Source organism: Paenibacillus sp. FSL R5-0378 (assembly GCF_038009285.1).
Taxonomy (GTDB): Bacteria; Bacillota; Bacilli; order Paenibacillales; family Paenibacillaceae; genus Paenibacillus_AQ; species Paenibacillus_AQ favisporus.
The window spans coordinates 3817037-3932379 of record NZ_JBBPAY010000001.1 but is presented as its reverse complement, the minus strand read 5'-3'; the positions used below and the strand labels follow the sequence as shown (position 1 = coordinate 3932379).

Below are 115343 nucleotides of genomic sequence, written 5' to 3'. Positions count from 1 at the left end.
CGCATAAAAACGGTAGTTATTCACGATCTTCTCCCCCGTCAGCCCGATGATGAGGGTCTGTTCTTCGGTCCATTGAATGTGGTCGGTCTGGATCAGGTAGCTGAGAAACACTTTGAACTCATCAGGTGTCACATGTTTAAACGAAGGAAGCGTAAGGACCGCACGCGCCAATTCGGCGGGTTCACATTCCCCTATGCTCTTCAGCATGCTCATTGTCTGGTGGTACAGCGTCCCGACAGGCATCCGGCGGATATCATGAGGCTCCACCCATTTATAGTGCACATAGAGTTCAATGACCGCGATGGCTCGAAGCAGGGTCCAGGGCATTCTGGCCGGAAGCGGTGCTTCTTCATCTACTTCCTCCTGTACGACAAACAGCATTTCCGAAGCGGAGTCGCCCCTGCGTCCGGACCGGCCAAGCCGCTGGACGAAGCTGGAGGCGCTGTACGGCGCGCCGAGCTGTACCACCCGCTCCAGCTCTCCCAGGTCAATGCCCAGCTCCAGCGTCAGCGTTGCCGCCGCCACGGCCGGACCCGGCCCGATCTTCAGCGCGCTCTCGGCTTCCTCCCGCAGCATGGCTGAAATGCTGCCGTGATGCACATAAAAGACGTCCGGCTGGCTGCGTCTGGCCGCGACTCTGCGCATTTCCAGCGTCGTCAGCTCGGCATCGGACCGGCTGTTCGTGAAAATCAGCGCTTTCTTCAGGTGCGTCGTCTCGTAAATATACTCGTAGTACGCTTTGCGTGCATTTTGCAGCTGCTCCGCCTGCTCCTCGTCCCTCGCATCGGGAAACGAAAAATGGTCGACCCGAAGCCGCAGCTTGCGGCCGCCCGGCGATGTGACCACGGATACTTGCTCGGGACTACCCGCACCGAGCCAGGCGGTCGCCGAATCGTAGTCGCTCAAAGTGGCGGACAAGCCCACTCGTCTAGGACGGCAGCCCGCCATCCGCTCTAACCTGGTGATCTGGCTCAGCACTTGAATCCCCCGGTCTGCACCCATAAACGCATGGACCTCATCAATAATGATGTACCTGAGGTCCTGAAATAGCGCCGGGATCGCATTCGGACGGTTCATCAGCAGCCCTTCCAGCGACTCGGGGGTAATTTGCAGAATGCCCGAAGGATTTCGCATCAGCTTCGTTTTCTCCGCCTGAGATACGTCGCCGTGCCAGTGCCATACCGGGATCCGCGATTCGATCAGCAGGTCCTTCATCCGCTCAAACTGGTCGTTAATGAGCGCCTTGAGTGGTCCAATGTACAAAATCCCCACAGATTTCGCCGGCCGCTCGTGCAACTCGGACATGGCCGGAAAGAAGGCGGCCTCCGTCTTGCCGGAAGCCGTACCGGCCGCGATCAGCAGATGATTGCGCGTATCGAAGCAGATGTTGAGCGCTTCGACCTGTGCCGGACGAAGCGTCTCCCACCTTTTTTTGTAAATATACTCCTGAATGAAAGGGGCCAGCTTGTAAAACGGATTACCGCTCATAGCTCGAACTCCGCCAAAAAGTCGCTGACTTCGTCCGGATCGGCATCCGCCGGCTTCACGCTGCGCTCCCCGACCAGCTGTTCAAAGGTAATTCCCGGATTCTGATGCAGGGTATGAAGCAGATCCATATAATCGCGGATCACTTCGCGCGGGGTCAGCAGCTGATCCGCTCCGAGCCGGTCGGTCGCATTTTCCATAAACGTAATAATTTCTCCGCTGCCTACACCAGGCTCATATCCATAATGCATGGCATGAATCCGCGTCAGCTTTTCCAGCAGGATGAAAATTTCTTCACTCGACAGCATCTCCAGCTTAATGATCGGTCCGGAGTAATTGGCAAAGCCGCTTCCCGCATACCGGCCTTCGATCAGACGGGAGCGCAGCGCTTCGTAGCTGAAGAGTCCCCTGCGCTCATCTTCCACAAACTGGGGCGTTCCCCCGATAAAGATGCCGAGATGCTCGGCTTTCCCCTGCATCGTATCATTGAACATCGTCAGAAGCTTCTCATAGTTGCTCTGCCGGGAAACGCTGTTTGTAATTTTGTACAAATTGACCGCTTCGTCGATGAAGAGCAGCAGTCCTTTATATCCGATTTTTGCCGTAAACTCCGCCCACAGCTTCATGTAATCGTACCAGTTGTCGTCATCGATGATCACGCCCACCTCAAGCTCGCGCCTCGCTTCCGTCTTCGTCGGAATTTCACCCCGAAGCCAGCGCAGTGCTGCCTGCTTACGGTCGTCGTCTCCCAGCTTATATCCGTTCCAGTAGACGGACAGTACCTTGGCGAAATCAAATCCGTGCACCAGGCTCTGCATCTGCGAAGTCACCGTGAAAATCCGCTGCTCCACCTCTTCATGGAGTCCAGCGTCATTCGGACGGAGTCCCTTCTCCTGCATCGCGGACTGCTGCAGGCCGGCGATCCATTTCTGGAGGATAGCCTCCAAAGCTCCCCCGTCCGGCCGCGTGCGGGTAGATAAATGGGACATCAGCTCTCGGTACGTGGCCAATCCCTGGCCTTTCGTTCCCACCAGCCGCCGTTCTGGAGACAAATCGGCATCCGCCACGACAAAGTCACGGTCCATGGCATAATTGCGGAAGGTCTGGAGCAGAAAGCTTTTTCCGCTGCCGTAACGGCCGGTAATAAATTTGAAGCCCGTTCCTCCTTCGGCGATGTTGTCCATATCCCTTAGAATGGCGTCCACTTCGGCCCGGCGTCCCACGGCGACATGCTCCAGCCCTACGCGGGGCACGACGCCCGCCGTCAATGAATTCACGAGCGCAGTGGTCAGCCTTTTGGGTATCTTCTCTTCATTCATTCGTTTCATCCTTTCAAGTTCTCAAAGCAATCCATATATTCCTGGGCGATTCGGTCCCCGTCAATGACCAGGTCGCCGATCGTCTCCATGGCCAAGTCATTAATCTCATCGATGATCAAACCGGGCATCGTCCCGTGACGGTCAGCCACTTGGTTTAAGTCCGCATTCGGAGTCGATCCTGTCAAAACACGCAGCGCCTCCAGCTGGTATGGTGCCAGCATCTCCGCAAAGCGGACCCATTCCTCATCCAGCCCGGAGGTGTCCCAAGCTGCCGAGTCGGCATTCGTCGCTTCGACGGATTCTGAGGGCCCCGAATCAGTACTTGCTGCATGATTATCGTCTGCCAGAAGTTCCGGACTGTGATCCGTTTCCGTTATGGGGGCAGGTTCCTGATCGGAGCTTACATCTGTAACCAATACTTGGCCAGACCCCAACTCCAACCGGGGATCCGTCTCCGGAACGCTTGCAGGTTCCCTAGACTCTTCAGAATGAAGAGCAACGACAGGATGGATGGTCAATCCTTCACCAGACGGATCCGAATAGACGGCGCTCGACTTATTTGCAGGGGCAACCGTTTCCTCGTCTTTCTCCTCTGTCGTGCCCGGTTCTTCAACGGTGAGCATGCTACGGACATATTCGGTGTCCTTCTGCAGTGAAGCGAGCTTGTCCGAATCGATCACAATCGCCGGTCTGTCCTCCTGGCGGCCGGTCAGCTCACGCTTCAGATAAAGCTCCACTAGACGCTCGACCGATGGTGCGATTTCTACACCTCTTAGACGTCCCTTAAATCCGCGGTGTTCCCGCAGCTTGTTTTCCGTGTACCGGATAATTTGCGTCACCCAGCTCCGCAGTGGAGCATGGTTGCGGATCGGAATGGTGGTCACCGGAAGTAGACGTCCATACAAACGGGCATCGTACACCGCTCTGTGGAACAAATACCTTTCAGTCGTTTTTGGCGGAATATCCGGTGCAAACAATTCCTTCCATTGATCGTTTTCCTTTTCGCGCAAATAACCGGCAGCCAGCGATACGATCCGCGGAATATGATAATCTAAATCCTCTTGGCCCGCTTCCACATAAAACCTGCTGTCCTGAACATCATAATCGCTTAAAATAAGCAGCAATTCCATCGGAATCTGCAGCGGTTTGTCTTGGAACAAACGAACGAGCTCCAAATCCATCAGCTCATGGGACAGCAAGCTTCCCGCCTTTTGCGTAATATGAACCAACGGAATATCAAGCTTGTGAATAAGCACAAAGTCGGCGGTCCATTCCTTTAAATAATGATCCAGCCTGGGAAACTTGTCCCGGTAAGCCGTCCAAATCTCATCCAGCAGCCTGTATCCTTCCCTGGGATCGGTCCAGCCGACTTGATGAATCAGCTCATAAACGTATATGAAGACATAGGACAGATCCGTCTGATGATAACGACCCTGCCGCACTTCGCTCCTCCAGTAAAAATACCATTTCCGCTGAGCCTCGGTCATCTGCTGATAAGTCGCCCAATAGCTCATAAATGGAACAAATGGGGCCGGATCGCCAGCTTCATCCGCTCTTCCAAGCGCTTCCTCAGCAAAGGCCTGCTCCCGGCTCTCCATACTAAACGTTATGGATTTCGACGGAGTGATGGCCGCTGGATCCCGGACGGGAATGCGCATGCCTTCACCGGCATCTCCGCCCAGGTCGATTTCCGTAAATTTAATGGGTCCTCTATCGTTATTGTTCAAGTATATCCATCCCTAACCGGTGATTTCCAAACTAAATCCGAACCAGTCTATCTAGATTTGCAAGACTAACATCATGAATTAAAAATATTATATCATGGCAGCCCCGAAACTTTATGGAATTTCAATTTCATTGTATGTGTTGATTATAGAACGCACGTTCGCCGGTTTCAAGGCCGGAATCGAAACGCACGCAAGCCGGCGCCAAAATTTCTGGCGCCGGCTTGCGGCAGGCAGGAAGGCTTAACCGCCGCTTTCCCCCTCTTTTTAGACATGCTATTTTTGCGCGATGAGCGTGTACATCATTTTCGCTGTTTCTGCGCGGGTGACTTGACCCTGCGGATCGAACTTGCCGCCGCCTTTACCGTTCATCAGACCGAATTGACCGGCTTCTGTAACAGCCTGCTTCGCCCATCCGGATACGTTTTGCATATCGGCAAAGCTGCTGGATGCAGCCGATTCGCCGTTCCAGTTCACCGCTTTGGCCAGCTTCACCACGATGGACGCAGCTTCCTCGCGGCTGATCGGATCCTGAGGTCTGAATTTGCCGCCGCTTCCTTGGATGAGTCCGAGTTTTGCTGCCTCAGCCACCGCGCCGGCGTAATAGCTGTCCGCCGGGACATCCGTAAAGGCCGAACTTCCCGAAGCTTGCGAAGTGGTGCCCATCATTCGCATCGCCAGTGTGAGGAAATCCGCACGGCTGACGTTCAGCTTAGGCCCGAATCGGCCCTCGTCGATTCCGTTAACCAGATATTTGGCCGCCAGCTTGCCGATGTATTCGTCCGCCCAGGAGCCATTCACATCCGCAAATTGTTTATGATACTCAAGCACAGCGAACGGAGCAAGGTGATCTGCCGTAAAGCTGACCGTTCCACCGCTGAAATGCCCGCCAAGATATTTAGGCTGGCCGCTGCCCAGCTCATAAACCCCAGCGTAATCGGTATCCAGGTTTTGCAGCTGCTCAGGGGTTAGCTTACCCTCAACCGTCACGGGGCCGCTCAGATTCTGGATCTCGGATTCCGCCTGACCATTGACCTTGACCAGCTTAACTGTGTATACCGGTCCGGCAAGACTATAGTCGGATCGGGATCCCATGGCATCTCGTACAGCTTGGCTGGCTGTACTGTTCATCGTCGCATCCATACGCAGTACCAGCTGCTGTGCATCGGTCAGCGAGCCCGGCCAAGATGCCGCAGGCACCGTAACCGTCATGTCAGGTCCGGAAACGATCAGCGACAAACCGTTTTGTTTGGCTTTGGCCACGCTGGCTGCAGGCAGGGACAAGGAAGCCGCCTGTTGTCCTTGGCCGTTCGCTCCGTCAAGCGTGATGACGATTTTGCCATTCGTACTTTCGGTCATTGCTTGGTCCAATGCCTTCACATCGGCTTGATAGCTTCCGTTCGTGCCCGGCTTCAGCACCACGGTTCCCTTATTGCCGCCTGTTCCCGGATTAGAAGGTGTTTCAGGGGAAGTGGCGTTTCCGTTGCCCGGTTGTGACGGCGTTGTTCCGCCGCCATTTCCGCCACCGTTGCCTCCACTGCCGCCCCCGTTGTTTCCACCGTTGTTTCCTCCGTTACCCCCGCCAGGGTTGCCGGAATTGTTTTTCCCGGTATAGAAGCCCCAAATATCGGAGAGCGTGCTGCCGCTGTGCGCGTCTTCCGCTTTTACATACCACTGCTTGTAGCTGTCCGCAGGCAGCCCGTTCCATAACGCAGATGCCTGGGACCCGCTGGCCACTTCACGGCTGCTTCCGATTTCGCTATCGGTGTACACTTTAACGCTGATGTAATCCGTCGCAACCTGCTTGGTTTTCGGCTGGAGATCCAGGTCCAGGTCAAACTCGTCTTTGCCCGGATTTTCCTGCGGATCATAGTAGTTATAATCGTTCAAATATGGCGAATACGTTTTGATGTGAAGCTTGTTGTTCTTCATATCGAACTGCATGAGACGGATGTAACCCAGCCCGCCCTCAGGCGCTCCCTGGTAATCGGCGAGCATCTGATAGACGTTGCGGTCTGGCACGCCGTCGCCGTTGTCATCAAGCTCATCCACTTTCAGCTCCGCGTCGTGATAATGCCCGGACAGCGCAGCGATGACATTCTTGTTCGGCTTCACGACTTTTTCGAAAATTTGGTCCGCAATCGGTGCGCGGTTATTCGATACGAGCATGTACTCATGCAGGCACAGGATCGCTTTGCGTTCCGGATACTTGGACACCACTTCTTTCATCCATTCGATTTCGTCGTCCCCGAGACCCCAACCCATGTAGACGATGATAAAGTCGTTTCCGTTCGAAGATACCAGGTCGTAATGACCGCGGTTGTTGTCATAGGAGCCGGCAAACGTCGAGTTGTTCTTGAACCGGTCTTCCCCAAAATACTCTTTGAACTTCGTATAATCGTTGTCCTGATGGCCCACGTCGTGGTTACCGGCCAGTACGCCGTAAGGAATGCCGGCATTCTCCAGCACCTTCATGTCCTTGTCGGCTTCGACCCACTGATACTCCTCATAGGACTTGTCGACGACGTCGCCCGTGTGAATGACGTATTGAATATTCATTTTTTCCTTCTGGGCAGCGATCCAGTTGACGATATCCTGATAAATTTTTGGATAGCTCTGCGAATAGTACTGGGTGTCGGACATCCAGACGAACGAGAAGTCGTAAGGATCTTCCTGCTCCGGCGAAGGCTTGGTGCCTGCGGCCGCACCCTCCGCCGCCGCGATTTCGTCCTGTACCATGACGTCGATCGCTCGGCCGGACGCATAATCTCCCGCCTTCACGGTTGCGTTCAGCTCAAAGTCTTCGGTTCCGGCGATCACATGATCAAGCTGGATCCATTTGCTCTGCGAAGGACTCCAGGCATACAGGCTGACCTTGCGGCCTTCGAGCGACTTTCCTTTCCAGTGGATATCCACGCGGTCCGTCGCTTTCACGGATGGGTCAAGCTTCACTTCGAATCGCTGGTAAGGGAACTTGTCTACCGACTCGTTCACCAAATATTTGCCGTCTTCCGCATTGATTTTGGCGTAATCTCCCGGATTCATTTGCGTTTCGCCTGTAGGAGCCATTTCCTTCGGAGGCTCGGTCACCGAAGCGTTCAAGTACCCTGTAAAGTCCTCCGTCCGGCTGCCGTCGTATTTATACCCCTTGTAAAAGAGCACATTCATCGGGTCCTGGCTCGGGTCCTGCACCATGACGGTCAGATTGGCGCTGCTTCCCACGTTCGTCTGCCCTTGCTGCGGGCTGACCAATTCCGGAGCCAGCGGATTCTCGTCCGGCACTATGAATTTTACGGTCCGTGTGGTTTCATTGCCCGCTTTGTCCACCGCATGTATGGTCAGCGAATGTTCTCCGCCTTTCAGCGATCCGGACGAAGTTTGATACGGAAGCTTGATGCTCTGATCGTCCAGCTTCACGTCAACCTTGTCCACACCCGCATAAGCGTCCTCGATTTCGGCATCCAGCGTAAACTCGCCGCGGTATTCCTTGCCGTTTTCGATCGATGGCTTGACCTCTGGAGGCGTATTATCCACGATGACGGCAGCCTTATATTCATCCGTTCCGTCCGACACTTTGATTTCGTGCGGGCCGTCTGCCGCTTCGAGCGTGTTCCAGGCGTAAGCCTTGGACTTTAGCTGGTCGGCAGTCAGGTTAAACTTGAACCCAACAGACTCGTTTTTCCCGGCGGAATCCCCCATTTTGATCACTTGATCCTTAACGCCATAGGCCGGATCCCAGATTTCGGTTCCGTCCGCCAGCACGAGCCTTACGTTCTTGATCTCAAAATCGTCCTTGTTCTCTTCCGGACGGTCGTCAAACGGGCCCGTTTTGGAACCGGCGCGAACATAAATGATATTGTCCTCGTCCGCCTTGAGGCGATCGGCGCTGATCGGGAACGAAAGCGTCGTATACGTAGTGATCGGGTCCAGGAACGTATACAGGATCGATTTGTCTCCGAGCTCTGCCGGTCCCATCGTCACTGCATTTTTGAAGTAGTAGTCGACATTGACCGCATCGAAAACAAAGTAAGCGTCATGCTCAAGCTGGGTGAACGTGTTTCCAACCGCAACCGGTTTGCCGTCAATGCTCAGCTGCAGTCTGTCCGATCCTAGGGATTCGGCCGTGCCTTTAATGGTGCTTGTCCCCTTAATGATCTGTTGGTCCTTCACGTTCAGCCGCAGTGGAGAAGAATCCGGTCCACCCGTAACGTCTACTTTGACCGGATCGGTTTTCGTTTCGTTTACGCCGTCCGACGCAGCAAAATAATATTCGATGTATTTTCGGCCGATCAATTCGGCAGAGGACAGCTTGTAGTGGTACATCGTATCGTTGAAGTCCTCGGACAGATTATGCAATGTATAATCGCTCTGCTTGTCGGAGCGCACGTACACCTGAACGGACCGGACTTCCTTGTCGTCCTGCGCATCGGCGATCAGCTCGAGGCTATTCGACTGTTCGATTTCCTTAACCTTCGTTACATCTTCGATCGTCGGAGGATTGTTGTCCTCTTCCTGATGGACCGGCTCGCTTGGAACTTGAGAGGCCGCTACCGATCCTGGCGATGCCGCTTGTGTCCCGGTGCTTGCCTTGATCATCGTCGTGCTGCCGTTCTGTGGGTAAGCATAATGCAGCCCCATATTTTCCTTGGTTTCGTCGCCTTTGGTGCCGTTCTCGTACAAGGTATCCGCGTCATAATAAGCCGCCGAAATTTCCTTGCCGGTATTCGTTTTAATGACAATCGCGCGGCGCCCGGAATTGGACATCCCGTCGCTCTGAATCATAAACAGGTTTTGGTTCTCTACCAGATTCGTTTTGTAGAAATCGTTGAATTGTTCCGCCGTGTATGACTGGTTGGCGCTGTTTTTGATCCAGAAAACGACCGTTCCCTTGGCAGGGATGAAAAAGTCCTCCTTCGTCGACGGCCATACGACATCACCGGCCGCCCCTTTATCCGGGTAGCGGTAATACAGCTTATAGTTTTTAAAAGATACCGGCTGGTCCGTATTGTTGTACACTTCAATCGTTTCATATGCGTCTGTCGACGTCCCTGACACGTTCGTAGTATTCGGGACAAGCTCCGTGACCAGCAGCGGAGGTGCCTTAGCCGGGTCAAATTCGGGCAGGTTCACCTTGGCGGAGTATGCTTTCTCCGTCTGGTTGGCTGCGATGCGGTAATCGATTTGGGACTCAACCAGCGCCGCGGCTGGAATGGTCGCCTTATAATCGCCCGTACCTTGAGCGTCCGCCATCGGGATCACCGTGTATCTCGCTTGGCCAGGCGTTTTGTAAAAGAGTTGAACAGGCGCCGGAGTGCCGTCACTGTTCTTGCCCGGATTCTCGACATGCGCCTGAACCTCGAGATCCTTCACTTCGACGGACGTTGGCGGCGTATGGGTGATGACCGTCTCGCTTCCTTCCGGCACCTCGACCGGAACGAGCTGTGCGGAGCCCACCGTTCCCGGTGTCGCCGGGACTTGTCCGGAAGCAGGCATCACCGCCATTTGCACGCTGCCTTCCGCCGGGTGCTGAAACAGGATTCCCTGATTCATCTTGACGTGCTGGGCCTCATAAGATGCCGTCACAATGATGCTGCCTGTGCTATCCTTAATAGACAGTGTTCTGGCACTGCCATTGGCCATGCCACCGCCGCCGTTGATCCGGAACAGGTTCTGTCCTTCCACCAGTCTCGTTCCGTAATTTTCGTTAAACGCTTCCTCGGTCTCGGCTTTGTTGCTGTCGTTCATAATCCAGAATACTGCCGGGCTGTGCGCAGGAATGATCATATCCTCGCCGCTGACCGGCGTCCAGTTGTCTTTATTATTGTAAAAGAAAGAATAGTCCTTGAAATTGATGTTCTGGTCCGTGTTGTTATAAACTTCGACATATTCGTAAGCATCTGCTGAAACACCAGCCACGTTGGCTGTATCCGGAACCATCTCGGTAATCAGCAGCGGAAGCCCGGCCGCGGAAACATTCGCTACCGTATCCTGCCCGGTGCCTGATTCTGTTTCACTGCCCTTAATAGGCGCGCTATAAGCGATTGTCTGCAGCACCTTGGACTGCTCGTCCAGCAGTGTTATCGAATAATTCAGAATCGTGCCCTTTAGCGCTTCTGCTGGAATGATTGCGTTGTATGTATCCTGCTTGCCCTCGACCTGTACCAACGGTACCGATGCTTCGGCGTTCCCGTCCACCGCATAATTCACGACACCTGACCAACCAGCCGCGGCTGTTCCTGTGATGACTGAGCTCACCGTCAAATCCTGATCGGCCGAAACTTCAGCAGGTGCCTGATGAGCGATCTGCAGCGTATTTTGCGTTTCCTGACCCTCCTGCGGAGTCTCCGTGTTTGTACTGTTGTCTGCTGCGGGGGCGGTGGGATCGTTCACCGGCTCCGCCGTAACGACAGGTGCCGTTTGACCGTTCAGGCCGTCTGCATAGCTGACGGGTGCTGCTGCGCTGATCAGCATACTGCCAAGCATCACGGCGGACACGCTGCGCTGCAGCTTACTAGTCCTCTTCAATGGGTAAGTCTCTCCTTCACTCATGAAATGTTGTCTGCATCCTGATGTATGCATACTTCAGTGTAGTGAGTTTTTATTTACGCCATGTCATTGGAATGTAAAGGGATCATTAATCTCATTAAATTTGCAGTCGGGTAAAGCGATGAAGGCATATTTTTTACACTTGAGCAGCAAAAAAAGGACTACAGCAAAAGCCTGCAGTCCTTGTCATGTCATGCAACAGCAAACGAAATGAATGATAAACATTCATCCGCCTTGATAAGTTGGATTCAACGGGTTATGCCTGCACCGCAGGGCCCGCCTCCATCACTTCCCGGATCAGCACCTTGCTGCCCTTCTTGGCGCTTTCCAGCGCAGCCAGCACCATGGCCATGCTGTAGATGTTGTCGCTGCAGTCCGTTTCCGGCTTGCGCCCCGCTTCAAGCGCCGCGAACATTTCGTCCAGGCAGCCGTGATGAAACGTGTTGCGCATGGAATCAAGCACGCCGGGCACGCGCGTATATTCGCGGATAAACTTGCCGTCCTGATCCCCTTCGGCTACGACTTCAGCAAAAAGTTCGCCGTGCCCGTCCCAAACAGCCGTCCCCTTTTCTCCGGTGACACGCCAGGATGCTTCCCAGGATGTCGGCATCCCCTCGGCGCACCAGGAGCCGCGGTAGTTGAACACCGTGCCGTCGGACATCTCAAAGATACAGATCGCCATGGCATTCCCCTCATACCAGGATCCCGGAGGATTAAACTCGTGACAGTATACCGAGACCGGGTTCGCTCCCGTAATGAGGCGGGCCTGATCAAACGTATGGATTGCCATGTCCAGGAGCAGCGGGCTGGCCATCGCTTCCCGGAAGCCGCCGAAATGGGCGCCGATAAAGAAGTCTGCCCCGATAAATCCCGTCCGTCCGATCGTTCCCTCGGCAATCAGCTTGCGGAAGGCCCGGATGCGCGGGTCGTAACGACGATTCTGCATCACGGCATGCGTGCGCCCGGTCCGCGCCGATCTCCTGACAATGTCGAGACAGTCCCCCATCGTTTCAGCCAGCGGCTTCTCTGCAAATACGTCGCAGCCCAGCTCCAGGGCCGTCGCGCTCACACCATGATGGCTTGAAGGTATGGTCACGTCAAAAACGAGATTGGCTCCCGTTGCCTGAATCGCTTCCTTGACATCTGTAAATACCGGGCAGTTCAGCGACTTGCGCTCAGCCATCGCCAGCGCCGCTTCCTTTTTAATATCCACCAATCCGACGATCTCGGTATCTTCCCGCCCGGCCGCGTAATCGACCCAGGTATTCGCCATGCCGCCGCAGCCTGCGACGACGACTTTGTACTTCGCAGTCATCCGCTTGTCCTCCTACACCGGATTCGGGATGAAATCCCCGCCCCGGCACCGTTTTAAATAATTCAATGCGTGAACCTGGCCTGTCATCTCCAGTTCGCCCCTGTAAACCGGGTCATGCCAGCCTTCGATGTCGATCGTTCCCTGATATCCGTTCTGCCGCAAAATGGTGATGATGTCCGCCCAGTTGCTGTCGCCGAATCCCGGCGTCCGGTGCCAGACGAACGGCTGATTGCCGTGAACGCCGTGCTCTCTGACGACATCCCATGCGATCGTGGCGTCTTTTCCATGCACATGGAACACTTTCGGGGCCCATTTGCGAAGCTGCGGGATCGGATCGATCAGGCTGACCATTTGATGGCACGGCTCCCATTCCAGTCCGAGATTGTCCGCCGGCACAGCATTGAACATCATTTCCCACGCAGCCGGACCATGGGCGATATTCCAGTCCCCGGTTTTCCAGGTGCCGTCCATGTCGCAGTTCTCAAACGCCAGTTTGACGCCTTGGCCTGCCGCCCGCCGCGCCAGCTCTCCAAATACCTCTGCAAATTTCGGGATGGATTCGTCAATGGGACGTCCCGTCAAACGGCCCGTGAAACCGGATACAATTTCAGTGCCGAACAAATGGGCATGATCGATCAGCCGCTCCCATGTCGCCAGCGTATCTTCATTGTTGCCTTCTCCAGTTAAAGGATTGCCGAACACACTGATGGCCGAAATGACAAAATCATGTTCATCCGCCAGCTCTCTCACTCGTGCAGCAAGCTCCTTCAGATCGGTGCCCCCCGAGGTTTGCCAAAAAGTCAGATTAAACGATTCAAAGCCGTGCTTGACGATCTGCGGGATCACCCGGACTGCGTCAGAGCCGCCGACCAGCGTTCCGATACGCATGATATTGGTATCCAATATTGTGATCACTCCTATATTGACATATAGTATTCGTAACATCACCATTATAGCGGGGAGAACCGCCGTTTTCTCTAACCGATCTTGTGGAATACTAGTCTGATTTTGAGGGGGTGTGGAAATGACCTATCCCAGGGACCTATGGGAGGATACCGCGCTGGAAAATACCGCTTATCCGTTTCAGCTTTTTCAAAACCGCTGCCTTGCCGCTCGCGCCGGCCACTGTATACTGTACCTGCACTGGCACGAGCATTTTGAGCTGCTTGTCATGAAGCGCGGCAGCGCCGTGTTCCATATCGACAGCCGCCCGTATGCTGCAGCTGAAGGGGATGTCCTCATCATTCCCGGCGGGAGCCTTCACGTAGGCTACTCCCTCGCCGAAGGCGACGTCCATTATGACTGCATTGTCGTCAATGCTTCCCTGTTTAATGACTGGCTGCATGATCCTATACATATTCAATACGTCGCCCCCTATCTGGAAGGCAGGCTTCGGTTCCCGGTAAAAATAAGCTGTTATGAAGAAGGGCATCCCGGTCATTTGGCCCACTTGGAGGAGATCATCCGGGAACTAAGCTCCAAGCCTCCGGCTTACCAGCTGACCGTGAAATCCAGACTGCATCTCTTCTTGACGCTGTTGGCCAGGGAGAATAATCCGAGCATGCTCGAAGCAGAGGCACATAACGCTTATTTTCCCAACCGGGAGAGGTTTAAACAGCTGATCCGGCATATCGAATCGAACTTTTCGGATAAAATGACCATTGAGCAGGCGGCCAGGCAGGTCAGCCTGAATCCGTACTATTTCTGCAAGCTGTTCAAGCGGCTGACGGGCCGCACTTTTGTTGAATACGTTAACATTTGCAGAGTTAAGGAAGCCCGGCGGCTCCTGACCGAAACCAACGAATCCGTGACGGAAATCGCTTCGCGTGTAGGGCTTGACAATCCGAATTATTTTACGAAGCTCTATAAAAAGTACATGGGGACGACACCAACCAGGGAAAGAAAAAGCTGAATAGGATTGGCCCCGGTGCCAAAACTTCACTTGGTCCAAAGAAAACAGGTGCGATCTGTTTGCAGATTTACGTAATGAAGATTATGTAAACATCAGGGCAATAACACAGGGTTGTTCGCACAGACTCCCTTGTTATACGTAGCCAACTTTTCTTCGGACTTCCATTTTCAGCTGCCGTACAAATGCAAAGGGCCTAGCTGATAGCTAAGCCCTTTGAGAGATTAATAGATAAATGCCTTGGTGATAATGACCAGGAGAATAAACAGAACGAGAATGGCAGCTACGCTGTTCCCCCACATTCCGCCGCCGTATCCAGCACCAGCTACTTCACTCATGTGCGAGTCCCTCCTTCGTATCGGAATACATCACATTCTATGATTTGATCCTGGGAGAGGAGCGGGCTAAGAGGAAGGTTCCCGCCAATATGTGCGGTTGTAATGCAGGGCAATTTATCCCTTAACCTGGATAGGCTCCAGCGGCGCCCTGTTGCCGTAGACCGGGGCCGCCGCCCCGCTGGGGACAGCCCACTGCACGGCGTTTGTGATGACCCGCTGAATTTCCTCGTTATGATAAGTCGGATAGGTTTCATGACCCGGACGGAAGTAGAAAATTTTGCCCCGGCCACGATAGAATACAGCTCCGCTGCGGAATACTTCCCCGCCCTCAAACCAGGACACGAACACCAGCTCATCGGGCGCCGGGATGTTAAAGTGCTCCCCATACATCTCCTCTTTCGGCAGCTCGATATACTCGCCGAGCCCGGCGGCAATGGGATGAGCCGGGTTAATGACCCAGATCCGTTCCTTGTCGTCCGCTTCGCGCCATTTCAGCTGCCCGGTCGGCGTTCCGAGCAGCCGCCCGAATATTTTGGAGGCATGGCCGGAGTGAAGCACGATGAGACCCATCCCGTCCATGACCCGGCGGTACACATTGTCCACGACCGAATCCTGGACTTCATGGTGGGCAAGGTGACCCCACCAGACAAGCACATCCGTCTCCGCTAGTACCTCATCGGTCAATCCGTGCTCCGGTTCATCCAGCGTCGCCGTTGCAACGGTCAATCCGGCCTTCTCCAGAAATCCGGCGATCGTGCCATGGATGCCATCCGGATAAATCTCGCGGACGGCGGCATGCCGCTGCTCATGACGAAACTCATTCCAGACCGTAACTTTCATAATGTTCAGCACTCCTTCGAAAAGCCGATACCGACGGTCTGGATGCGTCCGGCGCGCTATTTTACGCTGTTATAACGCTCATAGGCATCCGTACGGATCGTCACCAGCCGTTCCAGACCCATCTCATTCAGCTTTTTAATGTAAGCGTCCCACTGCTCGTCGATACCGCCCTTTGTAATCCACTGTGCGCGGGTCGTCCGCACATACGTATCGATATCGGTCGTGAGCGTTGGCAGCTCCTGAAATTCCTCAGCGGTATACATGACATTCGGGAACGGGGTCGTAACGTAATCCTTGCCCAGCTTGTCGATGGTCAGCTTGAGGCCGTCCCCGTTGCTCGGGTCGAGGATAATATTTTTCTCAAAGCTCGGGCTCACGTATTTCGGGCCAAAATCACGAACGGAGGACTCCCAATACCACGCATCCGCACTGGTCCCTGCCGGCGGATTCATCAGGGCATAGGTGCCGTCGTCGTTCTTCTTAATGACGGTGTCGATGGCGCCCCAGAAGTTTTGGATGCTGGCTTCGTTCGTATAGAACTGGTCTGCCCAGCGCGCTGCCGCTTCCGGATATTTGCAAGTCGTGGTGATCAGCAGCTCGTTACGCCGGTAGCTGAGCCCGTTTGGATCGCCGACTTGATAACGCTTACCGTCCGGTCCGGATATCGTCGGAATGGTGACATATTCGTCCTTCCATTTGCCGAACACCGCATCCGGCGTCCATTGATGGGTGAAGCCGACCAGCGAAACGTCCGGATTTTGCTGCTTGGCTGTCAGCATAGTGTTGTCCTGGGTAAACAGCTCCTGGTCGATCAGTCCTTCCGAGAACAGCTGATGCGCCCACTTGATCGCTTCCTTGTATTCTTCGGACGTCGGATAATACACCGGTTTGCCGTCTTTGATCATCATGCCGGTACCGTTCAGGTCCGTAATGCCGAATGGATTGAGCAGGTCCATGCTGATGTCGCCGGATCCGCTGTACGGAATTTCGTCCTTTTTACCGTTTCCGTTCGGATCGTTTTCTTTAAAAGCCTTCAGCACTTGATGCAGCTCATCAATCGTCCCGGGAACCTGAAGCCCAAGGCGGTCCAGCCAGGCTTTGTTGATGACCGGCTGATTCTGCGTCACCGGACGGGACGGCAGCCTTGCGGGCAGGGAGTACATTTTTCCGTCCGGGAAAGTGCTGAGCTTCTTCAGCTCCGGCGATTCCTCCATGGCCGCTTTCAAATTCGGCATGTACTTGTCAATATAATCGTCCAGCGGCTGGAAGAGGCTGAGATTATTCACGATGTCCGAGTCAGAGAAAGCGATGTCCCCAAAGACAATATCCGGCAGCGTGCCGCTGGCCAGCATGATCGATTTCTGCTCACCCCAATCGTTGGAAGACATGACCTGCCAGTTGATCTTGATATTTGTTTCTTTTTCCAAATTTTGCAGCCAGGTGTTCTTCGTGAATGTGTCGCCCATATTTCCCCACCGGACGGTCAGCACGTTCAGCGTAATCGGCTCCTTCACGATGGGAAGGCCTGTTTGATTGAAGCTGTCGCTGCTTTCGGCCGTTTTGCCGCCGGAGTCGCCACCGCTGCACGCCGTCATACCGACCAGCAGCGTGGACACCAGCCCCAAGGTAACCAACAGTTTACCGGCTCTTTTTTTGCCCATTCCAGAAATCCCCCTAATATTTATTAAATGGCCTTGCCGTTTATTCCTTGACCGCTCCGATCATCACCCCTTGGTTGAAGTACTTTTGCACGAACGGGTACAGGCACATAATCGGGAGGGTCGATACGATAATGACCGAATACCGCATCATGTTCGCCAGCCGCAGCGCGATATTGGCCGCTTCCCCGCTGCCGAGGCTCGACTGCATTTGATTCGTGATCAGGATGTTTCTCAGAATTAACTGCAGCGGATACAAATTGGGATTTTTCAAATAAATCAAAGCATTAAAATAGGAGTTCCAGTAGCCGACGGCGATCCACAAAGCGAGCACGGAGATGACCGCCTTGGACAGCGGCAGCACGACCAGGACATAATAGCGCAAGTTGCCGCACCCGTCGATCTGGGCCGCCTCCCACAGGTCCCCCGGAATGCTGGTCTGGAAAAAGGTCCGCGCTACGATGATGTCGTAAACGACGACCGAAAATGGCAGCACCATTACCAGGAAAGTATTGTACATGTGAAAATCCCGGATAGTCAGGAACGTCGGAATCAAGCCGCCGCTAAAAAACATCGTGAAAATAAAAAACAGGGAAATCGCCTTACGGCCGACCAGGTCTTTACGGGACAATGCATAAGCGGCCGATACGTTCACGATCAGACCGACCGCTGTGCCGACAACCGTGTAGAGAATGGTATTGCGGTATCCGATCCAAATGTTCTCATGCTTCAGCAGCTCTTTGTAGCCGTCGAGCGTAAAGCCTCGCGGAAACAGCCATACCTGGCCGTTGCCCACGGCCGAGGGGTCGCTGAAGGAGGCGATGACGATAAAATACAGCGGATAGATGAGGACGATCAGCAGCAGCACCGCGACGATGTAGAGCAAAACTTCCAGAACGCGGTCGGATGACCGGCCGCCGGCCCTTCCGGTGGCAGTGCTTGCCGCCTGCATGGCTTCCACGGTGTTATTCCCTCCCTTACCACAGACTGTTGCTGCTGAGCTTTTTGGAAATCTGGTTTACCAGGATCAGCAACACAAAGTTGATCAGCGTATTAAACAGGTTGATGGCCGATGAGAAGCTGTACTGGCTGCTGAGCAGACCGATTTTGTACACGTACGTGGAAATGACTTCGCTGGATGAGATGTTCAAGTTGTTCTGCATCAGATACACCTTCTCAAAGCCGACGCCCAGCAGCCCGCCCATCCGCAAAATAAACAGGGTGACGGCCGTCGGGATCAGCATCGGAATATCGATGTAACGGATTTTCTGCCAGCGGCTTGCCCCGTCTACGGTTGCCGCTTCATAGAGGCTCGGATCTACGGCTGACAGCGCCGCAATGTAGATAATGCTGTCCCATCCCGCATGCTGCCACACATCCGACCAGACATACACGCTGCTGAACATCCCGGCCGATCCCATGATATTGGGTGCCTCCGCACCGAACAGCCGGTAGATGCTGCCGATCAGGCCGCTTCCTGGAGACAGCAGGATCAGCATCAGGCCGACCATGACGACGGTAGAGATAAAATGAGGCATGTACGTCACGGTTTGAAAAAACCGTTTAAACCGGTTCGCCCGCATCTGATTGACCATCAAGGCCAATACGATCGGGATCGGGAAGGTCACGATGCTGTACAGGCTGATGATCAGCGTATTTTTGATCGTGACGTTAAATTGGTAGGAATGAAAAAATTTCTCGAAATACTTCATCCCTGCCCAGGGACTTCCCATAATGCCCAGCGCCGGACTGTAATCCTTGAACGCGATGAGGACGCCGTACATCGGCTTGTAGGAGAACAGCAGCAGCAGTATCGCCGCCGGCAGCAGCAGCACGTACAGCCCCCAATTCCTTTCGATTCTTCCCCAGGTTCGCCGGAAGCCGGATGACTCTGATTTCAACGCAGGTCCCCCCTCTCTCCTTTCTTTCGGAACAAGACTCATTATAAATGGACTTGAGGAGCTTAATCGGACCTCTTGCCGCCGTTATCCGGACTCCCGGGTACGGAAAAGTCTGTCCGCGCAGCCACGCCAACCGTCCGATCCGGACGTAAGGATGTCACTTTCCGGACTTTTGGAGCAGATGCGCAGTATTTCGCATTTTGTTACAGGTCGGGGTTATATATAATGAAAAATAAAGCGCATTCATAAGAGGAGGCGTCAGAACAGAATTTTCATGCGGCTAATCATCCACCGTACCGGCAAACCTTATCCGGTCAAACATTATGTCAACATGCTGATTGTCATTTTATTTACGGCGCTGGTCCTCGATTTTTTGATCAGCTATGCTTCGATCTCCATCGTCAAGCAGCAGTCCGGGCGGAGTCTGCGGGACACAGCAGATCTGTACATCAACCGGATCAACCATGATTTCGCCTACATCAATCACTACATGGGCTGGTCGCTGGCCAATGACCAAATCATCGAGACGATGGATGAGAACGCTTCAGATTCGGCCGAATTTCTAAAGTCCAACACCCAGCTTCATCAGCGATTTACCGAGCTGCAGAGAAATTACGGCCAGGCATATCAATTTTTCATCTATCTGAAAAACAAAGATTTTTTCCTGAACTGCGCTCCCCTAAGCATCGGGTATCCCGATTATTTGGAACTGAAACGGCAGATCATTTCCTACGCCGAGGACAAAGATGTATACGACAAGTTTTATTCCCGCTGGACGCCGGTCCTTGTCCGGAATAAATACTATATTGTCAATATCGTCCCTTATCATGACCGCTATTTGATCTGCCTGATCTCTGCAGACGAACTGATCCGTCCGCTGCAGAGCATCGACATGGGGAAGAACGGCACCGTCTCTCTTGTTGATGAACAGGGGATCAATATTTCCACACCGATCCGCGTGGACGAGACCCAGGCGCTGGATACCGCCAAGCCTTCTCCCTTCGGCCTCGCCCACTCCCGGGCCGCCGTGACCAGCCGGTTCTCCGACGCCTCATTCAGCGTTCAAATGATCGCCAGGTACGGCACGTTCGAAAAAATTATGATCGCCCAGCTGGTCATCATTCTTCTGGCGCTGATGATCGCGATCGTCCTCTGCATCGTCATGCTCTATTTCAACAAACGGGTGCTGCGGCCGATCCAAAGCTTCTCGGATACGCTCGCCCGGTGGAACGAGGAGACCGCCGCATTGGATTTTAAAAACAGCAAGATTATCGAACTGGAGCAGGCCAGCCAGCAATTCAAGCATCTGATCGGGCAAATCCGCAGATTCAAGATCGATATGTATGAGCAGGAGCTGGAAAAGCAGCGGATCCAGCTGGATTACATGAAGCTGCAGATCAACCCGCACTTTTTTCTCAACTGTCTGACGAGCATGTACAGCATGGCCCAAATGCAAATGTATGGCGAAATCGAGCGAATGGCCATGTCGACGACCCAATACTTTCGCTACATCTTTCAGAACGGGCACAACTTCGTGCGGCTGCAGGATGAAATCGAACATGTCCGCATTTATCTCGACATCCAGCGTCACCGGTACAGGAACGCCTTCGCCTATCATATTTCCCAAAATGCAAAAACCGGAGATATCCGCATTCCCCCGCTCGTGCTGCAGACCTTCATTGAAAATGCCGTAAAATATGCCGTATCACGCGTCACCGAGGCGAACATTACGTTATCGGTCAGCAGGGAAAAGCCGGATGATCTTGCCAAAATCACGATCTCGGATTCGGGACCGGGCTTTCCTCCGGACGTTTTAGAACAGCTCAAGCATGGTGAGCCGCTGAACGCGGAGAATGGCAACCGGATCGGTATGATGAACACGATACAGCGCCTTGAGCTGCTCTACAAGGGTCAAGCGAGCGTCTCCTTTTCTAACCGCCAGGGAGGCGGAGCGGAAGTAACCATCATCATCCCCGTATCCCCGCCGGAAGCCATTGATTAAGGAGGAATCGCATGAACGTTTTACTGGTGGATGACGATTATTTTGTCGTAACGGCGCTCGAAAGCAAAATCGACTGGCAAGCACTCTCCATTGAGCTAATCTACACGGCTTATAACGTTTCCCAGGCGAAGGAAATTTTGCAGCAGCACGCCGTAGACATTCTCATATGCGATATTGAAATGCCGCAGGGCAGCGGCCTGGAGCTGCTGGCCTGGATCCGGGAGGAGCGCTACCGGGTTCAGACGATATTCCTGACGAATTACGCGGACTTCAACTACGCCCAGAAAGCGATCGAATTGCAGAGCTTCGACTATTTCCTCAAACCGATCGAGTTTGACAAATTAGCCCTCATTATCCGCAAAGCGGCAAACAAAGCGAGCGAGGAACGGTCGATTGAGGAGGCTGCGCGCGAGGGGCTGCTGTGGAAAAAAAACCAGAACCGCCTGCTGGAGCTGTTCTGGCGCAAACTGATCACGGGCAAAAGCTTTCCCTCGGAACCCCGGGCCATTCAGCGTGTTATGGAGGAACAGCATTTGCCTTACCAGCTGTCCGATCGGTTTACGCCCCTGATCATCAAGGTGTTTCCTCATGACGGGAGTCTTGGCAAAAACGACAAGGACCTGTTTGATTACGCCCTGCTCAACGTGCTGAACGAACTGCTGCGGAGTCCCTTGTACAAGGTCGAAACGGTGTTGGAATACACAGAGAACCACTGGGTAGTCATTTTACAATGGAGCGCCGAACCTTCTACCGGTCAGATTGAAGACACATGCGCCTCCCTCATCCCCAAAGCTAACCGATTCCTGAAGTGCGACGTATACTGTCATTTGGGGCTTACTGAGAGCTTGGCCGCGGTGCATCCCATGATCCGACAGCTGATTCATCTCAATGAAGAAATGATCAACATCCGTAATCAAGTCTTCCGTATCGATCAACGGCCGGTGGACGAAGCGGCTTATATCCCGCCCGATCTGGAGCTGCTGGAAAGACTGCTGAGCGATGGTGACGCATCCGCATTTTGTGCGGAGATAAGCCGGTATCTGCATGAATTGACCGGGCGGCAGGCGCTGAATGTGTCCGCACTGCGGCAGTTCCGGCTTGATTTGATGCAGATGATTTACTCTTTTCTGAAGCAGCGGGAAATCCAGGCCCATAAGCTGTATTCCGGGAGTACCACCGATCAATTGTTTCAGCAGTCGCTCCAATCGATTGAAGATATGGAGCAGTATATCGCCTATCTGGTCGATACTGCTCTGGCGTACCGGACGTTTGCGGAAAAGCCCAACTCGGTCGTGGAGGAAATCAAGCTGTACATCAGCAAGCATATCGGGGAAGATCTGACGCGGAACAGCCTTGCCGAAACCGTCTATCTCAATCCGGATTATTTGGCGCGGTTGTTTAAAAAGGAAACGGGTGTGCCGTTAGGCAATTACATTATCGAAACCCGAATTCAGATGGCAAAGCATTGGCTCGCCACATCGCAAATGCCTGTTCATATGATCGCCGGAAAGGTTGGCTACGCCAACGATTCGTACTTTTCCAGGCTGTTCAAGCAGGAATGCGGCTTGACTCCTTACGAATTTAGGCACAAGCAGCAAAAAGACCGCCTGGGGTAGGCGGTCTTATCAACAGCATGCACTCGGCTGTTTCCTTCTGTCAGATCAAGGGCAACGGTCAAGTCGCCGGGCTGAACTCCGTCCGTTCTTCTTCCTCGGCTGCTTCGCTTCCCACCCACAGCTCCACCAGCCTGTCTCCATTGTACAGCTCGATGTTCAGTTCATCGGCATACTGGTACGCACCCGCCGTGAATTCCCCGGTCGTTGCTACATACCCGCCGACGGCACCGCGCTTCACCATCTGGGAATGGACCACGGCAATGGGGCCGTAATCCACCGGATTCCGGTCGTCAGCACAAACGGCAAGCCCCAGGTACAAGCCATGGTCGGTGTGCTCCTCGATATCGATTCCGTAATTGCGTGATGCTCGGGTGACATAGGTCCGTCCTCCCCTTACCGCTTCCATCATTTCGGCGACAAACGCCTCAAATTCCAGGGACCCTTCGTCCTTGTCTTCACCCTGTTCCTTTTTATATCGATGATATAAGCCGATTTTTAGCGTTTCTTTCATCTCGTTATGGGTGGTCAGCGTATCGATCGCACTGGATCGGTAATGCATCATCATCCCTTTCTGCCGGAGATAGAGCAGCAGCCAGCAGACATTGGTCACGATTAATATACTGATGATCACAATCTTCCAACCTCCTTCTATGAAAATCAGTGTAACCAGCGCCGATCGTTTTCAGACCTTCAAACCACGGCCAAACGAGAAAAGCTGCCTGCAGTTAGACCTGCAGACAGCTTTCAAATGAATATGATGACATATGAAATGATTCATGAATTCCAAATCGAATGAATTCGCTTAGACTCTATCGTTTACTCGATATAATCCTTCAAGCGTTTGCTCCGGCTGGGGTGTCTCAGCTTCCGCAGCGCTTTCGCCTCAATTTGGCGGATGCGCTCTCGGGTTACGCCGAATACTTTGCCGACCTCTTCCAGTGTGCGCGTGCGGCCGTCTTCGAGGCCAAAGCGCAGACGAAGCACGTTTTCTTCCCGCTCTGTCAGCGTGTCGAGGACATCGCCCAGCTGCTCCTTCAGGAAGGTGAACGCCGCAGAGTCAACCGGTGCCGGGGCGTCATGATCCTCAATAAAGTCACCCAGCTTGGAATCATGCTCGTCCCCGATCGGCGTTTCGAGCGAAACCGGATCCTGCGAAATTTTCATAATTTCACGGACCTTCTCTACGCTGAGCTCCATCGCCGCAGCGATTTCTTCCACTTCGGGTTCGCGTCCAAGCTCCTGCACCAGCTGCCGCGATATACGTGCCAGCTTGTTAATCGTTTCGATCATATGGACCGGAATCCGGATCGTTCTTCCCTGATCGGCTATGGCCCGCGTAATCGCCTGTCTGATCCACCATGTAGCATAGGTGCTGAACTTAAAGCCTTTCGTGTAATCGAATTTATCTACGGCTTTGATGAGCCCCATGTTGCCTTCCTGGATCAGATCCAACAGCTGCATGCCGCGGCCCGCATATCTCCGGGCAATGCTGACAACCAGCCGCAGGTTCGCCTCGACCATAATTTTTTTGGCTTCCTCGTCCCCTTCAGCGACGCGCTTGGCCAGTTTGATTTCTTCTTCCGTGCTCAGCAGGCCGACACGGCCAATTCCCTTCAAGTACATACGCACAGAATCATCGTTCTTCATGCCCGTCGGCAGCAGCTCGACGTCAGCATAGGGCTGGTCTTGCTCCTGTTGATTCGACTCGGCTTGATTTCTCATCACTTCATCGCGTTCACGTTCTTCCATCATCCTGTACGTTCCTCCCCCTGAAAATAATCTCTCTGTATCGCTTGATACGGCTTTCTGAGGTGTAAAAAATATTGACAATCACCAATCGTTGTGATACGATAAATGGTAATAATGTGATTAATTTTGGAGTACACATTATAATATCATATACGCACTTACATTTCAATATGTTTCATAGAATTTAGCCTTTTGGATTAAATTACATAAAAATCACATAATATAGACCCGCCGGAGTAACGCTGATGTTCTCCTGCGGGTCTTTTTTGTTGGCTTTATCCGGATGAAGAACGGTATATGATCCGGTACGGGATCTGCACCTTTTCCCTAGAACCACGGGTCACAAGCCTTAAAGCCTCCTCACCTGCCCGGAAGAGCTGATGGTCTACCGTGGTCAGCTGAAGGACTTGGCCAATCGGCTGATTTTCCTGTCCGATGATGGCGATATCGTCCGGAATGCGCAGCCCGGCAGAGAGAACAAATTGGTGGATTCCGGCTGCCACCTCGTCCCCGTTGGCATACACGGCGGTCGGCCGGACTTTTCCTTCAAGAAAGTGGCGGGCTGCATCCATACCATCCTTCAATGTGGTGCAGCCATCCAGGCACCGGCATGGCGGTACTTCCCCAAAAACGTCCCGGTAAGCCTGCATCGTCAGCCGGGTGCTGATGCTGGTCTCCCCTCTAGCCGTCGTGAACGCAACATCGGAGTGCCCCATGCTTTTCAGGAAGGAAAACACCTCGAGCGTCGCGGCATACCGGTCAATGTAGGCGCAGCCGATTTCCTCCAGTTCCGTATACTCGCAGGCTACGATGTGACCATGACCCGCAAAGGGGACGATGGACGACCAATCATTGGCACGAGACGTGATGATGATGCCGTCGAGCAGTTTAGTTTTCAGCATAGTTAAATACTCCAGCTCTTTCTCCGGATCATACCGGGTTGGAAGCACAGTCACGGTGTAATCTTCCTCAACCGATTTGTTCAATACACCGCTTAGCATCCGGTCGAAAGCCGGGTTGTTGTTGTACGGGATGATCACGCCGATGCTGCGGGTCCGGCCGCGGATCAAATCAACCGCATTGCGGTTTGGCGTGTAATCCAGTTCGTCGATGGCTCGCTGCACGGCGGCTCTTTTCTCAGCGGAAACGTACGGATGCTGGTTGAGAACCCGGGATACTGTGGATACCGAAACACCGGCCCGTCTGGCGATTTCGTGAATGTTGGCCATAACTCCCTGCCTTCTGACTTTTTCATTTCGAATGGTTCCTTTATTATATCACGCTGACTCCGATCCTCATTACGATCGTGGACCAGCCGCAGCGGATTATTCATCCCGGGACTGAATGTCGTACTGATCGGCCTGCAGCATAAGCTGCTCGCTGCCTTGTGCCTGAATGACAACCCGTGTCCCGCTGACAATCGGCGCTCTTCCGTCCGGAAACCAAGGCCGTTCGCGGTCCACCACGATCAACAAGCCCTCGGCGTCGCCCATCGCTGCAAATTGCCGGCCGTCGCCGCTCCACATGGACAGTCCCAGCGTCGTTTGAATCTGTTCCACGGCAGCGGCCACTTCATCAACAGGGAGCCCGATTTCACTGATCCGCAGCAGCTGGCTGCTTCTGAAGTCTTCATTTTCGGCGTTATCAAACGAATGGTGGGCAATGAATTCAATCAGATTCTCATCCGGATCGTAAAAATACAGGGCGTCGGCATTCCAGTTCCCGAAATGAAATTGATCCCCGTCCTGATCGCGGAACAGCGTAATTCCACGCTGAGCGGCCCATTTTTTGGCAGCTTCGAGCTGATTCGTCGGAATCGTAAAAGCAATATGGTACATCGATTTTTCGCCGGGCGCTTCCGCCTTCTGAAGAATGAGCTGGCTGCCGCCGGCTTGAATGGTGACGTTATCCGACTGTTCTTCGGCCACTGGGAGACCGAGCTTCCCGGTGTAAAATTGCTTCATCTCCGCAAAATGCCGGGTATTTATCGTAAGTTGTTGGATTTTCATCGTAAAAGACCTCCATGTGCTTTTGGTTTTCAAGGAATTTCTCTGCGGCAGCGTACGCAGCATTTCTAAAATGCGGCATACCCCATTCACCGTGGGGTACATGACCTGGTCCACTTCCGTCGTAGGTCAACGCGATGCTTCCCTCTTCCACGAATCTTTCAGCGAAACGATCCGGTTAAATACCGGTACCGGACCGGTCAGATCTTTGTGATCCAAGCAGAAATAGCCTTGGCGGATAAACTGGTATTTGGCATCCGGTGAAGCATTTTTCATCCATGGCTCCATGATCGCTTGCCTGTAAATGATTCGGGAATCGGGAGATACCAGCTCTGCCCAATCATTGTCCGATTCCGCCACGGACGCGGCATCTTTCAGCAGACTGCCGTACAAGCAGATCTCGGCGGGAACACCGTGTGCGGCGGACACCCAATGGATCGTCGATTTCACCTTTCTGCCGCTGAATCCGGTTCCGCTTTTTGTCTCGGGATCGTACGTGCAATGCAGCTCTTTCACTTCACCGGTCTCCGGATCCTTGACGGCATGATGGCATTTTAAGTAGTACGCCCCCTTCAATCGAACTTCGCTTCCCGGAAACAGACGATGAAAGCCCGGTACCGGATGTTCCATATAATCTTCCCGCTCGATATACAATTCTCCGGAAAAGGGGACATCCCTGCTGCCAAGCGCCGGATCGGCATCGCTGTGGTGGAGATGCAGTATTTCCACCTGATCCTTCGGATAATTCGTGATGACGACTTTAAGCGGATCAAGCACAGCCATCACAGCGACAGACTTATCCTTTAAGTCCTGGCGGATGAAGTGGTCGAGCATCGCGGCATCCATCGTGCTGCTTCCCCTCAGCATGCCCACTTCCTGCATGAACCTCCGGAGGCCTTCCGGCGTAACGCCTCTTCGCCGCAGTCCCTTCAAGGTCGGAAGGCGGGGATCATCCCATCCGTCAACGAATCCGCCTTCGACCAGCTCCCTGATGTACCTTTTGCTCGTGACCATTCCGGAAACGTTCAGACGTCCGAATTCCCGCTGCTTCGGGGGTTCCGTTACTTCCAGCTCGCGCAGCACCCATTCGTACAAGGGGCGGTGATCCCTGAATTCCGCGGAGCACAGCGAATGCGTAATGCCCTCGATCGCATCCTGGATCGGATGGGCAAAATCATACATCGGATACACGCACCACTCACTCCTTGTCCGGTAATGCTCGGCGTGGATGATGCGGTACAAGGCCGGGTCCCTCAAGTTGATGTTGGGCGAAGACATGTCAATTTTGGCCCGCAGCACCTTGGCGCCGTCCGGGAACCGGCCTTCCTTCATTTGACGGAACAGGGATAGATTCTCCTCCACCGTCCGTTCGCGATAAGGACTGTTTCTTCCAGACTCCGTGAGCGTTCCGCGGTATTCCGTCATTTCCTCCGACGACAAATCGCAGACATAGGCCTTCCCTTTACGGATGAGCTTCAAAGCCGCTTCGAAGATCTCTTCCGAATAATCCGAACCAAAGTACACCGGCAGGTCCAGACCAAGCCATCGGACATCCTCCCGGATCGCGTCCACGTATTTTACGTCTTCCTTCAGCGGATTCGTATCGTCAAAGCGAAGATTCATCTTCCCGTAGAATGCTTCGGCAATGGCTGCGTTCACGTGAATTGCATAGGCGCTTCCGATGTGCAAATAGCCGTTCGGCTCCGGCGGAAACCGGGTCGCGATCGGTCTGGAAAACGTTTCGTTCTCCACATCCTCCATCACGGTTTTCGTTAGAAAATCCACGGCTTCATCTTTTCTTACCTTTCCTTCCATCAACTGTCCCCTCCTGCTCTTATATCAATCAAAAAGAAAACAAAAAAATCCCGCCTCCAAGACGCTGACGTCTTGGGGACGAGATTGTATTTCGCGGTGCCACCCCGGTTCGCGGATCTATCGCTACATCCGCCTCTTCGGGTACGGCATGTACGCATGCTTATACCCTAGCTCTGTAACAGGAGCTCCTGTCGCACCATCCGAGGAATGAGGACCCCTCTTCCGATGCGCCGCTCGGAGGCTTGCTTCAATGACGGGCGGCCTGCTCCTTCACAGCTGCCGGAGCTCTCTGCAAGGCTGCCCGTTCATCTACTCTTCTCTTCACCGCGTTTTCGTTCCGTTTTGATTTTGACCATATTAACATCATTTTCGGCCAATGTAAACCGCATTATGCATACTTTAACCGGAAAGGGCGGGGATTAAATAACCTCCAGGCCATCGTTATCCGGCAGCGGCGGATGCGGGGTGTGCGGCTCGGACTGATACCAGAAAGCGACGGAGGCGATATCGTCCTGCAGCGGCAAATAGCGGCCGCCGGAACGCCAACCGAGCGCCTGGATCGTTACCTTCAAATCCTGTTCAAACCGGATCGGGTCCATCACATGCCAGCGGTACATCCCGAATCGCTGCTGGCTCCGGTATAGGCCGTCCGGTCTGATTTGCTGGTGAAAGCCCAAATAGGCAGTGGAAAACGCACCGTACTGTCCCTGTGGATGCTCAAAATTCCAGGCGCCGCCAAAATAGTCTTCGGTCCCGGTGCCGCAAATCGTCGGGAAATCGCGGTCGCCGTCCATATAGAACTTGATCTCGCCTTCTCCCCACCACCCCGTGTTGTTCACCTGCCAGGCGATGTACGTGCCGACGTACTGTCCACTCCCCTTCACGCCATCCAGAAGCACATGGTCCTGCTTGTACGGCAAGGGGTTGCTCCGGCGCCATTGGGCGTGCAAATAGGCCGCATCCTCCGGCACCTCGGTCAGCGTATAGGTGAACTGGTAATACAGCACGACGGGTTTGTCCATCCGGTTCTCGACCGTAACCCGGGCTTTCTTGCGAAACGGCATCACCCAATAGCTGTTCATCCCGCCGGCGGGATTGACCGCCACAGGCAGGGAGTTGACATTGCTCCGCTCGCACCATCCGTTGCAGAAGAAGTCGCCGACAGGCACTTCTACGGATGGCTCCTGCTCATCATCCCAATAAAAGCGCAGAATCATATGACGCCAGCTGTCCGGAAAGCAGGTCAGCCAAATATGCTGAATGGCTCCGGGACCGTCGATTGCTGCGGCGGTAAACACCTCACCCGGTTTGATATCCACTGATGGCGATATTTTCCATCCTTGACCCAAATCCCGGCCGGCATTCGCTCCGGTTCCCTGGGTGGCCATGCCGCCTTTTCCTTTAGCTCCCGTCACATTTTCCGCGCTGATCGATCTCGTCTGTGCAGAGGACATCCGGAATAGATTGCCGAGGCCCATGTTCAGCCCGTTAAAAGGTTCCATACTCATCTCTCCTGTCATTGGTCAAATCGGATATGCATTAAAGCGGTTACAAGTCATTCTACAGGCGTTTCCCCTCTTTATCGATGTTGGGACTTGTTATTTGTTATCCATTCTTGCTATTGTCAGAATAAAGAACCGCCGAGCCGCTGAAAGAGCGGAAACCCGGATACGGGACCAATAGTGGAGGGAGCTGTCAAAGCGTATGGACCGGCAACAGCTGCTGCAAGCCTTGTCCCCCTACGTGCGAAGGGCGTGGCATCACAAAGTTGACCGTATGAAACTGGCGCCGCGGATCATTTTTGATTACGAACTGCTGTATGTTGAACAAGGCGAGCTCGATATCCGGATTGGCGAGGATTCACTGACTGTGTATCCAGGCGACCTGCTGCTGTTCAAGCCCGGTATTGAGCATGAATTTGTCCGTTCCAGGGGACCCTGCTGGATGCCCCATATCCATTTCGACGCCCTGTATTATGAAGACTACGAGGAGGTGCCGATCAACTTTAAGCTGCGGGCGGAATGCAGCCAACAAGAGCTTTCGTGGCTCCGGCCGGATTGGCTGGGTTCCTTGCTGGAAATCCCCCATTTGATCCGGGTACAGAACCATGCGGAAATTCATCAGGAGCTGATGCGGCTCATCCACGCCTACGAGCGCCGGGATGCCGAATTTCCGCTGCTTCAGAAATCGCTCGTGCTGGATATTCTGTATTTGGTCATCAAGGGCCTGAAATCAGCCGAACATGGGCAGCTCTCGCTTCATCAGGCTGCGATGGAGCGGGCGGTGACCCACATCATGGAACATTACAATGGCATCATTCGGCTGGAGGACTTATCCAAAACGGCCTGCCTGAGCCTGTATCACTTCTCGCGCGTATTCAAGCAAACGTATGACGTGTCCCCGCACCAATTCCAGATCCGGTACCGGATGGAGCGGGCCAAGGAGCTGATGATGTACAGCCGGTTATCCTTGTCCGCGATCGCCGAGCAGGTTGGCTACAGCAGCATTTACGCTTTCAGTAAAGCGTTTAAGTCCGCCTGCGGCATCTCCCCGAAAAAATACATGAGCACCCATGCCTCCATGGGTGCTCCGGAAATCCATCATTAAGCCGCTGACGCATAAACGCGCAGCGGCCTTTGATTTACTTTGCCGTTGTGGCAGCTTGAACCAGCTTGTCCAAAGTTCCGCTTCCGAGTTCCCCAAGCCTCCATACGGCCACATGGGTAATCCCGGCTTGGCGCAGCGTGTCGATCCAGGAAGTCAGCGTTGAACCGTCCGCATACCACACCGTATGTTTTACGTTCTTATCATCGGTGTACTGATAGTGGAGACTTCCGCTGGCCGCGTCCCGCTTGAGCTCCGAGCCGTTCGTGTACCGTATCTTTACGGCCTGCTGTTCAGTAATGGCAGTCACTTGATCCCCATGCCAGTCAAAGCCCCCGGCCGCAATCGCGATTGCTTTATCACCCGGAACAGCTGTCATCCGCTTGGCTAACTTTTTCAGAAAAGCTTTGTCCGCTTTGGGTCCCGGACCGCTGTGCGTACCGTACAAATTGTAGGCCATCATCACATATTCAGGCCCTTCGGGCAGCTTCAGCGTTTCGACGGGAGCCCTTGACTCCAGCACGATGCGGAGCGATTTCCCCTTGGCATGCAGCCGCTCATACAATTCGCGATAAAAAGCGGTCATATGGCCCCAGTCCTTGTCCGGGATGCGCTCATAATCGATCTCCACCCCTTGAAACGAGTATTGATCGAGCAGGGCTTCAATATCGGCGATATGCTTCTCCCGCGCTACCTTCGTGGATACCAGCCGCGAGACCAGCTCCGAGTCTTTGGGAGACTCGCTGCCGTCCTGCCGCACGATATCGTTAACAAGGGTCAGGTCCAGCTCGCCGATGCCGGCAGCCTCCGCCGTTTCCCGGATTTGCGGCAGCTCTTCTTTGAACGCCTTCGTAAAATAGGGCTGATCCGATTCGTCAAAATAGGCGGCAAACGCCTGAACACGGCTCAGAGCCTTGCCCAGCTCCCCTGCATCCGCAAGCCCCGACTCCCACTGCCAATCCACCACCCATGCGGTGAGGTTCACAGGAGTTCTGGCCGGCGGAGCCGCCGCTTGCATTGCCGGCTGCCTCATCCAAATGCTGAAACCGACCCCTACGGCGACGATGACAAGCACCAAAGTCATCCATCCGGATTGAGCCACTTGCTTCATACCCATCTTCTCATTACACCGCCATTCGCCTTTGAAATTGCTCTTTCGTCAGAACGTATCGATGGCCCAATCGATCGTCGCGTCCATGGCATGCTCAACCTGCGCCGCGACTTTTTTCCAGCCGAGCAGCTTATTCGTATACCACACCGAGGTTTTTCCATCCGCCGCATTTTCCGTAGTCACCGTGACATCCTCAAAGATTCCGTCATAGATATCGTCCTTGGTGTTTTGCGGACTATAGGCTGATCCCAGTCCCACGGCACCGCCCTTCAGCGAAGGATCGATCGAGGTTTGGAGGACCGGCTTCCCGTCCACGATGACCTCCAGCCGATTTCCCGACACCTTCATTTCAATCTGCCGGGTATTTTTGATGTTGACGGGATATACATCCTCGTCATTTGTATTGGCGCCGGCCTGCGCTTCTTCTGCGGAATACACCGTTGCCTTGTCAAAGGCGAGATCCTCCGAAGACCACTTGACCGGATCCAGCTTTTGTGTGCCCAAGACAGTCACAGAGGATCCAGACAGCTTCTGCTCCACCTGGATTTCGTTGCGGTCCAGCGTGATACGAACGTACTGCTGACCATCTCCACGGTCCTTCAAGTAAAAAGACTGCTTGCCGACCACATTGCCGGAAACCTTCGCATTTAAGGTGAAATCTTCAGGCGCCTGTTCTCCTTGATCCAGCAAAAGCTTGCCTTCCCCTGCAGGCGGTGACGTGAGAACGATCCGGTTATCCTTGAATTCGGCGGCGCCTCCAGCCTGCTTCCACTGCCCCGACTGCTTCTGGTCCCCGGTCACGTACGTCATTTGCTGGCCGCTGTCCTTGCCGATTTTCATCAAAAGATGGTTGGTTGACCAGTAGGGCTCAGGCTGGACGCGGGTCAGGTTGTACACATCCTGTGAGGGCCCATTGAACGCATTGCCCTCCAGGTTAAAATGCATCTGGAACAGAGAACGGATATTGCGGTCATTTACTTCCGTCACAAGCGGGTTCATGCTCCCGTACATCGCGTTGGCATGCATGATCATATAGACGCCGGGCACGAAGCCGAGTTTGTCGGTATAGACCGTGTCCATCAGCTGATAATCCTTGCTGATCCGCGCCTGCATCGTATCCCGGTCCTCGAGCGGAATCATATTTTCATCGCGGATAAAATCCATAAGGTAGTGATTATAATGCTCGATGTCCTCTTTGCTGTCCAGCTTATTTTCGTCCTTGACGCCAATGTAGCCGCCGTTTTTATCGAAAATATTGATGTAGGTCAAACGGTATCCGTTGGTCCCCATTTCCCAATACCCGCTTTTCATCATGCTGCGGAGTTCCTTGGGCTGCACGAATTTATGATCCCCGTTCCCCATCTTGTTGGCATAGGTGAGGAAGGTCGCCTTATCATTGTACCTCTCCAGCAAAGGCTGGGCATAAAGACTGGAGTCATTGCGCCCGTCCTCGAAGGACAAAAACAGCGCCTTGTCCGGCAGCGCCTTCCCCTTTTGGTAGAAATCGAGGATGTCCTGCTGTGACACCGTGACATAACCTTGGTCATGGAGGGTTTGTAGCTGGGCTTTGAGCTGGACTTTATCGATCAGAAGCGGCGTTCCGGTTCGGCTGACCCCAAAATAAGACAGCGCGACAAACCCGCTTCGATTATGCCACGTCGACTTGTCCGGTTCGGCGTAGCGGTCGGTTCTTGCGACGGCTTGGTAGATCAGAAAGATGACCATGATCACCAGGAAGAGCTGGATCCAGGTTTTGATCCACTTCCGCCGGTTTTTGCGCTTCACATCAAGCGCTTCGCTGCGTTTTCCTTTTTTCATCCTGCATCCTCATTTAAATTCCGCGGTTCCGCCGGGTTACAGCGGCACTTCCGTCTTCGTATTTTTTCGGTTTTTTCTTGCGGCTTTTTTATTTCTCGCCTCGATGTCCTGCGGCGTTTCCCTTGTCCCCCAGGTTGATTTCCAGAAGGTGAACCAGGCGACCGGCATTTGCCAGAGCAGCACCATTTCGTAGAAAAAGCAAAAGACGAAGCCGAATACCCACAGCTTGCTTTTACGGAATAATAGATGAGCCAGACTCATCAGCAGGGACATCAGCAGAAGTCCCATCAAGAAGGTTCCCGGAAACACATGGTGGAAAATGGGCACATACAGCAGGTTGTAGAGCACAATCAGCGGCGCAGCGATCGGAACGATGACACCGATGTAGAAAAAGAGGGCCATAAACGGTTCCTTGCGCCAAATAAATCCGGCCGCTCTAAGGGATTCCCGCAGCCAGGAACGCTTCCATCGCATCTGCTGCTTCAGGAAAACATTCATCTCCGAAGGAACGATCGTGGAGCAAATCGCTTTATCCTGGTACGCCGTCCGGTGTGTCTTCAGGATAAAGTTGGTCATGCTGCGGTCGTCGCCGAACGTAGCGGGCTGTCCCAGAAACTTCTGGTTGAGCCAGGAGTCCGCATGCTTCAGCACAAGCCTCTTTTTATAACAGGATAACGGCCCGGACAGGCAGGTGACGCTGTCAAACCAGGACTCGGCCGCTTTCATGATCCGGAACGCGATATAATAGCGCACGGTCTGGAGCTTCGTAATGGAGTTGGTGTACTTGTTCTCCACATCCGTCCGCCCGGCAACCCCGCCCATACGCGGATCTTGGAAGGGCTGCACCAAATGCTTAATGGCGAGCGGATCCAGGAAGCTGTCCGAATCCACGAACACGACCAGATCATGCTTTGCCATCCGTACCCCCTGCACCAAGGCTTCCCGTTTCCCCCCGTTCTCAGGGAGGATATGCATCCGAAGCCGTTCTTTGGTTTGAAAGCGGTCGGCTTCCTGATGAAGCAGGTCGATCGTTTTCTGAATCTGCTCCGCGGACCGGTCGGTAGAGCGGTCATCAACGACGATGACCTCCAGCTTGTCCACCGGGTAATCCTGGTTGATGCAGCTGATAATCGTCCGATGGATCCACTTCTCTTCATTAAAGCACGGAATAATGATCGATACGCCCGGCGTAAAATCCGGATTGACCGGCACGTCACGGTATAGAGATCCGAACAAGTATCTCGTCAACAGAAATGCCGCGGCGATCAGGCTGTATAAATACAGCAGGAAATTGTACTTAAAATAAATGATGCTCTCCGCCCGAAGCAGCAGCACAAAAACGGCGGCAAGCAGCAGCAGGCCGCTGGCCGTATACACGGAGTATCCCCAGCGTCTGCGCTGAAAATATTCATGCAGCGGGTTGGTGAACTCAAAAGCAGCCATCATAACAGTCTCTCTGCCGGTTCCGCGCTCAAAGGTCCGTACGACGACTCCTTCGATATCCACTTTGGATTCAAAGCCTTCCGGCATCGTGCCTGCCGGAATTTCAAAGTGCATGGACACTTTGCTCCCCGGCTGGATGTGGTCCGTCGTGAAGGGCAGCTCGAGCAGGAGGCCTGTTGAAGATACATCAACAGCCTTCGTTTTCAGTTTTCTCCGGTTCTTTCCTTTGCCCCAAGTCAGAAGCACGGGAAAATCCGCCTCGTAACGCAGGCTGAATTTCCGCATCCTTTCCAAATAATCCGAGCTGAACTGGTCCGCATCGTTATCCCGCGAGCCTCTCCGGTCGACTGAACGGCGAATTTGTTCCGGGTCAGGAACATTTGATAAGATCCGCCGATCCGAACGGGGTAAGGTCAGAACCTCATCGGTTTGTTTTTTCTTTCGTCTGAACACGGTTCTTATTTCTCCCATCTGCTCTCGTTACAGCCGCCAATAAATGTAACCCTGACGCTCGAACTCTGCTTTGTCATATATTCCCTTAACGTCCAGCAAGATCTTTACCGAGTCCTTTCTGAACATCGGATCCATATCCGCATAGCCCATGCCCGCAAAGCATTGATGCGGGACGGCCGTGACCAGCACATGCAGGTCCAGCAGCTCCTCCACCCGGGACAGCTCCAGACCGTATTCGGCATAAGCCGCTTTCGGGTCTACCAGCGGGTCAACGATTTGGGGTTGAATACCGTAATCCTGAAGCTCTTTGATGATATCCACCACTTTGGAATTCCGGATATCGGCGCAGTCCTCCTTGTATGCCAGGCCGAGAACGGCGACCTTCACGTCACGCAGGTCCAGCCGTTGCCGGACAAGCAGCTTGATCAACTGCTCGGCGACATATTTGCCCATCCCGTCGTTGATATGCCGTGCCGCCAGAATGATCCGTGAACGGATGCCGGTATCCTCCGCTTTATACGTCAAGTAGTACGGATCGATTCCAATGCAGTGCCCGCCAACCAAACCGGGAACGAAGTTCAGGAAATTCCACTTTGTCCCTGCGGCGCGCAGCACTTCCCGGGTATCGATGCCCATCTGGTGGAACAGCATGGACAGTTCGTTCATAAAGGCGATGTTAATGTCCCGCTGGGCATTTTCAATAACCTTTGCCGCTTCGGCCACCTTGATGCTTTCCGCCCGGTATACGCCGGCATCGATGATCTGTTCGTACATGCCGGCAATGATCCCAAGCGATTCCTCATCCATTCCCGACACGATCTTGACGATATTGTCTAGCCGGTGAACCTCATCGCCTGGATTGATCCGCTCCGGCGAATATCCTACTTTAAAATCCGTCCCGCAGCGCAGGCCTGACTCCGCCTCCAGGATCGGAACGCAAATCTCTTCAGTGACGCCAGGGTACACGGTCGATTCATAAACCACGACAGCACCTTGGCGCAATCTCCTGCCGACCATGCGGCTCGCTTCTTCCACAAACCGTAAATCCGGCACGTTACCGCTCTGCACCGGGGTCGGTACGGCAATCACATAAAACACGGCTTCGCCAAGCCGGTCCGCCTCAGATGTATATTCCAATCCCGCAGACGCTGGGTCTGCGTCATACACGGACGTCTGCGCATTAGAAGAAGCTTCCTCCTGCAGCCGGCTGACCTTGTCCGGGTTGACATCAAAGCCGATCACCCGCATCTTTTTCGAGAACGCCTGTGCCAGGGGAAGGCCTACATACCCGAGTCCAATGACCGCGACCGGGCTGTATGCATACAGCACTTCTTTAGTTGGTGTTGACATATTCCATCTCCATCTATCTTTCTTTACCTGACGGATTCCCATCATCAGAAATCCAGTCGGACAGTTTCACGAACGTGTATCCTTGTTTCCGTAAGTTTTGAATAATGCCAGGCAGTGCTTCCGCCGTGTGGGTATCGTCCAGCGAATGCAGCAAAATAATTCCGCCGCTGTGGCTTTGCTGGATAACCGAGTTCAAGATCTGTGAAGCGGTGCGCTCCCGGTTCCAATCATTCGGATCGATATCGAAATCGACAATATTCCGGTAACCGGCCGCCGCGATAATCCGGGCTGTCCGATCGTCAATATCGCCGGTCGGCGGCCGGAACAGCATGGCCGGCTGCTGCTGGATCGCATCCGTAATGATGCGGTGTGCCTTGACCACTTCATCCTGCAGCTGCTTGACGCTGAGCTTGGTCAGTACCGGATGGCTGTAAGTATGATTTCCGACATCATGCCCTGCTTGCGCGATCGCCCGCGCCAGGTTCGGATTTTTCTCAACCCCGTCCGCACGCAAAAAAAACGTACCCTTCACGTGGTACTGGTCCAAAATATCGAGCAGCTTCGTGATCGTTTCATCTGTGCCCCAGTCGTCAAAGGTAAGGGCGATTTCCTTCTTGGCGGTCTTGTGGCTGTACACGAGATTGTAATCCGCTTTGGCGTAATCGGCGTTATACTTCGCAGCCTGATACCCTTGAACCGTGTCGGCCGGTTTACGTACGCCGCCTGTGGCGACCAGCTTGTCTAAAGTAACGAAATGATAACCGGCTGCCGAAGCTTCCGCAGCGATCAGGTTCACCGATTCATTCAAAGTCCGGTTCTCCGCCAGGTCAATCGCCACGATCCCACCGCGGTTAATGTATTTCCGGATATAGTTCTTTTTTTGCTGAGGGGTCTCCGCCTTCCAATTATGTAAAAACAGACTGTAGGATATGACCGCCTGCTGTCCGCTCTGCGCCGCTGCCAGCCGGATATCGTCGCTGATCGCCCCCGTTTGCGTTCGGACGAACTTCGGAGTGACCCCCGTTTGTTTACGGATGACATCGTTGGCCAAATGGATTTCCTTGTAGATCTGTCCGTAGTCCATCCGGCTCATGTCCACCGCATTCAGCGTGTTGTTTTCAATTTCATGTCCCCGGGACAAAATCTGCCGGGCGATATCCGGTTCCTCCGCAACCCGCATCCCCGGCAAAAAGAAGGTTGCTTTTATGCCTAAGGCATCCAGCTGATCAAGAAGCTTGTCCATCGTTTGGACGTCTGCCATCCCGTTAAACGTTAAGGCAAGGTTTCGGCTGGTCGTGTATGCAAGAGAAACAGCCTGGCTCATCTCACCGGTATAACGCTGGACCTGCTTGTCAGCCTCAGCCGTTTTCGTGCCGCCGTCCGTATCGTCTCTCTCCATCCAAGTACATCCTGACAGCATGCTTATTGCCAGAACCGCGAGCACCAGCCATCCGGCCGGTTTTCTGGGCGAGAAGTCTTTCATCACTTTCATAGATATCTCCTTTGACACACTCTTAAGTCCTACCAAAAGAATAACGTGTAACGCCTATTCAACAAATGACAAAAAGATGTCAATTTTTCGACATTCAAACTTTAATCCCAGGTCCCGGGCTGGATCGATTCGGACTGCCGGCATCTTCTCCATCGGTGAAATCCTTTAGAGCTCTCCGACTTCCGCTGCTCCAGCAGCAGTTTAACCCCTCTGATCAAATAGCGGTAACGCAATTCATCCTCATGACTAAGCTTACGCATTTCTGTAAAATAACGTTCGAACATCCTAACAACCACTCCATTTATCTATGTGTATAGAACTAATTTACTAGATCCAACTGTACAAATTCTGAACATGCCCATAGACCGAGTCTAAATCGTCGATTTTCATCGTTATACTGGATTCGATCAACACAAAAAAAGTGCTGCTGGAAAGTTCATCAAGAACCTTCCGGCAGCACTGATTCCATGCTTTATTTCTGCCCTTTTTTCGCCTGCTCCTCCATGTAATTGCGCATCCGCTTCATATATTCCGGCGCATCCATCGGGTCGGCGGCGATCATTTCAATGATGCAGAGCTTTCCGGCCCGCTCCTGATCCGCCTGAGCGAACGCCTGCTCAAGCTCCCCGTTTGTCCGCACCGTCGCCGTAAACGCCTCTCCGCCGAAGGCTTCGGCCAGCTTCGTGTACGACCAGCGCGGAATCTGGTTGTAGCGCTGATTCTCTGTTTTCACGTTCAAGTATTTTTCGATGGTGTATCCGTCATTATTCAGAACGAAAATGATCGGCTTGCAGCCGTAATACAGCATCGAGCTGATCTCCTGCGCGGTCAGCTGCAGCGAGCCGTCCCCCGTAAACAGCAGCACCCTGCGGTCCGGGGCGGCAATGCTGGCACCATAGGCTGACGGCGTGGCATAGCCGATCGACTGCCACCCTCCCTGCGTAATATACGTGACGTTCCGGGGCAGCCGAACATAAGCCATGCCGTTATAGAACGTTCCCGTCTCGGCGACGACGATGTCGCCTTCCTTCAGCATGCGCTGGATCCTTGGATAATAAGTCGAGGCGAGCAGCGGTGCTTCGGGTTCACCCGTAACTTGATCATACGGAAACGCCCCCTTGCCGGCGGCGGCGCTGCCTTTATAACCGATCTTTTGCAGCTCAAGCAGCATGTCGGCAGCCAGCACATTCGGGAATTCAGCTCCTCCCACCTTGACCATCTTGGGCTGAATATCGACGGTAACGAGCGGATTCAATTTGGCGGTGTACGTGCCCGTATTGCTGTCGGCCCATACCATCCCGACCGCGATGACGCAGTCGGCTTGTTCCACCGCCGTTTGTACTTCAGACGAACCAAACGAGCCGCCGTACACCCCGATATAGTTGGGGTGTGACTCATCGAAAGCACCTTTACCGAACATCATCGTCGCCACCGGAATATTCATGGCATCTGCCAACTGGCGCACCGCCGTTTGAAGTCCAAAACGCATCGCATTCACGTCAACCAGCAAAATCGGCTTGCGGGCCCGGTCAAGCAGCTGGCGCACCTGGTCCGCCGCTGCTTGAAGAGTCGTCAGGTTGGATGACGGTTTTGGCGGTGTCGGTTCTCCCCTTCCCATAACAGGCTTTGAGACCAAGTCGTCGGCGATCACCAGATAGACCGGCTTTTTCTTCTCCTTGGCGATCCGGATAGCCGTCGGAATTTCGATCTCGGCATTCTCCGGCGTAACGACGGCCGAATAGGCCGTAATCGGCTCATACACCTTGCGAAAGACGTCAAAATTGCCGTCCATCAAGGTGTGGTGCATCAGCTTATGCTCCTTCTGATCCTTGTCCGGAGGGGATCCGACGATATGAATCAGCGGAATGTGCTCGCTGTTTGCCCCGGCGATCGCGTTGCAGGCACTGAGTTCACCGACGCCGAACGTCGTAATCAGCGCCGAAATGCCTTTGATCCTGGCGTAAGCGTCCGCCGCGTATCCCGAGTTCAATTCATTTCTTCCATTGATAAATTCAATGCCGTTATACTTCTCCAGCGTATCGAGCAGGGTAAAATTATAGTCTCCGGGCACGCCGAAAATTTCGGTAATTCCCTCAAGCTTTAAGCAGTCAAACAAATACTGGCCGAGACTTTTCCCTGTGGTGCCAGATTTCTGATCGGTACTTCCCGTCGCCGTCATGTTACCCATTCTTCGCTCACTCCTTATCCATTTCTTGGGCTGTTTCTGTATAACATTACCCTTTCCGTGGACAGGTTATTCTACACGAGGATTCAAATCGTCCCCAAGAGTGGAATATAAGGAAGTTCTGTCTTGAAGCCGATGTTTTTTTTCATTTACAAAAAAAGACCTCGGCATAGGTCGTATGCCTCGGTCTGCATTACAAGGTTGCACATCCTCAGGTTATGCGTTGTTCTTCAGCGGGAGCCAGGCGAGCACGTCTTGAATTTTGGCGTCCCAATATCCCCATTCATGGCTTCCCGGGCCCTCTTCGTATGTATAATCCAGACCCGACTGCTTGCACGCTTCGCGGAACATAACGTTGTCCTCGTACAAAAAGTCCTCGGTACCGCAGCACTGGTACAGCATCGGTTTCGGCCCTTCCGACTTCGCACACTGTTCCATCAGCCAGAACAAGTCCTCCTCGCGGTTCTTTTCCGGCTTGTCGCCATAGATCAGCTTGTAGTCCGTGAAAAGGTCCATATTTTCCGGAACATGGAGACCATTCATCGCACCTGACAATGAAGCGGCGGCCGCAAAGCTCTCCGGTTTGCTTAGCGCCCATTTGAACGCCCCGTAACCTCCCATGGACAGCCCTGCAACGAAATTGTCCTCCCTTTCCGCCGATAGCGGGAAGAAAGAACGGGCAATGCTTGGGAGTTCCTCGCTGATAAACGTCCAGTACTTGTTCCCGTAAGCCATGTCCGCGTAGAAGCTGCGGTGCACCTGGGGCATAACGACCGCCAGTCCCGTCGATGCGACATAACGCTCGATCGACGTTCTGCGCAGCCAGATGGAATCGTCATCCGACAATCCGTGGAGCAGATACAGCGTCGGATGCTTGTCCGCAAATGTGTTATTCTGCATCCCGATCTGATGGCGGGTCTGCTGCGGAAGAATGACCGTCATGGAAGTACTGAGCTGCAGCACGTCCGAAAAAAAGTGACATTGAATCAAAGCCATGATATAAGTCCACCTCTCTATAATCGATCCATTGGATCGGCTGCCGTTTCTTCCCGCCTGCTCCATTGCCTGCTGCAAGCGGGTACCGGTTGTTCGGCCTCCATCATTATTGTAACGCGTCATGGCAAAAAGTTCATGATGATTTTTGGGTGTAACGAAGGTGGGATCGAGGCTATCTATTGTCCATGCTGCCCGCCAAGTTTGTCAGAAGCCGCATGCCGGTCCGAATCTGCTCCTCATTGACAAAGCTGTAGCTGAGCCTGAACCAGGACCGCATTTCGCGCTTCGGGTCAAACACCGCGCCTGGAACGAACGAAACCGCCTCCGCGGTGGCGCGCTGCCATAACATGTCCACAGAAAGTTGATCCGGGAGCTTCACCCACAGGTTGAGACCGCCTTCAGGCACAGTCCACTGCCAGCCGGTGTCCCGGAGTGACTCGATCATCAGATCCCGCCGGATCTGAAGGGCAATCCGCAGCTTTTCCAGGTGATTCTGCATCCGCTCTGATCCGAAATAGTGCAGAAACAGCTTCTGATTGACGAGCGGCGAGCCGTTATCCGCAAGCGACTTCAAGGTTAACAGCGGCTGGATGACCGAGCTTCGGCCCACCACAGCACAGATCCGAAGACCTGGAGCTACGTATTTGCTGAAGCTGCTCAAATAGATAACCCATCCCTCCGTGTCATAGGTAAACAGCGGTAACGACGGAGGCTCTCCGAAATAAATGTCCCGAAACGTATCGTCCTCAACGAGCAGGCACTGATATTTCTCGGCCAAGGCGACCAGCTCTTTCCGCTGACCGGCAGGGACCGAATAGCCCGTTGGGTTATGAAAGGTCGGATTCATATAAAAAAAGCGGGGCTTGTGCCGTTTCATCATCTCCTCGACCTGGACAAGGTCGTATCCGCCGGGCGAAATGTCGACGGGGAGAAAACGCGCCCCCTGAGCGCGAAAAATATCCAGTGCCGCGCTGTAAGTCGGACGCTCCACCATCACGGCGTCCAGCGGACGAATATAGAGCCGGGCTAACAGATCAATAGCCTGCTGCGCACCGGATGTAATGATCAACTCGTCCGCCGATATACTCACCTTGAGCCTTCCTGTCATGTAATCGCCCAGAAAATCCCTCAGCTCGGCATCCCCCTGCAAATCGGAATAAGTGCCGATCATTTTCGGATAGCGGTCAAACACCTCTTTGACATATTGGGACAGATACAAATTGGGCAGCAGATTGGGATCAATCAGCGCCTGCGAAAATTGATAAACGGAAGGCACACGCTGAATGTCGGACATCTCGTTCCGATAGGTCCGGGCAGCAGCTGAGCTTTTTTCATAGGTTGGCAGTCCCGTGATTTCATGCATCGGAGCAACATAATACCCCGATTTTTCCTTTACGTAAGCCTTCCCCTCTTCCTTCAGCAGCTGGTAAGCGCGAAAAACGGTGAGCCGATGAACCTGCAGCTCCCCGGCCAGCATCCGGATCGAAGGAAGCTTGTCATGGGCAACAAGTTCTCCCCGCTGAATCCTGGCGACAATATGATCATAGACCTGCCGGTACAGCAGCGGATGATCCTTCTGTGTCGTCTGCAATTTCATTTTCCCTCCGGACATCAAATGGGTTGTAGACTCATTGTACTATAAACCCGCGTCCATCTGTTCTGTGATCATGCATCTGTTCTGTAAGCCTCCTTGTATGATGGGAAGACAACCAAAGGAGGATTTAGCATGATACTTGTCAACTACTTGCTAATGTGTCTTATTTTTGGCACCACGTTTCTGGCCATTAAAATCGGGGTGGACGCGTCCGCTCCGCCCTTTTTCTCGGCGGGACTGCGCTTTTTTGCGGCCGGCTTGGCGCTGTTTTTGTGGATGGTTTGGCGCAAAAAGTCCCGTTTCCGTCTTCTGCTGCGCAAAGAAATGCTGCTGAGCGGCATCCTGCTGACCTTCGGCACGTTTGCGCCGCTCTATTGGGCCGAGCAGCACGTTTCTTCCGGATCCGCCGCCGTCTTCTCGGCTACAGGTCCGCTGATCATTTTACTCATCCAAATGCTGGTCTTCAAAGCAAAGAGCACGACGAGGACCGTCGCCGGCTGCCTTCTAGGTTTCGCGGGCGTCCTGCTGCTGCTGCTCTCGGACCTCTCTCCCTCCTCCAGAGGCGCCTGGATCATCGGCGGACTGGTCATCCTTGCCGGGGAAATCTGCTACGCCGCAGGAACGCTGTATTCACGAAAGGTGATCCAACGCTTTCCCGAAGCATCGCCCATTGCGCTGAATGCGGCGCAGATGATGCATGGCGGATTCCTTCTGCTTGTGCTATCTCTGCTGACTGAGCCTATACATGCCGCCGGGCTGCCCGCCGGTGCCGCACTCGGTTCACTCGTTTATCTGATCGTTATGGGATCCATGGTCGCCCACAGTCTCTATTATTGGCTGGTTGCCAAGACGAATCCCGTTTTTCCGTCGACTTGGCTGTACATCTCGCCCATGATCGCCATGGCGGCAGGGGCCGTGCTGTATCATGAACGCATCACCTGGCTCTCGGTCGCCGGCATGATTACGATTATTACCGGAACGCTGATCACCAATCTGGACAGCATTCTGCGGGTGATCCGCAGGCCGGTACAACTGACGACAGACGGAACGACGGTCCGGGACTAGCAGCATTTCTTTTCACCATTGCCAATCAACATCCGGCACATCTGCAACCGTGGCAAACCGTGTGCAGATATGCAAATTTTTTTCTTCTTTTCGACCTATAACGTATATGTAAAAAAAAGGAACTATGGACCTCACTTGCACATCCAAATCGAACTATAATCGGAAGCGTCCGGGAATAATCGGCCATTTTACACATACACATGGTTGTCGTCGCCGAAATGTCGTATCTGTAACTTATTTGGGAAAAGGAGAGGAAAGATGATTCAAACCGTAAAATCGAAAACCGGAGCAGCTGCGCTCATCATGGCGTTCATTTCCTTGCTCTTGACGGGGATTTGGAGTGGCACATCGGCTCATGCTGAAGCCGCCTCACCAATCAAAGTCGCCGTGGATACAAAGTGGGTCAACTTTTCAGTGGACCCAGTGGTGGATGGGGGAACTATGTTGGTGCAAATGCGCCCGCTGTTCGAGTCGATGGGAATTTCCCTGAACTGGGACCCGCGTAATCAAACCATCACAGGCCAGAAAGATTCGCTGTCTTTTACCCTGCAGCTGAACAGCAAGGAAGCTACTGTGAACGGAAAAAAAGTATCCCTGGATAAACCCGCGCGGAGCGTCCGTGGAAACACGCTTGTACCTCTAAGATTTGTCGGCGAGGCGACTGGCGGATTTGTCGTATGGGATGCCAAAAATCGCGAAATCACAATATTTTCGGAACAAATGCTGAAACAGCTTGGACTGACCAAAGAACAGGCGGCGGAGATTCTTGCGCACGCAGGAGATACGACAGCAAATCCGCCGGCTGGCACGGAACCAACGGAAAACGACGGCGATGAATCAGCACCGGCCGTACCGGTACAGCTTGATAAGCTTCAAGGAATGTATGTTGGCATGCGCTTGGACCCAGGCGGTTATGAGTGCGGAGGAGCTTGCTGGGATTATTACACCTTCCTTTCAGGCAAAAAGGTTGTCATCGGCGAGCCGGCCACCGGCGGCCCGGAAACCATCGATTGCTCGAAGCTTTCATGCAGAGATTATTCCATTACCAATGGTAAGCTGGTTTTGGGTAACGGAACAACCCACACGATTCGGGTATCGTCCTTAGGAAACCTGTACATTGACGATGTGCTTCTCGAGAGAGTAACGCCGGTTGCGTCCAACCATAAACTAAACGGCAGTTACGTGTATAGGGGTTATTCGGGAATGGCTGGAGTAAATTCGGCCTCCTCGGCATGGGAGGAACGATTGACTTTCCAAACCGACGGTACGTTCAAAGCCGACAACTTCACCCTTGGTACACAGGAGGCTGGTTCCGGAACAACCAATAGCTCCGCGGGGTCTAGCGGAACGGGTACGTACAGCATTTCGGGAAATACGATTACCCTCAAGTTTACTGGCGGTACAGTTGAACGTTACGTCTTTTTTATCCACACCGGCAAAGATGGAAAACCAAATGTTCAGGATGTTCAAATCGGCAGCCGGAATTTCTTCGTTGATGCGGAATAAGCTCTATCCAGCTGCTTTTGCATAAAATCACACAATCAAAAACGGCCGATCAGGAGTCATCCTGACCGGTCGTTTGCCGTCTAACGATGTTTTGCGTTAAACCATCTCTTAAATTAAGCCCGCCTCCCGAAGAAATGATCGTACCACCTCGGTTTGGTAGTTGATCCGTATGTTCATGTCGAGGCTCCAGCACGTTTCAACGGTTACCGCTTTGGCCTTTAGCCGATCTGCCGCGGCTGTCCGGGAAGAGCCTTTCAGCTTGTGCATCCGGATATGAAAACGATGAGAACGGCGGACCACCCTCCCGTTCATATGCTTGATCACCCTCCGGACAGCGGGTACAGCCGGGCTACCTGAATCCGTAATCAGCGTCTGTCCCAGCACGTCTGTGCTCGCGGACGACAGGCCGTTGGCTTCGTGAAGATCCAGGTACCAGGCAGGTTTATACTTTCGCATGATTTTATACAAAGCACGCGACATTTCATGCGTTGTACGGCCTGACGGACCGCGCGGGAACGTCCGGTTCAAATCCGGCTTGCCCCGGATTCGCTTTTTGAAAGCAGGCCGGTTGGCAATAGGGACTACGATCAGCGTGCCCCGTTCAATCGTCCAATCGCCGTTTTTCAGCTGTCTAACCAGCTTCTGCGCGGCGCGAATGCTCCCCACTTCCCTGCCATGAATGCCTGCCACGATCATGAAAACAGTACCAGGAGCATCACCGTCAAAAATGTGCATCGTTGTTTCAAACGAGGTTCCTTGGGCGAGTTTGCGACTTTCGTACAACATAGCCTTCACCACCTCCGATACGGTATCCTATGCTAGATTGATAGGAGGTGTACAGGCAGGTGTTGTCCGGAAGTTATGATTTTATCCCTATTCCATTACGATCACCTTTTCAGCATCCTCATCAGCATTTCCGCCGACGGTGTTCCATACGGCTTCTCATCCGCTTCCTCGACGATCAAGGCGTTCACGATGTAAAAATACCAGTGAAGCAGCTCGCGAGGATCGCCTTCGGCAAACTCCCCGGCCTCTTGCCCCTGCACGAACAAAGGAATCAGCGGCTCGATCATGGCATCCGCCGAGTGCTCCTTCAGAATGTCTGCGGCGTCCTTGGGAATGGCGTCAAGGCTGCGGACGGCGCGGAGAATGAGCATAAAAGCAAATTTGTTCTCGCTGAGCATATTTTCCGTCAGCGCTTGAATCTGCTCATATGGCGTGCCCGGCAGGCTCGGCACATTCCCCGTCTCTCTCCGCCCTTCCTCCATCAGCTCCTGGACGATGCTGGTAAACAGCTCATCCTTGGACGTGAAATAACGATAAATCAGCCCCTCGCTGACGCCGGCTTCCGCCGCGATCATGCTGGTCTTCGTTCCTGTAAAGCCGCTGCGGGCAAAAAGCTTTGTCGCGGCCTGCTTGATTTGATTTTTCCTCTCATCCCGGATATGGGCCAGCTGTTCCTTATTTAATGGCGACAATAGACTCCGAACTCCAATCTCTCAAAAAATAATGTATCCCTATTGTACCATGACGTTCCTTTTGGATCACCGTGCTTGCTTCATTTCCCCAGCCACCGCCAAGGGGAGGACTTTATTCTGCAGAAATGCGTAAAACTGTTGCGGCCGGGAAAAGCACGCCAAATGGCCGGCCTGATGGATGAGCACGAATTCTTTGTAAGGGGCATCAATGCGGCCGCAATACGCTTTGGCCGTTGCCGTCGGCGTAATAAAGTCCGAATCCCCTTGAACAATAAACACAGGCAGCTCGAAGCGATATCCGATCTTGTCAAAATCAAAATGGACCATGTCTTCATGAAGAGCTTCAGCGGAAAATTTCATACCTTTAAACATATCCGACATGTCCCTCATCGTGTGTTCCGGAGATGACAGCATCGAAGGCATGATCAAATCCGTGATCATATTAGGCACACCACGTATTGCCTTCACCATAAGCCGGTTGCGTGTATCGACATCCCTGCTGTTCCAGGTAGAAGGATCGGTCCCCATACGCTCGAGCAGTTCGGCTCCCTTCTTGTTGCCCGAAGTTCGGAATGCCTCCAGCAGCAATCGATGCCCGACGTGTTCGGGATCGGGAGCGTTCTGATCCGTCCCTACATAAGCGTGGTATAAATCCGGACGGTGCGCAGCCATCATGATGCCGGTAAGGCTGCCGACCGAACTGCCAACCAGAATTAGCTTTGTCTGCTGGAGCTTGCCGCATAGATATTCGGATAACTCGATCCCGTCCTCCACCAATCGGTCGAAGGTCAACAATCCGCTGCCTTGTTTGCCATTGCGCCGGAAGGTCTTCCCCGCACCCCGCTGATCCCACTGCACGATCGTAAAATCCTTTTCCCAGGAACGCAGCAGTGGACTGAAGATGGAGTACACCGATCCCGGTCCTCCATGAATAAACAGCAGTATCGGATTGCGCCGGTTTTCTCCCCGGATGGTCACCCATTGTTCAATCCCGCCAATACGCACAAAGCCGGATTCAGCGATTCCTTCGGAAGCTGTTATACGAAGCAGCCGCGCATTTTTTTGTTGATTTCTTTTCCGCATCACGATATGAACCAAAGCATTGCTCATATGAATTCCCCGCTTTCGTTTTATAATGAGTGAGTTATTCACTCATCTTTAATCATAAAGATAATGGATTCCCGGATCCATTGTCAATAGTTATATGAAATTTTATCCCTGATGAAATGCCAAAAGCGGCCAACGCCTTTTCGCATTGACCGCTTTTATTATTGTCCTTGATTTACGGCTTTTTGGGCAGATGATTCGCCTCCCGAATGAGGGAGAAGTATTGGTCCGCCAGCACCGGCTGGTATTCCGGCCCGAGCGAATCCGTCAGCTTCACCACATCGGTCGGCGTCATATTCCAGGCCAGCAGCCCGAGGGATACGAACAACGGAGATTTGCCATCCCACTTTGCTTTGGCGTCCGCCAGAATCTTTTGTCCGTCCTGTACGGTACTAATGCCCTGGATCGTCGATACCGGCAGGTTTCCATTCAGGATTTCCACACCGAAATGATCTTCCCAGCTCAGGAGCAGTCCGTTTGGACGGTAGTTATCCTCATAAGCTTTGACGACCGAGTCGCTTAGCGGAACGTTTTGGTTCGCAACGCGGTTCAGTACGTAGGGTACGGTCATTCCGGTCTTTTTCAGGTAGGAGGACGTCTTCTTCAGGAATGCAGGCAGCGTATTCTCCGGCCAAGCGTTCGGGTAGAAGTACCCGCCGCCGGAAGGTCCGGCGATCAGCTGGTCATTCGCCGTTGCCGTGCTTCTGTAGTAGTTCAGCATAGCCGGTGCCCCGTCGTACAGCATCGGACTGGACGTCCAGTTGATCGGCACTTTACCGCGGTTCGGATCATCCCACAAATTGCGCATCCGGTGCTGGTTATACTGGAAGTTGTCGCCTTCGCTGAAGGTGTACGTCACATAAATTTTATTTTCGAGCTTTGGTGTCTTGACCTTGTCGGACGGAAGCGGCCCTTGGCCTTTGTTCTCCGTACCGGAAAATACGGTCAGATTACTGAACCAGTCGGCAGCGAGAACGTAGATGCTGTGGTTCGATAACAGCTCTACCCCGTTGAACTCGCCTTCAGTATCGTTGCTAAACCAGCCGAGGTAGGGTGTTCCTGCAGGAACATCGGCAAGGATCTTATCAAACAATGCCTTTTGCTCAGGCGTATTGGTGCCCAGCCAGAATACCATCGCCTTGTTGGCGACCGCATAATCGCGGAGATAGCCGTACGGCTCTTTCTGTTCCGATGAAGGCGGAGCTTCGTTGCCCGCAAGCACCTTAAATTGGTTCCACATGTCCACCGAAGCGGTCAACGACTTCGTACCAGCAGGTACTTTAAATTCGTAGACAAAGTACCGCCCGTTGTCTGCGAACCGGTGTCCACCGCTTCCCTCGGAAAGCTGCGAGCTTTGAGCGTCGTACAGGAACGGCTTCTCATCGTCGGTTCCGGGCACGAACTGGGCGATCGTCTGGCCATCAGCCTTCACGGTCACTTCATGAACGGCCGATCCCCATCCGTCCTGCTGGAACGCATCCTCAAAGCGGAGGTATACCGCATCCGTACCCAGGAAAGACGTCAAATCCAGGTCATAGATCTTGCGGTTCTTCGCATCCCGCTCCTGCGTCTTCTCTTCAGCCACCACTTTGAACGACTGCGGGAGTCCCGGAGGCAGCTTCACCGACACATCCGGGCTCAGCCCGATCAGCATCCGGTGCGTCGTCTGCTTCCACAAATTTTCGTACTGCCAGGTGTAGGCATCCAATTTATCCTTAAACTTGCCCTGCAAATCATCGAGCACTTTCAAGCCGTAAGGAGCTGCGGTCAGCTTGGCGCTGAGCTCCGGGCTGGCGACCACCGCATCCTTCAGCCCGGCAAGCGTTGTCGCCACATTAATGCTGTCCGGCACTTTCGGATCATAGACGATGATTCCCTTCACTTCTTTTTTAAAATCGCTTACCAGTTCCCAAGGATCTTCATGCACCGTATAAGGCACCTTGAGATCGTTCAGCCAAGTCATTTTGCCTTCTTCCTGGCTCTCCAGCAAATAAATTCGAGGCTGGTTTCGGTTGACGATGCCCTGGAGGGTCGCCAGCATGATCTTGACGTCTCCGGGGGCGTCATAAACGTCCGCAACGTCCAGATGCTTCACCTTAGCAAAGCTTGGAAGCGCTTGCGATTCCGGCCATTTGATGCCGCTGGATGAGGATGAGGGGTTTGCCGCCGATTCGGCGGACGCGCCCATGGAGATGGACAGTGCACAGACCGCAGCGAGACAAACCGTGGTGAACTTTCGAAGCATGAACAATACACCTCAACTTTACGCTGATTTGGTTGGCAATTGAAAGAAACACCCTACTCCCGGCCCGTATTCGAAACCTCGCCATGCTGAACGCCGAACGGAATCGAGGTTCTCCATTGCTGTTATACAATCTATATTTAATATATCTAATATTGCTTTACAAGGCTTTCGACAAAAATAGTTAAAAAATTAGTACTCGTGGAGCATCCACTTAGTCCATTATTCCGAATAAACGGACAGAAAAAGATATGTCATTTTCATACCAAAAAGCCTCAGGTCACGGATGATCCTGAGACTTTTGCTTCGCACTCTTTACTTGATCGTCAATCGTCCAAGACGATTGCATTCTTCGGCAAACCACACCGTGCCGTCCGCGGCCACAGTGATGCCATGCGGTTCCGACCCCTGTGTCGGAATGTCATATTCGGTCAGTTTACCGTCCACGGTGATGCGGCCGATCCGGTTCGCACCCCATTCCGTGAACCAAAGGTCCTGGCCGATTCCGGACGTGATCGCGTGAGGCTTCGCCCCTTCGGTAGACAGCGAATACTCGCTTATCTCACCGTCCGTCGTGATTCTGCCGACCCGATTCCCGGCGATCTCCACAAACCACAGCGCGCCGTCTGGGCCCGCCGTAATCCCCACCGGTGCGGAACCTGGCGTTGGAAGCGCATAGTGAGTCACTGAACCGTCTGTGTCGATGGTGCCGATCCGATTCCCTTGGTTTTCCGTAAACCACAGCTTCCCGTCACTGCCTGTGGTGATGAACGATGGAAAAGCACCCTCATGGGGAAGCTTGTACTCGGTCACTTCACCCCCAGGGCTGAGCCTGCCGATCCGACCGGTCATCATCTCGGTGAACCAGATCGCCCCGTCAGGCCCTTCAGCGAGACCAAACGGCGCACAGCCCGGGTCGGGCAGCTTATACTCCTTGAACTCTCCGCCTGGCGTCATCCGGCCGATTTGCCCGGCATGATATTCATTAAACCAAAGATCCCCGTTTCGGTCGCACAGGATCGACATCACCCCCGCATTTGGTGTCGGCACGTCAAACGCGGTAAACTCGCCATGCTCATTCCGGGCTCCGATCCGGTTCCTTTTCTGCTCCGTAAACCACACAGTCCCATCACTGCCGGCCGCAATACCGTACGGCCCCGAGTCCGGCAAAGGCAAGGCGAATTCCACCAATTCAATTCTCATTTGACATGCCTCCTTCCTGCAGCATTGGCTTGCCCATCTGCCGCAGCAGATCCATGTCGCCGCTGGCAATGGCGCCCATGAACCGCTCGATTTCTTCGATGTCGTGATCCCACCAGCGGATCTCCAGCAGCTCGGCGATCACCTCGGGTGCGTAGCGCTTGCGGATTTCCTTCGCCGGGTTGCCGCCGACGATGGTGTAAGGCTCGACGTCCCTTGTCACAACGGCTTCGGCCGCGATGATCGCTCCGTCGCCAATCTTCACGCCCGGCAGGATCGTTGCCCTTCGTCCGATCCAGACGTCGTTTCCCACAATGGTATCCCCCTTGATCGGGAGCTGATCCAGTGTTGGTGTGTGGGCTTCCCAGCCGTTTCCGAAAATATTAAAAGGAAACGTAGAGCCGTCCATCCGATGGTTGCCTCCAGCCATCATAAAACGCGCCTCACCGGCAATCGAGCAAAACTTGCCGATAATTAGCTTGGTTCCGAGAAATTCGTAATGATATAGCACCTGATCTTCAAACGACTCTCCATTGATCGCATAGTAGTAAGAATAATCTCCCGCGATCAGGTTCGGCATCGTGATCACGTTTTTGATAAACTGCATATTGTTATCCCCGGGTATCGGATACTTCGCGTTCGGATTAGGACCTGGCATGCAAGTCACTCCTTTCGATTGTTCAGCAGATTGGATAGCGTGTTCGGTCTCCTCATTGCCACACAAAAAAGCCCCCTGTCCCGATGTTCAGGACAGGAGGCTGTATACGCATGGAAATCCGCTGAATCCTCTCGTCAAGAGGGTGCGCCATGATCCCGCATTTAAGAAGCACATGCCCAACCAGCATGACTACTTAAAAAAGCCCGCACGAATCCTATCCTAAACATCGTTTCAAACGATTGTTTTGTGTGGATAGGATTAGTAGATCATTGGCCTAAGGTCACCCTTTCATGACTTGAATGCCCTTAATCTACCATATCGCAGTCACATGTTCAACCCTTTTTCCATAAAGCGCTGCACGATTGCAGTTTAAGTTTTGGCTATGTACACCACATCAGGCTCGACGTTCCGCGGCTGCTCGATGCGAATTTCTTCCACGCCGGCAAAACGGGACTCGAGGAGCGCCTTAAATGCCGGAGACGCCGAAGCACTCCAGAAAGACATGACGCCTCCGGGATTCAGCAGGCGGGTAAGCGCCTTAAGTCCCTCCGGAGAGTACAAGCTTTCGTTGTTCTGAAACACCGTCCAATCCGGCCCGTTATCGATGTCAAAACATAGCGCATCGAACGTCTCGTCGGTCTCGGATATCCATTTCAGCAGGTCGGCGCATACGACCCTCGTCTTTGGGTGGGACAGCGCGTTTCCGGAAAATGGCGCTAAATAAGTCCGGTTCCAGGTGATGACCTGGTCTTCGATTTCCACGACAGTGACTTGACCGGTTTGCGGATGATGCACCGCCTCTCCCAAAGAATAGCCGACACCTAAGCCTCCGATCAGCAGAGTCATCCCGTCTTTGGCGCAGGCATCGATGGCCGAACGGACAAGCCTTTTTTCCGACTCGCCGTTATAGGTGGCCATGAGAAACGTACCGTTACTGATCAATTCGTATTCGCAGCCCCGGCGCTGGAGCTGAATTTCGCCGCGCGGGGTATCGCAGCGTTCCACAACTTCCAATGGGTCTACTAGCACGTAACCGCCTCCCTAGAGATACTCCCATTTCTCCCACATTTCCACCGGATTCAACTCATAGATTTCTTTTTCACGATACAGGTAGTGATGCATAATGAATTCCCTGCGGATCGTGGCAAAATCGGGATGATACGTTTTAATGAACTCGTTGATTTCCTTCTCCGTATATTTTCGTCCCATATCCAGGTTTCGCACCATAAACTCAAGCACAATCAGCTTTTTCTTGAGTTGTGCCGGGATGTTCTTCAGCCGGCCGTCATCCATGATGAAGCTCTTGAGCACAGTGTCCCGAAGCTTCTCGTTCTTAGCGGACAACTGCGGCCCGGGCTGATCCTCCTGGGGCTCATAATTGCGGATCAGCTTCAGCAGCTGGCCTTCCGTACGCTCGATCATGTCCTGCGAAATCCGGTAGTACGACACGTTCTTTTCCCGGCGCTCCATGACAACCCCGACTTCCTTTAATTTGGCGATATGATGCGTGATCGTCGCAGGGGTGACACCCAGCTTCTCCGCAAGGGTCATTCCGTTAATTTCTTCTTGAGACAGGAGTACCAGAATCCGTATCCGGTTCCGGTCGGCTAAAGCCTTATAATAATTGACCAGTTTATCGAGCTGCAGAAAAACCACCCTTTATATGCATATTAAATTTAATGTTTATTAAATATAAGGATAATCAATATTTTCGCTTCCGTCAAGAAAAGCGCAGGGGAAGCCACTGTGCCTAAAGCTTGCAACGGTTATTTATCAGGATCGGGCTATTGCCGGAAAAGGTGCCTTCCAGAAAAAAAAAGACCCCATCTCGGGAGTCTGGTCATTGTGAAAATATGCTGTGTGTGAATAAAATCTAGATTGAACGCATCCTGGTTACGCTCTCCTTTGCTTGGCTGTGCTTGGCTTCCTGCTCTTCGGTTACCCGATCAAGCCATTCTTCCACCAGGACGCGGAATAACCTGCTTTGTTCGATCTGTAGATTATGGCCAGCCCGATCAAGCATGACGAAGCTTGCCCGCGGATACTCGTTCGCAAACGCCCACTGATTCCGGTAACCGACAATATGATCCTGCCGGCCGGCCAGAATAAGCACGGGCTTCACATAAGGGGTGTCCAGCTGCTCCATTTCAGGCGAGAAATCATAACGCTGGCGTAAACGCTCCAGAAACGGCCGATTAGCTTTTTTGAGCCCGGTCACAATTTCCCGTTCAAACCGGCTCCAATTGTACTCGTCCTGTACCGTATGCATTCCGCTAAATTCACCGGTGTCCGGATGGTTCAACTGCGACATAAATTCTTCATCCCGGGCAATGAGCTGAAATGCCGGCGCGTCGTGCTTCGCCTGTCCGGCCGTCGGGCAAATGAGGAGCAGACCCTCGATTTGATGCTGACGCTTCTTGAGCAGTCCTCTGGACAAGTAGCCGCCATAAGATTCTCCAGCCAATATAAAAGGTTCATCCCCCAAAATTTCTCCAACAAACTCATCGAGCGCCTCCAGCATATCATCCGTACTCTGGATACCGTCCGTAACGGTGCTGTCCCCCATTCCCGGCAAATCCGGATAAATCCTTTTCCAGCCGGATTGGCTCTTGAACACCGGCTCCATACATCCCGTCATGAGGTGATGGTCACAGGAAAACCCATGCAGCAGCAAAACCGGCTTACCGTTGCCGTGAATCTCGTAGTGAATCGTCGTATGTTTCAGCTCGCATTTCATAAAGAATGCCTCCTCACTATTTACATAGATATCTATGTATTACAGTGTATCGAATAATTATATAGATGTCTATGTATTTGTGAATGAAGCATTAGAACCTCTTGAATATTTGCTCCAACAGCGATTCAAGCTGAACCTGCTCCTTGTCGGAAAGTCCGCCGTATATGGTCTCGTTGAGACGGGCGGACACTTCCTCGAACACCGGCTCCAATTCTTTTCCTTTCGGCGTCAGCGAAACGAGCGTCATGCGGCTGTCTTCCTTGCTCTTCACTTTGCGGACATATCCCAGCTTCTCCAGTTTGTTTACGAGCACAGTGACCGTCGGCTGCGTCCGGTCGATTTTTTCGCTCAACACGGTTATGGGCTGCATGTCCTGGGTATACAGCGCCCACAAAATATCCCCGTGTGAGGAGACGATGCCCTCGATGCCGCGCTGTTCCAGTTCCGATATGATCATAGCGTTAATGGCGTTGCGGATTTTGCTGAACATGGTGGCTGCGTTTTTTTTCATCCTAATCCCATCCTGTTTCTCAAATTATATTAAAGCTCTACGAGAAAACTTATGAATAACCGGCTACATATGTCCGCTATTCCTGCTTAAATTTATGAAAATGCAGCGTAAACGCAGTCGACTCGCCTTCGGCCGAATCAACCGTCAGGCGGTGGCTGAGCTTCAGGGCCATCTGACGAGCCAAATAGAGCCCCATACCCGTGGATTTGGCTTCGGTTCTGCCCGTTCCGCCCGTAAAGCCTCTATCAAAAACACGCGGCAGATCCTCCGCCTTGATACCAATCCCCGTGTCTTCAATAACCAGCCGCTTCTCGGCGGCATCCTCCTCATAACGGAGCAGGATGCGGCCGTTCTCGCCGGTATATTTGAGCGCGTTAGATACGATCTGGTCGATCATATAACCCAGCCATTTGCCGTCGGTATGAACGAAAAGCGGCTTGCCGGCCATCAGAAACTGGATTCGCTTGTTTATAAACAGCTTGGCGTATTTCTTGACGCTTGCTTTAATCAGAGGCTCCAGCGCGGTTTCGGTAATCAAGTAATCCCGGTTGAACGAGTCGATCCGTGAATAATAGAGTGCTTGCTCCACATAATGATCGATTTTGTCGATCTCGTCCTCCAGCTTGTCCATGACAGCTTCCGGATTGTGAGTCATACCGTTCTCCAATAGGAGCCTGGACGCGGTAATCGGCAGCTTTACTTCATGAATCCATGACATGATAAAGTCCTGGTGATCCTTCTTCTCAAGAAGCTGCTGCTGCAGCTGGGCAGAGTGCAGGCGTTGAAGCCGCCCGGCCCATTCATTAACGATTGCTTGCAGTGGATGCTGTGATTCGGGAAGGAGGGCTGTTACTTCCTCCATTTTGCTGATCTTCATTTGTCGAAGCATTTGATAGTAAGGTCTCCGGTAATAATAGCCGATCACCATGTACAGCGCGGCACCGGCAAAACAGATCATATTCAAGTACACCATGTTCTCTATTCCGGAAGAACCGTCCGAATCCATATACATAAACAGTGTCACAACGGTCATCAGCAGGATGTAGAACGCGATAAACCAGCTTTTGACCTTTACATAGTCCACAAATTTCATGGTATCAGATACCCTTGCCCCTTCTTAGTCACAATATAATCCTTCTTCCCGAGGTCAGCCAGCTTCTTCCGGATTCGGACAATATTCACGGTAAGCGTATTATCGTCAATAAAACTTTCGTCTGCCCACAGGCTCCGCATCATCTTCGTTCGTCCGACGATCGTGCCTGCATGCCGCATCAGCATGTTCAGGATGATAAATTCGGTTTTGGTCAGCTCTGCCCGGTGCTCTCCGACGGACACATCCCCGTCGTTCAGGTTCAGCAGTACGCCTTGATGCTCGATAACATGGGTTTGTACATCAAGGTAGGAGTACACTCTTCGCAGCATAGCGTTAATCTTGGCCATCAGCACATCCATATGAAAAGGCTTCTGGATAAAATCGTCCCCTCCCATATTCATTGCCATCACCATATCCATCGGCGTCGTCCGCGAGGACAAAAAGAGGATCGGTACCTTGGACACCTCCCTGATCCGGCTGCACCAATAGTAACCGTCGAACTTTGGAAGGTTGATATCCAGAATGACCAGTCCAGGGGCCTGTTCACTGAACAAAGACATCACTTGTTCGAAATCGCTGACCAGGATCGGTTCGAATCCCCATTTCGCAAGCGAGTCCCCGATCATCTCCCGGATTACGGGTTCGTCCTCCACGACCAAAATTTTCATGTTCATCCGGTTCATCCTTTGCTCATGCACTTATATCGTATCCTTATTGTAAACTACATCCTCCCCTGCCTCCAGCTTTTCCGCCCAATGTGACAAAATCGTTAGGTTCTTCCTAATACCGTAAGCTTTGATGCATTTTGACTCCTTTATAATGAACACTACCGGGCTTGGTAACAGCAAAGAACAAGGAGAGATTTTATGCAAGGACATGGTAAAATAGCGCTGACCTCAGCAGTGGCGAAACAGAGATTTCCCGGAACGTGGGCCGGGGGAATCGCCTTGATCGTATCGCCTATACTGCTTCTGGCGGGCATCCTGCTCCGCTCACCGTATCACTTTTTCTTTCCCGACCAGTTGGCAGCTTATGACAAGCATCCGCTGCAGATGACGGCTTCGTACAGCCTGTTCGGGGCTGGGATTATCATGCTCTGGCCGGCCGTCCTGCTGCTGGTCCAGTCGATCGGCGTTTCGAAACCGCGCTTCGCGCTTTGGGGCGGATTATTCGTCATTTCAGGCCTGTTTGCCCGCACCTTCCATGCAGGAGTCGATCATCTGGCTTTTCAACTGGTGAAAACGGGCGGCGTTGGTCAGGCGGTGAACACGGTCGGAGATGCGTACGGTGCCTTCCACATCTACAGCACTTTTAATCTCGCTATCATCTTAGGATGGATCGTGCTGGCCATCGGCTCTTACCGTTCCGGAACGCTCGGCTTGGTCCAATCCGCAGCACTGGCACTGGCCAGCGCACTCCCGCTCGGCGTTTTGAAAGGAACGACGCCATGGTCCATCGCGGCAGCCGGAGGGCTTGCCGTTGCTTTTATTCCGTTCGGGTGGACCATACTGCGCAGCACCCCTTTTCCCGGATGGTTGAAAATAGGAACTTGGACGCTGATCGTTTGCGCCGGGATTTCCCTGTTCACTTTGTTCGGCCGCATGGGTTAATGAAGTCTAATACAGACCCCCATTAAGGAGGAGACACAATCAATGAATGTCGTTATCGAAGGCAAACAAATCTCCAAAGTATACGGATCGGGAGACAGCGTCATATCCGCCCTGCAACACATCGACCTAACCGTCAAGGAAGGCGACAGCGTGGCTGTTATGGGACCGTCAGGCTCGGGAAAGACGACGCTGCTCAATATTTTGGCCACCATTGATTCCCCGACCTCGGGCGAGGTGGTGATCGACGGACACAACATCCTGAACATGAACGAAGAGCAGCTGTCTTCGTTTCGCCGAGACCGGCTGGGCTTCGTTTTTCAGGATTACAACCTGCTCGATACGCTGACAGTTAAGGAGAATATCGTGCTTCCGCTGGCCATTGCCAAAATGAATGTCGGGCAGCTGGAGCAGCGGGCAAGCGAGGTTGCGGTCCGGTTCGGGATCCAGTCTATTCTGGACAAGTATCCGTACCAGATATCGGGCGGGCAGAAGCAGCGCACGGCCGCTTCCCGGGCGATCGTGACGAAACCCGCGCTGCTGCTGGCCGACGAGCCTACCGGGGCGCTCGATTCCAAATCGGCGACCGACTTTCTGGAGAGCTTGAAGGAACTGAACGAACAGGAAGGAACTACAGTTCTGATGGTTACCCATGACGCCTATGCCGCCAGCTACTGCAAGCGGGTGATTTTCATCAAGGATGGAAGCCTGTTCACCGAATTGGTCAAGGGAAGCCAGTCGCGCAGGGACATGTTCAAAAAAGTGCTGGATGTACTGGCCGTACTGGGAGGCGGAGCCATTGACGCTGTTTGACGTAGCGAAGAAAAATATTCAGGGGAACGTCAAAAACTATTTAATCTACCTGCTGTCCATGATTTTCAGTGTCATGATTTACTATATTTTCGTGTCGCTTCAATATAGCCAGGCCATTGCTGAAGGACTGCAGTCCTCCGAAGGCCTCCGGGCCATTCTGTCCCAGGCATCCGTCATCCTGATCTTGTTCACAGCCGTATTCGTATGGGGCTCGAACGCCTTCTTTACCCGAAAAAGAAAGAAGGAGGTTGGTTTATATGCTCTGCTCGGAATGCGGAGACAAACGATCGCCCGGATGCTGTTCTATGAAAACCTGATCATGAGTCTGGTTGCCTTGATCTTAGGCGTCTCTCTCGGCACCCTTTTATCAAAGCTGTTCACAATGATTTTGCTGAAGCTGCTGGATAACCCGGTCCGAGCCGGGTTTGAAATTCACATCGGGGCCATTGGTCAAGTAACATTGGTATTTGCGGTCCTGATTCTGATCACTTCCATGCAGGGGTACCGGCTGATCTATAAGTTCAAGCTCGTGGAGCTATTCCAAGCCGAGCGAAAAGGCGAGCATGCGCCCCGAATTTCTCGGCTCGCTGCAGGGCTGTCCGTCATCCTCATTGCTCTGGGTTACTGGACTGCTTTTAAACCTGTAAGTACGACCCAAGGTATTCTTGTCAACTTCTCCATCATTTTTATTGGACTAGGCGCAGGCACCTATCTGTTGTTCCGCTCCCTTGTCATTGCGCTCTTACAGCTGTCATCACATCATAAAAAAAGGTATTACCGCGGCATCAACATGATCGGCACTTCCCACCTGCTCTACCGGATCCGCAGCAATACGGTCATGCTGACCACGATCGCGCTGCTCAGTTCCTTGACCTTGTGCGCGGTAAGCGTCGGCTACAGCTTTTTTTATACCCAAAAGCAGAGCGCCGAACAGGAGATGCCGTTCAGCTACACCTACGCCGCTTCGGAAAACGGGCTTGATGCAACGGCCAGACAACTCATTCTCTCGGACGCCAAGCATTCGGTTATCGCCGAAATCGACCTTTCTGTGATTGCGACCGATGCCGATCTGACCCGGTTTGCCTATCATCCGGGAAATTATGAGACAAATGAGGTTCCCGTAAAGCTGATATCTGCATCAACGTATAATCAGGCCGCTTCGACACTGGGCTATAAAGAACGTCTTCAGCCCGCAGGTCGGGATGTTGTCCTCGTTCGCCCATTGTACACGAACCTATCGGCTGATGAGGTACAAGGAAATCGAATATCCGTCACCACGGGGAATGAACAGGTGAGCTTAGAGGTGACTGGGGTTGCTGAAGGACGCATCCTCCCTTGGGGCTATCCGGATCTGTGCATCGTCATGAGCGACAGCCTGTTCAGCCAGTTGAGCAAGAGCCTCGAAGCCAGCACCTATAAGGCCTTTAAAGTCAGGGGCCAGGAAACGACGAAGGAAACGGCAACGGCGCTCATCAAGCTTTCTGGAGACGGAAGCGGAATGGCAACATTCTATCAGCAGTACCGCCAGAATGTGGAGAACGCCGGCATCAACGTCTTTACGCTCGGATTTCTCGGGCTGGTCTTTCTGGCAGCTACCGGGAGTATCATCTACTTTAATCAGTTGACCGAAGCGGAAGCCAGCAAAGGAAGCTACGGCATTTTGCGCAAAATCGGCGTAAGCCGTAAAGATATCCGGCGGTCGGTCGCCGAGCAGGTGCTGTTCGTGTTTGGACTCCCGCTGATTGTCGGACTGGTCCACAGCATCATGATGCTAAAGGCACTTGCCGGCATTAACCTGATCAGCGGCCTGTTCGCCGTTCCGATCCTCCTCTCCGGCGGGGCTTATCTTCTGATCTATCTCGCCTATTATGCGTTTACGGTCAAAACCTATTATCGGACCGTATCGGCACAGCAATAAATATAGCAAAGGGGGATGCCCGTGGTGTATACCATGGGACATCCCCTTCTTCAATCGGTAGGGGCAGCACGCAATCCCTAGTACAGCAAATCCTTGCCGTACTGCTCTCCCTCTAACATATCGTAAACCACAAGCTTGTAATCGTTCAGAAGCTTCTGCTGCTCCGGCGTCAAGGCGGAGATCACGGCGTTATCCTTGCCGATTAACACGCTTTTGTTCAAGCCGGGAATTTCGGACTTCACCTTCTCCAGCAGCTTGTAATACGCCGGCATGCTCTGGCCGGACAGCTCGAACACGGTCGGTCCGATAAAAGCGGGACTCATCGTGCCCGGAGATTTGCTGCCGATATCAAAGTTCGCCAAGTAGATCAGCTTCGTCTCATGCTTCAGGCGCGGGTTGTCGTTAAATCCGGCCTGCGCATACACCCCTGAGGACAATGCCGGAAGGTGATCGCCCCAGAACGCGACGATCGTCGGCCGCTGAATCGTCTTCAGCTGTTGGCTCAAGTAAGCCACCGCCTCATCCGTCAGCTTGGTATCATGCGTGTACGTTTCCAGCTCGTCTTTGTATTCCGGTTTGACGCCGGAAACCGTAATCGTGTTCGAACCGTTCAGCCCTTTGGTAAACGGAAAATGGTTCTGCATCGTCACCAGGTGCAGGAACGTCGGCTTGCTCGCCGACTTCAGCTCACGGACGGCTTCCTGCACGGCGGCCATGTCGGAAATGTAGCCATTCGGCGTATACCGCTTGGCGTTCGGCAGGTCCTTCTCGCTCGTGAATTGGTCGAAGCCGAGAATCGGATACACCCGATTGCGGTTGTAGAACGTGTCATCGAACGGATGCAGCGCCAGCGCCTCGTATCCCCGGTCCTTCAAAATGCTGACGATGGAAGGCAGTGAGGGCATTTTGACAATTCGCTGCTGGTACGGAATCGACCCGTCCTTCAAAAAATACATCGACAGGCCGGTCAGCGCCTCAAATTCCACATTGGCCGTGTTGCCTCCGAACTCAGGGGACAGCAGAAAACCATCCGGCGTCGATTGGGCGTTCTGGTGAATAAACTTCAGCGGATCCTCGCTGAACGTATAGGACGGCATCCGGGTCGGATCAAAAAAAGCCTCGTCCATCATATACATAATATTCGGCTGCTCTACCGCTTTGGTTGGCAGCGTACCGGTAGATGCTCCGTATTTTTGCGCGATGGCTTCGATCGCTTCTTTGCTGTAACCCTCCGGCTTCTCGATCAGGTTCTGCATCAGGTTGCCGGCGAAGGCGTACACGAACCCGTTCTGGGCGTAGTTGACCTTCTGGTTCCACGGAATGTTCTGATACTTCAGCGATGTGGCCAGCGCGTGCTGGCCTCCTACCATTTGTATAAATCCGCCGACTGCCACCAACGAGATAATGCCAAGCGTAATCCGAAGCGGAAGACGGACCTTGACCTTTGGCAGCTTCAGCATCAGATAGATCAATGCCGCAACGAGCAGCACCGATACGACTACCGCTGTCGGCGAAATCATGCCCTTCGTAATTTTCGTCATTTCCTGGGCGTTCTTGATCTGCATCAAATCCCATGGGAATAAAGGCTCGCCCGTTGTGGACAGCTTCTCATAATTGGCGATCCCGAGGACCACGCATACGATAAAAGCGATCAACGCCCCCGTATAGACATTCGGAATGATCATGGCACAGACCAGCAGCACGAAAAAGAAAAACAAACTGCCGGACAAATACAGCCAGTAATATTGGGAAATCCAGTTCAGCACGCTACCGATATTCATTCCGAGCGAAGCCGCCTGCATGAAGAAGTTCAAAATAAAACCGCCGAGCAGCAAGGAGAAAAGGGTTATCCCCACCCGCCTGGACGGCACAAATAATTGGCGCACGGTATCACTCCCATCTGTTCTCAAGCGAACAGTATACGCCAATTATCTTAAAAAAACATTAAAATCATACGAAAATTTAACATTCTCTTCATACTGACATTACAATTCTGTGAATTGACAAACCCCCACGGAAATACCGTGAGGGCCGATTCATACATCTATCTGCTTGCGAACTTTGCTAGAAGCTGTTCACCATCGCATCGATTTCTTGCATTTGTTTAGCCGATAATGGGCCAAGGGATACAGCACCTGCCAGTTCCTCCACCTGCCGTCTCGTTTTAAAGCCCGGAATCGGGATCGCGGCATCGCTTCTCGCCCACAACCAGGCAAGAGCTCCCTGCACCAGCGTCCGCTCGCCGCTCGTCAAAATTTCTTTGATGGCGTCAAGCTTCTCAATGAACTCGGGAAGGGGGCTGCCGTCTTTAAAGTACCTCACCCAGTCATGCCCGCTGCCTCTGACATCCGTATTCGGCAGGCTTGTCTCCGGCCGGAATTTGCCGCTCAAAAGCCCCATCGCCAGCGGCGTGTTGTTAATGCTCGCAAGACCCAACCGCTCGCAAACGGCCACGACGTCACGGTTGTCATGGAGAACATTTTGCTCATGCTGAATGGCGGCTGCATGCGACCGGCTGGCGAAAAATTCGGCGTTCTCCGCATCCCCCGTGCTCCACCCGTATGCCCGGATAAGCCCCTCCCCGCGCAAACGTTCGAGCGGATCGATCACGGACTCCATCTCTTCGCGGGTCAATGAACCCGGATGAATCTGCAGCAAATCGATGTAATCGGTCCCCAGCCGTCGGAGCGAACGCTCGCAGGCAAAGCGGACATAGGAGGGCGAGACGTCGTAACGCAAATGCACTTCCCTGTTCGCGGCGTCCTGCAAAAATCCGAATTTGGTGGCGATGACCACTTGATGGCGGCGCCCCTTGACCGCACGCCCCAGCACTTCTTCACTATGTCCGGTTCCATAAGCGTCGGCCGTATCAAAGAAGGTTACTCCCATGTCCAGTGCCGTATGGATGGCCGCCTCCGATTCCGCATCGTCCACCTCTCCCCATCCGTCAGGCAGACCGCCGAGCGTAAAGTTTCCGCCAATCGCCCAGCACCCGAGCCCAAGCGGACTTACAGGAATACCGGATGATCCCAAGGTTCTGTTCATCAACATTTCCTCCCTTTCGCTTGTGTATGGCTTCATTATAATAAGGGAAATGGCTTATGATCAGAGCCAATACATGCGATTTTGGAAGAACCAATTTAGATGAATTACCGACAAGGGTTTGTCGACCGCCTGGGCCGGTAGGTCCGAATTATGCGTTTGTAAAGTAGTTCTGATCGATGTCAGCAATCAACCCGGGCTGCACGGGAGACCAGCCCAACTGCTCTTGGGTCCGGGTGCTTGAGGCCGGGTTGTCCATCTTTACCATGGCCGCAAGAAAACCGAAATGTTCTTCAGCCTTCTCGGGGGAAATGCCTTTTACCGGCACTTCAAGGCGTTGACCAATAATATTGGCGATATCTTTAAACGAGATCGCTTCTTCGCCGACACCGTGCAGCCGTGCGCCGGCAGGAGCCTTTTCCAAGGCCAACCGGAACAGGTGCGCAAGATCGAGAAGGTGCACAGCGGACCAGCGATTAGAACCATCGCCTAAGTATGCCGAGACGCCTTTGGTCTTGGCTAGGTGAATGAGTGCCGGGATGAAGCCATGATCCCCTTGGCCGTGTACGGATAACGGGGGCCGCACCACCGATACACGCACACCTCGTTGGGCGAATGACAGTGCCGTCTCTTCGGATGGGATCCGAAGCGCTGCGAACGACTGGGAATCCATGGGGTCTTCTTCCATTGCGAGACGGCCTGGTCTAAGAAGGGCGGTACCGGATGTGACAACGAGGGGCCGATTCGTTCCCGCGAGCGCTTCGCCCAACGTCTCGATCGCTCGCCGGTCCGCTTCGGCGGTATCTACAAAGTTCGTGGTTTCGTCAAAGTTGTTAAAATCCGTGTTAAAAGCGGTGTGAATGACACCTTCCGATGCCTCCGCGCCAGCTTTAAGGCTGTCGAGATCATGGAGGTTGCCCCGATGCACCTCAACCCCGGCGGCAGTCAATGCTTCAGCCGATTTGTCTGAGCGGGCAAGCCCCACCACATGATGTCCGGCACCCACGAGTTCGCGGACGACAGCGGCACCGATAAAGCCTGTTGCTCCTGTAACAAAAACACGCATAGTAAAGTCCTCCTAAAGCTGTAGAGTAGTTTAGCTGCTGCATCTCTTGCGGCGGTAATCTCTTATCCCCTTGCCGCTGATTCAACGCTAAACTTAGCATACTCCACAGCTCACCCCGATCTTTGCCTGATCCTCGCCACTCTTTGCCTGATATTCTGATATGTTTCCCTAATCTGATCGAACCCCTGCCTCACCCACACAACACCATTCGATCAGTCCATGATTAGTTCTCTTTGAAGCAATCTGGAAACGTCCCTTCTTGGCGGGCGTCCAAAATAAGCGCTGTAATCCCGGCTGAACTGGGAGTCGCTTACATACCCTACAAGCCGGCATGCTGTGGTTGCGTCCATTTGGCGAGATAACATCAGATGCCGGGCTTCTTGAAGGCGCAGCGCTTTTTGGTATTGCAGCGGGCTCATCGACGTGACTGACTTAAAATGCTTATAAAAAGTAGACACACTCATATGCTCCAATTCCGCTAAGTTTTCAACCTTTATTTGCTGAGAAAAGTTGTCACGGAGCCAAGCAATGGCCCTTCACCACAGGCTGCATTTCCGAGTCAGCAAAACCCATTTCGGCAACATGAACGCCGACGGGGCTGCGCAGAAGCCGTATTAAAATCTCATCCACTGCGAGTGGAGCCAACAATTCGGCATCACCGGGGTGAAATAGATACTCTATCAGTCTCGACATCGTCCTTACAATGCCTAAGTCGGCGTGAGTGACGTAGCATGCACTCCGTTCATGAATTGGAGGCAGTCCCTGGGGATACACTTTCAGGACCAACTCGGCGATTCTTTGCGGATCCAGATCCAGTCTGACACCGAGCAGCGGTTCGGAATGACTGGCTTGTGTGGTCTGAACAGCAACCGGCAGGGCCGCGGGAGTCACAAACATATCCGATTGGCCGATCCGATGAACCTCCTTCCCGACCGTGATGTCCTTGGCTCCTTGCACAACGATTCCCAAAGAAGGCGAGTAAAAGGTTTTAACGTTGTCCATATCTACTCGTGAATAGCGGCCGATGAACAAACCAGGGATGCGCTGATCAAAGGCACCGTCATGCGGAGCATACAGGTAGATCAGCTGTATCAGCCGGGCTGTTTCGGCTTCAAGCGTCCCCCTAGCGTCAGGATACGCCGATGGAACCGCATGTTCATTCGTTAGCTGCACCGTTTTTAACAACTCCTCGTATCATATACTTCCTCCCTTAACGATAGCTTCGATACTCTTTCATCTCAAGGCTCAATTAGAATGAACACCGACAGCTTCCACCTCAGAAGCAAAAAAAGTGCTGCGGATATACTCCGGATCTCCCAGCAGCGGCCGACCAATGGCGATAAAGTCCGCCAGTCGATCCGTTAGGATAAACTCGGCAAGTTCTTTGGTGTAAATTTTACCTACGGCAATGATGGGAATACTCACGTATTGCTTTATAATGGAGGCATAGGGTACCTGATACCCGTCGGGCGTCGCGGCGGGATTGACCGGGAGCAGGCCGCCGGAAGACACGTCAACAGCATCGATCAGCGGCTCCAGGGAAGCGGAAATTTTCGCCACATCTACGGGCGTAAGGCCCCCTTCGGTAAAATCGGACGCGGATACGCGGATCAGTACCGGATAGTCGCGTCCCACCTCCGAGCGGACGGCTTCCAAAATGTCACGCAGGAACCGGATTCGTTTTTCCGGCGAGCCGCCATATTCATCTGTCCGGTGGTTGGACAGCGGGGAGAGGAACTGATGCACCAGATGACCGTGTGCCGCGTGCACTTCGATGCCGTCAAAGCCGGCTTCCAGGCTTCTTTTGGCAGCTAGCCGGAAATTATCGATCTCGCTCCGGATATTCGACAAGCTCATTTCTTCCGGAATCCCGTATTCGTCGTCGTAGGCAATCGGACTCGGTGCCAGCAGACGCGAACCCCCGTTTTTCCACGACTTTCTGCCGCCATGCGTAAGCTGAATGAAAACCGGCGTGTTTTTGGCGTGAACGGCTTCGACCACTTTTTTCAAAGGGGCGACATGCTCATCCGTAAAAATGCCGATGTCGTTGCTGAACAGCCTGCCGTTCGGCGATACCCCGGTCGATTCCAGCATCACCATCGCGGCTTCGCCGGCAAGCCGGCCGTAGTGGTTCACGTGATAATCGGTGGCGAACGCTTCGGGCGTCCCCTGGTTCTGCTGCATAGGGGAAACGATCAATCGGTTGCTCAGCTTCAGCCCTCCGATATGTTTTTCGCTATATATGATGGTTTTCATGGTTATCTCCTCCTAAGACTCTTGTGTTTGGATTTCTTAAGCTCCATTGTAAGAGTCACAGGGGCATTGTTACATACAAAAACCAAGTTATTCCTACCCTTTTACTTTGAATTTGAAGTTATCCACCGTTCCGAATTTATAATTTTAAGGTTCTGTCCGGGATCTGAATCATGAGGCTTGCTCTGCCTGGATATTTTCAAATGACGAAAGGAGTTCACTTTATGGACCAAATTGACCTGCGTATTTTAGATATTCTGCAAAAAGATGCACGGATTTCCATTTCCGAGCTGGGCCGCATGATCAACATGTCCGGTCCGGCCGTGACCGAGCGGATCCGCAAGCTGGAGGATAAAGGCGTCATAGCATCCTACCGTGCGGTGCTGTCTCCTGATAAAATAGGCAAACCGATCACCGCGTTTATTCTCGTGCAGGCCGATCACTGCAACGCATTGACCGAATTCTGCTCCCAGTCTCCCGACGTGCTTGAGCTGCATCAAATCAGCGGTCAATATAATTTTATCCTGAAGGTGGTTGCGGCTTCGATGCAATCGCTGGAGGAGTTCCGGATGGCCTGCAGCAAGTATGGCTTCACGCAGACGATCACCGTGCTGTCAACGACGTTTGATTCCAAAGCTTTTGCGCTGGACGAACCATAAACATCCGCATGAAACTTATGCACCGCTAGTACGGCGTTTCGTTGAATGGATAATTGGGGGGATGACAGAACATGAAGGATGATGGAAACAAGCCTGTGCCATTTTTCGAGCTTGTAACCCAAGGTACGGGCAATGGATTGAAGCAGCACGACTTGTCCGGTTTGATCTGGCACGATGAAGAAATGACGTTTGATTCGATGTATGAAGCCCAAGTATGGGCATTGGACGAACCCTATAACAAACTCGGCTGGGCGTATGACGGGTACCGGACGGCCGATCCGAAGATCGCCGGCGCCCTGGTATGGGAGCTGATGAAAGCGAAGACCACGGGTTACGGCAAGCGTGAGGTGTTTGCCGACGAGCAGCACGTCGATAAAACAACCATCTATCGGGTATGGGTCAAATGGACCCGCCCCGAGCCCGGGGCGTTACATTCGGATTAAAGCGTTCTTTGCAGCTTAACCTCAAATTCCGGTCTCGTGATGTACTCCATATAATAGATTTTACCGGTAAAGTCCAGGTAAGCCTGATATCGGATCCGGATGGCCGGCGCGGTTACGAGGTCGAGCACCTGACTTTTCGGTACCCAGCGGCTGTCTGAAGTCTCTTCGGATGTGCACAGCTCCCCTCCCGTCGGTGTACATACAAAGTCCAGCATCAGCTTGGTCGGAACCGGGGTTTGTCCGTCATGCCACAGGTAGCTGCCCGTATTGGAATAAATCCCGATCAGATGCGACACTTCGGTGTCGATGCCGCTCTCTTCCTTGATTTCTCTGGTCAGGGCATCCATCAGGTTCTCACCTTTCTCCACCTGGCCGCCGGGAAAAACCCATCCGCCGTGCCGTGTCTTGACCAGCAGGATATCCCCGCGGCCGTTCTCGACAAAGCCACCGACGGCTCCGATATGCGTAGGCATCATCATGCAATCAACCTCCAAGTAAATGATCATGTTTCAGCAAAAAACAAGGCTGCCGGGCAGGCCCGGCAGCCGCTTCCCTATCGAAGTGATTTAGACTTCGTCCCAGATCCGCTTCAGGTTTTCAAGGCCAAGCTTCGTGCCTTCCCGGCACTCCTCCATGCCCTCGAACTCCAGCGTAATGTATCCGTCGTAGCCGGATTCCTTGATCAAACGGAGCACCCGCCGTACGTCGATATCGCCCTGCCCGAAGATAGCTCCCCGCAAATAATTGCCGTGCGAGGTGAGGAACCAGGCGCCGCCTCCCGGATTTTGATCCGCCGGACGGATATAGAAATCCTTTACGTGCACAAGCGATGCATAAGGGAGATTCCGCTTAACGCCGACAAGCGGCTGTTCATCGGCACAGAGGAAGTTGCCGATATCGAGCGTCGTTTTGAAATTGGGACGGTCAACAGCTTGAAGCACACGCTGAACGCGGTCACTGGCCTGAACGCTCATGCCATGATTCTCGACGGTGGTCGTGATGCCGAACCCTGCTGCATAATCGGCGATCCGCCGGCAGCCTTCGACGATCTGGTCCAGGTTGGCTTCGAGATAATCGATGCCCCGCTTCTCCGGCGGCAGCGTAAATGCTGTCACGTCATGACGCATATGCTTCATGCCCAATCGGTGAACGGTGTCCACATGCCGCTTGATGCGTTCAATTTCCTCTTCAAAGGCTTCCGGCGTATCCTGCACGAAGTTGGCCGGCATCGAATAATTGGACAGCTCGATTCCTTTGGCAGCGGCCCGCTCACGAACCGCATCGGCCAGCTCAGGCTGATCCTCCAGCGTAAAACCGTACGGCACGATCTCCATATGTTCCCCGCCATGCTCCGCAATCCAGTCGATGACGTCCAGTACGGTCATCTCTCCCGCCTTAATCGCTTGCAAAAGGCTGTATGTACTTACTCCAGGCTTCATTCGCGTAATCCCTCCGGTCTGTTGTTAAATTTCTTCCGTCAGCTCCAGTTCGATGACCGTATCCAGTTCATCCGGCAGATCGCCGCCGGCCAGGTGAATAAACGCGCCGCTGTCCGTATCCGAATATTGATCGGCCATCCAAGGCGTTTCCACGTGCAGCTCGCTGCCGTCCGACAGCAGGCGGGCCTTCTTGATCTTCCCCTTCAGACCCTGGAAGTAGATCGGGCCGATGCCGCGGTCAAAAATATGGGCGTACAGCTTATTGCCTTTTTGCGTATACCGCCCCCACTCCGGCTTGGGAAGTGCCGCAATCCCGCAGCCGTAAATGCTGTCCCCGTTCCGGCGCAGCCATTCACCGACAACGGACAAAATGGCCAGGGACTCCTTCGGAATTTCCCCTTTGGCGTCCGGTCCGACGTTCAGGAGCAAATTGCCGTTTTTGCTGACGCATTCCACCAGCGCACGGATGACCTGTCTCGGAGACTTATAGTTTTTGTCCGTCGCATGGTAGCCCCAATGGTCGTTTAGAGTGATACAAGCCTCCCACGGAATCGGCTCGCCCAGGTCATTCACGATGCCGCGCGGCGGAATAATCTGCTCAGGCGAGAAGAAGTCGCCCGCGTATTCCTCCGGCTCCGCCGCCATAATATTGCCGCCCAAGCGGTTGTCGATGACGATGTCCGGCTGCAGGGAGCGGATCATCCGGATCAACTCGGTGGCGCGCCACTTTTCGCCGGTCATATCATCATATGAGAAATCGAACCACATAATATCGATTTTTCCGTAGTTGGTCAGCAGTTCCCGGACCTGTCCGTGCATATACTCCAAATACCGGTCGAATTGCTCCTCCCGGTTCTTGTACGATTCTTCCGCACGCATCGGGTGCTGGCGGTCGCCGAAGGCAGGATAATCCGAATGGTACCAATCGATCAACGAATAATAGAAACCGACCTGCAGCCCCTCTTCGCGAAACGCATCGACATACTCGCGGATCAGATCTCTTCCAGCGGGCGTATTCGTTGCTTTGTAATCCGTCAGCTCGCTGTCAAACAAGCAGAAGCCGTCGTGATGCTTGGTCGTCAGCACGGCGTAGCGCTGTCCGGCCGCTTTGGCCGCCTTGGCCCATGCACGCGGATCATACAGAGTCGGATTAAACTCCTCAAAATAGGCTTGGTACTGTTCATTCGTGATGCGCTCCTGGCTCCGTACCCATTCGCCTCTGGCCGGAATCGCATACAATCCCCAATGAATAAACAGGCCAAAGCGGTCGTTCATTAATGTTGCCGTTCTTTCAAAACGCGGATTCATGCCCTATTCGCCCTCCAATAGCTGTTTTCTTGTCTTGTGCCGCAGCAAAATTCGGCAGCGTTGCTTACTGCACTGCCGGACGGCACTCCCTTATTCTTCGTTCCGGCATCCGGGATACCCTTTTATTCAAAATCGCTTTTTTCGCACGAAATCTAGTCATCCTAAATGGTTAAAATTTGAAAAATACAAACAAACGTTCTATAATGAATGAAACAAGACGCCTTGAATGAAACCGAATCGATACGGAAAGCGGAGGGAAATCCATGAAACTGCACCTGATCAACAGCACGCGGACGAATAATTTTAATGACCCCGGCATGATGGGAAAAATCCAGGCCATTTGGAACGAAGCCTCGGACAAGGTTGAGCGGCATCGCGACATGATATACGGTATTTATTATGATTATGAAAGTAATTACAAGGGAGACTATTCGTTAAGCGTCGCAACCGAGAATCACCCAGGCGATACTTGGATAGAAATCCCGGATGACGCGACGTACGAGGTTTTTACGGTAGACACCGCTGATGAAATGGGCATCGTGAAAACGTGGAGAAGCATCTGGGAGAAAGAAGAAGCAGGGGCGTTACGCCGGGCCTATACCTATGATTATGAGAAATACCACCCCGGCGGAGAAATAGAAATTTACATAGCCGTAAAGTAACCAAACCGCTAAGTAACGAAGAGTAATGAATACCGTCATGGTTTATGAAAAATAGGTCACACCCGGATTCGCAGGCGTGACCTATTGGCATAGGAAGATTAAGTTGTTCTCTTGTCAGACCCGCCGGTCAGCATCCGCCGTTTGTCCGCATCCGGATCACGGGTAACCGCGCTGTCTGCACCGAACACCATCGTCCAGCGTTCCTCCGCATCGTACGCAGGCCACGGCAGAGAAGGCGTTGAGGGCTGTCCGCGCTTGGCAAAAGACGTCCATGCCTCCTGCATGCATTCCGCCACGCTCCTCATCTCTTCGTTCACCGGCATACCTGCGCCTGCAAGCAAGTCGAGATTGTTAAACACAAACGGAATTTCGGCGGAATGAAAGGCCGTTCCCAGCAGCGGATCGCCCGGCACCATCGCATAATCGTAACGGTACATCCATACCGCCGCATGCGGCAGCTGGGCTTCTGCGAACTGAAGGGCCGACCTCCAGAAGAACAGCTCGGTCATCGCCTGACGCTGTCCCTCCACGGTGGCCGGATATGCTTCGATCCAGCTCGCCGCTTCCTTCGATCCGGTCACCGCTGTATACGCCCGGGCGTTTTGTTCCTTAGTCAGCATCGGCATGCCTTCCGGTATAAAAAGCGCCCCTTCATCCCGGTTCGTACCAATGATGATCTCGATGCCGGCCGCGGAACCCGCGGCCACCGCTTCCAAAGGCGTGACGGGCAGCAGCTTCCCGTCGACGACGGGCTGGAACAGCATGACGGCACTCGCTCCAGCCGCCTGTTTTAACTCGTCTGCCGCTCTTAAGATCTCCTCGGCCGGCACTTCTTGCAGCCGTTCCAGCTGATCCTCCGGAATGCCAAGGATATCCAGCAGTCCCTTCGTAAGCAGCCTGCCATGGGAGTCCGAGATCGCCTGGGAAGCCCCGCTCTGCATAATCGCCCGGGTGAACAAGCCTTGGGCTGCAGGCATTGCGAGCAGCGCCGCGATGCTCATACTTCCCGCCGACTCACCAAATACAGTCACCTGCTGAGGATCTCCGCCGAAAGCGGCGATGTTATGCTTCACCCAGCGCAGCGCTTCGATTTGGTCCAGCAGACCGGCGTTGCTTACATAACCGTCTTCGGACTCGCCGGAAAATGGGGAAAAATGCGTAAAACCGAGAGGACCCAGCCGGTAGCTGAGGCTGACGACAATCAAGCCTCCCCGGCGCGCCAGCTCGGAGCCGTCATAAATGGGCAGTCCGCCGCCGCCCGTCACGAAGGCGCCGCCATGGATCCACACCATGACCGGAAGCGGCTGCGGTGCCGGCTCGTCAGGGGCCCACACATTGACGTACAGGCAGTCCTCGGACTGCGGGATCTGATCCCGTTTCAGTCTAAAGGCGCCACCCGTAGGGTTGACGCGCTGCGGGGCAAGCGGTACCGTCATGTCCCCGGATCTGACGCCTGCCCACGGCCGTGCAGGAAGCGGTTTCCGGAAACGCCGCTCGCCGACGGGGGGCTCGGCGTAAGGAATCGCCTTCCAGGTCCGGACGCCGTTCTGAACATATCCTTGAATCAGGCCATTATGAGTACGGATGAGGAGTTGGTCCAATTTCATTAACATCCTTTCTAGCGTTGGAATCGTTCTACCATTGTAACACTAAAAATTGGACAAAGCCTAACCGAAGCTCGGTGCAAAAAGCCATCAATCGACGACCATTTAAGGAAGCTAGCGCCAAGAAAAAAACCTGTCTATATAGACAGGTGCTAATCGCTTGTGGTGCAGACAAGTATCGACTGCCTTTATCTTGCCGCCCCTTCCTTTTGGCTGCGGAAGGCCCAATGATTCGTCGGACCGCTCCCGCCGCCAATACCGAGCGAGTTCTCGATGGCCGCCTGGATGAATTCACGGGCCGTCCGTACGGCCTCGTTGACCGGGTTCCCTTTAGCCAGCTCAGCGGCGATCGCAGCCGAGAAGGTACATCCCGTTCCATGCGTATGACGCGTGTCAATCCGACTTCCTTCCAGGGTCGAGAAGGATTCTCCGTCGAAAGTGAGATCAACCGCCTTGTCAGACGATTCGTCATGTCCGCCCTTGATTACAACCATCGCCGGACCGTAAGCCGCGATGCGGTAGGCTGCCTCGCAGCGTTCCTCCATCGACCGGATCGCCATCCCCGCGAGCACTTCCGCCTCCGGAATGTTGGGCGTGACGACAGCAGCCAGCGGCAGCAGCTTGTTCTTCAGCGCGTCAACAGCGTCCTGCTGCAGCAGCCGCGCGCCGCCTTTGGCGACCATAACCGGGTCGACCACCACATTCCTCCAGCCAAAATCGGCTATACGTCCTGCTACGGCCTCAATAATATCCGCGCTGAACAGCATACCGGTTTTGACCGCATCCACGCCGAGGTCGGTGCCCACGGCATCCATTTGTTCGGCTGCCGCAGCCGCAGGAAGCGGATATACACCTTGTACTCCGAGTGTGTTTTGAACGGTAATGGCAGTAATCGCGGACATACCGAATACGCCAAGCTCCTGGAACGTTTTAATATCCGCCTGGATGCCTGCCCCGCCGCCGCTGTCAGAACCGGCTACCGTCAATGCTTTCGGGATGCTCATTGCACAAATCCCCTTCCTGCCGACTCCAGAAGAGAGGTAATGGTTCCTTCCTCCAGCGGGTGGCGCTCCATCACAGACAACGCGTCGAGGAAAGCGATTTGGAAGCTTCCCGGCCCCTCCATGCCTGCCCGCTCAAATGCCCGAACGGCCGCTTCACCGTAGTAAGCCAAGGCGGCCGCGCCGGCGGACAGCAGATCGGGTTCGACCGCTCCAAAAGCGGCGATCACCGATGTCAGCAAGCAGCCGGTCCCGGTGACTTGGGTCAGCATCGGATGTCCGCCCCGAATCAAGTATCCCCTCGTTCCGTCGGTGATTACATCTTCTTGCCCGGTAATGGCGACGAGCGTCCCCAGACGGTGTGCCGCCCGTGCCGCCAAGTCGGCGGGAGCAGACTCCCCGGCCTCACCTGCGTCGACGCCCTTAATTGCACCGGATTCACCAATGAGATGGGCAACCTCCGCTGCGTTGCCCCGAACCAGTGACACGCGGACCTCACGCAAAATCCGCAGCGCAGCCTCCGTGCGAAATGCGGTTGCTCCCGCGCCGACGGGATCCAGGAACACCGGAACGCCATGATCGTTCGCCGATCGGCCGGCGATGATCGCCGCTTCCACCAATTCGCTGCTCAGCGTTCCGAGATTCAGGACGACGGCTTGGGCGACCCGAGCCATATCGGCCACCTCCTCTTTGGCATAGGCCATTACCGGGGAGGCGCCAAGGGCAAGCAGGCCGTTGGCCGTAAAGTTGGTCACGACCACATTCGTCATGTTGTGAATGAGCGGACGCTGCTCTTTTATCCGTAAAGGAAGCTGGATGAGTCCGGACGGAAACATATCGGCGGTCATCGTCCCACCCCTTCCGCTGCAGCCAGGGAAACCGGCCAATCCTCAAGCGTAAACGCCATTTCCCAGAACATGTACTCCAGCTGACAGCTGGTCAGAAAATGCTCCATCAGCCGTTTTTTTCTTGCGGGAGGCAGACCCTCCGCCCATTCGTCGAGCAGCCGCCGCAGCTGTACCGTCACGCCGCTTTCACGGTCCCCGTAAAAGTGCATCCATTCATAAAACGGATGGGATTTCTCCGGCTGGACTTCCTCCAGCAGACGTTGGCCGATTTCCGTATAGGTCCACGGGCAAGGTAACAGCGCAGCTACAATATCCTCAAGTCCCCCCTCATGGGCGACGTTCAGCATATGCCGGATGTAATGATTGGCCGATGGAGCCAGCGGATAGCCTTGCAGTTCCTCATATGCAACACCGGCGACATCACAAAAGTTTTGGTGGGGATGCGTTTCACTGTTCAAAATAAACGAAATCTGTTCGTTAAAAAGCGCGGTCGTCTGCCGGCAATCGCATCGGGATATGGCAATGCCATAGATCCGGATGTAGGCATTTAGATATTCAAAATCCTGCTTCACATAGTGAATCAGCTGCTCCTTGGACAAGGTACCTTCCGCAATCCCCCGTACAAACGGATGCTTGAAGATCGCTTGATAAATAGGATCTGCCGCGTGTCTCAATTCTTCGGTAAACCGGGCCATGATCATGCACCTCCGTTAATTTTGACGAAAATCGCATGTCGGGGCGCGGGGAAGCCAACACAAAAAAGCCGCCCCGAAATGGAGCGGCCGCTATTTGCAGTGTCATCCTGAATGTATCTCATCAAGAAAGATGCGTATGTATAGGCCTGCTCCACTTCCCTCCGCCGGTATTAACCGGATCAGGTTCAAAGGGTCCAAGCGATCACTTGTCTCAGCTGCCTCCGCAGCTCCCCTAGTGGATTTTCGTATGATATTTTACAAGTTCATGATTAACTGTAGCTCCGTTCGCCGGTGTTGTCAAACAAAAAAAGCTGCTGGCGGGATACCGGGAAAAAGCTTGTCGATCGTTTAAGCGGATTTCCTGCCACCTTCAAGTGTTTATCTTTTCAACGCGTAAGAAAGGATCATCTCGACGATAACGACAGCGGCATAAATGACAGCGGCTGTTCGATAACCCGATCCGTACAGCGCAGCCGCGGCCAGACCGAATACGATCAGCTGCAGCACAGCCCGGACGGGAAGCGTCACCGGGAAGGTCGCTTTCGGTGCGACATACATACCCCAAAAAACAGCAACAACGACCGGCGAGCCTATTCCTACCACGATACGGATCCACAAGGCGGTATCCAGTTTAAATCCCCACAGGCAAAAGGCTGCCAGTGCGCACAGCTCCATTAGAAAAAAGATAAGGTCGATCACAATCATTGCCAAACCCTCCATTTTGGGCCGGTCAGGGCCTTTGGAATGAAGCCATTCTCAGTAAAATTACGCCGATTGTTTCTTGCCTCTCGCGACGAAAACTCTTCCACTCTCACTACGGCCTGTGGGCTTTCACAATTAAAAAATGCGGGTGATGCAGAATCCGCTGGTAGAAGTCGGCCGACTCCGGCAGCCGCTCCAGAAACTCGGGAACCGGCCTTGGTTCGACAAGCTGGTCCAGTACAAACCAGCTTGACGTCATATTGACGATTTCCTGCAGGGGTCTGCGGAAGAACGTCACTTCAACGCTGCCTGCCTCTTTCTTCGTCCACCTGTCTACAAGCAGCTCCCGTACAAAATAATCCGGTCTCTTAAAAACGGTAAAGTCCATAAACGGATGATGCACCGAAAACAATAACGTTCCTCCAGGCTTCAATACCCGCTGAAACTCTCGGAACAAAGGATCCCAGTCTTCGATGTAATGCAGCGTTAGCGAACTGAGAACAAAGTCGAACTTATTAGCTCCGTATGGCAGCGGTTCATTTAGATCATGAACTTGAATCTCCGCTTGACTGCCGACTCTCCGTTTGGCCGCCTCCACCATATCGGGGCTGAAATCGATCGCCGATACCGATGCGCCCCGGGAAACGAACTTCTCGGTGTACCATCCTGCGGCGCAGCCTGCATCAAGGGCATGGAGTCCGGACATATCCGTTGGCAGCAGCTCCAACATGGCCGGACGCTCGTAGTATGCATTGGCACCGCTGTCCGAATCGGTATGCAGTTCATAGTCCTTGGCAAGCTTGGTATAAGCTTCAAGCACCCTCTCTTTCATGCAACCACCTCCGTAGACTCGCTATTCACCACCATATTATACCAACCAACAGAAAGGTTGGATATAAATAAACCAGTTTAATGTAAGCTGTGCATAACTTAATTGCCGCAGGATGCGTTATAAATAACAAGATCAAGTTTGAAGGCGGGGATTGTCTTTGTTAAAAAGCGTTTCTTTTTGGCTCACGTTATGTATGATCCTCACCTGCATACTGGATGCCTCCGGACAGGGTTTGGCCAACATCATACTGATCCGGCTGAATCCCTTGCTTGAAGCCTTGCTGCATGACCCAGTGTATTCGGGCTGGCTGTCCGATAAACACGCTTTCGTAACGAACAGTTACTTTATTCCCTTACGGTTCCCGGCGTATCTTCTCTCCATCGTCATGGCAGTCATCATCGGTGCGGCGGTTGATCTCCTCATTTACGGGATGAAGCGTGGATTGGCTCGCCGTGGCCATCCGAGGCCGACATCATGATCCCTAGATTCTGGTTTTCATGCTCGTACCACTTCCTCATTGCTCGTCCAGTAACGGTAAAAGGCTGCCTCACGGCAGCCTTTTACTCTTGATTTATTTGCTTTCAGCGGATTCCACGCCTCTGAAGCGCAATGCCTCTAGCTACAGGACGCTTGTCGTTCCAGCTTGTTGCAGACACTGCAGGAGGGCGTTATTGAAAAAATTCTGGTCGTCTTCATAACGGCTCGTATACTTATTGAGCATTCTGACACCCACGGCCTGATGTTCCGGGTAGACAACCACATGGCATCCTGCTGCTCCAGTAGCGTAGAACCAATCCGAGCGATGATACCACCCCAGTATACGGCGATCCGGATTCATCGCTTTCAACTCGTCACTGAGATGATAAAATGCCATAGGAATCAGCTGACGCCCTCCCGAGCTTCCCCGTTTCAAATGCAGGTACCCCCACTTGGCCAAATCCCTGGTGGTCGCATACATGTTTCTTTCATGCCCTTCATGGGATTCCAGACGAACCGTAGCATAGGCTGGATTCGTTGCATAGTCGCAGACAAGACTGGCCGTTGGCGCGGTAGCCCATATGGTTTCCTTGCAGCTGAGCGGCTTTAAAACGCGCTCCTCCAGAAACGCCGCAATAGACTTCCCTGACAAGGCTCTCACTACCTGCCCTTGAATCCCTTCCCTCTCCCATTGCATATCATGAAAAAATTTAGGGCCGGAAGCAGTCGCCAAATCACATAATGTCAACTGCCCCAAATCTTCACCGGGGTAATCGCTCAACACTTCTGCAACCGGGGTGGAGATCGGTACTCCGTTGTCCAGAGCCGCCATAGCCATTGCACAGGAGATATACGTTTTTCGGGTGGAGTAAATGTTGAACATGGAGGACTTCGTAACGGGAACCGCTCCTCCTTTATGATGATGAAATCCATGATATTGCTCATAGACGATCCTGTCGTTATGTATGACCAGAATGGATGAAGCTGACGCACCGTATTCGGTGCGTGCCTTTCGGACGACTTCATCCAATGGCTCAAATGCTGCTTGGTTAGGAACGCTGTCCAGATTCACAAACACTCCTCCTAATGATAATCATGATAGGAATATATGTTCGCCAACATCATGTAATTTTCCTGCTGCCCGTTACCTTTTTTATTCGCTTCGTTCCCGGTTTTCAAACCAACACATAACAGCAAGTCAGGAGCCTCCAGCCGGTCTCGGGGGTTCACCTCCGCCTTAGCGCCTCCTGCTGCGAGCGGTATTCGAGCGGCGCAACGCCCTCCATTTCCTTGAAGACCTTGGTAAAATGCTTCACGTTCTCGAACCCGGCCCGCTCGCTGATTTCGTACACTTTCAGGTCCGTGCTGCCGAGCAGCTCCTTGGCTTTACGGATCCGCAGCTTCCGCAAGTAGCTGACAAACGTCTCCCCCGTATACTCCTTGAAAGCTTGGCTGAAATACGAATAATTCAATGAGACATGATTGGAAACAACGGCCATATTCAAGTTTTCATGAAAATGCTCCTCGATATAGACGATGGCCCGCTGAATCTCGCTCTGGTCAAAATGCATCGACCGCATCCGTTTCACATAATCGCTCAGCAGGAAGAGCAGGCTCTCCAAACTATGGAAATAATCATGAAAATGGTTGAAGTTGTACAGATTCCCCACCTGCTTGTGGAGTTTTAAAATGTCGACGGATTCCTCGCCATAGGTTTGAAACACCTGGTCGAATACATGCTCATTAAAAGCATGGCTGATCCCTTCCAGATACCCGATATCATACTGAAGAATCGTCCGGATATCGAAAATATGCTGCAGCAGCCTGCTCAGCTCGGCATCCCGATCCAATCCGAGCAGGTTGGCCGTCTTCCGGATGTCTTCCAGCGGGATGCGGTAATCCGTCCGTTTGCCGGACAGTTCGGTGCTTCGAATGAGTCCCGGCATGTTTTGGAACAAAAAGTACTTCAACGCCCGGCCGGCCTGCTGGTAAGCTTTCTTCACCTCCCCTGCTCCCACCATCTCTTCGCTGATGCCGGCCCGGATGGCGCTGGACGACTGCCGGATGATTTCCTCTCCCAGCCGGTTGAACGGAGCAGCGGTGTCGGTAAACATTACGAGTTTGCCGTCTTTGTCGTAAAAACGGATATAACGTTCACCCGGAAGCCAGCCGATCATCTGGTCAACATAAGTGGTGAATTCATCCCAGCCGGCTTCCCGGTAGCGTTCCGGGACGAGGACCAGCGCGGCGTATCCGCCTGCATCCAGCCAATCCAATCCCGCCTGAAGGACCACATCCCGAATGGCGTGCTCGTCCATGCCTTCCTGCAAAAACAAATACTGCAGCCGGCTCACCGCATAATTTTCCTTCAGCGCCTTCGTTCCGCGCAGCTGATCGGCGATTTCCCCCTTGCGGATGCGTTCTTCGTCAAGGCGCCGCAGCGTCCGGAACAGCTCGTCACGAACGATCGGCTTCAGCAAGTATTCCTTCACATTGCAGCGGATCGCCGCTTTGGCATACTGGAAGTCGTCATAACCGCTTAGAATAACCAGATCCGGCCGCGCCTCCTGATCCTGTATACGGTTAATGAGCTCGATTCCGTCCATCACCGGCATGCGGATGTCGGTAATGACCAAGTCTATTTCCGTCTCGTCCATGACTTGAAGCGCCTGCTCCCCATTCGCGGCAAAGTACAGTGCGTAGTCGTCGCCGAATTCGCGGCGAATCATCGCTTTCAGGCCATCCCGGATATTTTTCTCATCATCAACGATTAGCAGATTGCACATGGGCAGGCACACCTCCCGCTAGAATTAGATAAGGCAGCGTCATCGTGACTCGCGTAAAACTTCCTTCGGCGCTCTCCACCCGGATCCCGTGCGACTTCCCGTAAAACATGACGATCCGCTGATCGACGTTCCGCAGTCCGATGCCGCTGCTTTCCCCGTCGTTCAGCTCCTTCCGCATTTGTTGATAGTCCGCGTCTTCCAGCCGGATCATCAGGTTGATCTTCTTCAGCTTGGATTCGGGAATCCCGTCGCCATTGTCACAGACCTCGATAATGATGCTGTCCCCCGATACATAAGCATGTATAGCGATTTCCAGCTTTTCGCCCTCGGAACGGGAACCCATTCCATGCTTAACGGCGTTTTCGACGATGGGTTGGAGCGACATCTTCAACACTTCCTGTTCCATATGGACCGGCGGAACGTTGATGTTCAGCACCAGATTGTTGTCGTACCGTATGTTCATGATGGCGATGTAGTTTTGGATATGCTCCAGTTCATCCCTCAGCCGCACATGGTTGCTGGTCCACTGCAGGTTGTAGCGCATCATGCGTCCGAGTGAGGTGAGCGAATCGGATATCGTGTACTGGCCCTCGATTTCGGCAAGCATCTTTAAGTTTTCGAGAGTATTGTACAGAAAATGGGAGTCGATCTGGTTTTTCAGCGACTTCAGCTCCGCTTCCTTGGTTGCCGCCTGGCGGTTCACCGCCTCGACGATCAGCTCGTTCATCCGTTTGAGCATCTGGCGGAAATGATGCGCCAATTCCCCGATCTCATCCATGCTTGTAATGTCAATTTCGAAATTAAAGTCGCCTTTGCGTACTTTTTTCATCGAATCGCGCAAAATGTTCAGCTTTTTCAAAATCAAGGAATGCAGGATATAGGACGTGGCCGACAGCAGGGCGATCAGAATAATCGTGGCAATGATGATCGTATTCCGCCGTTTGCTGACGTCCGACAAAGCGCTTTTTAGCGAAACGACGTTGAACAGATAGCTGTCCAGCGGCTCCATATCGCTCGGAATGCACAAATATGGCGTCCCGTTATAAGTAAAGGTAAACTCGTGGTCCGTTTTCTTGCCGTGCTTGGCGAACTCGGCCATGATCGTTTCGACAGGGAGCGTTTGCATCAGGCTCAGGGACGGGTTGGTAAACGCCTTGCCCTCCCGGTTCACCACGATCATTTGTGAGCTCGTATCCTGTACGCTGCTGAAGGTTTTCATAAAAAAGTTGTTCAGCTCCATCGTCACCTCCAGGATGCCGTTATGCTTATCGTTCGGATATTTGATCTCGCGCAGCAGCGTGACAAAATCGCCGACCTGATCGCTGGCCACCGTGCTGTTCTTGATCACGTCCTTATTCGTCGCGCTGATCTCCCACCAGACCAGTCCGTTGCGCCGAAGAACCGTCTGGTACCAGGGCTTGTTCTTGATTCGGGATTCTTTGAAAATGACCGGCCAAAACTCTCTCACGTTCGGGTTTTCCGAATACAGCCGGATGTTGGCGATGTTCGGATTGTTAAACAGATAGTACTGAAAGCTGGAGAACGTCTTCATCTTAAAATCGATCAAATCGGCCGTATCCAGCTCCTCCCGGCTCTGCAGATACTCATTGATCTCGCTGTTGGAGATGGCCAGCTGTGCCGTCCGTTCCATCACCTGCATGTTGTTGGCCACGTTCGTTTTCTCGATCTCCAGAATATATTGGTTTTTTTTGGTCAAATCCTTGATGGTATTCAGGTATACCCCGTTGAATAAATACCAGGAAACCAGGGTGATTGGGATCAAAATAATACAGATAAACGATAGGATCAGCTTCAATTGAATCGGCATCCGGCCGATGGCGGTCGACAGCCTGGCCATTCGATTCCGGGCAAGTTTGATCATAGCCGCAAGCACCACCCAGCCCATTTATGGTAATAAGCCTGAAAATCCGCGAGCAAAAAATCGCGGATTCCAGGCCTGTGTCAGAAGGCGCTTATTTGTTGAGCGCTTCTAGTTTTTTAACGTTCTCTTCGTATGCCTTTTGGCGATACGCGTCAATTTTGTCCTGTTTGTTCTTGTTGCGGTCTTCGATGTAGTTGTTCCACATCTCGTCGAACTCGGCATCCGATTTGGCCAGCAGCAGCTTCGGCAGCAGTTTACCCCAATTCCGTGCGTTTTTGCTGCCGGCAATCCCCTCTTCGGATGTGCTCGGCGGATCCAGGTTGTCGAATTCGGACATGCTGATCGATTTGCCTTTCGTCCAGTCCGCCATCTGTTTCTGCGGATCGACGCCCGGCGGTGCCCACTGCAGGTTCATGTTCGTATCCATCAGCATCCAGTAGGTGTAGGACGCGCCGTATTTCTGGTCAAACGCGGTACGGTCCGTATTCAGGAGCTTCACGACATCCGGCAGGAACTGGTCTTTGCCGTCGATGTTGTCGTAGGTCACGCCCTTTTCGCCGAGGAACAGGTCCTTGTTGCCTTCCTCGCTGATCAGGTAGGTCAGGAACTCGATCGCCCGCTTCTTGTCCTTCACGTCCTTGGAGATCAAGGTCAGCGTCCATCCGGAGATGCCAGGACCGGAGAGGGTCGGCGCGTCCTTCTTGGAGTTGGCCGGACCGTTGATCGCGATGTACGCAGAATTCGGGTCCTTCTGGTACAGCGACATGTTCTGCGCATCAAAGTCGGAGCGCTGGTACAGCATCGCGAAGTAGCGGCCCTGTGCGATTTTTTCTTCCATTTGCGGACGCTTGTCGATGAAGATGTCCTTCGAGAGCAGTCCCATTTCGTTGGCTTTGCGGAACGTCTTCAGCCATGAGATGTATTCGGGATCCAGGCGGCGGTCATACAGCTTGCCGTCCTTCTGCTGCGGGATTGCCAGGAAGTTCTGGAGATACCCTTCGAGCGAATAGTTGCCGGTCTCGCTGAATTCATGCAGTCCGAGCGGAATGAGCGGCTGGCCGTTCACTTCCGGGAACTTCTCCTTCGCCAGCTTGAGTGCGTTCAGGAACCCTTCCGGCGTGCTCATATCCGGGCTGCCGATGGCTTCATACATGTCCTTGCGAACCTCGAACGTTTGGTTTGACGTGAAGTTCGAGCCGTACTTTTTGTAATCTTCAGGAGAGGACGATGCGTTCGGGTATCCGTAGATGTTGCCGTCCGGCTGCGTGTACCATCCCAGTTTAGCCGGGTCGGCTACTTTGAAGAAGTAAGGATCGTATTGATCGGCCAGTTCGTTCAGCGGAAGCACGAGCTTGCCCTCGATCATCTTCTTGACGGCTTCCTCGCTCCAGCCGAGCGTGATGAAATCCGGCAGCTTGCCTGAGGCGATCATGGTGTTCAGCTTCTCGTTCTCATTACCCGCCGGAACGATAAAGTTGATGCTGACGCCCGTCTTCTTGGTGACATATTCGGCAGTCGCGTCGCCGCCCCATTTTTTATTGAACCACGAAAAGTTCATGTACCAATCAAACGTGATTGGCGCGTTGTCCGACTTCCAGCCCGGCTCATCCGGATTCGGTTTGGCTTCCCCGCCGCCCGTGGACGACGTGTTCTTCGCATCCGTGCTTCCGCTTGTCGCGGCGGTGTTTCCGCCGTTTGTCTCGCTCTTGCCGCCGGAGCAGCCCGCAAGGGACAGCGCCATCGTGAACACGACGGTCAGAGCGATCATGGAAGTCATGAGTCTGCGCGATTTGCTCATGGATTCTAACCCCTTTTCTTTCGTTAATCTATTAACACTCCCGCCAGGCGGGACTGATAACCATGAATTAACCCGGATTCCCGGTTACTCCTTGATCGATCCGATCATGAAGCCTTTTACAAAATACTTTTGCAGGAACGGGTACACGAAGACGATCGGCGCGGTGGTAACGACCATGGTAGCCAGCTTCAGCGATTGGCTCGTCACCGACACCGCCATGCCGCTTGGCATGGATGCCAGCATCTGGTTGGAGCTTGACTGCGCAACGACGCGGTACAAATACGTCTGGATCGGCTGCAGGTTCGTATCATTAATGAAGATCATCCCGGTAAAGTAATCGTTCCATTGGTACACCCCGTGAAAGAGGGCGATTGTCGCCACCACTGGCATGGATACCGGAATGATGACTTTGTAGAAAATTTTAAAATCATTCGCCCCGTCGATCTTCGCCGCTTCTTCCAGTCCCGGAGGAATCTCCCGGAAAAACGACAGGAAGATGATCAGGTCGAAGAAGCTGAATGCAGCAGGTAGGATATATACCAGAAAATTGTCCAGCAGATGCAAATCCCGGATCAGCAGGTAATACGGAATAAGGCCCCCGCCGAAGAACATCGTCACCGTGCCGATGAACATATACAGCTTGCGTCCGACAAGCTCCCTTCTGGAAAAGGCATACGCCACCATCGCGGTAAAAAACACGTGAACCGGGGTACCGATCAGCGTCTTGGCCACCGTGACCCCCATGGCGGTCATAATGCCCTCGCTGCGGAATACGGCCTGGAAGCTGTCCAGGCTGAACTGCCGCGGCCACCAGTAAATGCCGCCCCGCATCGCGTCCGCCCCGTCATTAAATGCGTTCACGATGACGTACCAGATCGGATACAGCGTGACGAAGCAGACGATCAGCATCAGCACGGAGTTGAATATTTCAAAGATCGCGCTCGAAGCGCTTTGGCGTTTGAATGAATACACGAAGAGTCACCGCCGTCCCATCAGAATAAGGAAGTATTGTTAAGCCGTTTCGTAATGCTGTTGGCTCCAAGCAGCAGCGCGAGAGCGATCACGTTTTTGATCAGTCCGACCGCAGCCGCGTAGGAGTACCGGCTCTCTGCCAGACCAACGTTGTATACGTAGACGTCTATGACGTTGCTAGACGTTTCGTTCAGCGAGTTGCGCAGCACGAGAATCTGGTCAAAGTTGGAGTTCAGGATGCCGCTTACGGCCAGAATGAACAAAATGGAAATCGTGCCTTTGATCGAAGGAAGCGTAATGTTCCACATTTTTTGCATCCGGCCCGCCCCATCGATCGTAGCCGCCTCGTACAGCTCCGGAGAGACACTCGAAATCGCCGCCAGGTAAATAATCGCTGACCAGCCGATCTCCTTCCAGATGTCGGAAGTGACGACGATGGACCAGAAGTATTTGGGCTCGGCCAGGTATGTAATCGGCTGATCGATCAGGTGAAGCGCCATCAGCACCTTGTTGACGATGCCCACATCCGCCAGCCAGGTGGCGAGGATGCCGCCCAGAATGACCCAGGACAAAAAGTGAGGCAGGTAGGAAATCGTCTGAATCCACTTTTTGAACACGATCGAACGGATTTCGTTCAGCAGGAGTGCGAACAGGATGGGCAGCGGAAACCCGATCACCAGCTTCAGGAGGCTCATCCCGAGCGTATTTTTGATCACGTATCCGAGACTGTCGTCCTCCAGGAATTCCTTGAAATGATCCAATCCGACCCACGGAGCCGAAGAGATCGAGTGAATAATGTCAAACTCTTTAAAAGCAATGATGACCCCGTACATCGGGATATAATTGAAAACAATCATCCAGGCGACGCCCAGCAGAGCCATAATCTGCAGATAGCGCTGGCCCACAATTTTCCGCCACAGCTTCTTCTCTTTCGCCTTCTCGGCGGCAGGTTCCCACTCGGCTTCGATACCGGCCCTTGCGTTCATGTTCTGGAAAGCACCCCGTTTCTGAAATCTCTTATGTAAGCCCTTTCAGGTACTAATTATAGGCGGCGGTTCCTATGAAAAATAGTCTTCAAATTTTAGTTAAGGTTTCTAAATTTCAGGTGGCATCCGGTGGAGAACACAGAAAAAAGCCCCGAATCCGACAGAAGGTGCCGGAACCGAGGCTTCTAAACCTTAATTTCTAATGTAGAACGTTACAAGTTTTCATTGATTTATTTGACGACGTTGGACAACACGTCATCGATGATTTGCGTATTGGCGATCGTTCCCGAGTACAGCCAGCTGGAATGATCGTCGAACTCATACACATGGCCTTCCTTGACGGCCGGGATGTTAGCCCATACCGGATCCTTCAGCAGCTCATCCTTTGATACGCCGCGGCTGTTGACGATAAACAGATAATCGGCGTCAATTTGCGCGAATTTTTCCAGCGAAACCTGATTCCAGCTCGCCGTGCCGGTTTTGGACAGTTCTTCTACCAATTTAGGCTTCGCGAGTCCCAAATCATCATACAGCACCGAGCCGCTGGACAAGTGGTCGCTTGACACGTAAATGTCTTTGCCCGTCACCCAAAGTGCCGCTGCCGTGTGCGTGCCGTTGGCCTTCTGAAGCTGCTCCTTGGCGTCCGCCGCTTTCTTATCATAAGTTTGAACGGCTTCCTCTTCTTCCTTGCTCTTACCAAGCACTTCCCCGACCGCCTTCAGTTCTTCGCGCCAATTGTTGCTCTTCTCTTTACCTACGACGTAGGTCGGTGCGATTTTGGAGTACTGCTCGTATTTGTCATCCGTCGCCATGTCCGCACTGCTCAGAATGATCAGATCCGGCGTAAAGCTCATGACGGCTTCATAGGGAAGGTCGTAAGAGATTTCCGGAATGCCGTTCAGCTGATCCTGCAGGTAATACTGCACGGAACCTTTGCCAGTCGACCACTGGGCAACCGGTTTGACGCCAAGCGTCAGCAGATGATCTTCCAAATAGGATGCGATGATCCGCTTCGGATTCGCTGGCACTTTCACTTCATGACCAAGCGCGTCCGTCAGCACGCGTTCCTGCTTGGTATCCGCGGTGCTGTTACCTCCTGCCGCTGCCCCCGAATCCGTTGTGTTTGAATTGCCGGCTTTATCGCCGCAGGCGCTGGCCAATACGGTAAAGCTCATCAGCAGCGCGAGCAGCAGTGATCCTTTAAGTTTGAGTTTCATGATGGTATGTCCCCTCCACTGGTTCATTCTATCTAGGCTAGAGTCTCATTATTTTTACGAAAACCTATATGTACATCCATGGTCCATCCGGTTTTACGTGAAAGATTTCTCTTTAAGTATCATATGTGATAATGAATCTCATTATCAAGTGTTTTTTTCGTGACAGCGCCGGTCACCAATAGAACAGGCATAAGCGATCGTATAGGAAGTCACCACCCATTCAACTTGCCCGTCGGTTGACGAAAGGCCTTTTTTAATATCGGGTATCGAAACATTCACAACAAATACGTCAAGAATTGCCATAAAGGTCGCAAACAGGATGACGGTCAAGGACCACCAGCGGTATCCCGCTACAGAAGGTGAAGCTGAAGCTTGTCGGCCTGTTAAAGCTTGATATTCCATATCCTTTTCTCTCCTTTAGTCCATGTATGCAGCTGCTGATCTGATTATATGTGCTAAAATGGAGAGAAGTAAGTACGCACATTTTTGTGGTACAGTATACTTCTTGTAACTTATGAGGAGGGATCGGGTTGAAGAAAAATCCGGAATATGGCGTACTCCGCGCCGAATATCTCCAGGGCTGCTCGGTTGAAGTCGCCTTGAATATCATTGGGGGCAAGTGGAAGGGAATGATCCTGTACACCCTTCTGGACGGCACCAAACGCTTTAACGAACTGCGTCAGATCATTCCAGGTATTACGCAGCGCATGCTCACACTTCAGCTTAGGGAGCTGGAGGACTGCGGAATCGTCCAAAGAGTGGTTTATCCTGAGGTCCCCCCAAGGGTGGAATATTCGCTGACCGAGTTCGGCCAGACGATCAAACCGGTCATTCTGCAGATCAGGGAATGGGGCAGTTCTTATAAAAAAGCGATGGGCGGCCACCTTAAACAATCCAACTCCAACTAGGCACCGATTAAGATACCCCCTTATACTAAAACAATCCAGCAGTGCACAAAAAAAGGAGGGATTACTCCCCCTCCTTCATCCGTTGATCAATACCGCAAACGCCTCATACGGCCGCAGCCGCATCGCTTCGGATGGAACGGTATCCGGATAGACGGATACCATTTTCTGTCCGCCTGTTATTCCGTCACCCCGGAATGCCGCCTCCTCCTTGTTCATATTCGCTACGATCAGCAGCCGATGCTGATCCGTGCTTCGTTTGTAAGCAAATATATCATCATCCCCCACGTCAACCAATTCAAAGCTTCCGCTCTCAAGCAGCTCGTGAATGACAGGGTCTTGGGCAAACCGCCCCAACGCTTGGTAAAAGCCGTCTGCTTCTTCATCACCGCCGGTCACAGGGCAGATTCGGCCCTGCATTAACTGAACGGTCAACGCCATACATTTGGCGGGCTCCATATTCCACTGTTGTTCCATTGACATTCCGCTGTGCCGCCACTGCGGAATTCACCTCCATCATGATGTTTCCTGGACGCCCGCAGCCGCACGGGACTCGACCCGGCGCTTTTTCCATGTAATCGACAGCACCGCGGATCCCAATGCGAGCAGGACGAAAATTACGCCAACCCAGGCGTTGTAATACACCGACGATCCTTCGATCACCATGCCTCCAATCGCCGACCCCAGCGCAATACCGATATGGGATGCCGAGCTGTTCAAGCTCTGCTGGATGTCCGGCGATTCCGGTGCCGCTTTGATCAGGTAGCTCTGCATCGAAGGAGAGATCGACCAGCTGAGCATGCTCCAGACGATCATCACGATCAGGCAGACATACACCGAAACCGTAGATACCGGCATCAGCAGCATGGCTACGGCAAACACGCTGACAATGGTCAGAATGCTTTTCTCAGGCCCAAACCGGTCGGTGACCCAGCCCCCTGCCCCGCCGCCAAGGACAGCCGCGATGCCAAAAATAAAATAAAACAGGCTGAGCATGGAAGGACTCAGGTGCAGCGTCTCCTGCAGAAACGGCGTCAGATAAGCATATAAGGTCAGGTGACCGGTCAGCATCAAAATCGTAATCAGCTGGCCAAAAATGATTTTGCCGTTTTTCAAGGATGCCAGCTGCTTGCGCAGCGGCACGGTCTCGCCGGGAGGCGTTTTGGTAATAAAAATTTGCACCGCGATGAACGATATAACGGCCAGAATGGAAATCATGACAAACGGAGCACGCCATCCAAAAGCGTTGCCCAGCATCATGCCCACAGGTACGCCCAGTACGAGGGAGCCGCTCACTCCCATAAAGATAACGCCGATGGCCCGGGCTCTGTACGCCGGTTCCGCCATCTGGGAGGCCATCGTGATAGACAGCACGGTGATGAGCGCGGCGCTCGCTGCCGACAAAATTCTTGCGATCACCATCATCGTAAAATTCGGGCTGACGACCGAAAGCACATTGCCGGCAATGAAGACCAGCAGGGCGCATTGGTACAGCAGTTTACGTTCGACCCTCGAAGCTGCCGCCAGCAGCACAGGCCCCGATACGGCAAATACCACGGAATATAAAGTGATCAACTGCCCGGCTGTGCTCACCGAAATATGAAGGTCCGATGAAACGAGATCCAGCATCCCCCCGACGATCAGCTCCACCATTCCGGTCACGAAGCAGGCGATCGCTAGAATGTAAATTTTAAAATTCATGCAGCATGTAACTCCCCTCTGTAAAAATCTCTCTGTTCCATGTCTTTTATGGTTACTACTGCAATGGTAACCTAATTCAAAATGAGGATCAACCCCTATTTTTTGCATACAAAAAACGGATGGATCCGGGTCCACCCGTTTTTCACGTGACGCGCTTAATATTTCAACTGAAGCAATTCCGTCATAATCTCCTCGTCGTTCAGCAGAATATCATTGTATTTGCCTGTTATTTTCGCCAAAAGCAAATCGTGATGGAAATAGTCCGTAAACACGCGCACGAACGGCTGTGACTGGGTCTTGATCGCCTGCCACGAATCATTCTCCACGCCGGCAAATACGACCTCGCGGTCGTCTACAATCAGCAGCCTGAACCGCTCCAGCATGACATGCTGCTCGCTAGGCTTCATCGGGACGATCTGGGGCAGGCCATCAGGCGTATCGCCAATCACGACACCTTCCACTTTGACGCCATTTTGCTGCTTGTCCAGCAGGATAGGCAGATACTTGTGGAAATCGTCCTCCCACGCCGAAAACCGGATCGAGCGCTCTGCATTCTCCATCATCTGCTTTAACTGGGATCCGATCGATGAGTCTGCCTTCAAGCTCCAGACATGGTCGTCGATGACCGCTTTCTGAACCTTATGCTGCTCCAGCTCCTGAATGTCCGACTGAAACTCTGACGTTAATTTCTCGATCACGAGCGGAAGTGGCAATGCGGTATACAGCTTCTTTTTTTCCGAAACGGATTCCAGCACCATCCCCTTCTCCACCATCCGGGAGATCACTTCATATATCTTCGCCTTGGGCACGCCGGAATGCTTCACGATCATCGTGGCGTCCATCGGCTGCTCCGCCGACGCCAACGCCTCGTACACCTTGCTCTCATATTGTGAAAATCCGAATTTATGTAACATGACTTTTATCCCCGCTCCCCTTGCTGCTTGGTCGGTGCAATCTTCAGCTTTGTTCCGGAGGCGCAAGCAGGAAGCTTCTTACCGTTTCGTCAAACCGCTCCGGCTCCTCCACATGCGGCGCATGCCCGGAATGAAGGAATTCCACGTACCGCGCTCCCTTAATGGCATCCGCGATTTCCCTGCCCCACTCCGGCGGATTCAGACCGTCGTATTTCCCGCTGATGATCAGCGTCTCCGCTGTAATCCGGCCATAATCGGGACGGAAATCAAACCCTTCAAGTGCCCGGTTGGAAGCGGCGTTCTGCTCCTCCGTCAAGCTTGTTCCACCCTCTTGAACATGCTGCATCCACGCTCCGACCAATGAGAGATTGTGAAACATGTACCGGCTTAAATGCTGCACCTTTGCCGGGGTATCCATACCTTCCAGTTCCTCGGCATGCTCGCTGAATAAACGGGCCATCGACGAGGTCCTGCCGTTGGACTTGGGCGTGACAAGAACCAGCTTCTCCACCCGCTCCGGAGCGGCAATGGCGACTCCTTGTGCGATATAGCTTCCCATCGATCCACCCACCAGGTATACCTTGTCCAGCTTCAGGAAATCCATCACCGCAATGACATCCCGGACATGATCCGAGAGACGGTATTCTGCCGGCTTATCCGACAGGCCATGCCCTCTGGCATCAATGGCAATGACGCGAAAATCAGTGCTGAACGAGTGAATGGCGTGTTCCATCGAGTGAACGTCCAGGCCAAGCCCATGCAATACAATTAGCGGGAAGCCGGTTCCTTCATCGACATAATGGAGCTTGATCCCGTTAACGAAAGCTTCCATACTTTTCCCTCCCCAACCGGAATGAGCTTATTTTACCATTCTCAGCAGGGAAGGCAAAGCAGCTTTCTATGCATGCTCCCCTTCCTCCTCATGCACGGTTTGCGATTCAAACAGATGCGCCTCATGATAATTGACATCCAGCCTTAAATTGTTGGCCAGCGCCCGGCTGATCTCACCCGCTTCGAACAACCGTTGAATTTCGTTCCGCTCCGACTGGATGGCCTTGAGCTCAAGCTCCCGGCGGACCGCATCCATCTCTTCAGCCCGCTCCTCGTGTGCAGGTTCCTGTGTCAGATGCAGCTCCAGCCCGCGGTAATCGGCAATAATCATGGCGATGGTATCCCGGTTGCCCGATGTCTCGAGCCCCTTAACCCGCTCTATCGCAGCACGGATCGCTTCCAGCTTCAGCGCCTTATAAGCATTCCACTTCGGGTGGTCTGGTGTCATGCGGGCTTTTTTGTGTTTGCTGCCTTGGAACAGCCGGGTGATGGCCGACCATCCGACGATCAGCAGCTTCTTCACCTTGAAACGGGTGGACAGCAGCAGCTCGACCCGCGATACCGTGGCCTTGAACCGATCCGCAAGTTTTGGCGAAATCCGCTCTTCCTGCAGCCACCGGTCCGCGGTTTCCTTCTCCGCCTCGAGCGCCTCCAACCGGATTTCCACAGCCTCTTTCCATAATCTGTTCATTTCCGCACGATCTCTGAATCTGCACATCTGCAGCCTGCGGGAATACGCAGCGATCAGCTCGATAGCCTGCTGCCGGTTTTCATCGTTTTTCTCCTCTTTGACTGTTCGTAGACCCGCTTCAATGACACGGATGCGCGCTTGTCTCTCGGCATCCTCCGCAAGAGCGGGATCCACCTGGGGACCGCGGGTCAGGATGGGCAGTAACACGCTGGCGCTGATCAGGGTCAGCAGAATGACGCCTGAACAGATAAAGAGGATCAAATCCCGTTCGGGGAAAGGACTGTTGTCGGCCAGTGTCAACGGAATGGAGAAGGCCGCCGACAGCGTCAAGGCTCCCCGGACACCGGACAACGCTGTCAGCACGGCGGAACGGAATTGGCGGTTCGATGCCCATACCCACACAAAGCGAAGGACCATTAATACCAGCGTAATCAGAACGATATAGGCAATGGATTGGCCGTTATTGTATGCCTTGTCCTGCCATACCGTCCGGACAACGCCGGGAATTTCAAGTCCAAGCAGCAGAAACACGAGACCGTTCAAGGAGAATAGGATGACCGACCACGTGCTGTCGGAAACGATGCGCAGGCGCGCTGATCCCGTCCTCATCCGGTCCCGTTCGATCGCATGGGTTACACCGGCAGCAACGACGGCCAAAATACCGGACAGGTGAAATTCTTCAGCAATCCAATAGATCAGAAACGGTGTCAAAATAATAATCAGCACATGCAATGTGACATCTTCCATCCCAAGCCTGCGCAGCAGCATGCGGAGCCAAATCGCCAGGAAGCCGAGCAGCGCTCCGACCACAATCCCGCCGACCGCGATCACGATAAAGCTGCCAATCGCCCGCGGCAGGGAGAAATGGCCGGTGACGGTTGCGGCAATGGCAAAATTAAAAGCAACGAGGCCCGAAGCGTCGTTCATCAACGCCTCACCTTCGAGCAGGCGCATGATGCGGCCCGGGAGCTTCACCCGGCCGGACAGCGAGCCGACGGCCACCGCATCGGTCGGCGACAGAATGGCCGCCAGCGCAAAAGCCGCCGACAGCGGGATGGCCGGAATGAGCCAGTGAATAAACGGCCCTGCAATCAGCACGGTGGCAAACACGAGGCCGAGCGCCAGCAGCAGAATGAACGACCGCAGCTGCCACAGCTCGTCGCGGGGTGTCATTTTTCCATCATTAAAGAGCAGAGGCGCGATGAAGAGCAGCAAGAACAGTTCCGGATTTAGCGGTACATGATGTACGCCGGGAATGTACGTGACCGCGACGCCCAGCGCAATCTGGATCAGAGGCACCGGGACCGCCGGGGTAAAGTGATTGATAACGTTCGATATGCCGATCAGAATTAGAAGAACGATGACCATCAGTAACAGTTCCATAGTGATTTCCTGCCTTCTTTCTGCCAAATGTCGATATGGCTAACATTCCCGGAAGGGGGATCATTCATGAGTTGAAGTCAGCCGATCCGGCAGGGATAAATCATGATAGCAAAACCGGCTGTACGACACAGCCGGCTGTATGTCTAATGCGTATGCAGTTACCGATAAGATGCCTGATATAAATCAAGCTGTTACGGCGTGGGAAAAGGAATGCTCTGCGCGGTCCGGATCTGCTGCAGATCGACACGCAATTGCTCCTGCACGCTGAAAGGATGGTACAGTCCCTTGGCGATCGCGTATTTGGTAATCTTCTCATGCGTATCGATCGCCTGTTCCAATTGCCGCTCCAGGATGCCTTTGATTTCCGGAGTGACGCATTCGGTTACGGCCATCGCCAAATTCCGGACGCCGCTCTTGGCGGTGACTAGAAAGTCCATGGCAATCACATCGTCGGTTAATTTGTTCATGCCGGTCATGTATTCCAGTACGGGATTCATTGCAGCGTCTCCTTTCCTTTGTTCAGAACGGCTGCAAGCTCGGCCAGCTGATCGGATGACATCGCGGCATCCTGCTGGAGAATGAGCTTGAGCTCAGGATCTGTGACCAGCGCCTGCATCGTTTTGGACTTCGTCATGCAGACCGTCTTGAAGGCGGCAATTTCATGCGCCTCCAACAACTCATGCATGGCATACGTTGGATTTATCAAGAACTTCACTCCCTTGTGTTATCAAGTACTTTACGGCTTTAAAATAACCTTGATGCAGTTGTCCGTCTTCGTATCGAACATTTCGTAACCGCGTTTGGCTTCGCTGAGCGGGATGACATGCGTAATGATGTCGGCCACGTCGACTTTGCCGGTCGCCACCAATTCATACATATAAGGCATATAGTGTATGACCGGAGCTTGTCCGGCGCGGATGTTCACATTGCGCTGCATGATGTCCCCTAGCGGGAATCCGTTGTAACGGCCGCCGTACACGCCTGTAATTTGAATCGTTCCGCCCTTGCGAACGGCCTGGGAGGCGATGACCAAGGCGCTCATGGTGCCTCCTTGCAGCTTTAAGCCGCTCGCCAGAAACTCGAGGTCGCTCATTTTCCCGTCCATGCCCACCGCGTCAATGACCACGTCGGCTCCGCCCTTGGTGATTTCCTTCAGGTATGCACCAACATTGTCTTGCTGCTCGAAATTGACGGTCTCAACATGATTGTTCTTTTTGGCATGCTGCAGCCTGTAATCCACATAGTCGACGGCGATGACCCGCTTCGCCCCTTTGAGCCAGCAGAATTTTTGCGCCAGCAGTCCAACCGGTCCGCAGCCTAGCACGACTGCGGTATCCCCCTGTTTGACACCGGCGTTGTCTACGCTCCAAAAGGCGGTGGGCATCACATCGGCGATTAGTGCAAGGCTCTCATCCGGCCGCTCGCTGTTTTCCGGAATTTTGAAGTGCGTGAAATTGGCGAATGGAACCCGCAAATACTCGGCTTGCCCGCCCGGATAACCGCCGGTCGTTCCCGAATAGCCGAAATACGCACCCATGTCCCCGTTGTCGTTCGAATTGTCGCACTGGCTCTCCAGATGATTTTTACAGTAAAAGCATTCGCCGCAGGCAATATTAAACGGGATAATGACCCGGTCGCCTTTCTTCAGCTTGGTGACTTCGGGCCCGACTTCCTCCACAATCCCCATCGGTTCATGACCGATGACGTAATCCTCCGACAGATTGGGAATCATGCCGTGGATCAGATGCAGGTCGGAGCCGCAAATAGCGGTGCTGGTCAGCTTGACGATCATGTCATCCGGCTTTTGAATTTTCGGATCGGGGACGTCCTTGACGACGACGTTTTTAACCCCTTGGTACGTAACGGCTTTCATCATGCTCGGCCTTCCTCCATATGCTCATCGGGCGTCCGGTCGAACATCCCTTTGCGCGAAGTATCTGCGGGGAACAGGTTCATCCCGGCAATCATGGCTGTGTTTTTGGCCGACAGCTGGTCCAGCTGGTACTGCTCGTGCAGCTCATACGGGTGAAACCATTTCTTACGGATCATCAGCTCGGTGATTTCCTGATGGAGGGCAATCCCCTGCTTCAGCTGCTTTTTCAGCAGTTCCCTCGCTTCTGTGGATACGGTTTCGGTCAGGGCAACCGCGGTATTACGAACCCCTTCCTTCGCACGCATCAAAAAGTCCATAGCAAAAGTCATATCCGCCATCTCCGGCATGTTGAGCGAATTGATCGGATCCAAATCATCGTTGTTCATCAGAGTATCACCTTCAATTTAGGATGGGGGCAGGCTTGCTTTCCGGGACAGGAGCCTGAAAAGGAGCTCGTTCATAAACCGCCTTCAGCTCGTTGATGGCCTGCGTGGACTGTTCAACGTCCTTTTGCATCAGCACTTTCAGTTCTTTGTCAAAAACCATCCCCTGCATCAGCTTCGATTTAGCGACACAGAGCGTTTTAAAATTCAGCACTTCATGAAGATCGATCGATTCATGGGGTGCCAGCGGAAAATCCTTCATGTTTGACCTGTACCTCCTTTATTTAACGATGTCTGCAAGGATAGGTTATCCTCCTGTGTATAGCTTGATTCAGTTTTCCGCGGCACTCCCGGGATCATAAAATTTGCCTGCCGGGTTGCTCCTCACAAAAAAGAAGCCTCTAATAGAGGCTTCCACAGTTAATCGGTTAATGGAATGTTGTATGAACATATTTCAAGGCGCACTTCAGATGGTGATCCACGATACCCTGGGCAAGCTGCCGGTCGGGAAAGCCGCGGTGAAGCAGTTTTAAACCGCCTCCGATTAAAGAGATATGGTGGTGCAGGCGGTAGAAGGCCATCCGGTCGGGATCCAGATGGTCCTGACGGAAATACCGGTAATGCTCCCCGAACCGAAACTCGAGAAAGCTGTGCTCATGCTCAATGTCGAAATAGGTTACACCCTCAATATCGATCAGATACGGCTCCAGATTCGCATTCACCAGAATGTGGTCCGGTCCAAGCTCGCCATGAATCAGTCCGTAAGATGTCCTTGGACGAATTCGCGATGAACATTCCTGAAGGACGGACATGAGCCCCTCTTGAGCAGCCGCAATCTCAGGCAAATAAGAAGCTGCATACGTGATCTGCCTGAGGGCATTGTCCACCAGCTCCTGCTGGCAGGACTTCCGTGGAGGCTTGGTTTGGCCGGGCCGCCCGTGCACATCTCTCGCGCAATCGTGCATTTTGGCTACCAATTCCCCGATCCGCCGAAACAATCGCTGCTGCTCCGCCGTATCCGGGTGTGCAAAATAGTCTTCCGCTTTACCGCCCCCAATACGTTCGACAAGCGCATAATCAAACGCATACTCCCGGCGCTCCAGATTAAGGTTATACAGCTCGGGTGTAGGAATGCCCAATTGGGTTAATACCCGGTTGTTCTCGCCAAACAAGTCGGCTCCATAGGAGCGCATATCATGATCCGAATGTTCGATTTCTTCCCGAAAGTAATTCATGGATAAATCCCAAACGTACAGCATACAGGAAAAACCGTTCAGAAAATCGAGCTGATAGACGACCTTCTGTGCCCCTCCGTTCAGCCGCGTAATCTGCGAGATCGCGTAACCCGATCCGAATACCTGCTTGGTATAATGCGTTAAATCCGCCTCGGAAAGATGACATGCATTTTCCATATTGTTTCCCCGTTTCTATGATTGGATTGCCGGCATCACCAACTATATCCCAGGTCCCTGCTGAAAATATAGACTGTTTCTTTCGGTTCTGTTATGATGTTGAATAAGGTCTGGTTAAAAATGGTCGTACGTAAAAAGAGCTGTCCCGGTAGGTCAATGAACCTTGGGAACAGCTCTTTTTTGCAGCACGGGCTTATCGGACTACCGTGCCGAATGTAATTTTCATGCTCGGCGCATGGGCGAACGCAATCGACGGCGTATTGACTTGGGATAACAGGTCCTCGGCGATATAGAGCCGTTCTGCTTCCTCCTGGGTTAGCCCCCGCTCAATCAGCGCTTGAATAAAGTCTTCCTCCTGACCCGGGCATTCAAACTGCAGGTTGCTGAACAAAGCCCTCGTCTCCTCGGAATCCTGTGCCGGGTCGTAATAGTTCACCTTATCGCTGATTCTGCTCTCGATCCGGCGCAGCCCCAGCTGCGAAAAGTAAACCGGAAGCTTCATGCCGATGTTGGCGTCCTTCCCGGTCCGCAGAGCATCCTGTTCATGCAGCTTCTGAAGCGGGCCAAGCGGCATGACTTCCGTAGATAAAACATCATCAAAATAATAGCTCGACATGGAAGCACAGCCGTGAGGCTCGTAACAAATGACCGTTCCTCCGTCCTTTACGCTTTCAGCCATCTTGGCCAGCAGCTGCAGGGGATCGGATCTATGCATAAGCACTGCGTGCGATACGGCGACATCAAAGGCGCTGCCCAGGTCAGCATCTGTCAGCTCCGCCCGAATGAACTCGGCCTTCCAGGGCAGGTGAGCGTACAGCTCTTTGGCCGCCCCAATCTGTCTTGCTCCCGGATCGATCCCCGTATAGGTTGAGCCTTCCGGCAGGTGCGGAAGCATCATAAAACCCAGCTGCCCGTAACCGCAGCCGAAATCGACGATCCGAACCGGAGTTTCCCATTTCCAAACCGATTTGACCAAAAACGCGATGTAGTCGTCATTATAATAAAGACTCATTCTCCGGCGCAAATACCCCATCTTCTCATCCCAATCATAAGACTCCACTGCTTCACACTCCCCGATTGTTCTGGTCATCTATACTGATACACAGTCAACAATAGTGGATATCCCGGTAAAAGTATAGCTTTAAAGTGGAGCCTGCGGGATATTTTTATGAGGCTTTGTCCGAATGAGCATCGGTTGACGGTCGGCAGCCTTAACAGGCGCTGTAAAGACGCAAAGCCCGGCAGCTCAGGATTTATCCTGAAGCTTCCGGGCTTTGCATTGTTCATGCTCTTTGAATCGTTCACGAAAGATTCAATGCGAGCACCGGCACGCCGACGCCCAGTACCCACAAGAGCGGAATCGAATTCACGATGACCGCCGCTCTCTTCCTCTTCTTGTAGAACGCCCAGGCCATAATGGCACAGGCAATGGTGACGAGCGGGTAAACGCCGATCACGGACACCAAGGCGATGGCCGCTCCGCTGATTCCACTGTCAAACCCCATGAACGAAATTCCCCAAATCAGCAGCCACGGAATAAAACATAACACATAGATGATCTGGCTGATGACAAAATACGTCCGCATGATACTCCCCCTGGTTTGCGTTCGTGCCGGATCCTTCCGGCATCCCTCCACACCGAATTCATCCGGCGGGCTATGAGGTCATTTATACCATAAAATCTGTTTTCTCCATAGGAGAAAAAAAATCATGATCATTTCCAAGGCGACACGGAAATTCGACATTGTTTTCATGGCCTATCCGATATAATGGCAGTAGATAAGGGCTTACTGAAATTTTACTTTTTTCCCTAGGAGCATAAACATGATCGTAAAACAGACAAGACACGTCTTGATTCCTTCCTTAACTACATTTATCATGTTATCTTCCATTCTGTTGGGCAAAGCCGACAGCATCTTTCTGCTATTTCTCTCCGGAGCGATGCTGACGGGGGTCATGATTTTTTTCGCCGAGTCCAGCAGCCGTTCCTTGTTTCTTCAATCCGTAAGCCTCGCCTTCTTCCATTGGAGTTCCCAGCTCAATTGGACGCAAATCATTTACTTTATATTAATTATTATGGAAACCCGAAATACGAGAAACTTGAAGTATACGCTGTCGCTGGCATTTGCTTATTCCATGTTGTATACCGTCATCCGGCTAAGCTACCTTCCCTGGGACCGTTACAATCTATTGGTTTCGGTCTACGATCTGGTTAGTCTGGTATTAATCGTCCTTGGAATGCGTTATCTCGTCACAACCGAGATTGAAAGAAAACGGCTTTTGAGGCGAAACCAGTTTCTCGCATCGCATGATCCGCTGACCGGTTTTTTGAACTACGACGGTTATGTCAGTGCCGTCAACGAACTGGTTGAAAAGAAAAAATCGCCGTTTGTGCTGATCCTGCTGGATTTTCAGGACTTTAAAAGCCTAAATAAGGAAAGCATCCGCGGCGGCAACGAAATTTTGACGAGAATATCGCTCATCATCCGGACTTACTTCCCGAGCGCCTTCGCCATTTCCCGTTATGCCGGGGACCGGTTCGCCATGGTGATCCCGGATACCGATGGGTCGCTTGGACAAGCCCAGGATATTCTTGAATCGGGTAAGCTCGGCTACGAGGTAACTTACAGCACGGCCCGGTTTCCCCGGGAAAGCACAACCTCGCATGATATTATCATGCTGGCCGAAGACCGGCTGTTTCAGAAAAAGAGGATGCTGTGGCTGAAGCGTGAGGAAGAAATGTTCCGAAGCGAAAAGCTGAAAATCGTCGGCGAGCTTGCTGCGGGCATGGCTCATGAAATCCGGAATCCGCTCACAACGCTGAAGGGCTTCATCCATCTGTCCAAATCGCAGTCGTACAATATCGGGCCATGGGTCGATATCATTACCAACGAGATCACGCGTATGAACGAGCTGACGGCGGAGTTTCTGCAGTTTTCCAAGCCGCATCTTGGCAACATCCGGCCCGAGCCCATCTCGCATTGTGTGGAAAGAGCGAGAAATTTAACCGAATCGCAGGTGACTTCCAGAGGGCACAGCATCAGCATGGAGAATGTCAGCGATTCCGTCATGGTTGAAATGGAGCGGGATAAAATCGTACAAGTGCTGATAAATCTGGTGCGCAATGCCATCGAGGCGATGGAACAGCCGGGTCATATCCATATTCAGGTGCAGCAAACGAATTCGGTGGTAACCATTGACGTGTCCGATACGGGAAAAGGGATCCCCGAAGACCTGCTCCCGAAAATCTTCGATCCGTTCTATACGACCAAGGAAGAAGGAACCGGCCTCGGCCTATCCATCTGCCATAAAATCATCCAGGACCACAACGGCACGCTCACCGTCAAAAGCATGGAATCCGAAGGATCCGTCTTCACGATTACGTTGCCGGTATTGACCGAAGGAGCTTAATCGTCGATCCCTGCCATCGAAACGATTCTAAAGGTCCGATCATTATGATGATTCGATGATACAAAAGCCGCCGGGCACAGCTGCCCGGCGGCTTTATTCATTCGTGCTGGCGTGAACCCGCTCCGCTAACCTTTGACCGAGCCGATCATGACGCCTTTTTCGAAGTACTTCTGTATAAACGGATACACGATAAGAATCGGCAGTGTGGATACGATGATCACCGCATATTTGACCTGGTCCGCATACTGCTGCGCATACCCTCCGGCAGCTCCGCCGGAGCCTGCTCCGGATGAAAACACCTGGTTGGACAGCAGGATGTCCCGCAGTACGATTTGCAGCGGCTGGAGCGAATTGCTCTGGATATAGATGAGTCCGGTAAAAAAATCGTTCCAATGGGCGACTAAATAATACAGGGCGATGACAGACACAACCGCCTTGGAGAGCGGAAGCGCGATTTTTACGAAAAAAGTGAAGTGACTGCAGCCGTCCATCGAAGCTGCTTCATGCAGCTCTTTCGGAATGGAGTGCTCAAAGAACGACCGTGCGATAATTAAATTGTACACATTGACGGAAAACGGGATGATAAACACCCACATCGAATTGGTCAAATGCAGCTGCTTCATCAGCAGGTAGGTTGGAATCAGGCCGCCGTTAAAGAACAAGGTCACCACGAAGGCAAACATGATAAAGCGGCGGGCGCGGAACTCTTTCCGCGACAAGACATAGGCGGCCGGCAGCGTAAACAGCAAGTTTACCGCCGTACCCAGCACCGTGTAAATGATCGTGTTTTTGTATCCCGTCCAAATGCGGGCATCCTTGAAGATTTCCTGATAGCCAAAAAAGCTGATATGTTTGGGATACAGCGTCACCTGGCCTGTCGACACCAGCGATTGATCGCTGACGGATGCAATCACAACGAAGTACAGCGGATAGGCCACGATCAGAAAAATCAGCACGCACAGGGCGGTTACCATGACTTGAAACAGAACATCTCCCGCACTCCTGCGATTACGATGTGTAAGTATCAATACTCCATGCTCCTTTCGGGATCGCCGTCTCTACCACAGACTGATGTCCGAGCACCGCTTGGCGATCATATTCATGACAAACAGGAAGATAAAGTTGATGACGGTATTAAACAGTCCGATGGCGGCCGAATAGCTGAACTGGCTGCTGATAATACCGATTTTGTACACGTAGGTGGCAATGACTTCGGAAACCGGCAAGTTGAGCGGGTTTTGCATCAGAAATACTTTCTCGAAGCCCGTTCCCAGGACGCTGCCCATGCTGAGCACGAATAAAATAATAATCGTCGGCACCAGGGCGGGGATGTCGACATACCGGATCGTCTGCCAGCGGCTTGCTCCGTCCATCTTTGCGGAGTCGTACAGCTGCGGATCCACGGTGGACAAAGCGGCCAAATAAATAATGCTGTTCCATCCGCCATGCTGCCAAATTTCCGATAGTACATATACGGGAACGAACGTCTTGGTCGACCCCAGCAGGTTGACATCCCCAAGGCCAAGCCACTGCAGCAGGTGCCCGATGATTCCCGAGTTCGGCGAGAGCAGCACGCTCAGCAGTCCGACCATGACGACGGTCGAGATGAAATGCGGCAAATACACGGTCGTCTGGAGCGTCTTCTTCGCCCGCTTCATCCTGACCTGATTGATGAGCAGGGCCAGAATGATCGGCGCGGGAAAGCTGAGCACAATCGTCGCCACGCTAATGACCACCGTATTTTTCATCAGATCCACGAACATGTAATTTTCAAAGAACTGCCGGAAGTAGAACAATCCCCTCCACTCTCCGCCGGTCAGCCCCTTAGTGAAGTTATAGTCGCGGAAAGCCAGCTGGATGCCGTACATCGGGATGTAGTTGAAAATAAAAATAACGACAACGGCGGGCAAAATCATGATCCACAGCTGATAGTCCCGCCTGAACGTATTCAGAACGGTTTGTTTGCGTGCTTTGGGCAAAGCAGCGGCCTGCTTTAATTTGTGGCCGGATCGCGATATCATGACCAGATTACCTCCTTGTAACAGCAGTGCTTGCATGCTGGATTATCCGGCCCGGATGCAAGGTGCCCGCACCGGACCGGGGATCGCGTTTCACAGCTTGCTTTTATAGTCGTCATAGTATTTCTGCATAATTTCGATATTTTTCAGGAGCCCTGTCTTTTTGCAATTTTCCACATAGGCATCCCACTCCTTATCCACGCCGCCTTTGGTGATCCACTGCGACCATTTGGCCAAGGCCATCGGCACAAGCGCCGTGTTGGCGAGAGCCATCGTGCTGTTGTCCACCGCGCTGTATTTAATAAACAGGTTCGGGAAAACATCGTTGTCCTTATCGATGGAGTCCAGCACCTTCTGCAGCGGCTCCGTTTGCTTGCCGACCGACTGCATGTCTGTGCCCAATGTCAGCTTCAGCGAGTCGGCGATATACATCGGTCCGTTATCGGCCCAGGTGGAGGTCCATTTCCAGGTTCCCGGATCCATGGCCTGATCCTGCGGCGGCAGTACGGCAAACGATCCGTCCCCGTTATCCTTGATGTTCGTACCAAGCGAACCGAAGAGCACCTGCATGCTGACCTCGGGGTTGTACAATTCGTTGATGAACTTCATTGCGGCTTCCTTATGCTTGGAAGCGGCGGACATTTGAACGGTATTGGTACCGTAATTCAGCGTGTTGTAATCGTACGACCACGACTCCTGAACGGTGGAATCGGCTGTAAATTTCAGCGGCGCCATAGGCGTATACTGCGGACTAACCGTGTTGCCGAAACGGTCGGTGACCTCCCAGCCCCACGTAAAGCCAACGGTAGCCGTATTTCCTTTGCCCCTCGCCACGGATTGGTACTTCGTGTAGTCCTGGGTGAATACTTCGGGATTTATCAGACCGGCGCTGAAGCATTTGTTCAAAAATTTGACCAACTCTTTGTAACGGTCGTCGATGAAGAAGTTTTTAACTTGTCCATCCTCTACAAAATATCCGCTGCCGCTGCCGTCGGACAACGTAATCCCCTCGCTGCCCAGCAGCACGGTCGGCATAAAATAACCGAATGCGACGGTTCCCGTCGGGGCAAAGTCCATCGGGATCTCATCGTTCGGATCTCCGTTTCCGTTGGCATCCTTGTCCTTGAACGCCTTCAGCACGTCGAACAGCTCATCCCATGTCGTGGGCATTTGGAGCCCCAGCCGGTCCAGCCACTCCTTGTTGATAAACTGCCGGGTCGCCGTATCGGGCCAGAACCGCTGATATTTGGGCAGTCCGTATATTTTGCCGTCCTGCTGCGTGACAATGATTTTCGTTTCGGGTTTGGCCTCGAACATCGCCTTGACATTCGGAGCATATTGATCGATCATTCCGGACATGTCCTGGAACAACCCCGGAAACTGGGCGAAATCCGAATCGGTAATGGAGTTCACGCCAACGATCAAATCGGGAATATCCCCGCTGGCCAGCATGGCTCCCTTCTTCTGATCCCAATCTGCGGACACTTCCTGCCATTCGATATCAACCCCTGCCCTCTCCTCCGCATCCTGAAGCCATTTCATGTTCTCGAACTTTTGCGTGAGCGGATGCTTTGTCATGATCGCTTTCAGCTTTACTTTGCCCCCTTGCGCAGTTGGTTCTTCCGGCTCATTGCCGCCGCTGCTGCAGCCAGCCAGCAGTGACGTTCCGAGTGTAAGCGCGAGCACGGATGCGAGTATTTTTTTCATCCTTCATCCTCCCCTTGGGTTTTATGAATCCGTTTACACAAGCTTATACTCAATCCGGAGGGGGCAAAATAGTTCAACGATCGAATTTGTGTCAAAAGGTTTGCACTTGCTAATGGTGCCTTTTGATGCGGTGTGATAATTTTAGGTTCTACCGACCCTTCAATGGGTGGAAAAAGGTTAGAAATGGTGGTGAAACTTTAGATGAATGCCCATCAGCTCCGCATCGAGCGTCCGGTCCATATGGAGCTTACCGGCAAGTTCGTTGCTCCCTCTGCGGATTGGATTCATTTAAGCCGTTACTTGATGGATTACGAGCTCATTGTCATGACACATGGAACGCTGTACATTTCCGGAGACGATGAGACCTACGAGGTCTCCCAGGGAGAGTATCTGCTGCTTCCCCCGTTCACGCGCCAGAAAGGAGCCAAGCCGTCGGATTGCAGCTTTTATTGGCTGCACTTTTCGTCTTCGCAGAACCTTCCCAAGCTCGACCTCTCCCGCTATACCCATGTTCACGAGAATGGGCGGATCGTCATTCCCCAATACGGCACCCTGCGCAATCCCGAGAAAATCGTCGTCATGATGAAGCAGCTCCAGGATTCGGTGCGCGGCTACAACGAACAGACCTTAAATGATTACATGTCTACCGTCATCCTTTGCGAGCTCTACAACCAGCTGTTCTTCGAAAAGAACAACCCCGGCAAATCGTTTAAGCAAACCCAGCTGTACAACGATATTCTCGACTACATCAAATGGAGCCGCCACGAGAACATCAAGGTCTCCCAAATCGCCTCGCACTTCGGCTACAACGAGAAGTACCTGTCCCATCTGTTTACAACCGTCTCAGGTATTTCGCTGAAACAGTACATTTTGCAGCAAAAAATGGAGCTGGCCAAATATCTGCTGACCGATACGAACCAGAACGTAAGTGAGATTTCCAGTCAGCTCGGCTACAGCGACCCCCATCACTTCATGAAATCCTTCAAAAAAATCGTGGGGTTGACCCCGACGGAATTCCGCAACGCATACTCGAAGCGGCTGCTATTTTATGAATGATTCTTCGCCGATCATTTTCCAACATTTAGCACTTTGGGGTACAATAAAATATATGAGGAGGAATGATGATGAAACGGATGCCTTTCACACGACCCACCGAGCATTACGATGAACGCCTGCTCCCCATCGACAGACAAATCTGCCAGCTGCTGCAGCAGCGCAAAGAGATTTCGGAAGGGAATCCGGGCTACCCGCCTTTCGTGTACATTGATCAATGGGCGGCTGAAACGGGTCTTTATGAGGATTTTCTAAAAATGATCTTTGGTGCCATCCGATCCGACGAGTATTTCAAACCGATCGTCGAACCTGCCGGTTTTATCAAGCATGTTCCGGTATTAGTATCGCATGAGCATGATGGGTACTTTTTCACGCTGACTTCGGTTCGGCAATACGCCAATGCCAGCGTCGTGACGCTGTATGTGGACTGGGATGTGACGATCCCGGAACGAAATTCGACCGAAATATCCAACTTCGTGTTGGATATGGGAGAGCCCTATGAATGCCGGATGGACACGGGAGGAAGCTGCTCCGGCAACGCAACTTATAATTACGTGGTATCCCCGTCACTGCCGGACAAGCTCTCCGGTCTCGAATTCGTGTTCAGGGAGGAAATCGGATCCCCCTTCGGCGGCGAGCCGACCGGAAAGGAAGTTCGATTCCGCATAGAGGAATAATCAGTCTGGTAAATGACAGGTTGTCAAATTAAGTGCGACAACTCGTCCACGAATGCTTTGCCCAATCCGTCGCAGTATGAAAATCAGGCAGAGAGCCTATATAGACTCCTCTGCCTGATTTGATACATGGGCTTATTAGGAATTGCTTAAATGACAACCCATCCCTTCTGATTCAAGGTCAAACTTGAGCCATACCGCCATCTACGAACAATTCGATGCCGTTCACATAACTGCTTTCCTCCGACGCCAGAAACATCACCGCGCTGGCAATCTCCTCCGTCTTGCCCAAGCGGCTTAGCGGAACGACATTCTTCGCCGAATCAAGAACTTGATTTAGCGCTTCGCCAAAAAGATCATTATACGCTGGCGTGTGGACCGTGCCAGGGCTCACTACATTAAGTCGTATCCCTGTGCCTTTCAAATCCATTATCCAGCTCCTAGCCATCTGACGGAGAGCCGCCTTGGTACCTCCGTAGACACTAAACGCTGCTTCGCCGATCGTACCCGCCGTCGAGCCGGTTAAGATGATGTTTCCTGTCATATTTGGAAACAGCGGCAAAGCCTTTTGGATGGTGAACAAAGTACCCTTTACGTTCACGTTGAAGGTTGTGTCGTACTGCTCTTCCGTAATCTGACCCAAGGGCAGAAAGCTGCCAAGTCCAGCGTTTGCGAATAGAATATCCAGATGTCCTTTCTCCTGCTTTACCGTATCGTACAGTTTGTCTAGGTCCTTCAAATTAGAAATATCACCTTGAACGCCGGTAACCCGGTCACCGATCAATTTTACTGCCGCGTCCAGCTCGCTTTGCCTACGGCCGGTAATGAATACGTAGGCCCCTTCCGAAACGAATCGTTGTGCCGTTGTAAGTCCGATACCGCTTGTTCCTCCGGTAACAACGACTACCTTTCCTTCAAATTTCCCCATATCTATATGCCTCCCATCAACGTCATCACGCATTCGTGATATGACTTCCCCATTCGCCCTTCGGCTGCAACCAGCTGATTCTTCTATCCACAATGAAATCGCCCAGTGTTCGTTCGTAATCCTTACGGTATGGTTTAATAAACTCTTCCGCAAGCCAGCGTTCTCTCGTGCCTTGCCATGTTTCATAAATAATCAAGTCATCCGGCTGATCCAGATCGTCCGAAACAATGGCGCTAATGAATGCCCTCTCGGATGACATCTCCTCAATAAGGGAATACAGCTCCCTGCGGAATTCTTCTTTTTTCCCTGGTTTAACTTTGAATCGAATATTCAATTGGACCCGTTGATTGGACATGCTGACTCCTCCTATAAGCTTCATATTTTGCAGTCATTTCGTTACGGCATTTATCATAACGCTAGATGAATAATTCGACAGTAATGTAGATTACGAAGTTTTTCGGGTCATGAATCAAGCCAGTTCTTTCATCGCTTTTTCGATATGAATCATGACCATTCTGCGGCTGGTCACGATGATACCATCATTGGATAGTTCCTGTAAGGTAAGCGATACCGCTTCTCTTGTGGCACCGATCATATTGGCCAATTCTTGATGAGTCAGGGGAATATCGATTTTTCGGTATCCATTTTCTTCTATGCCGAACTTTTTAGACAATCGGTTGAGAAAGTAAAGCACTTTACCACGCAGATCTCTAAAAACCAATTTTTCCACCAATTCATCCTGATCCCGCAGGCGTTTGCTTATTTCCGATAAAAATCGCAAAGACAATTCAGAATACTTGCGTAAAAGCGGTTCGAATTGTTCAGTCGGAATCGAAAAAACAATCGAGTCTTCCATCGTCTCCACATAAGTTCCTCTATTGCCCAATGAGAACGTTTCAACCTCGCCAAACATGCCGCCTTCGCTTAGGATGCAGACTGTATGTTGTTTGCCGGCCGAATTGGTTTTGTATAAGCGCAGTTTACCGGCGATTACGAAAAATAAGCCATTCCTTTCATCATCGGGCGTCTGAAGAATATAGTTTTTTGGAAGCTTATACGTATTTGATCTGGTTACCAATTGTTCGATTTCACGCATAATTTCTGCCGGAAGCGATTCAAATATCTTGATTTGTGGCAAAAATGAAGTTATGTTTTCCATCGCCTCATCATGTAACATTGTGACCCCTCCTGTCATTGCTGCAAGCGACTACCGCTCCACTCGCCGCGATAATCGTTCCTCATGTAACACCGATAACGGAGTGTTACACTCATCATAAACCACCATAGTTTCCTCTTCTGTAATGCAGATTACTAAAAAAAAAACCACCTTCAAATGAAGGCGGTTTGCGGCTGCTCTAATCCATACCTTTTGACGTTATCGAATGTTCATCTTCAGTCTATGACTTCAAAGCGCTCAATGCCGCATCCGTCACGTGAATAAATCTTTCGCCACGTGCGATCACATGAATACGCATTTCAGGAAAGTGGTCATATACATAGTCCACGAAATATCCGGGATGCTCAGCATTCCCCGCAAAAATATCATAATGCATCGGGATCGTCATCCCGATCCCGACGGTCTTCGCCAGCTCGGCCGCTTCCCGGTAGTCCATATTGCCGATAATGCCGCGGCTGTTCCGGAATGCGTCGCGGCCATTAATCGGGAGAAGCCCGAGGTCGATCGACTCACCCTGAAGCCGTTCCGTCAATCCTTCATAAATGACCGTATCTCCGGAATGGTATACCGTAACGCCGTTCAGTTTGATCAGGTACCCGACGTAACGATGATAACCCTGCTCATCCGTTTCCAGCTCTTCATGTGCGGCCGCGATGGGGCGTATGATCACTTTATCGCCGTAATCCTGCTCCGTATCGGCGATCACGAAGCGCTCGGGGGCTACGCCCTGCCTCAATATGTCCTCACGGCAGAATGCCGGTGCCATATAGACGGTCTGCGGGTTAGCCTTGGACATGGCCGCAATCGCCTCCAGGTCCATATGGTCCGAATGCTCATGGGTGATCAGGCAGTAATCCGCATTCGTAATATGCTCCGGTCCGATCGGCGCCGGGTAGGTACGATCCGGGTTATGGCTGACATACGGATCGATATAAATGACCGTCTCCCCTCCCTTAATGATAAAACTGGCTTGTCCAAGCGGCCATACCGCGACCATGCCGTACGGCACGAAGGTTTCCTCGATTTCCTGAATCAGGAGCTGGCCTTGCTTCTGTGGCTGTGACTGGCTCATGCCTTCCTCTCCCTTCCGTTACTTTTCCGGTCATACTTATCATGACATGCAGATCCCAAGTAAGCAGCAGATCTCGCTCACCTTATCCAGGTATCTTTTAACCACCCGCTCACACGGGCTAAACGCTTCTGGATCTCTCTCTAAAAAATACCGCTTTCACCGCAAACCGGGGTAAAATCAGCTGTCTTCGCCATCTCGACGGCTGGGAAATCAGCCGGTACAGCCACTCAAGATTTAGACGCTGCCAGGCTGCCGGCGCCCGCTTCACTTTACCGCCGATGATATCCAGACTGCCGCCGACACCGATGGCAATTTTCGCATGCAGCTTGTCCTTATGACTATGTATCCACTTTTCTGCCCGGGGTGCGCCCAGAGCCACGATCAGAAAGTCCGGCGCGGCATCAGCAATCTCCTGTACGATTCGCGGCTCATCTTCCGGCGTAAAAAAACCGTGATGTCTGCCGCGTATTGCGACGCCCGGATACTGCTTGCCAATGTTGATGACGGCCTGCCTGCTCGTTTCCTCATCCGCGCCCAGAAAGTAAAACGACCATCCCTTCCGGTCGCCCTCCTCAAGCAGCTTAAACAGCAGATCGCAGCCGGTTACCCGCTCCGGCAGGCTGCCGCCCCGCACCCGGGAGACCATGACGATGCCGATGCCATCCGCAGTGACCAAACCCGCCTCATCGACGATTTGGCGCAGCTGCGCATCCTTTTGGCAGGACATTACGATCTCCGGATTGCCGGTAACGACGTGAAACAGCCGCTGCTCCTTTTGGTCAATCACGTCTTGAAGAAGCTCTACGCTCTGCTCCATCGTCAATTTCGGGAAAGGGATCCCCATAATGGGCACATGTTGATTCATCTTTCGACCACCTCTTCTGTATCGGCGTAAACGGAATATACAAGTACTTCTTTGTTCCACTTGACGATTTGTTTCTCCAGCGTCATTCCGATCCGTTCGGCCACCCGAGCGGATGGTTGATTGTTAGCATCGGGAAGCGAAACGATTTTGCGAAGCTTCATTTGCTCAAAACCGTAGTGCTTGCAAGCCGTTGCTGCCTCAGTTGCATAACCGTTCCCCCATACGCGTCTTGCGAACAGGTAGCCGATCTCCATTTCGCGGACCCCTTCCACAATCTGTGGAACGATGCCACACTGTCCCAGAAAATCACCGTTGATCCGGTTCTCCACGATCCATAAGCCGACACCGCATTCCTCATAATTCCGGAGGTTCCATTCAATCCATTCCAGCGTTTCTTGGTTGTCTTTGGTGGAGGGATAGTACTTCATGGCGACGGGGTCGGCAAAAATTTGCTGCAGCAACGGGACATCCTCCCGTTCCATTTGCCTCAGGATCAACCGGTCCGTACTCAGCACGACATCCTTCATCCAGGATCCCCCTTATCTTTTTTTACAACGCGTTATTTACAACGGTTATTAACAACACATTCCGCTTACTCTATGCTGCGTGCAATAATGCGGGCAGGGGATGAATCCGCCCGGATGAGTAAAGGAAGTGCCGTTATTTCAAAGGACGTCAAAGATAGCAGCCGGTCGGTGTTGGTCAGGTTTTCGGCAATGAATATCCCATGTCCAAATAAAAATTTATGAACGTCGAACGGGTACTTATCCGGCGAAGGCATATCCATACAGACCATCTTCGCCTGCTTGCGTTCCAGCAGCTCGGCAAACGCTTGGGTCAAGACGGGATAGTCCGTAAAGTATTCCGGCTGTCCCCACAGCCTGCCATGGCCCGTATGCAGCACCACGATTTGTCCCATTCCAATCTTCTCTTCGTACATTGGCTTATATTCAACCGACTTTTCGTGTGAGACGTCGAGGATGCACCCGTTTCCAATAAAGCGGTCTAATGAAAATTCGTGTAGATACCGGTCGGAATCCGTCAAATGCATCGGTCCGTCGATATGCGTGCCAGCGTGCATATTGATAGACAGTTGGTGGTTGGTATACGAATCGCTTATCAAATGCCTCGTCTGGGCAAGCACCGTTTCCTGATCCCCCGGGAAAACAGGCAGTCCATCATGGATCAGCCTGGTCAGATCAATCATCATCGGATTCGTCAGCTCCCTGTCTCTTGCGTTTGCCTAATTTCTAGGCTTTTAAGGTACCCGATGAAGGGCGGCCAGTGCCTCCTCCCGGTCCTTCTTAAAGAACACATCTTCCCCCTGATTGCATTCGTAGATGAAATCCCGCAGGCTTTTGCTGGAGTAAGCTTCGAAATCACCAACAATGGCAATTTTAAATTGATAGGTCCGATATTTTTGCAGGATTTCCCCAGCCAGCCCGGTTTTCAGCTCAAAAAAAGCATCCGGCAAATTCGACTGATTCAGCAGCAGCTTATGGCACGGCCCCGACGGGTCCCACCCAATGCCAGCCATCAGATCCAGAGCCGTCTGGACGTCGGCAATAACGGCATGAGGGTCGTCAAGAATCGCTACCTTCGAGCCTTCCTGTTCATGTATCGTATAGTTCATACTTTTTGCCCCCTTTCCGCTATATTACCTTGTCTGAGAAGTCTGTTCCAGTCTTTTCCTACGTCTGGTCCGGCTGAACCGCTGCTTGGCGGGCGACGCGGCACACGAGTCGCATCAGTTTGCGGTGGAGCTGCGGAAACAAAGTGAATACGACATCCATGGTGCGGCGCAGCGGCATCGGGCAAACCACAGGCTCGTTCTTGTGAACGCCCTTTATCGCAATCCGGGCGAACTGCTCGGGGCTCATCATTTTCTGTTTCTGCATCTGCTTCAGAACGAGTTCCTGATCCAAATATAGCGCTTCGCCCGTCCGATGGATCGGAGTATCCACGAATGCCGGGCATAGAGCGCTGACATGAACGCCAAACGCTTCCGCTTCATAGTGAAGGGATGTGGTCAGTCCGACCACGGCATGTTTGGTTGCAGCATACGCGGCGGAGGTTGGCGATGGCCCCAGTCCGGTCGCCGACGCGGTATTCCCAATACAGCCGAAGCCCTGCTGCTTCATAACCCGATAGGCTGCCTGAGTTCCATGGATGACGCCCCACAAGTTGACCTGAATGATCCGGTTCCAATGATCAAGTGTCATGTGGTACAGCTCCCCGTAAATGCTGATGCCCGCATTGTTGAACATATAGTCAAGCCGCCCGAACTCCTCATACACACTCTCGATCAGCCCTTCAACCTGATAGGCGTCCGTCACGTTCAGGTGGACGTAACGCCCTCCCCCACCCGCAGCGGTAATTCTTCGGACCGTCTCCTCGCCGCCTGCTCGGTCCACATCGGCTGCCACAACGAAAATACGCTCCCCTGCCAACGCTTCGCAAACGGCCCGGCCAATTCCCGAAGCCCCTCCTGTGACAATAGCCACTTTACTCCATTCTGCCATATCCTTGACTCCTCCTCATCATTTTAACTTTAGAACAATTAGGACGATCGTTCTAATTTACTTAAGCGTAAAACCTCATCGTTTGAGGATTCCGCTTAGAAACAGATCGACGCTTTTTCGGAAAAGACCATGCAGCTGTTCATGTTCCATCGTGTAAATATGCTGGCACAGCGCCCCCAGCAGCGTCCCGAATATAAATGTCGTTCCTTGAAGATCGTCAATCTCAAATTCTCCGGTATCGATCCCGTATTGGAAAATGTCTGAGTATGCCTGCATCGGCGTAACCGCCAGTCCGTACAGCTGATGGACCGTCTCCGGACTGGTCGCCGGATTCGCCGCCAGCTCCTGCCCTACCTTGAGCAGAGGGGTCTGATAATTGTTCATCACGAACGAAGACATCGCATACAATTTATCTCTGGCTGTCTTATAGTTCGGAGATACACCGGCCCACTTCTCGCCCCAAGCCCGCATGCTGTCCAGCGCGAGATAAACGAACAGCTTTTCCTTATTCTCAAAATGATAGTACACATGGCCTTTGCTGAACCCGGAGGCTTTGGATATATCCGAGATCGAGGTTCCGGCGAATCCCTTTTGCGAAAAAAGCTGGGCAGCCTTCTCCGCAATAATCCGCCGCGTTTCTTCACTGTCATAATGTCGTTTCAAAGCGATCTACCTTTCCTTATTTACAGAACGATCGTTCTAAAGTCATCATAAGCGATGAGGCCTGCCGCTGACAAGAAATATTTGGAATGTTCAAAAAGAAGACAAAAAGCACGGCCTAAGCCGTGCTTTTATCCTTAGAAACAAGAACCGCCTCACTCCGCCCCAGGCACACCGTTCGGGTAGACGACAACTTTCAAGCACTCGCTTTTGTGATTTAAGGCCCGCTCCATCGCTTCCTGGGTATCCTGGAGTGAATAACGGTCCGTGACCAGCGTCATCACATCGGCAATGCCGGACTCAAGGAAGCGGATGCCTTTCGGATATGTATTGGCATACCGGAATATTCCGTAAATATCGACCTCGTTATCCGCGATAAAAGGAACATTCAGCGGAATTTCATCCTGTGCCGGCAGTCCGACAACGGCCAGCTTACCGCCCCGGCGCAGCGAGCCCAGTGCCGTTTGCAGCGCTTTGGGATTGCCTGCCGTTTCCCAAGCGACATCGACGCCCTTTCCTCCCGTCAACCGCTGAATTTCCTCCAGCGCGTCCTGTTCTGCAACGTTAATCACGTGATCCGCTCCGAGCTTCTTGGCGGCATCCAGACGCAGCGGCTCCAAATCCGTTACGATGATTTCGGCAGCACCATACGCTTTGGCCGCGACGACGGCCATCAGTCCTACCGGCCCCATCCCCATGATCGCAATGGTGGATCCCGGCGCAAGCTTGCTTCTCGCCGCCGCATGGATGCCGACGGAAAACGGCTCGATCAGCGCCGCTTCTTCATAGCTCAGCGAGTCCGGGATCCGGAACACAAAATCCTGCCGGATTTTGATGTACTGGACAAAAGCCCCGTCTACCGGCGGCGTTGCCAGAAACTGCACATCGGGACAGAGGTTATACCGCCCCTCCTTGCAGGCTTCACAGCGGCCGCAGGTCACCCCGGGCTCTACGGCTACGCGGTCTCCCACTTTGAATCCGGTTACATCTGCGCCCACGGCGGCGACATCGCCCGAGCATTCATGGCCTAGGATAATCGGCTTCTCCACAACGTACTTGCCGATTCGCCCATGCGTATAATAATGGAGGTCGGATCCGCAGATGCCTACGGCCATCACTTTGATCAACACTTCGTCTGGTGAAATGTCAGGCACCGGCACCGTTTCAATCCGGATTTGGCGCGGGCTGTGCATCACAGCGGCTTGCATCGTTTGGGGAATGCTGGAGTTCATCATCTGTGTATTTCCTTCCCTTCCTGCAATCTATTATTTTCTTATCATTGTATTA

105 protein-coding genes, 1 riboswitch and 1 other annotated feature (1 of these 107 cut by a window edge) are annotated in these 115343 nt (G+C 52.9%); of the genes, 17 read left to right on the top strand and 88 right to left on the bottom strand.

Translation table 11 applies throughout. The features are described from left to right. The 6 genes from MKY74_RS18360 to MKY74_RS18335 form a co-directional block, all read right to left on the bottom strand. On the bottom strand, positions 1 to 1488 hold the 5' portion of the coding sequence (locus tag MKY74_RS18360; RefSeq protein WP_076166830.1) for a DEAD/DEAH box helicase. The gene continues 714 nt to the left of window position 1, outside the view; the window shows 1488 of its 2202 coding nt (coding positions 1–1488); it begins with the start codon at positions 1486 to 1488; its stop codon lies beyond the left edge, outside the window. Beyond that, positions 1485 to 2804, bottom strand: coding sequence for an ATP-binding protein (locus MKY74_RS18355; protein ID WP_076166834.1), 1320 nt, complete (start codon positions 2802 to 2804; stop codon positions 1485 to 1487). The genes MKY74_RS18360 and MKY74_RS18355 overlap by 4 nt, the downstream gene beginning before the upstream one ends. Before the next feature lie 5 nt (positions 2805 to 2809). Continuing rightward, on the bottom strand, positions 2810 to 4531 hold the full coding sequence (locus tag MKY74_RS18350) for a TerB N-terminal domain-containing protein (protein WP_076166838.1): 1722 nt from the start codon (positions 4529 to 4531) through the stop codon (positions 2810 to 2812). A 273-nt stretch (positions 4532 to 4804) separates the two neighbouring features. Then, positions 4805 to 11053 carry an S-layer homology domain-containing protein gene (locus MKY74_RS18345; protein ID WP_076166841.1) on the bottom strand — a complete coding sequence of 2083 codons (6249 nt, stop codon included), beginning with the start codon at positions 11051 to 11053 and terminating at the stop codon, positions 4805 to 4807. Between the two features lie 277 nt (positions 11054 to 11330). Further along, positions 11331 to 12389, bottom strand: a complete 1059-nt coding sequence (locus tag MKY74_RS18340; RefSeq protein ID WP_076166845.1) for a Gfo/Idh/MocA family protein — start codon at positions 12387 to 12389, stop codon at positions 11331 to 11333. Between the two features lie 12 nt (positions 12390 to 12401). After that, complete coding sequence (locus MKY74_RS18335; RefSeq protein WP_084203837.1) at positions 12402 to 13277, bottom strand: sugar phosphate isomerase/epimerase family protein; 876 nt, start codon at positions 13275 to 13277, stop codon at positions 12402 to 12404. Positions 13278 to 13413: 136 nt separating this feature from the next. Between MKY74_RS18335 and MKY74_RS18330 the strand changes: the two genes are divergently transcribed. After that, positions 13414 to 14301 (top strand): helix-turn-helix transcriptional regulator, encoded by an 888-nt coding sequence (locus MKY74_RS18330; RefSeq protein WP_076166850.1) that lies wholly within the window; start codon positions 13414 to 13416, stop codon positions 14299 to 14301. 221 nt (positions 14302 to 14522) lie between these two features. On the opposite strand, the gene yjcZ is transcribed toward MKY74_RS18330, so the two are convergent. From yjcZ to MKY74_RS18305, 5 genes are all read right to left on the bottom strand, one after another. After that, positions 14523 to 14636: a sporulation protein YjcZ gene (gene yjcZ / locus MKY74_RS18325; protein ID WP_084203718.1), complete on the bottom strand. Its 114-nt coding sequence runs from the start codon at positions 14634 to 14636 to the stop codon at positions 14523 to 14525. 114 nt (positions 14637 to 14750) lie between these two features. Further along, on the bottom strand, positions 14751 to 15479 hold the full coding sequence (locus tag MKY74_RS18320; protein ID WP_076169383.1) for a ThuA domain-containing protein: 729 nt from the start codon (positions 15477 to 15479) through the stop codon (positions 14751 to 14753). Positions 15480 to 15532: 53 nt separating this feature from the next. Further along, on the bottom strand, positions 15533 to 17137 hold the full coding sequence (locus tag MKY74_RS18315) for an extracellular solute-binding protein (RefSeq protein WP_076166853.1): 1605 nt from the start codon (positions 17135 to 17137) through the stop codon (positions 15533 to 15535). Positions 17138 to 17177: 40 nt separating this feature from the next. Then, positions 17178 to 18086, bottom strand: coding sequence for a carbohydrate ABC transporter permease (locus MKY74_RS18310; RefSeq protein WP_076169386.1), 909 nt, complete (start codon positions 18084 to 18086; stop codon positions 17178 to 17180). A 25-nt stretch (positions 18087 to 18111) separates the two neighbouring features. Next, positions 18112 to 19077, bottom strand: coding sequence for an ABC transporter permease (locus tag MKY74_RS18305; protein ID WP_076166856.1), 966 nt, complete (start codon positions 19075 to 19077; stop codon positions 18112 to 18114). 232 nt (positions 19078 to 19309) lie between these two features. Between MKY74_RS18305 and MKY74_RS18300 the strand changes: the two genes are divergently transcribed. Both MKY74_RS18300 and MKY74_RS18295 read left to right on the top strand, forming a co-directional pair. Continuing rightward, positions 19310 to 21037 carry a sensor histidine kinase gene (locus MKY74_RS18300; RefSeq protein WP_076166859.1) on the top strand — a complete coding sequence of 576 codons (1728 nt, stop codon included), beginning with the start codon at positions 19310 to 19312 and terminating at the stop codon, positions 21035 to 21037. 11 nt (positions 21038 to 21048) lie between these two features. Next, complete coding sequence (locus tag MKY74_RS18295) at positions 21049 to 22653, top strand: response regulator (RefSeq protein WP_076166862.1); 1605 nt, start codon at positions 21049 to 21051, stop codon at positions 22651 to 22653. 58 nt (positions 22654 to 22711) lie between these two features. On the opposite strand, the gene MKY74_RS18290 is transcribed toward MKY74_RS18295, so the two are convergent. The 6 genes from MKY74_RS18290 to MKY74_RS18265 all read right to left on the bottom strand — a co-directional run bounded on the left by MKY74_RS18290 (position 22712) and on the right by MKY74_RS18265 (position 29725). After that, complete coding sequence (locus MKY74_RS18290; protein WP_244169169.1) at positions 22712 to 23284, bottom strand: restriction endonuclease; 573 nt, start codon at positions 23282 to 23284, stop codon at positions 22712 to 22714. 185 nt (positions 23285 to 23469) lie between these two features. Beyond that, the gene (gene rpoD / locus MKY74_RS18285; RefSeq protein ID WP_240913186.1) at positions 23470 to 24375 is read right to left on the bottom strand and encodes an RNA polymerase sigma factor RpoD; all 906 of its coding nucleotides are present in this window, start codon (positions 24373 to 24375) and stop codon (positions 23470 to 23472) included. Between the two features lie 302 nt (positions 24376 to 24677). Beyond that, positions 24678 to 25631, bottom strand: coding sequence for a LacI family DNA-binding transcriptional regulator (locus MKY74_RS18280; protein ID WP_076166869.1), 954 nt, complete (start codon positions 25629 to 25631; stop codon positions 24678 to 24680). A 96-nt stretch (positions 25632 to 25727) separates the two neighbouring features. Next, positions 25728 to 26411 carry a VOC family protein gene (locus MKY74_RS18275; RefSeq protein WP_076169392.1) on the bottom strand — a complete coding sequence of 228 codons (684 nt, stop codon included), beginning with the start codon at positions 26409 to 26411 and terminating at the stop codon, positions 25728 to 25730. Positions 26412 to 26537: 126 nt separating this feature from the next. Beyond that, positions 26538 to 28223 carry a glutamine--tRNA ligase/YqeY domain fusion protein gene (locus MKY74_RS18270; protein ID WP_076166872.1) on the bottom strand — a complete coding sequence of 562 codons (1686 nt, stop codon included), beginning with the start codon at positions 28221 to 28223 and terminating at the stop codon, positions 26538 to 26540. A 71-nt stretch (positions 28224 to 28294) separates the two neighbouring features. Then, positions 28295 to 28557: a binding site (T-box leader), on the bottom strand. 85 nt (positions 28558 to 28642) lie between these two features. Next, on the bottom strand, positions 28643 to 29725 hold the full coding sequence (locus MKY74_RS18265) for a glycoside hydrolase family 172 protein (RefSeq protein ID WP_076166875.1): 1083 nt from the start codon (positions 29723 to 29725) through the stop codon (positions 28643 to 28645). Positions 29726 to 29927: 202 nt separating this feature from the next. On the opposite strand from MKY74_RS18265, the gene MKY74_RS18260 reads away from it, so the two are divergent. Beyond that, complete coding sequence (locus tag MKY74_RS18260) at positions 29928 to 30830, top strand: helix-turn-helix transcriptional regulator (protein ID WP_076166880.1); 903 nt, start codon at positions 29928 to 29930, stop codon at positions 30828 to 30830. 34 nt (positions 30831 to 30864) lie between these two features. On the opposite strand, the gene MKY74_RS18255 is transcribed toward MKY74_RS18260, so the two are convergent. The 9 genes from MKY74_RS18255 to MKY74_RS18215 form a co-directional block, all read right to left on the bottom strand. Continuing rightward, positions 30865 to 31938: a glycosyl hydrolase family 18 protein gene (locus MKY74_RS18255; protein ID WP_076166884.1), complete on the bottom strand. Its 1074-nt coding sequence runs from the start codon at positions 31936 to 31938 to the stop codon at positions 30865 to 30867. Between the two features lie 48 nt (positions 31939 to 31986). After that, positions 31987 to 33756 carry a polysaccharide deacetylase family protein gene (locus MKY74_RS18250; protein ID WP_076166888.1) on the bottom strand — a complete coding sequence of 590 codons (1770 nt, stop codon included), beginning with the start codon at positions 33754 to 33756 and terminating at the stop codon, positions 31987 to 31989. A gap of 36 nt (positions 33757 to 33792) precedes the next feature. Next, a complete protein-coding gene (locus tag MKY74_RS18245) occupies positions 33793 to 35670 on the bottom strand; it encodes a glycosyltransferase family 2 protein (protein WP_076166891.1) in 1878 nt (625 codons plus the stop codon). Between the two features lie 9 nt (positions 35671 to 35679). After that, the gene (locus tag MKY74_RS18240) at positions 35680 to 37002 is read right to left on the bottom strand and encodes a nucleotide sugar dehydrogenase (RefSeq protein ID WP_076166894.1); all 1323 of its coding nucleotides are present in this window, start codon (positions 37000 to 37002) and stop codon (positions 35680 to 35682) included. A gap of 13 nt (positions 37003 to 37015) precedes the next feature. Beyond that, a complete protein-coding gene (locus tag MKY74_RS18235; protein WP_076166897.1) occupies positions 37016 to 38494 on the bottom strand; it encodes a polysaccharide deacetylase family protein in 1479 nt (492 codons plus the stop codon). A gap of 101 nt (positions 38495 to 38595) precedes the next feature. Continuing rightward, on the bottom strand, positions 38596 to 38778 hold the full coding sequence (locus MKY74_RS18230; protein WP_076166900.1) for a hypothetical protein: 183 nt from the start codon (positions 38776 to 38778) through the stop codon (positions 38596 to 38598). A gap of 188 nt (positions 38779 to 38966) precedes the next feature. Next, complete coding sequence (locus tag MKY74_RS18225) at positions 38967 to 40682, bottom strand: alpha-keto acid decarboxylase family protein (RefSeq protein ID WP_076166903.1); 1716 nt, start codon at positions 40680 to 40682, stop codon at positions 38967 to 38969. 213 nt (positions 40683 to 40895) lie between these two features. Next, a complete protein-coding gene (locus MKY74_RS18220) occupies positions 40896 to 41675 on the bottom strand; it encodes an alpha/beta hydrolase (protein WP_076166906.1) in 780 nt (259 codons plus the stop codon). A 172-nt stretch (positions 41676 to 41847) separates the two neighbouring features. After that, positions 41848 to 43272, bottom strand: coding sequence for an aminotransferase-like domain-containing protein (locus MKY74_RS18215; RefSeq protein WP_076166909.1), 1425 nt, complete (start codon positions 43270 to 43272; stop codon positions 41848 to 41850). A gap of 129 nt (positions 43273 to 43401) precedes the next feature. Between MKY74_RS18215 and MKY74_RS18210 the strand changes: the two genes are divergently transcribed. After that, the gene (locus MKY74_RS18210) at positions 43402 to 44334 is read left to right on the top strand and encodes a DMT family transporter (RefSeq protein ID WP_076166912.1); all 933 of its coding nucleotides are present in this window, start codon (positions 43402 to 43404) and stop codon (positions 44332 to 44334) included. Positions 44335 to 44592: 258 nt separating this feature from the next. Beyond that, entirely contained in the window at positions 44593 to 45840 is a 1248-nt protein-coding gene (locus tag MKY74_RS18205) for a stalk domain-containing protein (protein ID WP_076166916.1), read from the top strand. A 108-nt stretch (positions 45841 to 45948) separates the two neighbouring features. On the opposite strand, the gene MKY74_RS18200 is transcribed toward MKY74_RS18205, so the two are convergent. The 12 genes from MKY74_RS18200 to MKY74_RS18145 all read right to left on the bottom strand — a co-directional run bounded on the left by MKY74_RS18200 (position 45949) and on the right by MKY74_RS18145 (position 57534). Next, positions 45949 to 46626 carry a succinylglutamate desuccinylase/aspartoacylase family protein gene (locus tag MKY74_RS18200; protein ID WP_076166920.1) on the bottom strand — a complete coding sequence of 226 codons (678 nt, stop codon included), beginning with the start codon at positions 46624 to 46626 and terminating at the stop codon, positions 45949 to 45951. A 101-nt stretch (positions 46627 to 46727) separates the two neighbouring features. Continuing rightward, the gene (locus MKY74_RS18195; protein WP_076166923.1) at positions 46728 to 47318 is read right to left on the bottom strand and encodes a TetR/AcrR family transcriptional regulator; all 591 of its coding nucleotides are present in this window, start codon (positions 47316 to 47318) and stop codon (positions 46728 to 46730) included. A gap of 66 nt (positions 47319 to 47384) precedes the next feature. After that, positions 47385 to 48428 (bottom strand): alpha/beta fold hydrolase, encoded by a 1044-nt coding sequence (locus MKY74_RS18190; protein ID WP_076166926.1) that lies wholly within the window; start codon positions 48426 to 48428, stop codon positions 47385 to 47387. A 172-nt stretch (positions 48429 to 48600) separates the two neighbouring features. Further along, positions 48601 to 50670, bottom strand: a complete 2070-nt coding sequence (locus tag MKY74_RS18185; protein WP_076166929.1) for a GxGYxYP domain-containing protein — start codon at positions 50668 to 50670, stop codon at positions 48601 to 48603. Positions 50671 to 50982: 312 nt separating this feature from the next. Next, positions 50983 to 51870, bottom strand: a complete 888-nt coding sequence (locus MKY74_RS18180) for a Vgb family protein (protein WP_076166932.1) — start codon at positions 51868 to 51870, stop codon at positions 50983 to 50985. Continuing rightward, complete coding sequence (vat(I), locus tag MKY74_RS18175) at positions 51860 to 52525, bottom strand: streptogramin A O-acetyltransferase Vat(I) (protein ID WP_076166935.1); 666 nt, start codon at positions 52523 to 52525, stop codon at positions 51860 to 51862. The genes MKY74_RS18180 and vat(I) overlap by 11 nt, the downstream gene beginning before the upstream one ends. A 369-nt stretch (positions 52526 to 52894) precedes the next feature. Further along, the gene (locus tag MKY74_RS18170; protein ID WP_244169170.1) at positions 52895 to 53554 is read right to left on the bottom strand and encodes a spermidine synthase; all 660 of its coding nucleotides are present in this window, start codon (positions 53552 to 53554) and stop codon (positions 52895 to 52897) included. A gap of 12 nt (positions 53555 to 53566) precedes the next feature. Further along, positions 53567 to 54172 carry a DUF2087 domain-containing protein gene (locus tag MKY74_RS18165; protein WP_076169394.1) on the bottom strand — a complete coding sequence of 202 codons (606 nt, stop codon included), beginning with the start codon at positions 54170 to 54172 and terminating at the stop codon, positions 53567 to 53569. 226 nt (positions 54173 to 54398) lie between these two features. Continuing rightward, positions 54399 to 55262 carry an alpha/beta fold hydrolase gene (locus MKY74_RS18160; protein WP_076166942.1) on the bottom strand — a complete coding sequence of 288 codons (864 nt, stop codon included), beginning with the start codon at positions 55260 to 55262 and terminating at the stop codon, positions 54399 to 54401. A 91-nt stretch (positions 55263 to 55353) separates the two neighbouring features. Then, a complete protein-coding gene (locus tag MKY74_RS18155; protein WP_076166945.1) occupies positions 55354 to 55773 on the bottom strand; it encodes a MarR family winged helix-turn-helix transcriptional regulator in 420 nt (139 codons plus the stop codon). 76 nt (positions 55774 to 55849) lie between these two features. Then, on the bottom strand, positions 55850 to 56866 hold the full coding sequence (locus MKY74_RS18150; protein WP_076166948.1) for a sensor histidine kinase: 1017 nt from the start codon (positions 56864 to 56866) through the stop codon (positions 55850 to 55852). Then, on the bottom strand, positions 56863 to 57534 hold the full coding sequence (locus MKY74_RS18145; protein WP_076169397.1) for a response regulator transcription factor: 672 nt from the start codon (positions 57532 to 57534) through the stop codon (positions 56863 to 56865). Before MKY74_RS18145 ends, MKY74_RS18150 begins: the two co-directional genes overlap by 4 nt. Positions 57535 to 57732: 198 nt before the next feature. Between MKY74_RS18145 and MKY74_RS18140 the strand changes: the two genes are divergently transcribed. Genes MKY74_RS18140 through MKY74_RS18130 form a run of 3 tightly spaced genes read left to right on the top strand, consistent with a single transcriptional unit; the run spans position 57733 to position 61204 of the window. Then, on the top strand, positions 57733 to 58476 hold the full coding sequence (locus MKY74_RS18140; RefSeq protein ID WP_076166951.1) for a hypothetical protein: 744 nt from the start codon (positions 57733 to 57735) through the stop codon (positions 58474 to 58476). Between the two features lie 42 nt (positions 58477 to 58518). Then, complete coding sequence (locus MKY74_RS18135; RefSeq protein ID WP_076166953.1) at positions 58519 to 59286, top strand: ABC transporter ATP-binding protein; 768 nt, start codon at positions 58519 to 58521, stop codon at positions 59284 to 59286. After that, positions 59273 to 61204, top strand: a complete 1932-nt coding sequence (locus MKY74_RS18130; RefSeq protein WP_076166956.1) for an ABC transporter permease — start codon at positions 59273 to 59275, stop codon at positions 61202 to 61204. The genes MKY74_RS18135 and MKY74_RS18130 overlap by 14 nt, the downstream gene beginning before the upstream one ends. Positions 61205 to 61281: 77 nt before the next feature. Here the strand turns inward: MKY74_RS18130 and MKY74_RS18125 are convergent, their stop codons facing one another. From MKY74_RS18125 to MKY74_RS18100, 6 genes are all read right to left on the bottom strand, one after another. Further along, complete coding sequence (locus MKY74_RS18125; RefSeq protein ID WP_144025344.1) at positions 61282 to 63090, bottom strand: LTA synthase family protein; 1809 nt, start codon at positions 63088 to 63090, stop codon at positions 61282 to 61284. Positions 63091 to 63268: 178 nt separating this feature from the next. Then, positions 63269 to 64249: an aldo/keto reductase gene (locus tag MKY74_RS18120; protein WP_076166964.1), complete on the bottom strand. Its 981-nt coding sequence runs from the start codon at positions 64247 to 64249 to the stop codon at positions 63269 to 63271. Positions 64250 to 64397: 148 nt separating this feature from the next. After that, positions 64398 to 65312, bottom strand: a complete 915-nt coding sequence (locus MKY74_RS18115) for an SDR family oxidoreductase (protein ID WP_076166967.1) — start codon at positions 65310 to 65312, stop codon at positions 64398 to 64400. Positions 65313 to 65524: 212 nt separating this feature from the next. Next, positions 65525 to 65776 carry a helix-turn-helix domain-containing protein gene (locus MKY74_RS18110; protein WP_251675128.1) on the bottom strand — a complete coding sequence of 84 codons (252 nt, stop codon included), beginning with the start codon at positions 65774 to 65776 and terminating at the stop codon, positions 65525 to 65527. A gap of 49 nt (positions 65777 to 65825) precedes the next feature. Next, positions 65826 to 66485: an AraC family transcriptional regulator gene (locus MKY74_RS18105; protein ID WP_244169172.1), complete on the bottom strand. Its 660-nt coding sequence runs from the start codon at positions 66483 to 66485 to the stop codon at positions 65826 to 65828. A 72-nt stretch (positions 66486 to 66557) separates the two neighbouring features. Next, positions 66558 to 67568, bottom strand: coding sequence for an oxidoreductase (locus MKY74_RS18100; RefSeq protein WP_076166970.1), 1011 nt, complete (start codon positions 67566 to 67568; stop codon positions 66558 to 66560). A gap of 221 nt (positions 67569 to 67789) precedes the next feature. Between MKY74_RS18100 and MKY74_RS18095 the strand changes: the two genes are divergently transcribed. Continuing rightward, positions 67790 to 68224, top strand: a complete 435-nt coding sequence (locus MKY74_RS18095) for an Lrp/AsnC family transcriptional regulator (RefSeq protein ID WP_076166974.1) — start codon at positions 67790 to 67792, stop codon at positions 68222 to 68224. 71 nt (positions 68225 to 68295) lie between these two features. Beyond that, positions 68296 to 68667, top strand: a complete 372-nt coding sequence (locus MKY74_RS18090) for a hypothetical protein (RefSeq protein ID WP_084203722.1) — start codon at positions 68296 to 68298, stop codon at positions 68665 to 68667. Here MKY74_RS18090 and MKY74_RS18085 read toward each other — a convergent pair. The 3 genes from MKY74_RS18085 to MKY74_RS18075 all read right to left on the bottom strand — a co-directional run bounded on the left by MKY74_RS18085 (position 68664) and on the right by MKY74_RS18075 (position 71414). Beyond that, positions 68664 to 69146 (bottom strand): NUDIX hydrolase, encoded by a 483-nt coding sequence (locus MKY74_RS18085; protein WP_076166978.1) that lies wholly within the window; start codon positions 69144 to 69146, stop codon positions 68664 to 68666. The two genes, MKY74_RS18090 and MKY74_RS18085, sit on opposite strands and share 4 nt — an antisense overlap. Positions 69147 to 69233: 87 nt before the next feature. Further along, a complete protein-coding gene (locus tag MKY74_RS18080; protein WP_076166982.1) occupies positions 69234 to 70106 on the bottom strand; it encodes a sugar phosphate isomerase/epimerase family protein in 873 nt (290 codons plus the stop codon). A 24-nt stretch (positions 70107 to 70130) separates the two neighbouring features. Next, entirely contained in the window at positions 70131 to 71414 is a 1284-nt protein-coding gene (locus tag MKY74_RS18075; protein WP_076166985.1) for an alpha-L-fucosidase, read from the bottom strand. A 263-nt stretch (positions 71415 to 71677) separates the two neighbouring features. Between MKY74_RS18075 and MKY74_RS18070 the strand changes: the two genes are divergently transcribed. Beyond that, complete coding sequence (locus MKY74_RS18070) at positions 71678 to 72076, top strand: GyrI-like domain-containing protein (RefSeq protein WP_076166990.1); 399 nt, start codon at positions 71678 to 71680, stop codon at positions 72074 to 72076. 98 nt (positions 72077 to 72174) lie between these two features. Here MKY74_RS18070 and MKY74_RS18065 read toward each other — a convergent pair whose 3' ends face one another. The 6 genes from MKY74_RS18065 to MKY74_RS18040 all read right to left on the bottom strand — a co-directional run bounded on the left by MKY74_RS18065 (position 72175) and on the right by MKY74_RS18040 (position 77758). After that, positions 72175 to 73683 (bottom strand): carboxylesterase/lipase family protein, encoded by a 1509-nt coding sequence (locus MKY74_RS18065; protein ID WP_244169173.1) that lies wholly within the window; start codon positions 73681 to 73683, stop codon positions 72175 to 72177. 185 nt (positions 73684 to 73868) lie between these two features. Then, the gene (gene thiD, locus MKY74_RS18060; RefSeq protein ID WP_076166993.1) at positions 73869 to 74684 is read right to left on the bottom strand and encodes a bifunctional hydroxymethylpyrimidine kinase/phosphomethylpyrimidine kinase; all 816 of its coding nucleotides are present in this window, start codon (positions 74682 to 74684) and stop codon (positions 73869 to 73871) included. Continuing rightward, entirely contained in the window at positions 74681 to 75529 is an 849-nt protein-coding gene (thiM, locus tag MKY74_RS18055; RefSeq protein WP_432206589.1) for a hydroxyethylthiazole kinase, read from the bottom strand. Before thiM ends, thiD begins: the two co-directional genes overlap by 4 nt. Further along, positions 75526 to 76224, bottom strand: coding sequence for a thiaminase II (gene tenA, locus MKY74_RS18050; protein WP_076166996.1), 699 nt, complete (start codon positions 76222 to 76224; stop codon positions 75526 to 75528). The genes thiM and tenA overlap by 4 nt, the downstream gene beginning before the upstream one ends. A 139-nt stretch (positions 76225 to 76363) precedes the next feature. Beyond that, a riboswitch (TPP riboswitch) is annotated at positions 76364 to 76468 on the bottom strand. Positions 76469 to 76602: 134 nt separating this feature from the next. Further along, the gene (locus MKY74_RS18045) at positions 76603 to 76929 is read right to left on the bottom strand and encodes a YrdB family protein (RefSeq protein WP_167372831.1); all 327 of its coding nucleotides are present in this window, start codon (positions 76927 to 76929) and stop codon (positions 76603 to 76605) included. A gap of 109 nt (positions 76930 to 77038) precedes the next feature. Then, a complete protein-coding gene (locus MKY74_RS18040; RefSeq protein WP_076167002.1) occupies positions 77039 to 77758 on the bottom strand; it encodes a class I SAM-dependent methyltransferase in 720 nt (239 codons plus the stop codon). 157 nt (positions 77759 to 77915) lie between these two features. Here MKY74_RS18040 and MKY74_RS18035 point away from each other — a divergent pair, with 157 nt between their 5' ends. Next, positions 77916 to 78236 carry a hypothetical protein gene (locus tag MKY74_RS18035; RefSeq protein WP_076167006.1) on the top strand — a complete coding sequence of 107 codons (321 nt, stop codon included), beginning with the start codon at positions 77916 to 77918 and terminating at the stop codon, positions 78234 to 78236. Positions 78237 to 78377: 141 nt separating this feature from the next. On the opposite strand, the gene MKY74_RS18030 is transcribed toward MKY74_RS18035, so the two are convergent. From MKY74_RS18030 to MKY74_RS17995, 8 genes are all read right to left on the bottom strand, one after another. Next, a complete protein-coding gene (locus MKY74_RS18030) occupies positions 78378 to 79307 on the bottom strand; it encodes a serine hydrolase domain-containing protein (RefSeq protein ID WP_167372832.1) in 930 nt (309 codons plus the stop codon). A 154-nt stretch (positions 79308 to 79461) separates the two neighbouring features. Continuing rightward, entirely contained in the window at positions 79462 to 81021 is a 1560-nt protein-coding gene (locus MKY74_RS18025; RefSeq protein WP_076167010.1) for a response regulator transcription factor, read from the bottom strand. Continuing rightward, the gene (locus MKY74_RS18020) at positions 80999 to 82903 is read right to left on the bottom strand and encodes a cache domain-containing sensor histidine kinase (RefSeq protein ID WP_076167014.1); all 1905 of its coding nucleotides are present in this window, start codon (positions 82901 to 82903) and stop codon (positions 80999 to 81001) included. Before MKY74_RS18020 ends, MKY74_RS18025 begins: the two co-directional genes overlap by 23 nt. Positions 82904 to 82994: 91 nt before the next feature. Continuing rightward, positions 82995 to 84701, bottom strand: a complete 1707-nt coding sequence (locus MKY74_RS18015; RefSeq protein WP_076167017.1) for an extracellular solute-binding protein — start codon at positions 84699 to 84701, stop codon at positions 82995 to 82997. An 84-nt stretch (positions 84702 to 84785) separates the two neighbouring features. After that, the gene (locus MKY74_RS18010; protein ID WP_084203839.1) at positions 84786 to 85610 is read right to left on the bottom strand and encodes a carbohydrate ABC transporter permease; all 825 of its coding nucleotides are present in this window, start codon (positions 85608 to 85610) and stop codon (positions 84786 to 84788) included. Positions 85611 to 85693: 83 nt separating this feature from the next. After that, the gene (locus tag MKY74_RS18005) at positions 85694 to 86659 is read right to left on the bottom strand and encodes an ABC transporter permease (protein WP_084203725.1); all 966 of its coding nucleotides are present in this window, start codon (positions 86657 to 86659) and stop codon (positions 85694 to 85696) included. A 230-nt stretch (positions 86660 to 86889) separates the two neighbouring features. Then, positions 86890 to 87876, bottom strand: coding sequence for an iron-hydroxamate ABC transporter substrate-binding protein (locus MKY74_RS18000; RefSeq protein ID WP_076167025.1), 987 nt, complete (start codon positions 87874 to 87876; stop codon positions 86890 to 86892). 144 nt (positions 87877 to 88020) lie between these two features. Then, the gene (locus MKY74_RS17995; protein ID WP_076167028.1) at positions 88021 to 88278 is read right to left on the bottom strand and encodes a hypothetical protein; all 258 of its coding nucleotides are present in this window, start codon (positions 88276 to 88278) and stop codon (positions 88021 to 88023) included. A 128-nt stretch (positions 88279 to 88406) separates the two neighbouring features. Between MKY74_RS17995 and MKY74_RS17990 the strand changes: the two genes are divergently transcribed. Further along, complete coding sequence (locus MKY74_RS17990) at positions 88407 to 88784, top strand: winged helix-turn-helix transcriptional regulator (protein WP_234489216.1); 378 nt, start codon at positions 88407 to 88409, stop codon at positions 88782 to 88784. 75 nt (positions 88785 to 88859) lie between these two features. Here MKY74_RS17990 and MKY74_RS17985 read toward each other — a convergent pair whose 3' ends face one another. From MKY74_RS17985 to MKY74_RS17925, 13 genes are all read right to left on the bottom strand, one after another. Beyond that, the gene (locus tag MKY74_RS17985) at positions 88860 to 89264 is read right to left on the bottom strand and encodes an alpha-glucosidase C-terminal domain-containing protein (protein ID WP_144025345.1); all 405 of its coding nucleotides are present in this window, start codon (positions 89262 to 89264) and stop codon (positions 88860 to 88862) included. 33 nt (positions 89265 to 89297) lie between these two features. Continuing rightward, complete coding sequence (locus MKY74_RS17980; RefSeq protein ID WP_076167037.1) at positions 89298 to 90482, bottom strand: MFS transporter; 1185 nt, start codon at positions 90480 to 90482, stop codon at positions 89298 to 89300. A 155-nt stretch (positions 90483 to 90637) separates the two neighbouring features. Continuing rightward, positions 90638 to 91396 carry a TrmB family transcriptional regulator gene (locus MKY74_RS17975; protein ID WP_076167041.1) on the bottom strand — a complete coding sequence of 253 codons (759 nt, stop codon included), beginning with the start codon at positions 91394 to 91396 and terminating at the stop codon, positions 90638 to 90640. Positions 91397 to 91439: 43 nt separating this feature from the next. Then, positions 91440 to 92228 (bottom strand): alpha/beta fold hydrolase, encoded by a 789-nt coding sequence (locus MKY74_RS17970; RefSeq protein ID WP_076167044.1) that lies wholly within the window; start codon positions 92226 to 92228, stop codon positions 91440 to 91442. Positions 92229 to 92294: 66 nt separating this feature from the next. Beyond that, complete coding sequence (locus MKY74_RS17965) at positions 92295 to 94301, bottom strand: Na+/H+ antiporter (protein ID WP_076167048.1); 2007 nt, start codon at positions 94299 to 94301, stop codon at positions 92295 to 92297. Between the two features lie 191 nt (positions 94302 to 94492). Beyond that, positions 94493 to 94798: a spore coat protein gene (locus MKY74_RS17960; RefSeq protein WP_076167052.1), complete on the bottom strand. Its 306-nt coding sequence runs from the start codon at positions 94796 to 94798 to the stop codon at positions 94493 to 94495. Then, a complete protein-coding gene (locus tag MKY74_RS17955) occupies positions 94795 to 94986 on the bottom strand; it encodes a hypothetical protein (RefSeq protein WP_076169411.1) in 192 nt (63 codons plus the stop codon). The genes MKY74_RS17960 and MKY74_RS17955 overlap by 4 nt, the downstream gene beginning before the upstream one ends. A gap of 51 nt (positions 94987 to 95037) precedes the next feature. Further along, on the bottom strand, positions 95038 to 96174 hold the full coding sequence (locus tag MKY74_RS17950) for a zinc-dependent alcohol dehydrogenase (protein ID WP_076169413.1): 1137 nt from the start codon (positions 96172 to 96174) through the stop codon (positions 95038 to 95040). Then, positions 96174 to 96560: a spore coat protein gene (locus MKY74_RS17945; RefSeq protein ID WP_076167055.1), complete on the bottom strand. Its 387-nt coding sequence runs from the start codon at positions 96558 to 96560 to the stop codon at positions 96174 to 96176. The genes MKY74_RS17950 and MKY74_RS17945 overlap by 1 nt, the downstream gene beginning before the upstream one ends. Positions 96561 to 96573: 13 nt before the next feature. After that, a complete protein-coding gene (locus MKY74_RS17940; protein ID WP_076167058.1) occupies positions 96574 to 96819 on the bottom strand; it encodes a spore gernimation protein GerQ in 246 nt (81 codons plus the stop codon). 166 nt (positions 96820 to 96985) lie between these two features. After that, the gene (locus tag MKY74_RS17935) at positions 96986 to 97969 is read right to left on the bottom strand and encodes an aminoglycoside phosphotransferase family protein (protein ID WP_076167062.1); all 984 of its coding nucleotides are present in this window, start codon (positions 97967 to 97969) and stop codon (positions 96986 to 96988) included. 193 nt (positions 97970 to 98162) lie between these two features. Continuing rightward, positions 98163 to 99029, bottom strand: a complete 867-nt coding sequence (locus MKY74_RS17930) for a class I SAM-dependent methyltransferase (RefSeq protein ID WP_084203726.1) — start codon at positions 99027 to 99029, stop codon at positions 98163 to 98165. A 241-nt stretch (positions 99030 to 99270) separates the two neighbouring features. Further along, positions 99271 to 99555 carry a hypothetical protein gene (locus MKY74_RS17925; protein ID WP_076167070.1) on the bottom strand — a complete coding sequence of 95 codons (285 nt, stop codon included), beginning with the start codon at positions 99553 to 99555 and terminating at the stop codon, positions 99271 to 99273. 238 nt (positions 99556 to 99793) lie between these two features. Here MKY74_RS17925 and MKY74_RS17920 point away from each other — a divergent pair, with 238 nt between their 5' ends. Continuing rightward, positions 99794 to 101380, top strand: a complete 1587-nt coding sequence (locus MKY74_RS17920; protein ID WP_076167073.1) for an ATP-binding protein — start codon at positions 99794 to 99796, stop codon at positions 101378 to 101380. Positions 101381 to 101505: 125 nt separating this feature from the next. Here MKY74_RS17920 and MKY74_RS17915 read toward each other — a convergent pair whose 3' ends face one another. From MKY74_RS17915 to MKY74_RS17905, 3 genes are all read right to left on the bottom strand, one after another. Further along, positions 101506 to 102354, bottom strand: a complete 849-nt coding sequence (locus MKY74_RS17915; RefSeq protein WP_084203727.1) for a carbohydrate ABC transporter permease — start codon at positions 102352 to 102354, stop codon at positions 101506 to 101508. 84 nt (positions 102355 to 102438) lie between these two features. Continuing rightward, positions 102439 to 103296 carry an ABC transporter permease gene (locus tag MKY74_RS17910; protein ID WP_373319022.1) on the bottom strand — a complete coding sequence of 286 codons (858 nt, stop codon included), beginning with the start codon at positions 103294 to 103296 and terminating at the stop codon, positions 102439 to 102441. A 195-nt stretch (positions 103297 to 103491) separates the two neighbouring features. Continuing rightward, positions 103492 to 105105, bottom strand: coding sequence for an extracellular solute-binding protein (locus MKY74_RS17905; protein ID WP_076167083.1), 1614 nt, complete (start codon positions 105103 to 105105; stop codon positions 103492 to 103494). A 201-nt stretch (positions 105106 to 105306) separates the two neighbouring features. Between MKY74_RS17905 and MKY74_RS17900 the strand changes: the two genes are divergently transcribed. Beyond that, a complete protein-coding gene (locus tag MKY74_RS17900) occupies positions 105307 to 106161 on the top strand; it encodes an AraC family transcriptional regulator (protein ID WP_076167085.1) in 855 nt (284 codons plus the stop codon). Positions 106162 to 106229: 68 nt separating this feature from the next. After that, a complete protein-coding gene (locus MKY74_RS17895) occupies positions 106230 to 106835 on the top strand; it encodes a hypothetical protein (RefSeq protein WP_076167088.1) in 606 nt (201 codons plus the stop codon). 178 nt (positions 106836 to 107013) lie between these two features. Here the strand turns inward: MKY74_RS17895 and MKY74_RS17890 are convergent, their stop codons facing one another. From MKY74_RS17890 to MKY74_RS17840, 11 genes are all read right to left on the bottom strand, one after another. Continuing rightward, entirely contained in the window at positions 107014 to 107760 is a 747-nt protein-coding gene (locus MKY74_RS17890) for an SDR family oxidoreductase (protein WP_076167091.1), read from the bottom strand. A 25-nt stretch (positions 107761 to 107785) separates the two neighbouring features. Continuing rightward, on the bottom strand, positions 107786 to 108115 hold the full coding sequence (locus MKY74_RS17885; RefSeq protein ID WP_076167093.1) for an antibiotic biosynthesis monooxygenase family protein: 330 nt from the start codon (positions 108113 to 108115) through the stop codon (positions 107786 to 107788). A 114-nt stretch (positions 108116 to 108229) separates the two neighbouring features. After that, a complete protein-coding gene (locus MKY74_RS17880) occupies positions 108230 to 108937 on the bottom strand; it encodes a Crp/Fnr family transcriptional regulator (protein ID WP_076167096.1) in 708 nt (235 codons plus the stop codon). Positions 108938 to 109157: 220 nt separating this feature from the next. Continuing rightward, positions 109158 to 110009 carry an MBL fold metallo-hydrolase gene (locus MKY74_RS17875; protein WP_076167098.1) on the bottom strand — a complete coding sequence of 284 codons (852 nt, stop codon included), beginning with the start codon at positions 110007 to 110009 and terminating at the stop codon, positions 109158 to 109160. 118 nt (positions 110010 to 110127) lie between these two features. After that, the gene (locus tag MKY74_RS17870) at positions 110128 to 110874 is read right to left on the bottom strand and encodes a WecB/TagA/CpsF family glycosyltransferase (RefSeq protein ID WP_076167101.1); all 747 of its coding nucleotides are present in this window, start codon (positions 110872 to 110874) and stop codon (positions 110128 to 110130) included. Next, positions 110871 to 111401 carry a GNAT family N-acetyltransferase gene (locus MKY74_RS17865; RefSeq protein ID WP_076167104.1) on the bottom strand — a complete coding sequence of 177 codons (531 nt, stop codon included), beginning with the start codon at positions 111399 to 111401 and terminating at the stop codon, positions 110871 to 110873. Before MKY74_RS17865 ends, MKY74_RS17870 begins: the two co-directional genes overlap by 4 nt. Before the next feature lie 65 nt (positions 111402 to 111466). Further along, positions 111467 to 112084, bottom strand: coding sequence for a cyclase family protein (locus tag MKY74_RS17860; protein WP_076167106.1), 618 nt, complete (start codon positions 112082 to 112084; stop codon positions 111467 to 111469). 48 nt (positions 112085 to 112132) lie between these two features. Then, positions 112133 to 112507: a DUF4180 domain-containing protein gene (locus tag MKY74_RS17855; protein WP_076167108.1), complete on the bottom strand. Its 375-nt coding sequence runs from the start codon at positions 112505 to 112507 to the stop codon at positions 112133 to 112135. Positions 112508 to 112565: 58 nt separating this feature from the next. Continuing rightward, positions 112566 to 113396 carry an SDR family NAD(P)-dependent oxidoreductase gene (locus MKY74_RS17850; RefSeq protein WP_076167110.1) on the bottom strand — a complete coding sequence of 277 codons (831 nt, stop codon included), beginning with the start codon at positions 113394 to 113396 and terminating at the stop codon, positions 112566 to 112568. Between the two features lie 75 nt (positions 113397 to 113471). Continuing rightward, complete coding sequence (locus MKY74_RS17845; protein ID WP_076167112.1) at positions 113472 to 114059, bottom strand: TetR family transcriptional regulator C-terminal domain-containing protein; 588 nt, start codon at positions 114057 to 114059, stop codon at positions 113472 to 113474. A 152-nt stretch (positions 114060 to 114211) separates the two neighbouring features. Then, a complete protein-coding gene (locus tag MKY74_RS17840) occupies positions 114212 to 115288 on the bottom strand; it encodes an NAD(P)-dependent alcohol dehydrogenase (RefSeq protein WP_076169416.1) in 1077 nt (358 codons plus the stop codon). Between the last annotated feature and the right edge of the window lie 55 nt (positions 115289 to 115343).

Excerpts from the sequence above, each read along its gene's own strand:
- MKY74_RS17895 (WP_076167088.1), top strand. The coding sequence starts at position 106,230 with ATGAAACGGATGCCTTTCACACGACCCACCGAGCATTACGATGAACGC.
- MKY74_RS17865 (WP_076167104.1), bottom strand. The coding sequence starts at position 111,401 with ATGAAGGATGTCGTGCTGAGTACGGACCGGTTGATCCTGAGGCAAATG.
- MKY74_RS18115 (WP_076166967.1), bottom strand. The coding sequence starts at position 65,312 with ATGCGTGTTTTTGTTACAGGAGCAACAGGCTTTATCGGTGCCGCTGTC.
- MKY74_RS18270 (WP_076166872.1), bottom strand. The coding sequence starts at position 28,223 with ATGGAAGGAAAGGTAAGAAAAGATGAAGCCGTGGATTTTCTAACGAAA.
- MKY74_RS18155 (WP_076166945.1), bottom strand. The coding sequence starts at position 55,773 with ATGAAAAAAAACGCAGCCACCATGTTCAGCAAAATCCGCAACGCCATT.
- MKY74_RS18110 (WP_251675128.1), bottom strand. The coding sequence starts at position 65,776 with ATGAGTGTGTCTACTTTTTATAAGCATTTTAAGTCAGTCACGTCGATG.
- thiM (WP_432206589.1), bottom strand. The coding sequence starts at position 75,529 with ATGACCGCCGATATGTTTCCGTCCGGACTCATCCAGCTTCCTTTACGG.
- MKY74_RS18160 (WP_076166942.1), bottom strand. The coding sequence starts at position 55,262 with ATGAAATGCGAGCTGAAACATACGACGATTCACTACGAGATTCACGGC.
- MKY74_RS18045 (WP_167372831.1), bottom strand. The coding sequence starts at position 76,929 with ATGATTGTGATCGACCTTATCTTTTTTCTAATGGAGCTGTGCGCACTG.
- MKY74_RS18235 (WP_076166897.1), bottom strand. The coding sequence starts at position 38,494 with ATGAAAGTGATGAAAGACTTCTCGCCCAGAAAACCGGCCGGATGGCTG.
- MKY74_RS18265 (WP_076166875.1), bottom strand. The coding sequence starts at position 29,725 with ATGGAACCTTTTAACGGGCTGAACATGGGCCTCGGCAATCTATTCCGG.
- MKY74_RS17935 (WP_076167062.1), bottom strand. The coding sequence starts at position 97,969 with ATGGAAAATGCATGTCATCTTTCCGAGGCGGATTTAACGCATTATACC.
- MKY74_RS17980 (WP_076167037.1), bottom strand. The coding sequence starts at position 90,482 with ATGAATTTTAAAATTTACATTCTAGCGATCGCCTGCTTCGTGACCGGA.
- MKY74_RS18250 (WP_076166888.1), bottom strand. The coding sequence starts at position 33,756 with ATGAAAAAAGGAAAACGCAGCGAAGCGCTTGATGTGAAGCGCAAAAAC.
- MKY74_RS18150 (WP_076166948.1), bottom strand. The coding sequence starts at position 56,866 with ATGAAATTTGTGGACTATGTAAAGGTCAAAAGCTGGTTTATCGCGTTC.
- MKY74_RS18040 (WP_076167002.1), bottom strand. The coding sequence starts at position 77,758 with ATGAAAGAGAGGGTGCTTGAAGCTTATACCAAGCTTGCCAAGGACTAT.
- MKY74_RS17870 (WP_076167101.1), bottom strand. The coding sequence starts at position 110,874 with ATGAATCAACATGTGCCCATTATGGGGATCCCTTTCCCGAAATTGACG.
- MKY74_RS18015 (WP_076167017.1), bottom strand. The coding sequence starts at position 84,701 with ATGAGCAAATCGCGCAGACTCATGACTTCCATGATCGCTCTGACCGTC.
- MKY74_RS18305 (WP_076166856.1), bottom strand. The coding sequence starts at position 19,077 with ATGAGTCTTGTTCCGAAAGAAAGGAGAGAGGGGGGACCTGCGTTGAAA.
- MKY74_RS17905 (WP_076167083.1), bottom strand. The coding sequence starts at position 105,105 with ATGAAAAAAATACTCGCATCCGTGCTCGCGCTTACACTCGGAACGTCA.
- MKY74_RS17910 (WP_373319022.1), bottom strand. The coding sequence starts at position 103,296 with ATGATTTTGCCCGCCGTTGTCGTTATTTTTATTTTCAACTACATCCCG.
- MKY74_RS17940 (WP_076167058.1), bottom strand. The coding sequence starts at position 96,819 with ATGAAGGATTTTCCGCTGGCACCCCATGAATCGATCGATCTTCATGAA.
- MKY74_RS18300 (WP_076166859.1), top strand. The coding sequence starts at position 19,310 with ATGCGGCTAATCATCCACCGTACCGGCAAACCTTATCCGGTCAAACAT.
- MKY74_RS18135 (WP_076166953.1), top strand. The coding sequence starts at position 58,519 with ATGAATGTCGTTATCGAAGGCAAACAAATCTCCAAAGTATACGGATCG.
- MKY74_RS18280 (WP_076166869.1), bottom strand. The coding sequence starts at position 25,631 with ATGGCCAACATTCACGAAATCGCCAGACGGGCCGGTGTTTCGGTATCC.
- MKY74_RS18205 (WP_076166916.1), top strand. The coding sequence starts at position 44,593 with ATGATTCAAACCGTAAAATCGAAAACCGGAGCAGCTGCGCTCATCATG.
- MKY74_RS18215 (WP_076166909.1), bottom strand. The coding sequence starts at position 43,272 with ATGAAATTGCAGACGACACAGAAGGATCATCCGCTGCTGTACCGGCAG.
- MKY74_RS17985 (WP_144025345.1), bottom strand. The coding sequence starts at position 89,264 with ATGTCAATGGAACAACAGTGGAATATGGAGCCCGCCAAATGTATGGCG.
- MKY74_RS18245 (WP_076166891.1), bottom strand. The coding sequence starts at position 35,670 with ATGGGAGAAATAAGAACCGTGTTCAGACGAAAGAAAAAACAAACCGAT.
- MKY74_RS18210 (WP_076166912.1), top strand. The coding sequence starts at position 43,402 with ATGATACTTGTCAACTACTTGCTAATGTGTCTTATTTTTGGCACCACG.
- MKY74_RS18255 (WP_076166884.1), bottom strand. The coding sequence starts at position 31,938 with ATGAAGCAAGTGGCTCAATCCGGATGGATGACTTTGGTGCTTGTCATC.
- thiD (WP_076166993.1), bottom strand. The coding sequence starts at position 74,684 with ATGAGCATCCCGAAAGCATTGACGGTAGCCGGTTCTGACAGCGGCGGC.
- MKY74_RS18355 (WP_076166834.1), bottom strand. The coding sequence starts at position 2,804 with ATGAATGAAGAGAAGATACCCAAAAGGCTGACCACTGCGCTCGTGAAT.
- MKY74_RS17945 (WP_076167055.1), bottom strand. The coding sequence starts at position 96,560 with ATGAACAACGATGATTTGGATCCGATCAATTCGCTCAACATGCCGGAG.
- MKY74_RS17880 (WP_076167096.1), bottom strand. The coding sequence starts at position 108,937 with ATGTTACATGATGAGGCGATGGAAAACATAACTTCATTTTTGCCACAA.
- MKY74_RS18010 (WP_084203839.1), bottom strand. The coding sequence starts at position 85,610 with ATGCTGATCGTCTGCTTCGTCACGCTGTATCCGATCTGGTACGTCATC.
- MKY74_RS18025 (WP_076167010.1), bottom strand. The coding sequence starts at position 81,021 with ATGTGCAATCTGCTAATCGTTGATGATGAGAAAAATATCCGGGATGGC.
- MKY74_RS17890 (WP_076167091.1), bottom strand. The coding sequence starts at position 107,760 with ATGGGGAAATTTGAAGGAAAGGTAGTCGTTGTTACCGGAGGAACAAGC.
- MKY74_RS18080 (WP_076166982.1), bottom strand. The coding sequence starts at position 70,106 with ATGAAGCCTGGAGTAAGTACATACAGCCTTTTGCAAGCGATTAAGGCG.
- MKY74_RS18230 (WP_076166900.1), bottom strand. The coding sequence starts at position 38,778 with ATGTTCGAACGTTATTTTACAGAAATGCGTAAGCTTAGTCATGAGGAT.
- MKY74_RS17970 (WP_076167044.1), bottom strand. The coding sequence starts at position 92,228 with ATGGAAGCTTTCGTTAACGGGATCAAGCTCCATTATGTCGATGAAGGA.
- MKY74_RS17920 (WP_076167073.1), top strand. The coding sequence starts at position 99,794 with ATGATCGTAAAACAGACAAGACACGTCTTGATTCCTTCCTTAACTACA.
- MKY74_RS17960 (WP_076167052.1), bottom strand. The coding sequence starts at position 94,798 with ATGAATCCCGTACTGGAATACATGACCGGCATGAACAAATTAACCGAC.
- MKY74_RS17900 (WP_076167085.1), top strand. The coding sequence starts at position 105,307 with ATGAATGCCCATCAGCTCCGCATCGAGCGTCCGGTCCATATGGAGCTT.
- MKY74_RS18085 (WP_076166978.1), bottom strand. The coding sequence starts at position 69,146 with ATGATGATGCCTACGCATATCGGAGCCGTCGGTGGCTTTGTCGAGAAC.
- MKY74_RS17915 (WP_084203727.1), bottom strand. The coding sequence starts at position 102,354 with ATGGTAACCGCCCTGTGCGTGCTGATTTTTCTGATCGTGGCCTATCCG.
- MKY74_RS18100 (WP_076166970.1), bottom strand. The coding sequence starts at position 67,568 with ATGAAAACCATCATATATAGCGAAAAACATATCGGAGGGCTGAAGCTG.
- MKY74_RS18185 (WP_076166929.1), bottom strand. The coding sequence starts at position 50,670 with ATGCTTCGAAAGTTCACCACGGTTTGTCTCGCTGCGGTCTGTGCACTG.
- MKY74_RS18275 (WP_076169392.1), bottom strand. The coding sequence starts at position 26,411 with ATGAAAATCCAACAACTTACGATAAATACCCGGCATTTTGCGGAGATG.
- MKY74_RS18340 (WP_076166845.1), bottom strand. The coding sequence starts at position 12,389 with ATGACTGCGAAGTACAAAGTCGTCGTCGCAGGCTGCGGCGGCATGGCG.
- MKY74_RS17975 (WP_076167041.1), bottom strand. The coding sequence starts at position 91,396 with ATGTTACATAAATTCGGATTTTCACAATATGAGAGCAAGGTGTACGAG.
- MKY74_RS17875 (WP_076167098.1), bottom strand. The coding sequence starts at position 110,009 with ATGAGCCAGTCACAGCCACAGAAGCAAGGCCAGCTCCTGATTCAGGAA.
- MKY74_RS18200 (WP_076166920.1), bottom strand. The coding sequence starts at position 46,626 with ATGTTGTACGAAAGTCGCAAACTCGCCCAAGGAACCTCGTTTGAAACA.
- MKY74_RS17860 (WP_076167106.1), bottom strand. The coding sequence starts at position 112,084 with ATGATGATTGATCTGACCAGGCTGATCCATGATGGACTGCCTGTTTTC.
- MKY74_RS17925 (WP_076167070.1), bottom strand. The coding sequence starts at position 99,555 with ATGCGGACGTATTTTGTCATCAGCCAGATCATCTATGTGTTATGTTTT.
- MKY74_RS18005 (WP_084203725.1), bottom strand. The coding sequence starts at position 86,659 with ATGAACGCAAGGGCCGGTATCGAAGCCGAGTGGGAACCTGCCGCCGAG.
- MKY74_RS18330 (WP_076166850.1), top strand. The coding sequence starts at position 13,414 with ATGACCTATCCCAGGGACCTATGGGAGGATACCGCGCTGGAAAATACC.
- MKY74_RS18315 (WP_076166853.1), bottom strand. The coding sequence starts at position 17,137 with ATGGGCAAAAAAAGAGCCGGTAAACTGTTGGTTACCTTGGGGCTGGTG.
- MKY74_RS18240 (WP_076166894.1), bottom strand. The coding sequence starts at position 37,002 with ATGTCAACACCAACTAAAGAAGTGCTGTATGCATACAGCCCGGTCGCG.
- MKY74_RS18120 (WP_076166964.1), bottom strand. The coding sequence starts at position 64,249 with ATGAACAGAACCTTGGGATCATCCGGTATTCCTGTAAGTCCGCTTGGG.
- yjcZ (WP_084203718.1), bottom strand. The coding sequence starts at position 14,636 with ATGAGTGAAGTAGCTGGTGCTGGATACGGCGGCGGAATGTGGGGGAAC.
- MKY74_RS17965 (WP_076167048.1), bottom strand. The coding sequence starts at position 94,301 with ATGGAACTGTTACTGATGGTCATCGTTCTTCTAATTCTGATCGGCATA.
- rpoD (WP_240913186.1), bottom strand. The coding sequence starts at position 24,375 with ATGAGAAATCAAGCCGAGTCGAATCAACAGGAGCAAGACCAGCCCTAT.
- MKY74_RS18190 (WP_076166926.1), bottom strand. The coding sequence starts at position 48,428 with ATGAGCAATGCTTTGGTTCATATCGTGATGCGGAAAAGAAATCAACAA.
- MKY74_RS18225 (WP_076166903.1), bottom strand. The coding sequence starts at position 40,682 with ATGGGTAACATGACGGCGACGGGAAGTACCGATCAGAAATCTGGCACC.
- MKY74_RS18090 (WP_084203722.1), top strand. The coding sequence starts at position 68,296 with ATGAAGGATGATGGAAACAAGCCTGTGCCATTTTTCGAGCTTGTAACC.
- MKY74_RS18065 (WP_244169173.1), bottom strand. The coding sequence starts at position 73,683 with ATGAAATTGGACCAACTCCTCATCCGTACTCATAATGGCCTGATTCAA.
- MKY74_RS17950 (WP_076169413.1), bottom strand. The coding sequence starts at position 96,174 with ATGAAAGCCGTTACGTACCAAGGGGTTAAAAACGTCGTCGTCAAGGAC.
- MKY74_RS18000 (WP_076167025.1), bottom strand. The coding sequence starts at position 87,876 with ATGAAACTCAAACTTAAAGGATCACTGCTGCTCGCGCTGCTGATGAGC.
- MKY74_RS18260 (WP_076166880.1), top strand. The coding sequence starts at position 29,928 with ATGGACCGGCAACAGCTGCTGCAAGCCTTGTCCCCCTACGTGCGAAGG.
- MKY74_RS17885 (WP_076167093.1), bottom strand. The coding sequence starts at position 108,115 with ATGTCCAATCAACGGGTCCAATTGAATATTCGATTCAAAGTTAAACCA.
- MKY74_RS18020 (WP_076167014.1), bottom strand. The coding sequence starts at position 82,903 with ATGATCAAACTTGCCCGGAATCGAATGGCCAGGCTGTCGACCGCCATC.
- tenA (WP_076166996.1), bottom strand. The coding sequence starts at position 76,224 with ATGGCCCGGTTTACCGAAGAATTGAGACACGCGGCAGATCCTATTTAT.
- MKY74_RS17850 (WP_076167110.1), bottom strand. The coding sequence starts at position 113,396 with ATGGCAGAATGGAGTAAAGTGGCTATTGTCACAGGAGGGGCTTCGGGA.
- MKY74_RS18295 (WP_076166862.1), top strand. The coding sequence starts at position 21,049 with ATGAACGTTTTACTGGTGGATGACGATTATTTTGTCGTAACGGCGCTC.
- MKY74_RS17855 (WP_076167108.1), bottom strand. The coding sequence starts at position 112,507 with ATGAACTATACGATACATGAACAGGAAGGCTCGAAGGTAGCGATTCTT.
- MKY74_RS18180 (WP_076166932.1), bottom strand. The coding sequence starts at position 51,870 with ATGAGAATTGAATTGGTGGAATTCGCCTTGCCTTTGCCGGACTCGGGG.
- MKY74_RS18145 (WP_076169397.1), bottom strand. The coding sequence starts at position 57,534 with ATGAAAATTTTGGTCGTGGAGGACGAACCCGTAATCCGGGAGATGATC.
- MKY74_RS18140 (WP_076166951.1), top strand. The coding sequence starts at position 57,733 with ATGCAAGGACATGGTAAAATAGCGCTGACCTCAGCAGTGGCGAAACAG.
- MKY74_RS17955 (WP_076169411.1), bottom strand. The coding sequence starts at position 94,986 with ATGCATGAGTTGTTGGAGGCGCATGAAATTGCCGCCTTCAAGACGGTC.
- MKY74_RS18220 (WP_076166906.1), bottom strand. The coding sequence starts at position 41,675 with ATGGCTTTGATTCAATGTCACTTTTTTTCGGACGTGCTGCAGCTCAGT.
- MKY74_RS17840 (WP_076169416.1), bottom strand. The coding sequence starts at position 115,288 with ATGAACTCCAGCATTCCCCAAACGATGCAAGCCGCTGTGATGCACAGC.
- MKY74_RS18310 (WP_076169386.1), bottom strand. The coding sequence starts at position 18,086 with ATGCAGGCGGCAAGCACTGCCACCGGAAGGGCCGGCGGCCGGTCATCC.
- MKY74_RS18075 (WP_076166985.1), bottom strand. The coding sequence starts at position 71,414 with ATGAATCCGCGTTTTGAAAGAACGGCAACATTAATGAACGACCGCTTT.
- MKY74_RS18335 (WP_084203837.1), bottom strand. The coding sequence starts at position 13,277 with ATGCGTATCGGAACGCTGGTCGGCGGCTCTGACGCAGTCCGGGTGATC.
- MKY74_RS18070 (WP_076166990.1), top strand. The coding sequence starts at position 71,678 with ATGAAACTGCACCTGATCAACAGCACGCGGACGAATAATTTTAATGAC.
- MKY74_RS17995 (WP_076167028.1), bottom strand. The coding sequence starts at position 88,278 with ATGGAATATCAAGCTTTAACAGGCCGACAAGCTTCAGCTTCACCTTCT.
- MKY74_RS18095 (WP_076166974.1), top strand. The coding sequence starts at position 67,790 with ATGGACCAAATTGACCTGCGTATTTTAGATATTCTGCAAAAAGATGCA.